This is a genomic window from Streptomyces sp. NPDC001781 (assembly GCF_053596035.1).
The window spans coordinates 193482-285006 of sequence record NZ_JBSFFI010000004.1 but is presented as its reverse complement, the minus strand read 5'-3'; the positions used below and the strand labels follow the sequence as shown (position 1 = coordinate 285006).

The window sequence follows — 91525 nt, the reverse complement described above, 5'->3', positions numbered from 1 at the left end:
GCGGCGTCCGGTGCGGTGCATCGCAAGGCGGAGCATCGCCCGCGTACTGGATGTACTCGGGCGACGCGACAACGCGGCGAGGTGCCGTGCCGGACGCCGCGAGCCGGTGAACCTTCCCGGTCACAGCACTAGCGCGCGGTCCCTCCCTTCGCCGGCGCCGGCAGGAAGCCCGTGCGCTGGAACCAGGTGAGGTAGCGGGTGAGCACCTCGTCGGTCAGGTCGGGCTGGTGGACGCCCAGGGTGTCCACCGCCTTGGCCGTCTGGTGGGAGTCGAAGCGCCGCCGGTCCATCGCCTCATGCCGGGTCTGCGGCTCGTCCCCGAGGAAGAGCTGGGCCGCGTTGTCCGGGTCGGCGGCGACGCGGGCCTGCCACTCCTCGACGGGGACGGTGGCGAGCTCGTGGCCGAGCCGGGCGGCCGCCGCGAACACGCGGCCCAGGTCCGGGGCGTCCGGGTTGGTGAAGTGGTAGACCTCGCCGCCGGGCTGCACCGCCCCGGCGAGCGCCACGACCGCCCGGCTGACGTGGTCCACCGGCACCCAGTCGGTCGAGCCGTACGGCAGGTCGGGCACGGCGCCGGCCTGGAGGCAGCCCTTGATGAGCTGCCAGAGCAGGTCCCGGTCCTGGCAGGCGCCGGTGACGGTGTCGCCGCTGATGCGGCCGGGCCGGTGCACGGTGACCGGCAGTCCGCGTTCGGCGGCGAGTCGGACCAGTCCCTCCGCGACCCACTTGCTGCGGGCGTAGCCGTCGGGCAGCCCGGCCGGCGGGCCGGTCGGGGTGGACTCGGTGACGACGACCGGGTCGGGTCCGGTCGCGGGGGCGAACACGCTGGTGGTCGAGACGTAGTGCAGGCCCGGTGACGCCGAGTCGGCGAGCAGCCGCAGCAGTTCCTCGGTGCCCGCGACGTTGGGGGCACGCAGATCCCCGTACCCGGCGGCGAAGTTGACGCGCGCGCCGTTGTGCAGGACGGGGCCGAGCCGGCGGACCAGCGCGGCGCGGTCCTGCGGGCTCAGGCCGAGGCCGGGGGCGGCGAGGTCGCCCGGCACCGCGTTGATCAGGGTCTCGTAGCGGGGCTGCCAGAGACCGTAGTGCTCCAGGTTGGCCCGCAGCCGCTCGGCGGCCCTCCGCGGGTCCTCGGCGCGGACCAGGCAGTCGACCGGGCCCCCGGTGCTCTCGAGGAGGTCCCGCAGGAGGAACGCGCCCAGGAACCCGGAGGCACCGGTGAGCAGCGGGCGCGCGCCGGGGCGGACGCTCCTGCGCCCGGTGGCCGTGATGTCCGGGGCGAGCCGTACCTCGGCGGCCAGGTCCGGCCCGCTGCCGTACCCCTGCTCCTCGGGTGTGCGCTCCAGCAGGCGGGCGACGCCCTCCACGGTCGGCGCGGCGAAGAGGTCCCGCAGGGAAAGGCGCCGCCCGCAGTGTTCCTCGATGCGCTGGGCGAGGGTGACCGCGAGCAGGGAGTGGCCGCCGAGGGCGAAGAAGTCGTCCCGGACGCCGACCTGAGGCACACCGAGGGTCGTGGCGAACACCGCGCACAGCGCGCGCTCCAGATCGGTGCGCGGGGCGGTGCCCTCCCCGGCGGCGGTGCGCCCGGGTGCGGGAAGGGCCTGCCGGTCGGTCTTGCCGTTGGGGGTGAGGGGCAGGGTGTCGAGCGTGACGTAGGCGGCCGGAACCATGTGGTCGGGCAGCGTCTCGGCGAGTCCGGCGCGCAGTCCGGCGGCGTCGGGGACCCGCTGCCCCTCCTCCGCGACCGTGTAGGCGACCAGGCGCCGGTCGCCGGGGCGGTCCTCGCGGACCATCGCGCAGGCGGAGCCGATACCGGGCAACGCGGTCAGAGCGGCCTCGATCTCCCCGAGCTCGATACGGAAACCGCGCAGTTTGACCTGGTCGTCGACGCGCGAGACGTAGACGAGTTCCCCGTCCCCTGTCCAGCGGGCCAGGTCACCGGTGCGGTACATCCGGCCGCCCGCGGGGTCGAAGGGGTCGGCCACGAACCGGGTCGCGGTCAGGGCTGTCCGCTCGTGGTAGCCACGGGCGAGGCCGGCGCCGGAGACGTACAGCTCACCGACCACGCCGGGAGGGACGGGGGCCAGCCGGCCGTCCAGGACGTGGACGCGGGTGCCGTCGAGGGGAACGCCGATGGGCACGGTGCGGTCGGGGGCGAGGGGGCCGTCGGCGTGCTGGAAGGCGCTCATGGTGGCGCAGACGGTGGTCTCGGTGGGCCCGTAGGCGTTGACCAGGTGCCGGCCGCGCGCCCAGGTGTGCACCAGGTGCGGCGGGCACGCCTCGCCGGCCAGGGCGACGGTGATGCCCTCGGGGAGCGAGTCGGGCGGCATCACCGCGAGCGCGGCGGGCGGCAGGGTGAGGTGGGTGACCCCCCGCTGCCGGACGGTGCCGGCCAGGGCCGGGCCGGGCAGCAGGGCGTCGCGCTCGTCGATCTCCAGGCAGGCCCCGGTGAGCAGGCCCATGCACATCTCCCAGAACGCCGCGTCGAAGCTGACGGACGCCAGGTGCAGCACCCGGTGGCCGGGACCGACCCGCAGCCGCTCGGCGTGCGTCCGGGCCAGCGCGCCGACTCCCTGGTGGGTGACCACGACTCCCTTGGGAAGGCCGGTGGAACCCGAGGTGTAGATGACGTACGCCGGGTGCGCCGGGTCGGGATCACCGGGGACGGGAGCGGGCACCGTGTCCCGCGCGAGGTCGGCTGCGTGGACGTAGGGCACCGGCAGCTCGGGCAGCCGCTCGAGCACCTCGGGGGTGGCCAGCAGCAGGCGCGGCCGGGAGTCCTCGACCATGTGGGTGAGGCGCCGGGCCGGATAGTCGGGATCGAGCGGTACGTACGCCGCGCCGGCCTTGAGGACGCCGAGCAGGGTGACCAGCAGCATGCGGTCGCGGGGCAGCGCGACGGCGACCCGGTCCTCCGCGCCGATGCCGCGCGCGGCGAGGCCGGCGGCCACGGAGTCCGCCAGAGCGTCCAGTTCGCGGTAGGTGAGCGTGGTGGTGGCGTCGCGCACCGCCGGGGCGTCCGGGGTGCCGTGCACCCGGCGCCGGAACAGTGCGGGGACGCTCGCGGGCCGTTCGGCCTCCGGGCCGGTGCCCCAGGCGGTGAGACGGGCGCGGTCGGCGCCGGTCAGCACGTCGTAGGCGCGCAGCGGGCGGTCGGGGTCGGCGGTCACGGCGTCGAGCAGCCCGGAGAGGCGCTCGCCGAGGGCCTCCACGGTGTCCGCGTCGAAGAGTTCCGTCGCGTAGTCCACGGCGGCCCGCATGGCACCCGGTGCGCCCCGGTCGTCGTGGGTCTCGGTGAAGGTGAAGGACAGGTCGAACTTGCTGACGTGCAGCTCGACCGGGACGGGGCTCACGGTGAGGCCGGGCAGCTCGACCGGGGTGGCCGGGCTGTGGTTCTGGAGGACGAGCATGGTCTGGAACAGCGGGTGGTGGCTCTGCGAGCGCGCGGGATTGAGGAGCTCGACCAGCCGCTCGAAGGGCAGGTCCTGGTGGGTGTAGGCGGAAAGGTCGAACTCCTTTACCCGGTCGAGCAGTTCACGGAAGGTGGGGTCGCCCGAGAGGTCGGTGCGCAGGACGAGGGTGTTGACGAAGAAGCCCACCAGATCGGTGGCGGCCTCGTCGGTACGCCCGGCGACGGCGGTGCCGAGCGGGATGTCCTCGCCCGCTCCGTGCCGGGAGAGCAGCAGGGAGAGGGCGGCCTGGAGGACCATGAAGACGCTGCATCCGCTGGTGCGGGCGAGGTCCGCGATCCGCCGGGCGGTGCCGGCGTCCAGCGTGAAGTCGTGCGTGGCGCCGGTGTGGTGGGGCACGGCGGGGCGCGGCCGGTCCCAGGGCAGGTCGATCAGCTCGGGCAGCCCGCCCAACGCCCGCTTCCAGTGGTCCAGTTGGCCGGACAGCACGCTGTCGGGGTCGTCCTCGCCGCCGAGGAGGGCCCGCTGCCAGAGGGCGTGGTCCACGTGGTCGACCGGCGGCGCGGTCCACTGCGGGGCCGCTCCGCCGACGCGGGCGCGGTAGGCGGTGCCCAGGTCGCGGGTGAGGGGTGCGAGGGAGGAGCCGTCGGCGGCGATGTGGTGGACGACGAGGACGAGGACGTGTGAGTTCTCGGTCAGCCGCAGCAGTGTCGCCCGGAGCGGGAGTTCGGTCTCGATGTCGATGGCCTCGGCGGCGGTCTCCGCCACGGCCGCGCCGAGCCGGTCCTCGCCGGCGTCCCGGACGGTGAACGGCACGCTCCGCTCGCCCGGTTCGGTGATCCGCTGGTGCGGGCCCTCCCCGGCGGCCGGGAAGAGGGTGCGCAGCGCGGAGTGCCTGGCCACCACGTCGTCCAGTGCGGCGCGCAGGGCCTCCTGGTCCAGCGGCCCGTCGAGACGCACGGCGAAGGGGATGTTGTAGGTGGCCGAGGGGCCGTCGAACCGGTGCAGGAACCACAGGCGCCGCTGGGCGTACGACAGCGGCAGCACCTCGGGGCGCGGCTGCGGGACCAGGGCGGGGCGCGCCGGGCGGTCGCCGTCCGCGAGGACGGCGGCGAAGGAGGCGACCGTGGGGTGCTCGAAGAGGGTACGGATCTCGGTCTCGGTGCCCAGCGCGGTACGGACACGGCCGACCAGCCGGGTGGCGAGCAGGGAGTGGCCGCCCAGGGCGAAGAAGTCGTCGTCGACGCCGACCCGGGGCACGCCCAGGACGTCCGCGAAGAGTTGGGCGACGATCTCCTCGTGCGCCCCGCGCGGCGCCCGTCCCGGGGCGCCCGGCCCCGGACCCGTGGGCGCGGGCAACGCGGCCCGGTCCACCTTGCCGTTGACGGTCAGCGGGAGGGCGTCGAGCGGCTGGATGGCGGACGGCACCATGTAGGAGGGCAGGTGGCGGCCGACGTGCGCGGCGAGCAGGCCGGGGTCCGCGGTGCGGCCGGGGGCCGGTACGACGTACGCGGTGAGGGTGCGGTCGCCGGGGAGGTCCTCGCGGACCAGGACGCAGGCGGCGCGCACGGCCGGATCGGTGCGCAGGACCGCCTCGATCTCGGCGGGCTCGATGCGGTGGCCGCGCAGCTTGACCTGCTGGTCGGCGCGGCTGACGTAGTGGATCAGGCCCGCGCCGTCCCGCCGCACCACGTCGCCGGTGCGGTACATCCGGGTGCCGTCCCCCTCGAAGGGGTCGGCGACGAACCGGGTGGCGGTGAGGCCGGGCCGCCCGAGGTAGCCGCGCGCCACACCGGGGCCCGCGATGTACAGCTCGCCCTCGGCGCCGGCGGGTACCGGGCGCAGGGCCGCGTCCAGGACGTAGGCCCGCATGCCGTCCAGCGGGCGGCCGATCGCGGGCATGCCGGACGGGGCGCCGGCCGGGACGCGGTGGAGGGTGGCGAAGGTCGTGGTCTCGGTGGGGCCGTAGGCGTTGAGGACCGTGGTGCCGGGGTGGGCCGCGGCCAGCCGCTGAAGCACACCGGGCGTCGCGGCCTCGCCGCCGGCGGCGGCCAGCCGGAGCAGGCCGAGGGCACCGGGATCGGTCTCGGCGACGACGTTGAACAGGGCGGTGGTCAGGAAGGCCGCCGTCACCCCGTACCGGGTGACGAGGTCGCGGAGTGTCTCCGGCTGGAGCGTTCCCGGAGGGGCCACGACGACTCGGCCGCCGCTGAGCAGGGGCGCCCAGATCTCGAAGGTGGCCGCGTCGAAGACGTACGCGGAGTGCATGAGCACGGCGTCGGCGACGCCGTCGGCCCAGGTGCGGTCGGCGGCGAGGGCGGTGATGTCGGCGTGGGTGACACCGACGGCCTTGGGCAGGCCGGTGGAGCCGGAGGTGAACATGACGTAGGCGAGCCGGTCGCCGCCCGGCACGGCGGGCAGGGCGCCGGGGGCGAAGGGGCCGCCGCTGACGACGCGTCCGGCCGAGTCCACGGTGAGGACGGGGATGCCGAGTCCGCGCACCCACGGGTCGTCCCGCGTGGTGCCGTCCACGACGAGGGCCCGCAGCGGGGCGGACTCGGTGACGCGGTCGAGGCGGTCGGCGGGCCAGCGCGGGTCCAGCGGGACGTAGGCGGCGCCCGCGCGCAGTACGGCAAGGGCGGCGGTGACCTGGGCCGAGGAGCGGCCGAGCAGGATGCCGACGCCGTCCTCCGGGCCGGCCCCGGAGCCGGTCAGGGCCTTGGCCAGCCCGGTGGACAGCTCCTGGAGCTGTCCGTAGGTCAGCTCCTCGCCCGCGCCGGTGACGGCGATGGTGCCGGGGTGGTGCACGGCCCGCCGGGCCACCATGTCGGGCACGCTCAGGTTCCGGACGTCGAGGCGGAGCTCCGCGCCCCGTCCGGCCGCCAGCAGTTGCTCCCGCTCCCCGTCCAGCAGAAGCGGCAGATCGTCGGCCCGTACGTCGAGGCCGTCCGCCATCCGGGTGAGCAGGCGGCGCATGCGGGCCACGGTCTGCTCGATCGCGGTGCGGCCGAGCAGGGCGGGGCGGTAGCCGAAGGTGACGCGGAGGCTGTCCTCGCCGGGGGCGATGGTGAGGGTGAGCGGGTAGTGGGCGGCGTCGGTGCCCTCGATCCCGGTGACGGTGAGGCCGGCCATGCCCTGCTGGGCGGTGCGCAGGGCGTCGGCGTCGAGCGGGTAGTTCTCGAAGACGGCGAGGGTGTCGAAGAGCCGGTCCAGACCCGCGGTCTCGCATATCTCGGTGAGCCCGGCGTACTGGTGGCCCAGCAGCCCGGCCTGCTCCTCCTGGAGACGGGTGAGCAGCGCGGCCAGCGACTCGCCGGGCTCGGGGCGCAGCCGTACCGGAACGGTGTTGATGAACAGGCCGATCATCGTCTCGATGCCGGGGATCTCCGGCGGCCGTCCGGAGACGGTGGTGCCGAACACCACGTCGGAGCGTCCGGTGAGGTGGGCGAGCACCAGGCCCCAGGCGCCCTGGACCAGGGTGTTCAGGGTGAGCCGGGAGGCGCGGGCCGTCTCGCGCAACCGGTGAGTGGTGTCCCGGTCCAACTCCAGTACGAGGGTCTCGGGCAGCTCGGCGGAGCCGGGCCCCTCCGGCGCGTCCCGGCCGGCGAGCAGGGTCGGCGTCTCCAGCCCCGCCAGCGCGCCCCGCCAGGTCTCCAGCGTGGCCGCCCGGTCCTGGGCGGCCAGCCAGGCGAGGTAGGTGCGGTACGGGGTGACGCGGGGCAGCGCGAGGTCGTCGCCCTGGTGGGCGTACAGCTCGAACAGTTCGCGGACCAGGAGCGGGACGGACCAGCCGTCGAAGAGGAGGTGGTGGCTGGTCATCACCAGCCGGTGCCGGCCGGGCCCGGTGTGGACGAGGGTGAACCGCATCAGGGGCGGTGTGGTGAGGTCGAAGCGCCTGACGCGGTCCTCGGCGAGGAACGCCTCCAGCGCCTCCGGGCCCGCGGCACCGCCGGCCGGGGTGAGGTCCAGCTCCTCCAGCGGTACGGGGACCCGCGCCGCCACCGCCTGCACGGGCTGGTCCAGGTCCTCGTGGAGGAAGCCGACCCGGAGGTTGGCGTGGCGGCGCAGCAGGGTGCCGATGGCCGAGCGCAGGGCGAAGACGCTGACGGTGCCTTCGAGGTCGAACACGAACTGGGTGGTGTAGACGTCCACGGCCTGGGAGTCGTAGAGCGAGTGGAAGAGCATGCCCGCCTGCAACGGCGTCAAGGGCAGTACGTCCTCCAGCTGGAACCCGGTCACTTGCGTCCACCCCACCTGTTCTGAAGTCGGTCGATCTGAGCCTGGTCGAGGGAGACCAGAGGAAGGTCGGACGGCGTGTAGCCGCCCGCGTCGGGCTGTTCGGCGTGTTCGGCGACGGCGCGCAGGGCGCGGGAGAAGGCGTCGGCCAGGTCCGCCACGTCCTCCTCCTTCAGGAGGTCGCCGGGCCAGGCCCAGCGGGTGACGAGGACGGGACCGTCGGGGCGGTCCTCGGTGTGCGCGTTGATGTCGACGACGTGGTGGACGGGCATGTCCGGGTCCTGGCTGCGCGGCTGGCCCCCGTCGAGGAGGATCTCCCAGTCGCCCGCGCTCCCCGCCGGACTCGCGTACCTGCCGAGGTAGTTGAAGCCGATCTGCGGGGCCTCGGCGGTGAGCCGGTCACGGGTGGCGGGGTTGAGGTGCCGGAGCATGCCGTAGCCCACGCCGTGGTCGGGTATCGCCCGGAGCTGTTCCTTGATCTGCTTCACGGCGCGGTCGATCAGGGTCGCGTCGAAGCGTCCGGGGTCGAGGAGCCGGCCTGGGCCGGGGTCGAGGCGGACCGGGTAGAGGCTGGTGAACCAGCCCACGGTGCGGGAGAGGTCGATGTGGTCGGCGAGCTGCTCCCGGCCGTGGCCCTCCAGGTCGATCAGGACACCGGTGTCGTCCGTGCGGCCGGTGCCCCGGTCCTCGCGCCAGCCGCGGATCGCGAGGGCGAGCGCGGTGAGCAGCACGTCGTCCACCCCGGCGTGGAAGGCTGCGGGCGCGGTGGTGAGCAGCGGGCCGGTCCAGCGGGTGTCCAGCCGGGTGGTGATGGTCCGGGTGTGCTCGGCGGTGTCGCGCCCGGCGTCCAGCGGCCGGTGCCCGAGGCGCGGGTCCGGGGTGCTCAGTACGTCTTCCCACAGCGGGAGTTCACGCTCCCGCTCGGGGGTGCGCGCCTGGGCCGCGAGCAGGCGCGCCCAGCTCCGGTACGGCGTGGCCACGGACGGCAGGGGCGTGGGCGTACCGGTGACCGACCGCCAGGCGGCGGCGAGGTCGGCGCCGAGCACCCGCCAGGAGACCGCGTCGACGGCCAGGTGGTGGACGACGATCAGCAGCCGGCCGGGGGTGTGCGCTCCCGCGTCGGCCCAGACGGCCTCGATGACATGGCCGTCGGCGGGCCGCAGCCGGGCGCGGGCCTGCTCGCCCGCCTCGGCGAGCGCCGCGGTGGCGGCGTCGGGGCCGAGCCCGGTGGCGTCGAGCCGGGTGAGGCGTTTGCGTGCCTGTACGGCGCCGGGCGGCTGCGCGTAGAGGAAGGGCTCCTCCTCGGTGGACCGGGTGACCCGCATCCGGAGCATGTCGTGGTGGTCGATGAGGAGTTGGAGGGTGGCGGCGAGGGTTTCCTCGTCGGCGTCGGCCGGGGTGCGCAGGACGGCGGACTGGTTGTAGCCGTCCGTGGGGCCGGGCCGCTCCAGGAACCAGGCCGCGATGGGCGTGGGCGGCATCTCGCCGGTGCCCGACTCGGCGGGTTCGGCCGAGTCCGCCGTCAGCACGGTGGCGGCGGCCGCGATGGCCTCCGGTGTGCGGTGCACGAAGACGTCGCGCGGGGTGACGGCCAGCCCGGCCTGCCGGACCCGGCTGACGAGCTGGATGGACAGGATGCTGTCGCCGCCGAGCGCGAAGAAGTCGTCGTCGGTGCGGACGGTGGCCGCCCGCAGCACGGAACCGAACACCTCGCACAGCACGCGCTCGCGCTCGGTGCGCGGCTCCCCGCCCGGCCGGGTACCGGTGGTGCGGGCCGGTGCGGGCAGGGCGCGCCGGTCGGTCTTGCCGTTGGGCATCAGGGGCAGCGCGTCCAGGCGCACGAAGAAGGCGGGTGTCATGTACGGCGGCAGCACCTCGGCCAGCCCCCGGCGCAGCGCGTCGTCGGCCACGTCGGCCGCTCCCCGGCCGGGTACGACGTAGGCGACCAGGCGGCGTTCTCCCGGCTGGTCCTCGCGTACGACGGCGCAGGCGGCGGTGACGCCCGGGAGGGCGGCGAGCGCGGTCTCGATCTCGCCGAGTTCGATGCGGAAGCCGTTCAGCTTGACCTGGTCGTCGGCGCGGGAGACATAGGTGAGCAGGCCGTCCGCGTCGCGCCGGACGAGGTCGCCGGTGCGGTACATCCGGCTTCCCGCGGGCCCGTACGGGTCGGCGACGAAGCGGATGGCGGTAAGCCCGGCCCGGCCGAGGTAGCCGCGCGCCAGCCCGTCGCCGGCGATGTACAGCTCGCCGGTGACACCCGGCGGCACGGGCTGGAGGCGGGCGTCGAGCACGTGGGCGCGGGTGTTGTCGACGGGGCGTCCGAGCGGCACGCTCCCCTCGGCGGTGCCGGAGTCGTCGTCGGTGTGGTGGTGGGCGGTGGCGTCGATGGTGGTCTCGGTGGGCCCGTACAGGTTGTGCGGCTCGGCCCGCCAGGCGTCCCGGACCCGGCGGGCCAGGGTGCGCGGCAGGGGTTCGCCGCCGCAGAGCACGGCCCTGAGGGTGGCCGGAGCCTCCTCGCCGGCCGTCTCGGTGAGCACCAGCGAGAGGTGCGAGGGAACGAACTGGGCGATGGTGGCCCCCAGTTCACGCATCCGCCCGAGCAGCCCGGCGGGGTCGTGGTTGAGCGCTCCCGGTACCGGGCAGGTCGAGCCGCCGTGCAGCAGCGGCAGCCAGGTCTCCCACACCGACGCGTCGAAGCTGGGTGAGGTGCGGGCGAGGACCCGGTCGTCGCCGGTGAGAGCGAGGTGGCCGGCCATCCACGCCATGTGGTTGGTGAGCGAGGCGTGGGTGACGACGACGCCCTTGGGGCGGCCGGTGGAGCCCGAGGTGTAGATGACGTAGGCGGCGTCGCGCGGGTCGGGCACCGCGGCGGGCGGCGCGGTGCGACCGGTGGACCAGACGGACGGGTCGTCCAGCGTGAGCGCGGGAACGTCCGGCCGGCGGTCCCGGACCCGGTGGGCGTGGGTGAGCAGCAGGACCGGGCGGGCGTCGGAGAGGGTGTACGCGATGCGTGCCTCGGGGTGGTCCAGGTCGAGGGGCAGGTAGGCGGCCCCGGCCTTGGTCACGGCGAGCATCGCCACCGCCTGGTCGGCGGTGCCCTCCAGGGCGAGGGCGACGAGGTCGCCCCGGCCGATGCCCCGGCCGCGCAGATGGTGCGCGAGGTCGTTGGAGAGGTGGTCGAGTTCGGTGAAGGTGAGGGTGCGGTCGGCACCGCGGACCGCGACGGCGCTCGGGGTGCGTGCGCACTGGGTGCGGAACGCCTCGGGGGCGGTCCGCGCGGGCACCGGCCGGACCGGTCCGAGGGCCGCCCGTTCCAGCCGCTGCCGCTCGGACCCGCCCAGCACCTCGGTCTCGTGCACCCGCCGGCCGGGGTCGGCCGCGAGGGAGGCGAGCAGGTGGGTCAGCCGGCCGGCGAGGGAGTGGGCGGTGGCGGGGTCGAACAGCTCGGTGGAGAACTCCAGCACGCCGTCGAGCCCCGCGGGGTGTCCGGCGCCGTCCTCGGTCTCGGTGAAGGTGAAGGTCAGGTCGAACTTGCTGATGCCGGTACGCACCGGCTGCTCGGAGACGGTGAGACCGGGCAGCTCGACGTCGGCGCCGGCCGTGTTCTGGAGCACCAGCATGGTCTGGAAGAGCGGGTGGTGGTTCTGCGCCCGCTCGGGGCTGAGGGCGTCCACCAGCCGCTCGAAGGGCACGTCCTGGTGGTCGTAGGCGGCGAGGTCGAACTCCCTTACACGGTCCAGTACTTCCTCAAAGGTGGGATCGCCGGTGAGGTCGGTGCGCAGCACCAGGGTGTTGACGAAGAAGCCGACCAGGTCGTCCAGCGCCTCGTCGGTGCGGCCGGCGACGGCCGTGCCGAGCGGGATGTCCTCCCCTGCGCCGTGGCGGGACAGCAGCACCGCGAGGGCGGCCTGGAGCACCATGAAGAGGCTGCACCCGCGGGCGCGGGCGAGCGCGGCGAGGGCCTGGTGGGTGGCGGCGTCCACGGGGAAGGCGAACGCGTCGCCCCGGTGCCCGGTGACCGCCGGGCGCGGCCGGTCGCCGGGCAGCTCCAGCAGCTCGGGGGCTCCGGCCAGCGCCTCTCGCCAGAAGGCGAGTTGCCGGGCGGTCCGGCTGTCCGGGTCCTCCTCGTCGCCCAGCAGAGCGTGCTGCCACAGGGTGTAGTCGGCGTACTGGACGGCGAGTTCGGCCCAGCCCGGCTCCTCGTGGGCGAGCCGCGCCCGGTACGCCTCGCCGAGGTCGCGGGCGAGCGGCGCGAGCGACCAGCCGTCGCCCGCGATGTGGTGCAGGACCAGGACGAGGACGTGCGCCTCGGCGCCGAGCCGTACCAGCCGGGCCCGTAGCGGTGCTTCGGCGCTCACGTCGAAGGCGTGGGCCACCTCGGCGGCGAGCACCTCGTCCAGGCGGGCGGGGTCGGCGTCGCGGGGCGTGAGGTCGATGTCGGCGGTGCGGGCGTCGAGGATGAGCTGGCGCGGCACGCCGTCGGTGTCGGGGAAGACGGTGCGCAGGCTCTCGTGGCGCTCGACCACGTCGGCCAGCGCGCTCTCCAGCGCGTCGGCGTCCAGCGGGCCGTCGAGACGCAGCACGAGCGGCACGTTGTAGGTGTCGCTGGGCCCCTCGAACCGGTTGAGGAACCAGAGCCTGCGCTGCGCGAAGGACAGCGGCAGCGGCTCCGCCCGGCGCTCGGCCCGCCGCAGCGGGAGACGCGCCGCCTCGGCGCCGTCCAGCACCGCGGCCAGCGCGGCCGGCGCCGGGTGCTCGAAGAGGGTCTTGACGGGGACCTCCACGCCGAGGGCGGCCCGGACGCGGGCGGTGAGCCGGGTGGCGAGCAGGGAGTGGCCACCGAGTGCGAAGAAGTCGTCGTCGGGGCCGGCCGCCTCCAGGCCGAGCACGTCGGCGAAGAGTCCGCAGAGGATCTCCTCGCGGGCGGTACGGGCGGGGCGCACGCCCACCGGCGCGTACTCGGGCACGGGCAGCGCGCGCCGGTCCACCTTGCCGTTGGGGGTGAGCGGGAGCGCCTCCAGCAGGACGAGGGCGCCGGGCACCATGTAGGCGGGCAGCGACCGGCCGACGGCACGGGCGAGGTCGGCGGGGTCGGGGTTCGCGCCGTTCGCGGGGACGACGTAGGCGACGAGGCGCCGGTCGCCCGGCGTGTCCTCGCGGACCACGGCGAAGGCGTCCGCGACCCCCTGGCAGGAGGCGAGGGTGTTCTCGATCTCGCCCAGCTCGATCCGGTAGCCGCGCAGCTTCACCTGGCCGTCGGACCGGCCGACGTAGGCGATCTGGCCGTCCGGGGTCCAGCGGACCAGGTCGCCGGTGCGGTACATCCGGCCGCCCGCGGTGTCGAACGGGTCGGCGACGAACCGGGTGGCCGTCAGTCCGGGCCGTCCCGTGTAGCCGCGCGCCACTCCGTGTCCGGCGAGGTACAACTCCCCCACCACGCCCGGCGGTACGGGGCGCAGCGAGTCGTCCAGGACGTGCAGGCGCATCCCGTCCAGCGGGCGGCCGATGGGCGGGGGCCCGGCGGGCAGGTCTGCGGCCACCGGATGGCGGGTGGCGAAGGTGGTGGTCTCGGTAGGGCCGTACACGTGCAGGACACGGGTGTCCGGCGCGAGGGCCGCGACCCGCTGCATGGCGTCCGGGGAGGCCAGTTCACCGCCGGCGCACACCAGCCGCAGACCGGTGAAGGCACCGGGGTCGGTCTCGGCGATCACGTTGAACAGCGCGGTCGTCATGAAGACGGCCGTGGCCCCGTGGGTGTGCACCGCGTCGTCGAGGGCGCGGGCGTCCAGCACGCCCGCGGGCGCGACGACGATCCGGCCGCCGTGCAGGAGCGGGGCCCAGATCTCGAAGGTGGAGGCGTCGAAGACGTACGCCGAGTGCATCAGCACGGCGTCGGCGGCGCCCTCGCGCCAGGCGGAGTCGGCGGCCAGCGCGACCACGTCGGCGTGGCTGACGCCGACGCCCTTGGGCAGGCCGGTCGAGCCGGAGGTGAACATCACGTAGGCCAGCGCGGCCGGACCCGGTACGGGCACCGGGCGACCGGGCCGCGCGGGCGCACCCCGCAGGACCCGGCCGAGCCGGTCCAGCACGACGACCGGTGTGTGTGCGGCGGCCGCGCGCACCCAGGGTGAGTCCTGGGTGTCCTCGTCGGCCAGGAGGACCTTCACACCGGCGGCCCCGGCGACCTGGTCGAGCCTCTCCTCGGGCCAGCGGGCGTCCAGCGGGACGTAGGCCCCCGCGGCGCGGACGGTGGCGAGGGAGGCGGTCACGACGGCCGGGGACCGGCCGAGCAGCACGCCGACGCCGGTCTCGGGGCCGACACCGAGGCCCGCGAGGGCGGCGGCGAGTCCGGCGGAGAGGGCGTCGAGTCCGGCGTAGGTGAGGCGGTCCTCGCCGGCGGTGACGGCCACCGCGTCCGGGGTGCGCGCGGCCCGGGCCGCGAAGAGCGCGGGCAGGACGGCGGGCTCGCCGGTGGCGGGCAGGGCGCGACCGGTGCCCCAGCGGGTGACGCGGGCGCGCTCGTCCGGCGTCATCAGGTCGTGCTCGGCGACCGGGCGTCCGGGTTCGGCCGAGACCCGCTCCAGCAGGCGCAGCAGCCGGTCCGCGAGGTTCTCGACCGTACCGCGGTCGAACAGCGCGGTGGCGTACTCCACCCCGGCGCCGAGACCGCCGTCCCGGTCCTCGGTGAAGGCGAAGGTGAGGTCGAACTTGCTCAGCCCGTTGTGCACGAGCCGGTCCTCGACGGCGAGGCCGGGCAGGTCGGGGCGAACGCCGTCCTGGTTCTGGAGCACCACCATGGTCTGGAACAGCGGGTGGTGGTCACGGGCCCGGACCGGGTTGAGGTGCTCCACCAGCCGCTCGAAGGGCACGTCCTGGTTGGCGTACGCGGCGAGGTCGAACTCCCGGACGCGTACGAGGAGTTCCCGGAACGTCGGGCGGCCGGAGAGGTCGGTGCGCAGCACCAGGGTGTTGACGAAGAACCCGACCAGGTCCTCCAGTGCCTCGTCCGTGCGGCCGGCGACGGGCGAGCCGAGCGGGATGTCGTCGCCCGCGCCGTGCCGGTGCAGCAGGGTGGCCACGGCCGCCTGGAGCACCATGAAGAGGCTGGTGCCCGATTCCCTTGCCAGCCGCTGGAGTCGCCCGTGCAGCTCGGCGGGCACCTCGAAGGCGTGCACGCCGCCCCTGGGGTCGGCGGCGGCCGGGCGGGGCCGGTCGAGCGGGAGGTCGATCAGGCCGGGCATGCCGGCGAGCGCGGTGTTCCAGTGGTCCAGTTGCCCGCGCAGCACACCGTCGTCCGCGGGCTCGCCGCCGCCCTCGCCGAGGAGGGCGCGCTGCCAGAGGGTGTAGTCGGCGTACTGGAGCGGGGTGCCGAGGGTGAGCCCCGGACCGGCGCCCTCGAGGCGGGCGCGGTAGGCGGTGCCGAGATGGCGCGCGAGCGGGGCGAGCGACCAGCCGTCACCGGCGATGTGGTGGACGACGAGGACCAGCACATGGTGTTCGGGCGCCGAGCGCAGCAGCAGCGCGCGCAACGGCAGGTCGGCCGTGACGTCGAACGTCTCCCGCACGGCTGCCAGTACGGCCGCGTCCATGTCGGCCGGCGCCGTGCTCACCACGGGCAGCGCGGGCGTGGCCGCCTCGGCGGGCAGGACCGTCTGGTACGGCACTCCGTCCCGCTCGGGGAACACCGTGCGCAGCGCCTCGTGCCGCTCGACGACGTCGCCGAGCGCGGCCCGCAGGGCGCCCGGGTCGAGGACGCCGTCGAGTTCGAGGACGAGCGGGATGTTGTAGGTGGAGCTGGGTCCCTCCAGCCGGTTGAGGAACCACAGCCGCCGTTGGGCGTAGGACAGCGGCAGCGGCTCGGGGCGGTGAGCCGCGGGCAGCACGGCGGGGCGGGTCCGGCCGGGGGTGTCGAGGGCGCGGGCCAGGCCGGCGACGGTCGGGTGCTCGAAGAGGGTGCGTACCGCGACCTCCGCCCCGAGGACGGCGCGGATGCGGCTGACGACCCGCATGGCGAGCAGGGAGTGGCCGCCGAGGTCGAAGAAGCTGTCGTGCGGGCCGACGGCGGGGCGGTCCAGCACGTCGGCGAAGATCCCGGCGAGGAGCTCCTCCTGCGGGGTGCCCCGGCCGGGCGCCGTCTGCGTCTCGGTCTCCGGCCCGGGTTCGGGCAGCGCGCGCCGGTTCACCTTGCCGTTGGGCAGCAGCGGGAGTTCGTCCAGGACGACGACGGCGCCGGGCACCATGTAGTGCGGCAGCGTCTCGGCGAGGTCGTCGCGCAGGGTGAGGGCGCGCGCGGCCCCGTCACCGGTGACGGCGTACGCCACCAGCCGGCGCCGGCCGGGGGCGTCCTCGCGGATGACGGCGCAGGCCGAGATGACACCGGGACGGGCGAGGAGCGCGGCCTCCACCTCTCCCAGCTCGATGCGGAAGCCCCGCAGTTTGACCTGGTCGTCGGCACGGGAGACGTACTCGATCAGCCCGTGCCGGTTCCACCGGACGAGGTCGCCGGTGCGGTACATCCGGGCGCCGGTGGTGTCGAACGGGTCGGCGACGAAGCGCTCCGCGGTCAGGCCGGGGCGCCCCAGGTACCCGCGCGCGAGGTTGGGCCCGGCGAGGTACAGCTCGCCGGTGACCCCGGTCGGTACGGGGCGCAGCCGGGTGTCGAGGACGTAGGCGCGCATGGTGTCGACGGGCCGGCCGATCGGCACGGTGTCCGCCGCGTGGCCCTCCGCGGCCTCGGCGACGCGGTGGGCGGTGGCGTCGATGGTGGCCTCGGTCGGGCCGTACAGGTTGTGCGCCTCGGCGTGCCAGGTGCGGGCGATGTCGTCCGCCAGGGCTCGGGGCAGGGGTTCGCCGCCGCACAGGACGGCGCGCAGCGCGGGCAGCGGTGCGGCGTCGGCGGCCTCGGCGAGGACCAGCGCGAGGTGCGACGGCACGAACTGGGCGACCGTGACACCGAACCGGTCCATCCGGTCGACCAGCGCCCGCGGGTCCTGGTTGACGCCGTCCGGCAGCACGCACACCTCGGCGCCGTTCATCAGCGGCAGCCACAGCTCCCACACGGAGGCGTCGAAGCTGGTGGAGGTGCGGGCGAGGACCCGGTCGCGCCGGGTGAGCGACAGGTGTCCCGCCATCCAGGCCATGTGGTTGGCGAGCGCGCCGTGCGGCACGGTCACGCCCTTGGGGCGCCCGGTGGAGCCCGAGGTGTAGATGACGTACGCCGGGTCGGCGGGGCGGATCGGCTGCCCCGGCTCGCCTCCGAGCGAGCCGAGCCGGTCCGGGTCGAGCCGGTCCGGGTCGAGCCACGGTACGCCGGTGGGCGGAAGCGTCTCGTGGACGTCGCGCGTGGTGAGCAGCAGGACCGGGCGGGCGTCGGTGAGCATGTGCCGGATGCGGACGGCCGGGTAGCGCGGGTCCACGGGCAGGTAGGCGGCACCGGCGCGCAGGACGGCCAGCATGGCGACGACGGTGGTGGCGGACGGCGGCAGGGCGAGCGCGACCAGCGTCTCGCGTCCCGCTCCGCGCTCGCGCAGCGTGTGGGCCAACGCGTCGGCGCGGGAGTCGAGTTCGGCGTAGGTGAGGCTGGTTTCCGCGTCCCGTACGGCGGTGGCGTCCGGGGTGCGGGCGGCCCAGTCGCGGACCGCTTCCGGGGCGGTGACCGCGGGGAGCGGGCGTCGGGTGCCGTGGCCCTGGGCGAGGAGGCGGTCGCGTTCGCCGGGGCCGAGCGGGTCGAGGTCGCCGAGGCGCCGGTCGGGGTGCCGGACGGCTTCGGTGAGGACGCGGGCGAACCCGTCGCACAGGTCGCGGGCGGTGGCCTCGTCGAAGAGGTCGGTGGCGTACTCGAGGTAGCCGCCGATGCCCCGCGCGGAATCGGACCGGCCGGCCGAGGCGGCGTTCTCGGTGAGCGAGAAGGTCAGGTCGAACTTGCTGATCCCGGTGTGCCCGGAGCGGTCGCGGCTGACGATGCCGGGCAGGTCGATCCCGGCCCGCTCCTGGCTCTGGAGGACCAGCATGGTCTGGAAGAGCGGGTGGTGGTCGCCGGACCGCTCGGGGTTGACCGCCTCCACGAGCCGCTCGAACGGGATGTCCCCGTGGCCGAACGCCGCGAGGTCGAACTCCTTTACCCGTCCAAGGAGTTCCCGGAACGTCGGGTCGCCGGACAGGTCGGTGCGCAGCACCAGCGTGTTGACGAAGAAGCCGACCAGGTCGTCCAGCGCCTCGTCCGCGCGCCCGGCGACGGCGGTGCCGAGCGGGATGTCCTCGCCGGCGCCGTGGGCGCCCAGGGTGACCGCGAGGGCGGCCTGGAGCACCATGAAGGGGGTGCAGCCGGCCGCGCGGGCCAGCCCGACGAGCGCGGTGTGCGCGTCGGCGGGCAGCTGGAAGGGCACCGCGCCACCGCGGTGGCTCGGGACGGCCGGGCGCGGCCGGTCCAGCGGGAGCTCGAGCAGGTCGGGGGCGCCGTGCAGCGCCTGGCGCCAGAAGGCGAGCTGCCGCCCGGCGAGACTGCCCGGATCGCCGTCCTCGCCGAGCAGCTCGCGCTGCCACAGGGCGTAGTCGGCGTACTGCACCCGCAGCGCGGGCCAGTCGGGGGTGTCCTCCCCAGCCAGCCGGGCCCGGTACGCGGCGCCGACGTCGCGGCTGAGCGGGGCGAGGGACCAGCCGTCGGCGACGACGTGGTGCGGGACGAGGACCAGGATGTGCCGGTCGGCACGCAGCCGCAGCAGTCCGGCGCGGAAGGCGACGCCCCCGGCCAGGTCGAAGGGGGCACCGGCCAGCCGGGCGACCGCCTCCTCGGCCCACACCTCGGCGTCCGCCCGGGCCGGGGGCTCCTCCACGGCGAGCGGGACCAGTTCCGCGGCGTGCGCGGCGTCCAGAATGATCTGGCGGGCGACCCCGTCCTCCTCCGCGAACACGGTGCGCAGGCTCTCGTGCCGGGCCACCACGTCGGCGAGGGCGCCGCGCAGGGCGTCGGTGTCCAGCGGGCCTTCGAGGTCGAGGACGAGCGGCACGTTGTAGGTGTCGCCGGAGTCCTCGGCCCGGTTGAGGAACCAGAGCCGCGCTTGCGCGAAGGAGAGCGGCACGGTGCCGGGGCGGTCCTGCGGGACGAGCGCGGGGCGGGCCTCGCCGGAGGTGTCGAGCACGGCGGCCAGCGAGGCGACCGTGGGGTGCGCGAAGAGGGTGCGCAGGTCGAGTTCGGCGCCGAGCGCGGCGCGGACCCGGCCGGTGAGGCGGGTGGCCAGCAGGGAGTGGCCGCCGAGGGCGAAGAAGTCGTCGTCGACGCCGACCGCGTCCAGGCCGAGCACGTCGGCGAACAGGCCCGCCAGCACCTCCTCGTGAGCGGTGCGCGGGGCACGCCCGGCGGCCGTGGCGGCGCGGGGGGCGGGCAGGGCACGGTGGTCGAGCTTGCCGTTGGCGTTGAGGGGCAGCGCGTCGAGCAGGACGAAGGCCGACGGCACCATGTAAGCGGGCAGCGCCCGGCCCACGGTACGGGCGAGCGCGGCGGCGTCCGGGGCGGTGCCGGGTTCCGGTACGACGTAGCCGACGAGGCGCGGGTCGCCGGGCGCGTCCTCACGGACCAGGACGCGCGCGGAGCGTACGGCGGGGTCGGCGAGCAGGGTGTTCTCGATCTCGGCGGGCTCGATGCGGAACCCGCGCAGCTTGACCTGCCCGTCGACGCGTCCGGCGTACTCGATGTCGCCGTCGCCGGTCCAGCGGGCGAGGTCGCCGGTGCGGTACATCCGGGCGCCGTCCGCGCCGTACGGGTCGGCCACGAACCGGGCGGCGGTGAGCCGGGCGCGGCCCAGGTAGCCGCGGGCGACGCCCGGGCCGCCGACGTACAGTTCGCCGACCACGCCGGGCGGCACCGGGCGCAGGCGGTCGTCGAGGACGTAGGCGTTCATGCCGTCGAGGGGGCGTCCGATCGGGGGGACGCCGGCCGTGCCGGCGGTGACCTGGTGGCGGGTGGCGAAGGTGGTGGTCTCGGTGGGGCCGTAGACGTTCAGCACCCGGGTGCCGGGGGCGGCCTCGGCGACCCGCCGGGTCAGGCCGGGGGCCGCCGCCTCACCGCCGGTGGCGACCAGGCGCAGTCCGGCGAAGGCGGCCGGGTCGGTCTCGGCGACGAGGTTGAACAGCGAGGTCGTCAGGAACAGCGAGGTGACCCCGTGCCGCTGCGTCATGTCCGCAAGGACGCGCGGCTCCAGGCCGCCGGGGGGTGCGACGACCACCCGGCCGCCGTTGAGGAGCGGCACCCAGATCTCGAAGGTGGAGGCGTCGAAGACGTACGCGGAGTGCATCAGCACCGCGTCCGGGACGCCGTCCCGCCAGGCCGAGTCGGCGGCCAGCGCGAGCACGTCGCCGTGCGTGACACCGACGCCCTTGGGGAGGCCGGTGGAGCCGGAGGTGAACATCACGTAGGCGAGGCGGTCGCTCCGTTCCACCTCGCTCGGGGTTCCGGGCCGTTCGGGGGCGCCCCGGAGGAGGCCACCGCGCTCGTCGACGACGAGGACGGGAAGGGTGGCGGCCCGCTCCTCGACCCAGTCCGTGCCGGCGTTGGCCGCGTCCACGACCAGGGCGCGGACCCCGGCGGTCGCAGCGACGCGCTCGAGCCGCTCGGCGGGCCACGCGGCGTCCATCGGCACGTACGCGGCACCGGCGCCCACCGCGCCGAGCGTGGCCGTCACCACGGCGGCCGAGCGGTCCACCAGTACGCCCACGCCGTCCTCGGCACCCACGCCCCAGCCGTTCAGCGCGCCGGACAGGGCGGTGGCCGCCTCGGCCAGCTCACGGTAGGTGAGGGTGTGCGCGCCGGCGACGACGGCCGGGGCGTCCGGGGTGCGGCGGACCTGCGCGGCGAACGCCCGCGGGAGCGTGTTCTCCCCGGCGGGGAGTTCGCCCCCGCGTCCCTGCGCGAGCATCTCGGCGGTGGCGGTGTCGTCGAGCAACCGGATGTCGGCGAGCGGGGTTTCGGCGTCCGCCCCGGCCAGGGCCGTGAGGAAGGAGATCACGGCGTGCTGGTGCAGCCGGACGTCGTCCGGGTGGTACAGCTCCGGGTTGGTGTCGAAGCCGATCAACGGCCCCTGCCCCTCGGATCGTTCGGAGACGAAGAGGGAGATGTCGTCCACCGGGCCGATGGACAGCAGCCGGGAGGTGGCGGGGCTGCCACCGAAGTCGAGGCCGTACTCGAAGCCCATGATGTTGACGACGGCGTCGGTGAGGCGGGCCCCGCCGTCGGCCACGTTCAGCTCGCGCGCGAGCTGTTCGCGGGAGAAGCGGCGGTGGCGCATCGCGCCGCGCATCTCGGCGGCGACCGCGCGGACCAGCGCGCCGACCGTCATGTCCGGGGTCACGGCCAGGCGCAGCGGCAGGATGTTGGACGTCATGCCCACGATGTGACGCAGGCCCGCGTGCCGTCCGTGGGAGGCGAGGCCGATCCGGACGTCGTTCGTGCCGGTGACCCGGGCGACGTAGGCGGCGATCGCGCTGACGACGACGGCGGTCCAGGTGGTGCGGCTGTCCCCGGCCAGCCGGCGCAGCTCCTCCAGGACGGTGACCGGAAGGGTGTCGCCGGAGTGCAGCTCCACCGGTGCGTCGGAGGCGTCGCCCGGGGCCGGGGCGTCGGTGCGGCGGCGGACGAGGGGTGCGGCGGCGCGGGTCCCGTCGCCGGAGGTGTCCCCGGCCGGGGTGGTGAAGCGGCCGGTCCAGTAGGCGCGGTCGGCCTCCGTGCGGCCGGAGGCGCGGTGGGCGGCCTCCTCGTCGACCAGGTCGCGCAGGGGTGCTGCGGTGATCTCCTCCGTGGAATCGCCCCGCACGGCACGGCTGTAGAGGTCGGCGACGGTGCGGGCGAAGAGGGCGCCGCTGAGGCCGTCGACGGCGATGTGGTGGTAGCGGATGTACCAGTAGTGCAGTGCGGGGCCGAGCCGGAGCAGCGCGAAGTGGTGCCGGGGGGCGGTGAGGCGGTCGACGGTGGCCATGTCGTCGGCCATGTACCGCTCGGCCGCGGCGGTCGGCTCCGCCTCACCGCTCAGATCCACCCGGTGGAGCCGGCTCGGGGCGTCCGGACCGGGGCGGACCACCCGCTGACGAATCGTTTCACCCTCTGTGACGAACTCCAGGTGAAAGCTGTCGTGGAGGTGGACCGCACGGTCCACAGCGACGGCGAATAACTCCTCGTCGAGGCCGCCACGGATCTCCAGGCATTCCCCGATGTTGTATTTGGGGCTGTCCGGATCGACCAGTTGCCCGTACCACACACCCTGCTGTGCGGTGGTCAGTTCGAACGATTCGTCGGGCGTCGCGGCGAACGCGGCCGAGCGGTATTCAGGCATGCGAGATCAACCTTTGGGGAGAGGTTCCGGGGACGGTGAGGAATGCCGGGGCAAAGGAGCCCGCGCACGGCGGTTCGCCCCCATGACGTTCCTGTGACGGTGAAAAGAAGAAAGTGCGGATCCGAGATGTCGAACACGGCCGCGCCCATCCGCACTTCCGATTACCGGCGCACGAGCGCCCGTCGCATCCACGCGCGTCAACCCTGCGGCCGGGCAGGCCGCCGGGACCCCCGCGAGCGGGAACGGGAACCGGCGCGAGCGTCTCGCCGGCGTTGACGGTCGTACGGCGCACCGGCCCGACGGCCTCCCGGGGCGAGAGCGGCGCCCAGGGGGTCACATCGCGGCGAGATACCGTACGACCAGGCATGACACCCCGGACGGGCCGGGGCCGCGGGCCGACCTATCCTTCGGCCGCCATCGCCCGCACCAGACTGGCGGGCCGCATGTCGGTCCACCGGCCCTCGATCGCGTCCAGGCACTCCTGGCGCGACCCCTCCGGGCCCTCGACCCGCCAGCCGCCCGGCACGGCGAGCGTCGCCGGCCAGAGCGAGTACTGGCCCTCATCGTTCACGAGCACCAGGAACCTGCCCGATTCATCGTCAAAAGGATTGATCACGACGCCCCCCTTGGCAGCACGTACATCGGCTTGTTTCTCCGAGTCGCCACGCATTCCCTTCCCACGGCTCCCGGACTGCTCGTTCGATCCGCCACAGTGCGTCAGATCGAACGGAGGAGCAAGTCGCTCCACCCCCGAGATGACAGTCCCGAGCGGCCGGTAGGAACCAGACTGCCCGGACCCTGTTCATTCACACTCATCACACTAAGGGAAAGTCCACGAGCGAAGGTACTCGATCGATCGATTACCGATGGGTAATAGAGTGCGCAATAACCTCTCGTGCTGCCTTTGGCATATGCCTGAACGTTTTCGGTGTCGAGCAATTGGCCAGCAGACGCCAGGACTGCGGCGGTTCGATCGCATATGACACAGGCTGATCCGGCCGATCTGCGCATGCGCCGACCCGCTCTCACCTGAGCGCATCCGACTCCGGCCCACGCACCCGTGCGCCGACCGTGCGCCCCGTTTTCGCCCGTAACCCGCTGCCGTAACGTCCGGATCCGGACACGGAAGCCGTGGAACAGACCTCGCACCCGGTTTTCAGGACGACCGGTATCCGGCCAAGCCGCGAACCGCGCCCCGCTCGAAGCCTCAGGGGGCTGTTATGGCTGACGGTTGATCAATAACCTTACGGAACACGCCATTCCCGGTCTCGACGGAGCATCATGACGACTGCGGCACAGATACCCGACATCCTCTCGCCCGAGTTCGCGGCGGACCCGTACCCGGCCTACCGGCTGATGCGGGAGTCCGCGCCGCTCATCTGGCACGAGGCGACGCAGAGTTACATCGTCTCGCGCTACGAGGACGTCGAGCGCGTCTTCAAGGACAAGGACTCCGAGTTCACCACCGACAACTACGACTGGCAGATCGAGCCGGTCCACGGCAGGACGATCCTCCAGCTCAGCGGCCGTGAGCATGCCGTGCGCCGGGCCCTGGTCGCCCCCGCCTTCCGCGGCCGGGACCTGCAGGAGAAGTTCCTGCCCGTCATCGAGCGCAACTCTCGCGAACTGATCGACGCCTTCAGGCACTCCGGCTCCGCCGACCTCGTCACCGACTACGCGACCCGGTTCCCGGTGAACGTGATCGCGGACATGCTGGGCCTGGACAAGGCCGACCACGCCCGCTTCCACCGCTGGTACACGGCCGTCATCGCCTTCCTCGGCAACCTGTCCGGCGACCAGGAGGTCGCCGCGGCCGGCGAGCGCACCCGGGTGGAGTTCGCGGAGTACATGCTGCCGATCATCCGCGAGCGCCGCGAGAGCCTCGGCGACGACCTGCTGTCGGTGCTGTGCGCCGCTGAGGTGGACGGGGTGCGGATGAGCGACGAGGACATCAAGGCGTTCTGCAGCCTGCTGCTCGCCGCCGGCGGTGAGACCACGGACAAGGCGATCGCCAGCATCTTCGCCAACCTGCTGAGCCACCCCGACCAGCTCGCCGCCGTCCGGGCCGACCACAGCCTGATCCCGCGGGCGTTCGCGGAGACCCTGCGCTTCACCCCGCCGGTGCACATGATCATGCGGCAGTCCGCGACCGAGGTGAAGCTCAGCGGCGGCACCGTGCCGGCGGGTGTCACCGTCACCTGCCTGATCGGCTCGGCCAACCGCGACGAGAACCGCTACCGCGAGCCCGACCGGTTCGACATCTTCCGCGAGGACCTCACCGCCACCAACGCCTTCTCCGCGGCCGCCGACCACCTGGCGTTCGCACTGGGCCGGCACTTCTGCGTGGGCGCGCTGCTCGCGAAGGCGGAGGTGGAGATCGGCGTCGCCCAACTGCTGGACGCCATGCCGGACCTGCGCTTCGCCGACGGCTTCGACCCGGTGGAGCAGGGCGTGTTCACCCGCGGACCCCAGGCGCTCCCGGTGCGGTTCACCCCCGCCGCCTGACCCGCGCACCGCTGGGCCCCCTCCGCTCGGGGCCCAGCGGGCCACCGGCTATCCGTCGACCGGGGTGAACCGCACCGGAAGGGTGGTCAGCCCCCGCATCCAGATGGACGACCGCCAGGTAAGCGTGTGCGGGTCCACCGCGAGCACCAGGTCGGGAAGCCGCTCGAGCAGCGTCTCCACGGCGGTGCGCGCCATGACGTCCGCGAGCAGCGGCGCCGGGTACGGGCACCGGTGCTCGCCGTTGCTGAACGACAGGTGCGCGGCGTTCTCCGCGCCCACGTGGCCCTCGGGCCACAGACTCGGGTCGGTGTTGGCGGCGGCGAGCCCGAGGACCAGGCAGTCACCCGCCCGGATCTGGCGCCCGCCGAGCTGGGTGTCCCGTACCGCCCAGCGGCCGATGAAGTTCTGGGTGGGCGTGTCCAGCCAGAGCACCTCGTTGAGCGCCTCGCCCACGCTGACCCGGCCGCCGGACACGCTGAGCTCGAACCGCTCGTCGGTGAGCAGCAGACGCAGCGCGTTGCAGATCCAGTTGGCGGTGGGCTGCTGCGCGGCGGCGATGACCGAGATCAGGTCCTGGACGATCTCCTCGTCGCTGAGCCCCGCCGGGTGCAGGACCATGCGCGAGGTGACGTCCTTGCCGGGGTCGGCCCGCTTGTCCCTGACCAGCCGCGCGAGCCGCTCGCCCACCCGCCCGTAGGCCGCCACCGGGTCGTCGCCCTCGGCGGCGTCCAGGGAGATCCGCAGGTCGTCCACGAGCTGCTGGGTGTCGGCGCCGGAGATCGGCATACCGCACATCTGCACCACGGCCCGCATCGGCAGGGCGTGCGCGTAGGACGTCATCAGCTCGGTCTGGCCGCTGCCCGCGAACCGGGCGATGAGCTCGTCGGCGATCAGCTCGCAGTCACGGGCCAGCTCGAACTGGTCCACGCCGGAGAGCGCCTCGGTGATCACCCCGGCGCGGCGCCGATGCTCATCCCCCTCGGTGAACAGCACGGAGGGCTGGTAGCCGACGAAGGGCATCAGCGGCCAGTCCGGCGGGATGTTGTCCCACTGGTTCCAGCGCCGCGAGTCCCGCGCGAACAGCTCGTCGTGGCTGGTCACCCGTGCGACCTCGTGGTAGCCGAGCACCAGCCAGGCGGGGATGCCGCCGTCCAGCAGGACGGGCGCGACCGCGCCGTGCTCGCGGCGCATCGCCCGGTACATCTGCGACGGGGTCTGCTGGTACTCCAGGCCCGTCAGGCGCACCGCGTCGGTGTGCGCGGGGCAGCCGGGCGGCGGTGCCGGGTGCGCGGAGAGGGGGCCGGGTTCGGTCACGGGGTCGCCTCCTGGGCCGTGGCCAGCGTGTACACATGGTTCACGAGAGTGATCAGCACGTCCTTGCCCGACTGCCGCAACCGCGCGTCGCAGTCGAGCATCGGCACGTGGGCCGGGAGCGCGAGGGCCTGCCGGATCTCGTCCAGGGAGTAGTGGCTCGCGTCGTCGTCGAACCGGTTGACGGCCACCACGAAGGGCGTGCCGTGGTGTTCCAGCCGGTCTATCGCGTACCAGGAGTCGTCCATCCGGCGGGTGTCCACGAGGACGACGGCGCCGAGGGTGCCGGAGAAGAGCCGGTCCCACAGGAACCAGAAGCGCTTCTGGCCCGGCGCGCCGAACAGGTACAGCACCATGGTGTCGTTGAGGCTGATCCGGCCGAAGTCGAAGGCGACGGTGGTCGTCGACTTGGCGGCGACGCCGCTGGTCTCGTCGATGCCGACACCGGCCTGCGTCATCACCTCCTCGGTGTTCAGCGGCCGGATCTCGCTCACGGAGCGGACGAGCGTGGTCTTGCCGACGCCGAAGCCGCCCACGACGACGATCTTCAGCCCGGTTTCCGCCGCGTCGGCCAGTGGCGTGCGGTGCGCGGGCAGCTCAGAGATTGCGGAGCCCATGGAGCACTTCCTCGAGAAGGGCGGGGTCGGGGAGCGAGGGGTTCACGGGTGGGTGCCGTGCGGTGATCCGGCCGGTGTCGAGCAGGTCGGCCAGCAGGATGCGGACGACGGTGATCGGCAGTTCCAGCTCGGCGGAGATCTCCACCACCGACGTGGGGTGCCGGCACAGGGCCAGGATGCGGGTGTGCTCCGACTGCATGCCCGTGGCCGGCTGGCACTCCGCGACGATGAGCGTGACCAGGTCCAGGGTGTCGTCGACGCTGCTGCGTCCGTTGGTGACCGTGTACAGCCGGTCGGGGGCACCGGTGTCCACCGGCTTGCGGGTCACGGCCGGGTACTCCCCTGGAACGGCTGCCGGGGCGCGGCCCGCAGATGCTCGCCGATCTTGTCGACCAGCCCGGTCATCTCCTCGCCGAGGCGGCCGGGGTCGGCGTCCTCGGCGGCGACCACCGCGAGGTGCGCGCCCTCGCCGGCGCCGACGATGCACAGCAGGCCGCCGTGGAAGGCGGTCATGGCGTGCAGCACACCACCGGAGCCGTCCCCGAACTCCACGGACGCGCCGTGGGACAGGGCCTGCAGGCCGGAGCAGATCGCGGCGAGCTGGTCGGCCTGATCCGCGGCCAGGTCGGGGGTCCAGCAGAGCTTGAGGCCGTCGCGTGAGAGCACCAGGGCGTGCCGGGCACCGGGGGTCTGCTCCAGCAGGTTCTGCAGCAGCCAGACGAGGCTGTTGTCGGTGGTCTGCATGATGGGTGATGGGACGGTGGTGTCCGGTTGTCCGGTCACCGGCCCGTTCCTCCAATCTCATGGGCACGAGGGGGTCGTGGCTGCCGGGCGCGGGCCCGGCGGGGGCTTGGGGGGTCAGCCGGTGGTCGGCGGCTCGGGTGCGGGGCGGCCGCCCAGGGTGTCGCCCTGGCGCGAGCGGTGGAAGGCGCCGAAGCGGGAGCCGACGTCGTGCACGGGCCGCTTGCGGGGCGTGGTGGGCTCACCCGTGGGGCGCTGGGCTCGCTCGGCCTCGTTCATGGTGCGGCCGGGCTTGCGCACGGGCAGGCCGTTCGGGGTGGCGGAGGCGGGCGCGGCGGCGGGCGGCTCGTGCCGTGGCCGGCCGGGGACTTCCCGAAGGGTCACGGGGGGATCGGGGCGGACGGGCGTCGCGGCGACGGGGGCCGGGGCGGGCGTCGGCGCCTCGGGCGCCGGGACCGCCCGGACGGTGCCCGTCCGGGCCGCCTCCCGCTGGGCGGGCCACGGGTCGCGCTGCTGCGCGATGAGGTGCCGGGGCAGCAGGACGACCACGCCGGTGCCGCCGCGCGAGGAGGGGCGGTAGCTGACGTTGACGCGGTACTTGAGGGCGAGCAGTCCGACCACGGCCAGCCCCAGCCGGGTGCCCTGGAGGGAGGCGAGGTCGGCCATGCTGCCGGCCACCGCGCCCTCGGCGTGCCGCATCGCCGCCTCGGACATGGTCAGTCCGCTGTCCTCGACGGTGACGACGATCCCGGCCCGGTGCTCCTCGACGTAGACGTGCACCTCGTCGGTGGGCGGGGAGAAGTTGGCCGCGTTGTCGATCAGTTCGGCGAGGAGGTGCATCACGCCTTCGGCCGCGAAACCGGAGATCGCGGCCTGGGAGGTGAAGTGCAGCCGGACTCGCTGATAGGCGGCGATGCGGCCGATGGCGCCCCGGAGGATGCTCTCCATCCGGATCGGCTTGTTCCAGGTACGGCTGGTCTTGCCGCCCATGAGCAGTGCCAGCCGGTCGGCGATCAGCACGAGCTGGGAGGTCTTGTGGTCCAGCCGCATCAGGTCGCCGAGCATCTTGCCGTCGTGTTCGTCCTGCATCGCCCGCAGGTCGGCGAGCATGCTGACCGCCTTGGCCTGGACCCGGCTGAGCGCCTTGGTGGAGGCGATCCGGGCACCGCCCGCGCGCCGCTCGCTGCGCGCCAGCTCGCGGACGAACAGCTCGCCCAGCTCGTGCATCAACGGCATCCGGGGCAGCACGAGTTCGCCGAGGACGGTGTCGGCCGAGCGGCCCTCGGCGAGCCGGGCGACGGCTGCGGGAAGCGTCTCCCTGCCGAGCCGCTCCGCCTCGGCCAGCACCTCGTCGAGCGCCTCCTGGATCTGCCGGGACTCCTCGTCGGCTGCGGCCGCCCGGCCGACGGCCTGCTCCAGGGCACCGGCGGAGAGCTGGGCGAGCCGGCGCAGGTTCTGGTCGTTGGGCATCGACACGCCCGCGAGCGCGTCGGCGGCGCCGCTGCCGTTCAGCACCAGATTGTGCAGGGACGGCAGCGTCACGTTGACCAGGTGACCCGTCTGCGCGGCCGTCTGCTGCGCCTGCGCGCGGAGCCGGTCGTTCTCGGCGGCCTGGGCGGCGGCGGCGCGCCTGGCACGGCCGAGGAGGAGGTGCCAGGCGAGCACGGCCACGGCGACGCCCGCCCAGCCCGCGCCGGCCACGATCAGGGTCCACCCGCGGGTGCCGGACGGAGCCGCCCGGACCGCGACGGCGGCCGCGACGGCGGTCAGCGCCACCACGGTCACGGGCACCGCCCACGAACCGCGCTGAACGGCCGTCGAGCGGTGTTGAACGGACGGTGCAGGAACTGACATTCCGCGGTCCCTCGGTCTGCGAGCAGAAGATTCGGCGACCGAACGCCTCGATCGCGGGTCCGGTAGCCGCCACCCCGGAGGAAGGCGATCTTCCAGTCCGGTTACGCCCACATGCTAGTCACACCGGAGTGCGCCGAGTTCCGAATGGCCCCTCCCGAGCCCGCGGACCTGAAGTCGTCGCGAAGCGATCATCGCGGCCACGGGGCGTGATAGAGGGGCTGAGCACCCTTCACCGCCGTTGCCGGGCCCGGAAAGACCTGTTGCGCCCCCGGTGGTGCACCACCGGGGTGGCGTCACCCATGTTCTGATGACTCGTCAATCTCTTGATGGAGCAACACTTTCCAGCCAACCACGGGCCGTCACCGGAAGAGGGCGATGACACCGGCCACCCAGACGGCCAGGAACGCGAGGGCCAGTATCAGACACCCGGCGGCGGCGGCCGAGCCCGCGGCGTCCCGATGTCCGGAGCCTTCCTCGCTCTCCGGGGAAACGGAGGCGAGCGCCGCCAGTTGGTCCCTGGCGAAGTCCGTCGGGGCGAGCGAGTCGGGGCCGGTCCAGCCGAGCGCCGCCCTGCGCCGCGCGGGAGTCCGGTAGCGAGCCTCGAAGGCGGCGGTCTCCCCGGCGTCGCGGTCCTCCTCCAGGTACATCCACCGGCCCGCCTGGGCGGGTTCCCCGTACAGGCGGTACACCTCGGCGAGGCGGCGGCGGAGCGCCGCATCGTGGGGGAACGACGACACCAGTCCACGCAGACGTTGTCGCGCGACGGGGACGCGGCCGGCGGCCAGGTCCTCGTCGACCCGGGCGAGGGTTTCTCTCAGTGGCATGAGCTGATGATCGGCCGTTTGACCAGCGGAGTCGAACGGGTTTCCACCCTGACGGGCGAACGTCGTCGCCAGGGGGGCGCGGGTACCGGGAGTAGGGTCCGCAGCATTGCCCAATTCCGGGACATTCAAGAGGATTTCCTCCAAGGGGCGAAGAATGAGCGCTGCGGACGGCCGTATCGACGTGACGACCGGGATCGCCCGGCTGTGCGAGGTGCCCGGGCTAGCGGGGCCGGGCCGGCTCGGGCTCGTGACCAACCACGCCTGTGTGCTCCCCGACCTGCGCCCGACGGCACCCGCGCTGGTGGAGGCGGGAGTGAATCTGACCGCGCTGTTCGGCCCCGAGCACGGGCTGTACGGCACCGCTCAGGCGGGCTTGGGCGAGCCGGACGAGATCGACCCGGCCACCGGGCTGCCGGTCCACGACACGTACCGCCGCGAGGGCGACCGGCTGGACGAGCTGCTGATCGACAGCGGCGTGGACGCGCTGGTGTACGACCTGCAGGATGTCGGGGCGCGCTTCTACACCTACGTCTGGACGATGTTCGACCTGATGGTCTCGGCCGCGCGCACCGGCGTGCGGTTCGTGGTGGCCGACCGGCCGAATCCGCTGGGCGGGCTCGTCAGTGAGGGTCCGGTGCTGGACCCGGCGTACGCGAGCTTCGTCGGGCGGGCGCCGGTGCCGATCCGGCACGGGCTCACCTGCGGCGAGCTCGCCTGGTCCCTCAACAGATCGGCCGTGGCCGAGGTGGCCGGACGGCAGGTCGACCTGACGGTGATCAGGATGACGGGCTGGCAGCGGAGGATGGACGCGGAGGCCACCGGTCTCCCCTGGACCGCGCCCTCCCCCGACATGCCGACGTACGCCACGGCCGTCGTCTACCCCGGCACCTGCCTGTTCGAGGGCACCAACGTCTCCGAGGGCCGGGGAACGACTCAGCCCTTCGAGACCGTCGGCGCCCCGTACGTCGACACCCGCTTCGCTCCCGCCCTCGCCGAACTCGGTCTGCCCGGCGTGCGCTTCAGGGAGGTGCGCTACGTGCCGACCTTCGACAAGCACGCCGGACGACCCGTGCGCGGGGTCCAGCTCCATGTCACGGACCGCGAGGCCTTCACGCCCGTACGCACCGCCGTCGCCGTGCTCGGCACGCTGCGGCGGCTGTACCCGGAGGACTTCGCCTGGTCCGGGGACGTCATCGACCGCCTCTGGGGCTCCGGCGACCTGCGCCGGACGGTCGACGCGGGTGAGGACCCGCTGCCGTTGTGCGAGCCGCCCGCCCCGCCCGGCCGGTGGGCCGGTGAGGACGTACTGCTCTACCCCTGAGACGGAAGGACGCCGATGACCGATCCCACCACGAGGTCCCGGACCGCGATCCGCGGGTTCCGGGCGGGCGACGGTGCGCCGCTGGTGGAGGCGTGGTGCCGCAGCGCGCCCGCCGACCCCGTCACCGCGGACCGCTTCCGGTCCCTGGTGCTGCTCGACGCCAACTTCGACCCGGCCGGCCTCCGGGTCGCCGTGCAGGACGGGCGCCTCGTCGGGGCGGCCTACGCGGTCCGGCGGCTGACTCCCATGTCCGGCACCGACCTGGAACCGGAACAGGGCTGGCTCCCCTTCTTCTTCGTCGACCCGGCCGCCCGCAGACGCGGGGTGGGCCGCGAGCTGCTGACCGACGCCCTGGACTGGCTGCTCGCCCACGGCCGCACCCGCGTCGACTTCGCCCCGTACACCCCGAACTACTTCCTGCCCGGGCTGGACGCCGGGACGTACCCGGAAGCGGCCGCGCTGCTGGAGTCCCTGGGCTTCCGCGTCGTGGACGAGGCGGTGGCGATGGACCGCCCGCTGACCGGCTACGCCCTTCCGGCGGAGGTCGGCCACCGGATCGCCGAACTGACCTCGCGGGGTTACGCGTTCGGCACCCCCACCGACGACGACCTGCCCGCGCTCCTCGCTCTGGCCGCCGTCCACTTCGTCCCGGACTGGGCACGCGCGATCCGGGCGTGCCTGCTGAACGGCGCCCCGCTGGAGCGGATCGTGGTGGCGCGGGACCCCTCCGGCCGGCTGGTGGGCTGGGCGATGCACGGCACGTACGAGTCGGCCGTGGAGCGGTTCGGCCCCTTCGGGGTGCTGGACGAGATGCGCGGCACCGGGCTCGGCACCGTGCTGCTGCACCTGGTCCTGGAGCGGATGCGGGCGCTGGGCGCGGGGTCGGCGTGGTTCCTGTGGACCGATCACCGGTCCTCGGCGGCCCGTCTGTACCGCCGGACCGGATTCGGTACGACGCGGGTGTTCCGGGTGCTGCGCCGGGAGGCGGGCCGGTGACGGGCGCACCGTCCGGGCCGAGCCGCCGCCGCTTCGCGCTCGCCGCGGCCCTCCTCGCGGCGGGCTGCGCCGGGCCGCACCAGGGCACCGGACGACCCGGCGACCCGATCGTCCTCACCCTGCTCTCCCACTACGCGAGCGGGGAGCTGAAGGCGGCCCTGCAGGGCCCGGTGGACGAGTGGAACGCCACGCACGACCGGGTCAAGGTGCGCACCAAGGCGGTGGAGTTCGACGATCTGCTGACCACGTTCATGGTCCGGCAGGCGGCCGGTCAGGGCGCCGACATCCTCCAGCCCTACTGCCTGTGGACCGGCCAGCTCGTCCGCGCCGGTGTCCTGCGCCCCGCCCCGCCGAAGGACGCGGCGGAGATCACCCGTGGTTACGGCGCGGCGGCGGTCGGCTCCGCGTCGGCCGGCGGGACGGTGTACGGCTATCCCACCGAGGCCCAGACGTACGCCCTCTACTACAACAGGCGTCTGCTCCGCGAGGCCGGCGTCAACCGTCCCCCGCGCACCTGGGGGGAGTTGGAGGACACCGCGTACCGCACCGCCCGGCGCGACCGGTACGGCAACACCCTGGTCCAGGGATTCGGCCTCTCCGCCTACGACGACTCCACCACGGTCGGTCAGACCCTCGCCCTGCTCAACGCGGCCGGGGGCACGTTCGTGTCCGGGGACGGCAGGCGCACCGCCATCGACTCGCCGGCCGGCCGCGCCGTGCTGGACCTGGAACACCGTCTCGTCAGCCGAGGGGCGAGCGAGCCCGGCGTCAACGTCTACAAGGCGTTCCAGTCCGGTCAGGTGGCGATGGTGATCAGCGCCGGATGGTGGACCGGCAGTCTGAAGTCCCAGATGGGCGACTCCTACCGGGATGTGGCCGTGGCCCCGGTACCCGTCCCCGAGCCGGGCGACAGGCCGGCCACCCTGGCCACCGGGTTCATGATGGGCGTCAACGCCTCCAGCCGGCACCCGGGTGAGGCGTGGGAGTTCCTGCGCTGGCTCAACACCGACCGGGTGGGCGTGGGCGAGGGGGCGGGGGCGACCCGGATGAGCGCCCTCCAGGTGTCGGTGGGTTCCCTGACCGGCCGCGCCGACGACATGCGGACGCTGCTCGGCAAGGGCGGCGACCCCAACCTGCGCCCGTTCCTGGACGCGTTGGAGTACGCGGTGCCGGAGCCGAACGTGCCGGGCGCGCAGCGGGCCAAGTCGCTGCTGCGCAAGAACGTCGAGGCGCTGTGGACCGGTCAGCAGTCCGTGGACGAGTCGCTGCGCACCGTCCGGCGCCAGGTCGACCAGGAGGTGTCGCGCTCATGGTGAACGCCCTGGCCCCGGAGACGGCCGCGCGTCCTGAGCGTCCGCGCTCCGCCGCCCCGGCCCGGACGGCCGTGGGCCCCCGCGCCCGCGCCCGGCGCCATCAGGCCGTCGTCGCCTATCTGTTCCTGGCGCCGGTACTGCTGTTCTTCGCCGTCTTCCTCGTCCTGCCGCTCGGCTTCGCGCTGCTGCTGTCGATGTCCCGCTGGGCGGGGTTCGACCTCTCCGGCATCCGGCCGGCCGGCCTGGCCAACTTCACCGCCCTCCTCGCGGACGGTTCGACGTTCCTGGCCCCGGTCCTCACCAACACCCTGCTGTTCGCGCTGGGCACGGTGGCCCTGGCGCTGGCGGGCTCGGTGCTGGTCGCCACCTGCATCGGCAACCTGCGCCTCCAGGGGCTGTGGCGCACCCTGTACCTGCTGCCGATCGTGACGACCGTGGTCGCGGTGGGCAATGTGTGGAAGTACATGTACGAGCCGGGCGGCCTGGTCAATGGCGCCCTGAACGCCGTCGGGCTCGACTCGGTGGCGTTCCTCCAGGATCCGGACACCGCACTGCCCGCGGTGGTGGTCGTCCAGGCGTGGGCGTCGGTCGGCACGGCGATCCTCGTCCTGACCGCCGGGCTGAAGGCGATTCCGGAGTCCTTCTACGAGGCGGCCGCGCTGGACGGCGCCGGTCCGGTGACCGTCTTCCGGCGGATCACGCTGCCGCTGCTCCGGCCGGCGCTACTGTTCGTGTGCGTCACGCAGTTCATCACCGGGCTCCAGTCCTTCGCGCTGATCATCGTGATGACCAAGGGCGGCCCGGGCGACGCGACCGACGTGGCCGCGCTGGAGATGTACCGGCAGGCGTTCTCCTACGGCGACTGGGGCACCGCGAGTGCCGCCGCCTTCGTGCTGTTCGTGGTGGTCCTCGCGGTCACCATGGCCCAGTTGTGGATCTTCCGGCGCAAGGGGGAGGACGCGTGATCCGCCGCCGTTTCCCGTGGCTGTCGTACCTGCTGGTCGTGACGGGCGCCGTGCTCACGGTGCTGCCGTTCCTCGACATGGTGATGACCTCGTTCAAGGGGCCGGGTGAGGCCGGGACGCTGCCGTACCGGTTCCTGCCCGAGGCGTTCGGCCTGTCCAACTACCGGGCGGCGGTCGACCAGCTCGACCTGCCGCTGCTGTTCCGCAACAGCGTGATCGCCACGACCGTGATCAACGCGTCGGTCCTGCTGACGTCGTCCCTCGCGGGCTACGCGCTCGCCAAACTCCGTTTCCGCGGAAGGGACTTCATCTTCCGGCTGGTGCTGTCGACGATGATGTTCCCGCCGTTCCTCTTCTTCGTCCCGCACTTCCTGATCCTGGTGCACTGGCCACTGGCAGGCGGTAACGACCTGCTGGGGCGGGGCGGTGCGGGGCTGACCGTGAGCATCGTGGCGTTGGCGATGCCGTTCCTGGTCAACGGGTTCGGGATCTTCCTGATGCGCCAGTTCATGGTCTCGATCCCGGACGAGGTGCTGGAGGCCGCGCGGATCGACGGGGCCGGGGAGTTCGCGGTGTGGTGGCGGATCGTCGTGCCGCAGACCAAGCCGGTCATGGTGACCCTGGGGCTGCTGACGTTCGTGGACGCGTGGAACGAGTACATCTGGGCGCTGCTGGTGTCGACCGCCAACCCCGGCGTGATGACGCTTCCGGTCGGCATCCAGCTGCTCCAGGACCACGTCGACCCGACCCGCACGATGCCGATCGTGATGGCGGGCCTGGTCCTGAGCATCCTGCCGGTGCTGGTGCTCTTCCTGCTCCTCCAGCGGCACTACGTCCGGGGGATCGCGCTCAGCGGCCTGAAGTGAGCGGCTCTCACAGGTCGATCATCCTGACCAGGAAGAACGCGGCGATCAGCGCACATCCGATGACGATGAGGGACAGCCAGACGCGGGGATGCTCGAAGGGACCGCCGTCCGGCCGCTCGGGATGGGCCTCTGCGGTCGACCCCTCGACGGGCGGGGTCTCGCCGGGCGGGGGCAGTGAGTCGGGCGGGGGCAGTGAGTCGGGCATGATCCACCTCCGGGAAGCGGACGACACGTGCGGTACTTCGGGCCGGGGGCCGCGCTCGGATGCGGCTTCCCCTCCCCGGATCTCAGGATGCCCCGGTTCCGAGCCCGCCGCCGCTCAGCAGCAGCGTCACGTCGAGCACCGCGACCGCGACCGCCGCCGCGAACGCGGCCCGCTCGCGGCGGCGGCCCAGCACCGTCCCGGCCACCGCGGTCAGCCCGGCCCCGGCGAGCGCGGCCACCTGCCGGGCGCCGGGCGGCCCGGCGGGCCCGAGCGCCAGCAGAGCGGACGCGGTGACCAGCGGCACCGGCAGCAGCAGCCGTACCCGGTCGGGGCCGAGCCGCTGCGGCCAGCCGCGCACGCCGGTCGCCAGGTCGTCCCGGATGTCGGGGAGCACATCGCCGAGGTGGGCCCCGACGCCCAGCAGCGCCCCGGCGGCGAGCACCCACCAGGCCGGCCACGGACGCTCCGGCAGACCCAGCGTGACGAACGCCGGAAGCGCGGCGAAGGACACCGCGTACGGCGCCCAGGACCAGCGGGTCGCCTTGAGCCGCAGGTCGTACGCCCAGGCGGCCGCGACGGCGGTCAGATGCGCGGCGCCCGCCGCCCAGCCGCAGGCGAAGGAGAGCGGCACGCACAGGGCCAGCGCGGCGTACGCGGCCGTCCAGACCTGGCGCGCCTCGATCGCGCCGTTCGCGACGGGCTTGCCCCGGCGGCCCGTGGCGAGGTCCCGGCGCGCGTCGAAGGCGTCGTTGCACCAGCCGATGGAGAGCTGGCCGGTCAGCACGGCCCCGGTGGTGAGCAGGCAGCGGCCCGGTTCCTGACCGGCCGAGACGGCCAGCGCCGCCGTCAGCACGGTCACCACCGCCAGCGGGCCGGGGTGGCAGGACCCGGCCAGGGCGGAGACCTTGCGGGCCGGGATCGTCGACTGCTCGGGGGTCGCCACCCGGCGATCGTAGGGGTCCGCCCGGCACGTCACGATCAGGAGCGGCCGGACGGGCGATCTCTGGTGCCGGTCCTGCGGTCCGGGGAAGGGCTGCTGAGTCCATCCGGATCGGTCGAAGTACGGGAGCCTCATGACGCGGATCGCCGCCGTGCACGGTGTCCTCGCGCCGTTCCGCTACGCCCAGGCCGAGATCACCGGCATGGTGGCCCGTGCCTGCCTGCCCGAGGGCGCCGACCGCCGGGTCCTGGACCGGCTGCACCGCAACGCCGGGGTGCGCGCCCGCCACATGACGCTGCCGCTCGAACGGTACGAGACCCTGGACGGCTTCGGCGCCGCCAACGACCTCTTCGTCACCACCGCCACCGATCTGGGCGCCCGCGTGATCAGGGACGCGCTGCGCGCCGCCGGGCTGTCGGCGGCCGATGTGGACCTGCTGGTCTTCACCTCGGTCACCGGCATCGCCGTCCCGTCCGTCGACGCGCGCGTGGCGGGCCGGCTGGGGCTGCGGCCGGACCTGCGGCGAGTGCCGCTGTTCGGACTGGGCTGCGCCGGGGGCGCGGCCGGGCTGGCCCGCGTGCACGACTTCCTGCTGGGGCGGCCCGACCAGGTGGCGGTTCTGCTGTCGGTCGAGCTCTGCTCGCTCACCTTCCAGCGGGGCGACGCCTCGACGGCCAACCTGGTCGCCACCGGCCTCTTCGGCGACGGCGCGACCGCGGTGGTGGCCTGCGGTGCGGACCGTGCGGGCGTGTCCACCGGCCCGGCGATCGTGGACGCCCGCAGCCGTCTGTACCCGGACGCGGGGGACGTACTGGGCTGGGACATCGGGGACTCGGGCTTCAAGGTCGTCCTCGATCCGGACATCCCCCGGGTGCTCCGGCACCATCTCGCCGACGACGTGCGGGAGTTCCTGGCCGACCACGGTCTGAAGCCGCAGGACGTGACAGCCTGGGTGTGCCACCCGGGCGGCCCGCGCATCCTGGACGCCGTCACCGAGGCGCTCGACCTTTCCGCCGAGGAACTCGACCTGAGCCGACGGCACTTGGCCGAGACGGGCAACCTGTCCTCGTCCTCCGTCCTCCACGTCCTGCGCGACACCCTCGCCGAACGCCGCCCACCCTCCGGCACTCCGGGCCTCCTGCTCGCCGTCGGGCCGGGGCTGGCCTGCGAACTGGTGCTGCTGAGCTGGTGAGCACGACAGGAGGACAGATGGTCTGGTACGCGCTGCTGATGGCGGCCGTCGCGGGTGAGCGGGTCGGTGAACTCGTCGTGGCCCGGCGCAACGAGCGGTGGAGCAGGGCCCGGCGGGCGATCGTGGTGGGGGACGGGCACTATCCGGCGATGGTCGCCCTGCACGTGGGGCTGCTGCTCGGCTGCCCGCTCGAAGTGTGGCTCGGGGAAAGGCCGTTCGTGCCCGCGCTGGGCTGGCCGATGCTGGCCGTGGTGGCGGGCGCCCAGGCGCTGCGGTGGTGGTGCATCGGGACCCTCGGGCCGCGCTGGAACACCCGCGTGATCGTCGTACCGGGTCTGCCGCTGGTGGCGCGGGGGCCGTACCGGCTGCTGCGGCACCCGAACTACGTGGCCGTGGTGGCCGAAGGGGTGGCGCTGCCGCTGGTGCACACCGCCTGGGTGACCGCCGTGGCCTTCACGGTGCTGGACGCCGCCGTGCTGACCGTGCGCGTGCGGTGCGAGAACCGCGCGCTGGCCGCCTTTGGCACACCGGTTCCGGCGTGATCGACGTGCTGGTGGCCGGGGGCGGCCCGGCCGGGCTCGCGGCGGCCGTGCACGCGAGGCTGGCCGGGCTGACCGCCGTGGTGGTCGAGCCGCGCACCGCGCCCGTGGACAAGGCGTGCGGCGAGGGCGTCATGCCCGGCGGGGTCGTCGCGCTCGGTGAGCTCGGCGTGGAACCGGAGGGCCGGGAGCTGCGCGGCATCCGCTACGTGGACGGCGTCCGCCGCGCCGAGGCGCCCTTCCGCGACCGGCCGGGGCTGGGCGTGCGCCGTACGACCCTGCACCACGCGCTGCACGAGCGCGCCCTCGCTCTCGGTGTGCCGATCGTGCCCGGCAAGGTCGGCGAGGTGCGCCAGACGCGGGACGGTGTGACCGCCGCCGGGATCACGGCCCGCTGGCTGATCGCCGCCGACGGCCTGCACTCCCCCGTCCGCCGCCGTCTCGGCCTGGAGCTGCCCGGCGGCAGCCGCGGCCGGTACGGACTGCGCCGCCACTACCGCCTCGCCCCGTGGACGGACTTCGTGGAGGTCCACTGGTCCGGTCAGGGCGAGGCCTATGTGACCCCGGTCGCCGACGGCCTGGTGGGGGTCGCGGTGCTGAGCCGGCTCCGGCGCGGCTACGACGAGCACCTGGCCGGTTTCCCGGCGCTCGCCGCCGCGCTGCGAGGGGTTCCCGCCACGCGGGTGCGCGGTGCCGGGCCGCTGCTCCAGCGGGTGCGGCGCCGGGTCGCGGGCCGGGTGCTGCTCGTCGGGGACGCGGCGGGCTACGTGGACGCGCTCACCGGCGAGGGCATCGCGCTCGCCCTGGCGACGGCCGAGGCCGCGGTACGGTGCCTCGCGGCCGGGCGGCCGGAGCGGTACGAGCGGGAGTGGACGCTGGTCACACGCCGTCACCGGCTGTTGACCAGGGCGTTGCTGGCCGCGAGCGGTCGTCCGTGCACCGCCCGGCTCATCGTGCCGGCGGCGTCGCGGATGCCGCCGGTGTTCGCGGCCGCGGTGCACGCGCTCCGGTAGCCGGACGGGCTACTCGTCGTCCTCCGGCATCCGTTCCCCCTCGGCCTGCGAAGGCGTGGTGCGCGGCACGTCGCGGTGGACGGCGCGGCGGGACCGGCCGTCGGTCTCCGGGTCCGGTTCCCGCTCGCCCTCCGCCTGGGACGGGGTGGGGGTCTGCTCGCTCATGTCCGGCCTCCTCCTCGGGGATCGGTGGGGCCCACCGACGTGCGGCTGACACCGGCGGAGCACGGTCTTGGTCTCCGCGGGCGCGCGCCGCGTCCTCCCCCGGGCCGGCGCGCGGCCGGCCGCCACGGAACTGCGAGTCCCCCCGAGGGGAGTACGGAAACGCCCTCGTCCGGGGCCGCCGTGCCCTCGGGCCGTTCAGGGCCGGCCGATGTGGGAACTGCGGGAGATACGCGAGGCGCGCCCCCCTTCGCGGCGAACCGCCTACAGGAAGTGACCCGGCCCATGAACGATTCCAAGCCTCTCGCCCTGGTCACGGGGGCGTCCAGCGGTATAGGTCTCGAACTGGCCAGGCAGCTGGCCGAGCGCGGTTACGACCTGGTCGTCAACGCAGAGAACGACACCCGGCTGCGGCAGGCGGCCCAGGACATCCGGGCGGGGACCGGGGCGTCGGTGGAGCCGGTCCGGGCCGACCTGCGCCACTACGACCAGGCGGAGGGACTGTGGACGGCGGTCAGCGCGACGGGCCGTCCCCTCGACGTGGCGGTGCTCAACGCGGGCGTGGGCCGTACCGGCCCGTTCGCGGAGACCGACCTGGAGGACGAGCTGGAGATCGTCGACCTCAATGTGCGCTCGACCGTGCACCTGGGCAAACGGGTGGTGCGCGAGATGGTGTCCCGCGGCCGGGGGCGCATCCTCGTCACCTCCTCCGCCGCCTCCGTGATGCCCGGCACCTTCCAGGCGGTGTACAACGCGTCGAAATCGTTCGTGCTGTCCTTCACCCAGGCGTTGCAGAGCGAGCTGAAGGACAGCGGCGTCACCTTGACCGCTCTGATGCCGGGCCCCACCGAGACCGAGTTCTTCCGCCGCGCCGGCATGGACGACACGGAGGTCGGCCGGCAGGAGAAGGACGACCCCGCCGAGGTCGCGCGCGAGGGACTGGACGCCCTCTTCGAGGGCAGGGACAAGGTAGTCACGGGGTCCGCCAGGACGAAGGCGGAGGGTACGGCCGCCGCGGTGGGCCCCGGCAAGCTCGAGGCCGAGGCCCGTCGCCGGGTGGCCGAACCCGGCTCGGGCGGCGACTGACACGGTGGACACGAGGCAAGAGGGCCGGTCCCGGGACCGGGCAGGGAGGACGGGCCGGGTGCGCAGCGTGGGAGTGGAGGAGGAACTCCTCCTGGTGGACGCGGACAGCGGCGAGCCGCGGGCCGTCGCGGCGGCGGTGCTGGCGCAGGTCGGCCGGGCCGTCCGGTCGGACGGGGAGCAGGCCTTCGAGCACGAGCTGCAACGCCAGCAGCTGGAGTTCGCCACCGCGCCGCAGACCCGGGCCGAAGAACTCGCGGCCGAGATCCGCCGGTGCCGCGCCGAGGCGGGGCGGCTCGCCGGGCACACGGGGGCGGCGGTCGCCGCCCTCGGCACCTCTCCCCTGCCGGTCAGCCCGGCCCTGACCCCCGACCGGCGCTACCGCTGGATGGCGGACCGCTTCGGACTGACCCTCTCGGACCAGCTCACCTGCGGGTGTCACGTGCACATCTCGGTGGACTCCGACGACGAGGGCGTGGCCGTACTGGACCGCATCCGCCCGTGGCTCCCCGTCCTGCTCGCACTGAGCGCCAACTCGCCCTTCTGGCAGGGCCAGGACAGCTCGTACAGCAGCTACCGCAGCCAGATGTGGGGCCGCTGGCCCTCGGCCGGGCCGACGGACGTCTTCGGCTCCGCCGACCGGTACCACGAGCAGGTACGGGACATGGTCGGCACCGGGGTTCTGCGGGACGCGGGGATGATCTACTTCGACGCCCGGCTCTCCGCCCAGTACCCCACGGTCGAGATCCGGGTCGCCGACGTCTGCCTCGACCCGGACTCCACGGTCCTGCTGGCCCTGCTGTGCCGCGCCCTCGTGGAGACCGCCGCCCGTGCGTGGCAGGCGGGCGAAGCCCCGGCCCGGCTCGGCACCTCCCTGGTCCGGCTCGCCGCCTGGCAGGCCGCCCGGTTCGGTCTGACGGAGCACCTGCTGCACCCCCTGACCATGCGCCCCGCCCCGGCGGAGACGGTGGTGCGCGCGCTGTTCGACCACGTACGCGACGCCCTGGACGACCACGGCGACGCCAGAAGCGTCCAGGACGCCCTCGCGGGCCTGCTGAAGCACGGGAACGGCGCGATGATCCAGCGCGCGATCCTGGCCCGTACGGACAGCCTCCGCGCGGTCGTCACCGAGTGCGTGCGCCGCACCGGCGAGGTATGAGCCCTGAGGGTCCGCGCCTGGCCGATGCCCCGGAGCGAACGGCGCACGGGGGCGAGGGGAAGGTCAGGATCGGTGGGGATCACCGATGGGGAGCCGGGCGAGGCCGCCGGGGAGCCCGCGCGGGGCGGCCTACTCCTCGATGACGGCCACCACGTCGAGCCCGGCGTCGCGGAGGGTGCGCTGAACGGCCCGGCGCGGGCCGCGAATGGTGAGTTCGGCGGGTTCGGGGCGCAGCGTGGCTCCGCGCAGGAGAGCGTAGGCGCAGGCCAGGTCGATGCTGGTCACCTGGCTCATGTCGACGGTCCAGGCGGCGGCCGTGTGCAGCGGCGGGGCCCCGAGCACCTCCTCGAGGTCGCACAGGGCTTCGGCGCCGACGTCCCCGGCCAGGATCAGCTCGGGCAGCCGGACGTCGGCGGCCGAGACCGTCAGGACAGGACCGATGGACGGCTCGAAGGGCGGTTCGGCTGCCATGGTGACCTCCTTCGCAGCCGGAGGCGGAACACTGCTCTGCCTCCATGGTCCCTCAGCCCACCGGCTCCGTGCCCGGCGGACGGCCCGATGCCTCGCTCCGGAACCGCGTACACGGATGAAGGCCAACCTGTTCGACGTGGCCGCCGGCCGGCCCGATCCGCCCGTCGCGGATCGGCTCGACCTGTCGTTCCAGCTGCCGAAGACGCCGGGGGACCTCCGTGTCCAGCGGATCGCGGTGGAGCGGGCCGGCATCCGGGCCCATCTCGGCGGCGGTGCGCTGCCGTTCGGCACGTCGAAGGCGCGGGCGGGGGGCGGCCGCTGATTCAGGCGTCCGGGGTACCGTCCGGCAGATAGCTCGCCAGGCCCCGGAGAATGATCTCCAGGCCGATGTCGAACCGCTCGTCGGACGAGTCGGTGACCATCACGTCGGCCAGCGCGCGCAGGTGGGGGAAGTCCGCCGGGGGGAGGGACGCGAAGTAGTCCTGCATCTCGCCGGCCATCGAGGAGCAGCGCGGCCAGGGAGACCAGGAGCATTCCGGGGCGTGATGATGGCCGCGTCGGTCGTCGTGTTCGCCGCCTTCGCGGTGTACGAGGCGCGGCGCAGCCGGGCGGGCCAGGACCCACTGGTGGTCATCAGCCTGTTCCGCAAGCGTGGCTTCAGCGGCGGCATGGTCCTCGGCCTGGTCTTCTTCTCCGCCATGCAGGGCTTCATGCTGGTCTTCAACCTGTACACCCAGATCGGTCTCGGCTACTCGCCGCTGAAGGCGGGCCTGGTGATGGTGCCCTGGTCGGGCGGCATGATCGTCGGTTTCGGGCTCGCCCAGGCGGTCACCCGGTTCGGCCGCGCCGTACTCCAGGCCGGCTCGCTGGTCATGGCGCTCGGCGTGTCCGCGGTGTGGCTCACCCTCGATCTCGCGGGCAGCGGCGTCGGTCCCTGGCAGCTCCTGCCCTCGCTGCTGGTCACGGGCATCGGGATGGGCCTGCTGATGGCGCCCTTCTTCGACATCGTGCTGGCCAGCGTCGAACAGCACGAGACGGGCTCGGCTTCCGGGACCATGACGGCGGTCCAGCAGCTCGGCGGCGCCTTCGGCGTGGCCGTCCTCGGCACCGTCTTCTTCGGCCTGCTGGGCGGCGGCATCGCCACCGCCGTCGACCACCACGCCGACGGTCTGCGCCGGCAGCTGACCGCCGCGCATGTCGCGCCGGCCGCCCAGGACCGGGTCGTGGCGGATCTGCGGACCTGCGCCGCGGACCGTGCGGTCGCCAAGGAACCGGCCGCGACCCCGGCCTCCTGCACCACGCTGGAGAAGGACACCCGCTCGGTCGTCACCTCTCCGGAGGACGGCTCCCGGATTCCGGCCGCGCTCCGGTCCACCGCCACCTCGGCGTTCCAGGGGGGCTTCGGCTCCGTCATGAAGACCGTGCTGTGGATCGTGGACGGGATGCTGGTGCTGACCTTCCTGCTCGCCTTCCTCCTGCCGCGCCGGGCGCGTCCCGGGGAGTCCGGCGGGCACTGAGCGGACGGACGGGCGGGGCCTCCCCTGGGGCGGGGGTGCCCCGCCCGTGCCGTACCGGGGAGGATGAACCCGTGCTCACTTCGTACGCGGCTCACTTCGACACACCGGCCGGATATCTCGACTTCGCCCGGTTCGGGCCACCGTCGCGGGATGCCGTGGACGCCACGACGCGGGCCCTGGCGGAGTCCGCCCGGGCCGGCCACACCACGGTGGACGGTCTGATGCGCGCGGAGGTGACCGCGCGGGCCACCGCCGCCCGCCTCGCGGGCACCGGCCTCCGGCACACCGTGCTGCTGCCGAACGCGTCCACCGGCCTCTTCCACGCCGCGCTCGGCATCCGGGAGGGCACGGTCCTCGTCCCCCGCACCGACTTCCCCGCCAACCAGTACCCGTGGCGCCGCGCCGCCGGCCTCGGCCGGGTGACGCCCCGCTGGCTGGACCCCGAACCGGGTGGCGGGGTGACCCCGGAACTCGTGCGCGCCGCGCTGACCGGGGACGTCGTGGCGCTGGCGGTGAGCGCGGTGGACTTCCGGACCGGGTTCCGGGCGGATCTGGCGGGGCTGCGCGAGGCGATCGGGCCGGACCGGCTGCTGGTGGTGGACGCCATCCAGGCGTTCGGTGCGGCCGAGCTGCCGTGGGACGCGGCGGACGTCGTGGTGGCCGGCGGCCAGAAGTGGCTGCGGGCGGGATGGGCGACGGGCTTCGCCACCCTCTCCGACCGCGCGCTGGAAACCCTGGAACCGGTGCTCACCGGCTGGACGGGCGTGGCGGAGGCCGGCCTCTTCGACGGGGCGGAGCATCCGCCCGTCCCGGACGCGGGCCGCTGGTCCGTCACCAACCTGAGCCCGGTGACGGCAGCCGCGTTCGCGGCCGCGCTGGACCTCGTGGAGCGGTACACCGTCGGCGCGATCGAGGCGGCCGTCGCGGAGCGGGTCGGCGAGCTGACCGAGGTCGTGCGGGAGTACGGCGGCCGGATCCTCTCCCCCGCCGACCCGGCCCGGCGCGCGGGCATCCTCTCCTTCACCGTGCCGGACCGGGACCCGGCCCTCGTGGCGAAGGCGCTGAACGCCGAGGGCGTCACACCGACCGTGCGCAAGGACTCGCTGAGGTTCTCCCCGCACGCCTCCACCCCGCCCGAGGTGTGCGGTCTGGTCGCAGCCGCCCTGGCGGCCCTCGCGGACTGACCGGGCGGGGGTGCCGTGCCATGATTCCTACTCGGCAGTAGCCATGTGTTCGCGGTAGGAGGCAGCTCAGTGGGCCGTGTGTTGAGTGTGAGCGACAGCATCGTCATCGACGTCCCGCCGGACGCCGCCTACCGGGCGGTGAGCGACCCCGGCGACATGGGCCGCTGGAGCCCGGAGAACCTGGGCACCGCCCCCGGCTCGGCGGCGGGTCCGGCCGGGGTGGGCACCAGCTTCGTCGGACGGAACAGGCGCGGGCACTTCAGCTGGGTGACCCGGTGCACGGTCACGGCGGCCGACCCCGGCCGCCGCTTCGCCTTCCGGGTCCACGCGATCGGCGTCGGCCGCCCCCGCCTGCGCGCCCCCATCGCCACCTGGGAGTACCGCTTCGAGCCGGAGGGCAAGGGCACCCGCGTCACCGAGATCTGGTACGACGACCGCCGCGGTTGGCCCGACTTCGTGGCCGGCGTCTTCGACCGGATCGTCACCTCGGGCAGCACGTTTCCCGATTTCCAGACCCGCAACATCCGCAGGACCCTGGCCAACCTCAAGCGGGAGCTGGAGCGGCAGCCCGCGGAGTGAGCACTCAGTGCCGGTGGTGGGTGTGGTTCTCCGGGGCGTCCTCCGGGGTCTGCCAGCCGACACCCGACTGGTCCTGCGGGCCGCGGCGGGCGTCGGCGCCGGGCGACTGCGTGGACAGGCCGCGCGAGCGCGCCCGCCGGCCGCCCAGCAGGAATGCGCCCAGCAGGATCACGACGACGATCACGCCCACGACCAGGAGCCACAGGGCGCTCCTGCTGGACGCGGCGAGGAATTCAGCAGCGATGTTCATGCAGGGCGGATACCCCCGCGCACGCGGAGAATCCCTCTTCACCGGCCCCGTCAGCCTCCTCCGCTCCCGCGCTGCCCCGAACGGCGTACCGGGTCGCGGCGACCTTCGCCGCAACACCTCCGCATTCCCTTCGGACTGTGGGGAAAACAGGGCCGTTGTGTGCGTGTATTCGCTGGTCAAGGGCAATCGGCGGTCAGGAGGTTATGACAATGGTTCCTTTGCTTCTGGTTCTTCTGCTGGCTCTCATCCTCTTCGGCGCGGGCTTCGCCCTGAAGGCGCTGTGGTGGATAGCGGTGATCGTCCTGGTCGTGTGGCTGGTCGGTTTCTTCGTGCGCCCCACGGGCAGCGGTGGCCGTCGTGGTCGCTGGTACCGCTGGTAGGCGGACCGCGCGCGCACCGCGGACATGACGAGGGGCCCGGCCTTCGAAAGGCCGGGCCCCTCGTCGTGCGCGGAGGGTTCAGGGGCCGGTGAGCTGCTTCTCCGAGTCCTCGTTGCGCAGCCAGATGGTGCGCTGCGGGAACGGGATGTCGATACCGGCCGCGTCCAGCGCGTCCTTCACCCGGCGGCGCAGCTCGCGGGTGACGCTCCACTGCTGGAGCGGGACGGTCTTCACCGCGAGGCGGACGACGACGCCGTCCGCGTCCAGCGACTGCACACCCCACACTCCGGGGTCCTCCAGCAGTACGGCGGAGAAGGCCGGGTCCTGGCGCAGGCCGCGGCCGGCGTCCTCCAGCACCTGGTAGACGGTGTCGAGGTTGGCGTCGTAGGCGACGGCGACGTCCAGGACGGCGCGGGCCCAGTCCTGGCTGTCGTTGCGGACGCGGAGGACCTCGCCGTTGCGGATGTGCCACAGACCTCCGTTGAGGTCGCGGACGTGGGTGAGGCGCAGACCGATGTGCTCGACCTCGCCGACGGCCTCGCCGAGGTCGACGGTGTCACCGACGCCGTACTGGTCCTCCACCATGATGAGCAGTCCGGAGAGGTAGTCGGCGACCAGGCTCTGCGCGCCGAAGCCGATGGCGAGTCCGACCACTCCGGCGCTGGCCAGCAGCGGCCCGAGGGCGATGCCGACCTGATCCAGGATCATGGCAGTGCCCAGCAGGGCCAGGACTATGGTGACTCCGCTGCTGAGCACCGATCCGATGGTGCGGGCGCGCTGTTCGCGGCGCTGGGAGGAGCGGGCGCGGTCGCGCAGCAGCACGGCGGCCCCGCGTCCGGTGCGGCGCGGCGGGCGGGACTCGTGCTCCTCGCCGGAGGGCTGCAGGATGTGCTGGACGACGCGGGTGATGGCCCGCTTGGCCACCCAGCGGATCACCGCCAGGACGACGACGATCAGCGCGATGCGCAGGGGGACCTCGACCAGTGCCGTGGTGTGCGCCTCCAGCCAGTTCGGCCAGGGCGCGGCCAGACGCACGGCTCCGGGTGCGCCGGGCGGTGAGGAAAGGTGCGGTGTCGGCACGACTACTCCGTATTCGACGACTTTCGGACTCGTCGGCCGCGCCTACCCTCGAATACGCAGGACATGATCATCTACGGTGACCGGGTGGACCGGGTCCCCGGACGCGCGTTGCCGGTAGCTCCGCTTAAGGTGTCGTGTGCCCGTTCCTGGCCGGGCGTTCCTCGGGACCGCCGTCTGTCGGCCCGCCGGCGGTCCGGCCACGGCAGGTGACCGTCACTCGTCCCGTCGCTCCCCCCACCCCGGCGACCCACTGGAAAGAGCAGCCTCCGCCATGTTCACCGACACCCCCATCTTCAGCCGTCTCGTCGCGGAACGCGGTGACGTCCCCGCCGAGGTGCGGGGCGAAGCCGACCGCATACACCGCGACCTGGCACGGGTGATGCCACCGGGCACCGGCCTGCCCGGCGCCGGGCCGCACGCGCCCGGCCCGATGGGACCGCCTCCCGGCCGCTGACGGGACATCACCTAGGCCACCCTGCGCAGACGCACCAGCGCGCTCGCGCAGTCGCCGTCCGGCAGGGCGGGGACGGGCAGACCGAAGCCCATGAGGGTCGCGCCCGACCACTTGGCCGCGGTGTCCTCGTCCCGGTAGCGGGCCCCGGGGTCCAGGCCCCGAAGCCGGAGTGGCGGGTGTGCCGGCCCGAAGGAGGCGCTGGGCCGCCACACCAGCAGCACCGTCCGGTCGGCGTCGGGACGCACGTACTGGACGGCGCTCAGGGCGCCGTCGCCCGGCGGGAGCAGCCGGTACTGGTGTCCGTGCTGCACCAGCGGGCGGATGTCCTTGTAGACCCCGATCAGCCGTGCGGCCTCGCGGAGTTCGGCCGGTGTCCACCGGTCCAGGTCGCCGCCGACGCCCAGGACGCCCGCCATCGCCGAGTGGAAGCGGAAGGCCAGCGGTACCCGGCGCCCGGTCAGCGGGTTGGGGCTGTCCGTGACCCAGGCCGACATGACGTGGGCCGGGTAGACCTGGCTGAAGCCGTGCTGGACGGCGAGCCGTTGTACGGCGTCGGTGTTGTCGGAGGTCCACACCTGGTCGGTACGGGCGAGCATGCCGAGGTCGGTCCGGCCGCCGCCGCCCGCGCACGACTCGATCCGGAGCCGGGGGAACGCGGCGCGCAGCCGGTCGAGCACCCGGTGCACCCCGCGCGCGTGCTCGATGTGCACCCGCCGCGCGTCCGGCCCGCCGCCCTGCGCGCCGGCCTCGGTGAAGGACCGGTTGAAGTCCCACTTGAGGAAGTCGACGGTGTTCTCGGCGACGACCCGGCGCAGCCAGTCGTACGCCCACTCGGTCACCTCGCGGCGGGAGAAGTCCAGCACGAGCTGGTGGCGCAGCTCGGTGGCGCCGCGGTCGGGCAGATGCAGCAGACGTCCGGGGTGGCGGCGGTACAGGTCACTGGCGGGGTTGGTCATTTCGGGTTCCACCCACAGCCCGAACGCCATGCCCAGCCGGTGCACCTCGTCGGCGAGAGGGCGCAGCCCGCGCGGGAAGCGCCGGGGGTGCGGGGTCCAGTCGCCGAGCCCGGACCGGTCGTCGTCGCGGGTGCCGAACCAGCCGTCGTCCACCACGAACAGCTCCACCCCGAGGTCGGCCGCCCGCCGGGCCAGGCCCAGTTGGCCCTCCTCCGAGGTCTCGAAGCCGGTCGCCTCCCAGGAGTTGTAGAGGACGGGCCGCAACTCGTCCGGGTGGGGCAGCACATGGCGCCGGACGTAGGTGTGGAAGGCGCGGCTGACGGCACCGAAGCCGTCCGTGGAGTGCACGGCCGCGCTGACCGCCGTGACGTGCCGTCCGCCGGGGGCCAGCGCGACCTCGGCGCCCTCGTGCCCCTCCCCCACGACCACGCCCACCTCTCCGGCCGCCGTGCGCTGCACGGTGAGACGCCAGCTTCCGCTCGCGGCAAGGGCGGTGGCCCACACCTCCCCGTGCTCCTCGTCGGCGGCACCGTCGTCCAGGGCGACCCACGGGTTGGTCTGGTGACCGGTGTGACCGCGCCTGCTGGTCAGCGTGGTCTCGCCCACGGCCACCTCGGTACGGGCGAGCCGGTGCTCGTCGGACCAGCCGCCGTGCACGGCCGACATCCGCCAGCGCTGCCGCCGGGGCAGCGGCCAGTGGGCCGCGGCATGGCGTACGAGGAGCAGCGGGCCGGTGGTGCCGGTGTGCTCGAACTCCGTCCAGCGCTCGATGACGTCGCCGCCGGGCGGCACCCGGTAGTGCGTCTCCCACGCCAGGGGCCGCGCCCGGTCCCGCAGTGAGACCACCACGTGCCCCGCCCCGACGACCCGCACCCCGGTGACCTCGGGCTCGACGGGACTCTGCCCGTCGGCGAACCGGACCTCCAGGGCGGGCACCCCGAACCGCGCGCCGCCCTCGACGGGATACTCCTCCACCCCGTCGAAGGGACCGGCGAAGCTGTTGTCCGGTTCGCTCCGCACGGGCAGCCGGACCGCGTCCTCCAAGGGCAGCGGCGCGCCCCAGTGGACGTGCAGGACGGCTCGGTCCACCCGCAGCACGTAACAGGTGGCTTCGGTCCGCAGCACGACGGTGCCGCTGGGTCCGTCGTACTCCACGGGCGGCGTCATGGGCGGCCCTTTCGTCACTCGTGTTCCCGGATGACGACCGCTCCCCCGGCGGGGACCAGCGCGCCGAGGTCGCCGACCTCGGCGCCCAGCAGCCCTGTGCCGCGCACCGGGACCGTCACGTCGTCGGCGGTGTGGTTGACGAGGAACAGATGGCTGCCCCGCGGCCCGCTGCGACGCACCGCCTCGACCCCTTCGACGGCGACGGGAGAAACGCCCGCCTCGTCGGCCAGCGCCCGCATCAGCTCGCGCAACGTGCGCTCCGAGGGGCGCGTGGCGACGTACCGCGCGCTGCCCCGGCCGTAGGCGTGGCGGGTGACCGCGGGACCTCCGGCGGCCGGACCGCCTCCCGGTCCGTCCGCGAAGTGCAGCAGGGCCGAGCAGCCGCGTGGCTCCACGCGCTCGGCCCAGTCGTGCGCGAGGGTGCCGTCGTCCAGCCGGGCGGTCTCGCCGGGCCTCAGCGGGAGGTACTCGTCGACCCGCAGCCCGAGCACCTCGCGCAGGGCACCGGGGTAACCGCCGGGCCTCACCCGGTCCTCGGTGTCGACCACCCCGCTGAAGCAGCCCACCGCCAGGCGGCCGCCCTGGCGGACGTATGCGTCGAGGTTCGCGGCGTCCTGGCCGGAGAGCAGGTACAGGTTCGGGGCGACGACCGCCCGGTACGGCGCCAGGTCGGCGCCGGGCTGGAGCACGTCGCAGGTGAGGTTGAGCGACCACAGGGCCGCGTACCAGTCGCGGACGGCGTCCAGGTAGCGCAGTCGGCCGGAGGGGCGGGCCGACAGCTCCAGGGCCCACCAGGCGGGCCAGTCGAAGAGGAGCGCGACGTCGCTCCGCACGCGGGACCCGGCCACCTCGGCCAGAGCGGACAGCTCGGCGCCCAGGGCACGGACCTCTCGCCAGATCCGGGTGTCGGTGCCGCCGTGCGGGAGCATCGCGGAGTGCCACTTCTCGGCGCCGGCCGTGGACTGCCGCCACTGGAAGAACATGATGCCGTCGGCGCCCCTGGCCAGGTGGGTCAGGCTGTTGCGCCGCAGTTCGCCGGGCCGCTTCGGCACGTTGACCGGCTGCCAGTTGACGGCGGAGGTGGAGTGCTCCATGAGCATCCAGGGGGTGCCCCGGGCCATGCCGCGGGCGAGGTCGGCGTTGAGGGCGAGGTCGATGTGGCCCTCGGGGTCGGCGGCGGTGAGGTAGTGGTCCACGGAGACCAGGTCGCAGTCGGCGGCGAAGGCGTGTCCGTCGACCTTCTTCTCCAGGGTGCCCATGAGGTTGGTGGTGACGGGGATGCCGGGGGCGAGCCGCTTGAGCAGGGCGGTCTCCGCGCGGTGGCGGCCGAGAAGGGCGTCGGAGGAGAAGCGGCGGTAGTCGAGCTCCTGGCCCGGATTACGGAAGGCGGTGGTGTCGCGGGGCGGGTCGATCTCGTCCCAGTCGCCGTAGCGCTGACTCCAGAAGTCGGTGCCCCAGGCGGAGTTGAGGGATTCCAGGGTGGCGTACCGCTCCCGGAGCCAGGAACGGAAGGCGGCCGCGCTGGTGTCGCAGTAGCAGAGGGCGTTGTGGTTGCCCCACTCGTTGTGGACGTGCCAGAGCGCCACGGCGGGATGGTCCGCGTACCGCGCGGCCAGCGCGGTGACCAGGGCGTCGGCGGCCTCGGCGTAGGCCGGACTGCTGGGGCAGAAGGCCTGCCGGCTGCCGTGGGAGAGCCGGGTGCCGGAGGCGGTGACGGGCAGGGCGTCCGGGTGCAGCTTGGTGAACCACGGCGGGGGCGCGGCGGTCGGGGTGGCGAGGTCGACGGCGATGCCGTGGGCGTGCAGCAGGTCGAGCACCTCGTCCAGCAGTTCCCAGTCGTAGGCGCCGGGACGCGGTTCGACACGGGACCAGGAGAAGACGCCCACGGTCACGAGGTTCACCCCCGCCTCCCGCATGAGGCGGACGTCCTCGCGCCAGACCTCGCGGGGCCACTGCTCGGGGTTGTAGTCGCCGCCGTAGGCGATGCCGCCCAGACGGTGGTTGAGCGCGGTGAGGGGGTGGGTCACGACTTCACCGCCCCGGCGGAGAGCCCGGCACGCCAGTGGCGCTGGAGCAGGAGGAAGGTGAGCACGATGGGCACGACGGAGACCAGGGCTCCCACGATGGTGAGGGTCTGGAGGACGGGCAGGCGGCTGGTCTGCGTCTGCCAGGTGTACAGACCGAGGGTGACGGGATAGAGGTCGTCGTCCTGGAGCATGACCAGGGGCAGCAGGAAGTTGTTCCAGATGACGACGAACTGGAACAGGAACACGGTCACCAGAGCGGGCGACATCATGCGCAGCCCGATCCCGGTGAAGATGCGCAGCTCCCCCGCGCCGTCCATCCGCGCCGCCTCGATCACCTCGTCCGGCACCGACGCGGCGGCGAAGACGCGGGACAGATAGACCCCGAAGGGGCTGACGACGCTCGGCAGGAACACCGACCAGAACGTGTTGGTGGCGTCCACCGCGGCGAACATGAGGAACAGCGGCAGCGCGAGGGCGGTCGCCGGGACGAGAACCCCGCCGAGAATCACCGAGAAGAGCAACTCCCTGCCCGCGAAGCGGTACTTGGCCAGGGCGTATCCGGCGGCCGCCGACAGCGCGGTGGCGACGGCGGCTCCCGCGCCCGCGTACAGCAGGCTGTTGAGCAGCCAGCGCGCGAAGACGCCGTCCTGCTGCCGGAAGAGCGCGGCCAGGTTGGCGCCGAAGTGCCAGTGCGCGGGCCGCAGTCCGGGGCTGTCGACGAGGTCGCTCTGACTCTTGGTCGCGGCGACCAGCAGCCAGTACACCGGGAGCAGCATGTAGCAGGCGGCCAGGGCCATGAAGGCGACGGCGGCGGCGGTGGAGGCGCGGCCGGTGCGGGTGGCGTGGGCACCGTCGGTACGGGTGAGCAGGCTCATCGCTGCCCCCTGGAGGTGAGGCGCAGGAATGCGAAGGACAGCGCGAAGGTGACCGTGGCGAGCAGCACGGAGAGCGCGGCGGCTCCGCCGTAGTCGTCTCCGGCGGTGAGGGAGTAGGCGGCGAGGTTGGGGGTGTAGGTGCTGGTCACGCTGGTGGAGATGGACCGGAACACCTGGGGCTCGGTGAAGAGTTGCAGGGTGCCGATGATGGAGAACACCCCGGTGAGGACGAGCGCCGGGCGGATCAGCGGGACCTTGATGCGCAGCGCGGTGGTCCAGCCGTTCGCCCCGTCGACGCGGGCCGCCTCCTCGATGTCGGTGGGCAGTGCCTGGAGCGCGGAGTACAGGATGAGCATGTTGTAGCCGGTGTAGGTCCAGGTCACCACGTTGCCGATGGACCAGAGCACCAGGCGCGGTCCCAGCAGGTCGGCCCGGATACCCGCCGAGTCCAGCAGGCCGGTGATCGGGGACAGTCTCGGGTCGTACAGGGAGGCCCACATCAGCGCGGCGACGACGCCCGGAATGCCGTACGGGACGAAGTACACCAGCCGGAAGAACCGCTTGAGGCGGGCCACGGCCGAGTCCAGCAGCAGGGCGAGGACCAGGGCGAACAGCAGCATCACCGGGATCTGCACGAGGGCGAAGAGGCCGACCCTGAGGACGCTGTCGGCGAAGTACGGCTCCCGCACGACGTCGGCGTACTGCTCGAAGCCGGAGAACACCGAGTGGGTGCGGCCGAAGGTGCCGCCCGTGCGCGCGGTCCTGTGCAGGCTCTGCCAGAAGGCGTAGCCGACCGGCAGCAGGGTGAACAGGACGAACGGCACGAGGAAGGGGACGAGGAAGGCGTACGGGGCGAGGGTCCGGCGCCGGGCCCGGTCAGCGCGTGACATCGAGGGACTGCTTGCGCAGGGAGTCGGCGCTGTCGTCCGCGGTCCGCTTCAGGACGTCGCCCAGGGTGCCCTTGCCGGCGGTGACGTCCGAGGTGCCGTCGCTGAGGAAGCGGTAGGTGTCGGTCATCGTGGGACCCCAGGTGAAGTCGGTGTCGACCTCGGCGGACGCCTGCTTGAAGACGTCGAAGATCTTCTGGTCGCCGTAGAAGCCGACGGGCTTTCGCAGGGCGGGCAGGGTCAGTCCGGCCTTGGCCGCCGGGTAGAGGCCGCCGGACCGGTTGAGGATCTCCAGGGCCTCGGGGTCGGTGTTGAGCCAGAGCGCGAACTCGGCCGCCTCCGCGGGGTGCTCGCTGCCGGAGAGGACGGCGGTGGTGGAGCCGCCCCAGTTTCCGGCCCGCTGTTCGCCCGCCTTCCACTGCGGCATGGGGGCCACCGCCCACTTGCCCTTGGTGGACGCGGCGTTGTCCCGGATGGTGCTGTAGCCCCACGCGGCGCTGATCCAGGTGACCACCTCTCCGGAGTTCCACGCCTTGTACAGCGCGGGAGAGAAGCCCTGGAGGTCGGTGGCGACGAGCTTGTCGTCGATGAGCTTCTGCCAGTAGTCGGCCACCTGGCGGCTCTCGGGCCGGTCGACGGTGACCTTCCAGGCGTCGCCCTTCCGCTCGAACAGGGTCGCCTCGTTCTGCCACAGCAGGCCGGTGAACCAGTTCGGGTCGGTCTGCGAGAAGTGGGTGATGTACTTGCCCGCCTTCTTGACGACGCGGGCGTCGGACTCGTACTCCGCCCAGGTGGTCGGGGCCTTGAGGTGGAGCTTGTCGAAGACGTCCTTGCGGTAGTAGAGCGCCATCGGGCCGGTGTCCTGGGGTATCGCCCAGACGCCGTCCTTGCCGTGCGCCCCGAAGTCGACCTGGGACCAGGTCCAGTCGACGAACTTGTTCTGCGCCTGGGCGACCCGGGGGCAGGACTGGATGTTCTTCAGGCCGCCCCTGAGGCGGAAGCTGGCCAGGGAGTCGTACTCGATCTGGCCGAGGTCGGGGGCCTTGTGCGCCTTCAGGGCGTTGGACATGTTCTGGTAGGTGCCCGCGTTCCCGGCCGGGGTGGTACGCAGCTTCACCTGAACGTCGGGGTGTCCGGCGTTCCAGGCGCGCACCGCCTGGTCCATGCCGGGGACCCAGGACCAGTACTGGAGGGTGACCTTGCCGGAGGCGGGCTTGCAGGAGGAGCCGGCCGCACCGTCGTCCTCACCGCCCCCGCCGCCGCAGCCGGCCACCGCGGTGAGCGCCAGGACCGCCGCACCGGCCAGGCATCGTCTTGTGGTGGACATGCGAACGGGTATCGCCATGAGGGTGCTCCTTGCGCCGAGGGTCGCGCTCCGGGGACGTGGTGGGCGCAACCTTCACGACAGGAATCACCAGAAGTCAACGCCCTTGCGGCAATCGATCGGCCCCGAGATCGCCCCATGAGCTTCGGTTCAGCTTGAGAATTGCGCTATGACCTGCGATTACCGCGTACAGCAACCCAGTTGAAAATTATGGACGGAATCGATTACGCAACACCGCGCGCAGGTGCTGCCGATGGCGCGATGACTCAGGACTCAGACCGAGGCGCGGGCCACGAACTCCGCCTTCACCCGTACCGTGCGATGGGCCGTGCGGCCGTCCAGCCGCTCGCGCAGCAGGCGGGCGGCGGCGCGGCCCACCTCCTCGGCGGGGTAGCGGATCGTGGTGAGGCGGGGCTGCACCAGGGACGCGAAGGCGGCGTCGTCGTGGCCGACGAGCGCGACCTCGCCGGGGATGTCGATGCCCAGCTCACGGGCCTTGTCCAGGGCGCCGACCGCGATCACGTCGTTGGCGCAGAACACCGCGTCGGGGCGGTAGCGGCGGTCCATCAGCTCGGCGAAGCCCTCGGCGCCGGCCTCGCGGGTGTGCTCGCCGCGCACCACGAGGTCGCCCGGCAGGGCCGTGCCGTACTGGCGGGCCAGCGCGCGGAGCATCTCCAGCCGGGGGTCGCCGCCGGTGGCGTCGCGGGGGCCCGCGATCATCGCGATGCGACGGCGCCGGGCGGCGGTCACCAGCTCCAGCGCCTGCCGGGTCGCGGCCCGCGCGTCGGGGGCCACCTGATCGACGGGGCCGAAAGGCACGTCCGCGCTGACCACGGCAGGTATGCCCGCGTCGGTCAGTACGCCGAGGTCCCTCGGCAGCAGCCGGAACGGCGTGATCACCACCCCCGCGAAGCGCTGCTGCACCGCTTCCGCGAGCAGCGCCCGCTCCTCCTCGCGCCGGGCCCGGGTGTCGCACACGACGACGTGCAGCCCGGGCCCGCGCAGCTCCTCCTGGAGGGTGGCGGCGAGCTGGGCGAAGAACGGGTTGGCGATGTCCGGCACGATCAGCGCGACCAGACTGGAACGCCCCGTGCGCAGACTGCGGGCGGCGGTGTTGACGACGAAGCCCAGCTGGGCGATGGCCGCTTCGACGGCCGTACGGGTCCCGGGCGCGACGGCACGCTTGCCGGACAGGACGTACGACACCGTGGCGGAGGAGACTCCGGCCGCACGGGCGACGTCCGCCATGGTGACCCGCTCGCGCACCACTCCCACCCCTTCCGCGCGGTCACCCTACTTCACCTCGGGGAACGCGCCCGGTCTCAGCGCTCGGCGGCCAGTTCGCGGTTCAGGGCCCCGAGGAACTCGGCGACGGTGTCGAGCTGTTCCGGGGTGAAGCGGCTGCGGGCCGCCTCGGTGCCCCGGGCCAGGGGGCTGAAGTACTGACGGGCGAGGGTGCGCGCGGCGGGGTTGTAGTGCAGGTGGACCACCCGGCGGTCGGCGCTGTCGCGGGCGCGGGTGACGTGGCCGGCTCGTTCGAGGCGGTCCAGACACGCCGACACGGCGCCGGAGGTGAGGTCGAGGCGGTCGCGCAGCCGGGAAGGCGTCATGGGCTCGCCGTCCAGGGCCGAGGCGTCCATGATCGCGGCGAGCGCGTGGACGTCCGTGGCGTGGAGGCCGTGCGCGTGGGCAAAAGCATGGGCGATGCGGTTTATCTCGCTGTTCAGGGTGCGCAGGAGGACGGCGTACCCCTTGAGGTCGCTGGGAGGACGCTCCTCCGGGCGTTCGGGCTGCATGTCTCCAAGGATATGATCTCCGGACCTCTCGATCGTTGAGATACTTTATGATTGAGATAACTTGCCCGGCATCCGCCCACTCCTTCCTGGGGAGCGAATGAACCCCGTACGCCGACCGGTCCGCTGGCTGGTCCCCCTCGTCCTCGTGCTCGTCTGGCTCGGTCTCGGCGGGGCCTTCGGCTCCTACGCGGGCAAGCTGGGCGAGGTGTCGACCAACGACCAGACCGCGTTCCTGCCACGCAGCGCGGAATCCACCAAGGCCGTCGCCCTGCAGAAGACCTTCGACCGGCAGGAGACGCTCCCGGCCGTGGTGGTCTGGACCGGCAAGGACGGCGGGAAGATCACTCCCGCCCAGCGCGAGGCGGCCACACGCGCACTGGCCTCGCTCGCCGGCACCGACGGTGTGGTGGGCCGGCCGTCCCCCGCGCTCCCCTCCAAGGACGGGGCCGCGCTGGAGGGGGTCGTCCCGCTCAGCCCTGAGCTGGGCAAGAAGGTCACCGACGTGGTGGACCGGGTCGAGCGGACGGCGGCGGGTGTCGACGGCACGCGCGCGCAGGTCGCCGGCCCGGCCGCCACGCAGGCCGACCTCACTCAGGCGTTCGGCGGTATCGACGGCATCCTTCTGGGTGTGGCGCTGGCGGCGGTGCTGGTCATCCTGCTGCTGGTGTACCGCAGCGTGCTGCTGCCGTTCGTCGTCATCCTCAGCTCGGTGTTCGCGCTCGGTATCGCCTGCGCGATCGTGTACGTCCTGGCCGACAACGGGGTCGTCAGGGTGGACGGGCAGGTGCAGGGCATCCTCTCGATCCTGGTGATCGGCGCGGCCACCGACTACGCCCTGCTGCTCACCGCCCGCTTCCGCGAGGAGCTGGCGCGGGGCGCCCAGCGGGCGGAGGCGGCCTGGGGCGCGCTGCGCAATTCGTTCGGCGCGATCACCGCCAGCGCGGCCACGGTCGCGCTCGGGCTGCTGGCTCTGCTGCTCAGCGACCTGACGAACAATCGGGCGCTGGGCCCGGTGGGCGCGATCGGCATCGGCTGCGCGGTGCTGTCGACGCTCACCTTCCTGCCCGCCGTGCTCGCCCTGCTCGGCAACGCCGCCTTCTGGCCGGCCAAGCCCCGCCCGGCGGACGCGGAGACCGGCGGCCACGGCCTGTGGCGCCGGGTGGCGCACGTGGTCGACAGCAGCCCCCGGAAGGTGTGGCTGGCCACCTGTGTCCTTCTCGTCGTGGGCGCGGCGTTCTTCCCGGCGCTCAAGTCGAAGGGTGTCCCGCTGGACGAACTCTTCGTCAACGACGCCCCTTCCGTCTCCGCGCAGCAGACGCTGAGCCGGCACTTCCCAGGCGGCTCCGGGCAGCCCGTGGTCGTCATCGCGGACGCGGACAAGGGCGCGGAGGTGACCGCGGCGGCGGGCGAGACCCCCGGTGTCGCCTCGGCCGCCCCGCTGAGCGCCACCGGCAAGCCGGGCGGTGCCCCGCGCGTGGTGGACGGGCGGGTCCGCATCGACGCCACCCTGACCGACGCGCCCGACAGCGACGCGGCCAAGGCGACCGTCCAGCGGCTGCGCGACCGGCTGCACGCCCTCGACCCCGGTTCGCTGGTGGGCGGTTACAGCGCCCAGCAGTACGACACCCAGCGCACCGCCGAGCACGACCGGAACCTGATCGTGCCCGTCGTCCTGCTGATCATCCTGGTGATCCTGATCGCACTGCTGCGGTGCCTGCTGCTGCCGCTGCTGCTGGTGGCGACGGTCGCGCTCAACTACCTGGCCACGCTGGGCATCGCGGGTCTGGTCTTCCGCCACGGTTTCGGCTTCTCCGGCACGGACGCGTCGGTCCCCCTGTACGGGTTCGTGTTCCTGGTCGCCCTCGGCGTGGACTACAACATCTTCCTGATGTCCCGCGTCCGGGAGGAGACCCTCCGCCACGGCACCCGCGAGGGCATCCTGCGCGGCCTGATCGCCACGGGCGGCGTCATCACCTCGGCCGGTGTCGTCCTCGCCGCGACGTTCGCCGCGCTGATCGTCATCCCCCTGGCGTTCCTCGTGCAGATCGCCTTCATCGTCGCCTTCGGCGTCCTCCTCGACACCCTCGTCGTCCGGTCCCTCCTGGTGCCCGCCCTGGTCCGCGACATCGGTCCGGCGGTGTGGTGGCCGAGCAAGCTGTCCCGCGAGCGGCGGACCCCGCATGAACGGGAGTCGGACGAGGGGCGCGTGGAGCTGAGGCAGTAGCCCTCTCCGGCCGCCGCTACGCCGGACTCAGCCGCCTGCGCAGGAGGCAGAACTCGTTGCCCTCCGGGTCGAGCAGGACGTCCCAGGTCTCCTCGCCCGTCTGGCCGATTCCGGCCGGGCGGGCGCCGAGGGCGAGGAGGCGGTCGAGTTCGGCGGGCTGGTCGCGGTCGGTGGGGCTGACGTCGATGTGCAGACGCAGCTTGGCGGGGCGGGGGTCGGTGGTGGGGCTGAGGACGAGGGTCGGCTGGGGTCCGCCGAAACCCGCGCCGGGCGGGCCGATCTCGATGCTGCCGTCGTCCTCACGGCCGAGTTCCACATAGCCCAGTACGTCGCTCCAGAACGCGGCGAGCAGCTCGGGGTCGGCTGCGTCGACGACCAGCTCGCTGATACGGCATGCCATGCGGGTCAGTGTACGGAGAACGGGCGAATCCGGTGGGCCGGAAGCGAGCCGGACGCGCCCTACCGGGGAGCCTTCCGGCATGACCCTCACCGCACACATCGACACCACGCGCCCGGTGGCCACGCTCATCAACGTCTTCACCGTCGCCCCGGACCGCCAGGTCGAGCTGATCGACCTCCTCTCCCGCGCCACGGAGGAGACGATGAAGCACCGGCCCGGCTTCGTCTGCGCCAACTTCCACGCCTCCCTGGACGGCGAGAGCGTCGTCAACTACGCCCAGTGGGAGACCGAGGAGCACTACCGCGCCATGCTGGCCGATCCCGAGGCCAGGGTGCACATGGACAAGGCTGCCACCATCGCCACCCACGTCCAGCCCCGTCTTTACCGCGTGGAGTCGGTCCACGCGAGCTGACCCCGCCGGGAATCCGGCCTCAGAATCTCCTCAAGTCCCCGGCGGCACCGGCACCTGACCGGCAGGATCGGCTCCATGACAGGACTCATCAGGGGGCGGGCCTTCGTGCTGCCGCTCAAGGACTCGGACGCGATCGTGGCGGCGGTACGCCAGGCCCTGGCGGACGCGCCGCCGGAGGAGCGGCCGGGGCTGGAGCGGGCCGCCGCGCTCGTGGAGTCCACCGCCGCCGCCTCCGAGGACGCGCTGTGCGCCCGCTGGGTCCGCGCCCGGCTGGCCGACACCGGCTTCACCGGTGACCTCGCCTCGACGGCCGCCCTGCGGGCCCTGCGCAGGGCCGAGCCGGCCCTCGGCCTGCTGACGGCGGTGGAACTGCAGAAGAAGGCGGTGGCTCACCCGGAGTGAGGGGCGCCTCCCAGCCCGAGTTCCCGCTCGCCCAGCGGGGCGAAGAACCGCTCCACGTCGTCGACCTCCGCCAGGGTCGCGGGCGACCAGCGCGGCGAGCGGTCCTTGTCGATGATCTGGGCGCGCACCCCTTCCACCAGGTCGGGGATGGACAGCGCCGCACAGGAGACGCGGTACTCCTGGTCGAGGACCTCCTCCAGGGACCGGAGCCGGCGGGCGCGGCGGAGGGCGGCCAAGGTGATCTTCAGCGCGGTGGGCGACCTGGTCAGCAGCGTGTCGGCGGCCGCCTTCGCCTCGGGCGAGCCGTGCGCGTGCAGCCGGGCGATGATCTCCTCGACCGTGCCGGCGGTGTAGCAGGCGTCGATCCACTCCCGCTGAACCGCCAGCTCGCCCTCCGGGGCGGGACGCGCGTGCCGGGCGAGCGCGTCCTCGACATCGAGCGCGTCGAGGTCGGCCACGAGGTCCGGGATCGCGGCGAACGGCACGTGATGGTCGGCCAGCCCGCACAGCAGCGCGTCTCCCGCCCCGATCTGCGCTCCGGTGAGCGCGAGGTGGGTGCCCAGTTCGCCGGGAGCCCGTGACAGGAGGTAGGTGCCGCCCACGTCCGGGACGAACCCGATGCCGGTCTCGGGCATGGCGATCCGGGACCGCTCGGTGACGATCCGGACATCGCCGTGGGCCGAGATGCCTACTCCGCCGCCCATCACGATCCCGTCCATCACGGCCACGTACGGCTTGACATAACGGGCGATCCGGGCGTTGAGCCGGTACTCGTCCCGCCAGAACTCCGCCGAGGCGGTGCCGTCGCCGTCGCGGGCGTCGTCATGGACGGCACGGATGTCACCGCCCGCGCACAGCCCCCGCTCTCCCGCCCCGGTGACGACCACCGTCCTCACGGTCGGGTCGCGCTCCCACTCGGTGAGCGCCTCGTCGACGAGCCGGACCATGTCGTGGTTCAGCGCGTTGAGTGCCGTGGGGCGGTTCAGCGTGAGATGGGCGGCGCGGCCGATGGTGCGCACCAGTACGGGAGACTCGGCGCCGGTCATCCGGTCGCCTCCAGCGGGCCGTGGGCCACGATGACGTGCATGATCTCGTTCGTTCCTTCCGGGTCCGGTGGGCAAGCGGGGCACCGACGATCCTGCCTCCGCGGGAGCCTCCGGCGACACCCCCCACTTTGATGGAATATTCAACGAACCTCGGACGCTGCAGCCGCCGAAGGAGGTCTCAGGTGGACACCACGTACTACGACCACGGAACCCCCGCCGAGCGCTGGGAGCGGGCGGGGATGTTCTTCGACGCCAAGGAGTACACGCAGGCCGCGCGCGTGCTCACCGGGCTGGTCGCGGAGGTCCCGGAGCAGACCGCGCCCCGGCTGCTGCTCGCCCGCGCCTACTACCACTCCGCCCAGCTCAACCGCGCCGAGACGGAGCTGCGGATCATCGTGGAGCGGGACCCGGTGGAGCACTACGCCCGGCTGATGCTGGGTCGCACGCTGGAGCGCCAGTCCCGCCACGAGGAGGCGGCGCCGCACCTGCGGATCGCCGCCGCCCTCGCGGGTGACTTCCCGCAGGAGTGAACCCCTGGGGGCGCGCCGTGTGAACGGCCTGATCCACACCGGCCGTTGGTGCGGCGTGCCTCTCTTCCGCGCAGGCGGGCGTGGCATCCTGACGCGATGACACCTGTCAGCGATCACGCTCCCCTGGCCGAGCGGGTGGCCGAACTCCTCGCGGCGGGCGGCCCCTTGCCCATCGTCGCCGCCGGGCACCCGGTACTGCGGCAGCCTGCCGAGCCGTACAAAGGCCAGCTCGCAACCGAGCTGCTCGCCCGTTTCGTGGCGGCCCTGCGGGACACCATGCGCGCGGCCCCCGGTGTGGGGCTCGCCGCGCCGCAGGTCGGGGTGGGGCTGCGGATCGCCGTGATCGAGGATCCGGCACCGGTACCGGAGGAGATCGCGGCGGTCCGGGGCCGGGTGCCCCAGCCCTTCCGGGTGCTGGTCAATCCGTCGTACGAGGCGGAGAACGCCGACCGCGCGTCGTTCTTCGAGGGCTGTCTGAGCGTGCCCGGCTGGCAGGCCGTGGTGACCCGGCCCGCGCGGATCAGGCTGCGCGGGCAGGACGAGCACGGGCGGGCGATCGACGAAACGGTGACCGGCTGGCCCGCCCGTATCGTGCAGCACGAGACCGACCATCTCGACGGCACCCTGTACCTCGACCGCGCCGAACTCCGGTCCCTGTCGACCAACGAGGCGGTGGCGGCCCGCTGGGCGCAACCCTCACCAAAGGCCGCGGCCGAGGCACTGGGCTTCGAACTCCCCTGAGCGGGAGATCAGTTGTCCCGGTAGGCCTCCAGCAGCCGCAGCCAGATCTCGCTGAGCGTCGGGAACGGCGGCACCACGTGCCACAGCCGGTCCAGCGGCACCTGACCGGCGACGGCGACGGTCGCCGACTGGACGAGCTCCCCGACGCCCGGCCCGACGAAGGTGACCCCGCGCAGGATCTGCTCGTCGAGGTCGACCACCATCCGGGCCCGCCCCTTGTAGCCGTCGCCGTACAGGCCCGCTCCCGCGATGGAGCCGAAGTCGACATCGACCGCGCGGACCCGGTGGCCGGCCTGTTCGGCCTCCGCGAGGGAGAGCCCGACGGCGGCGGCCTCGGGGTCGGTGAAGACGACCTGGGGGACGGCGTGGTGGTCGGCGGTGGCCACGTGGGCCCCCCACGGCGCGTCGTCCAGCGCGGTGCCCGCGGCGCGGGCGGCGATGACCGCTCCCGCGACCCTGGCCTGGTACTTGCCCTGATGGGTGAGCAGCGCCCGGTGGTTGACGTCGCCGACCGCGTACAGCCAGTCGGTGCCGGCGACCTGGAGGGTGTCGTCCACCTCCAGCCAGGAGCCGGGTTCGAGGCCGACGGTGTCCAGGCCGATGTCGTCGGTCTGCGGGGCGCGGCCGGTGGCGAACAGGATCTCGTCGGCCTCGATGCGCTCGCCGTCACCGGTGACGGCCACCACGGTGCCGTTCTCCCGGGCGACGGACTCGACGGAGGCGCCGGTGCGTACGTCCACGCCCGCCTCGGTGAGCGCCTGACCGACCAGTTCACCGGCGAACGGCTCCATCCGGCTGAGCAGGCCCTTGCCCCGGACCAGCAGAGTGACCCGCGAGCCGAGCGCCTGCCAGGCGGTGGCCATCTCGGTGGCGACGACACCCCCGCCGACCACGATCAGCCGGGCCGGCACCGTCCGCGCACTGGTCGCCTCCCGGCTGGTCCAGGGCCGGACCTCGTCGAGTCCGGGCAGGGCGGGGAGCCGGGCGCGGGTACCGGTGGCGAGGACGACCGCGTGCCGGGCGGTCAGGATGGTGACCGTGCCGTCCTCGGTGGTGACCGCGACCGTGCGGGGGCCGGCGAGGCGGCCGTGGCCCCGGTACAGCCCGATGCCTGCGCCGTCCAGCCACTGGACCTGGCCGTCGTCCTTCCAGTGGGAGGCGAAGTCGTCCCGCCTGGCGAGAACCGCCCCGGCGTCGAGCGGGCCCTGGTTGGCGGGGGCGAGGCCGGGCAGGCGGCGGGCGTCGGCCTGGGCGATGACCGGCCTGAGCAGCGCCTTGCTGGGCATGCAGGCCCAGTACGAGCACTCCCCGCCCACCAGCTCGCTCTCCACGATCGCGGTGCTGAGCCCGGCCGCGTGGGCGCGGTCGGCCGCGTTCTCCCCCACGGGCCCGGCCCCGAGCACCACGACGTCGTACGCGATGGTTTCCGTTTCCGTCATGCGGCCAGTGTGGTGGGTGGGCGTCCTCGGGGCCACATGATCCCGCGGCGCGGGAGTGCCGAAAGGTTTCCTTGAGGGGAAGCTGTAGGGGACCGATACGGGGAAGACGGGGCGCTACGGACCGGAATAGGCACCCCCGCGGACATGTTTCCGCCGGTGGCACTGCCTCCACACCAGGAAGAGGGATCACACCATGAGCGGCACCGTGGAGCTGACCAAGGAGAACTTCGACCAGACGGTGGCGGACAACGGGTTCGTCCTCATCGACTTCTGGGCCGACTGGTGCGGACCCTGCAAGCAGTTCGCGCCGGTGTACGAGAAGGCGGCCAAGGAGAATCCCGACCTGGTGTTCGCCAAGGTCGACACCGAGGCGCAGCCGGAGCTGGCGCAGGCGTTCGGCATCCAGTCGATCCCCACACTGATGATCGTCCGCGACCAGGTGGCGATCTTCGCGCAGCCGGGCGCGCTGCCCGAGCCCGCGCTCACGGACGTCATCGACCAGGCCCGCAAGCTGGACATGGACGAGGTCCGCAAGGACATCGCGGCCCAGGAGAGCCAGGGCGGGCAGTCCGGCGGCGAGTGAACCGGGGTCTTCCGTTCGGATCAGGCCGGACCCCGCGAGCCCGGCGTGATCCGGGCAGGTTCGAGGCGGACGGTGCCGAGCCGGGGCCGTAGCGGGCGGCCCAGCGTCAGGTCGCCGGCGCCGGCCACGGCGAGGTCCGCCGGGGCGCGCGGTCCCGCGTCCTGCACGGCGCGCATCAGGAGCATCGCGTACTCGTCGTTGTGGGCGAGGACTGCGTCGAGGCCCAACTCAGGCAGACGGGCGGCCAGTTCACTGGCCGCCCGTTCCGTGTACGCGAGGGGCGACCCGGTCACGGCCGCGCCGGTGCCTCAGAGGGCGCGGCGGACTCCGGTGAGGCGGGTACGGCTTCGTCGCCCTGGCCGACGGCGCCGTGGTGGACGACGCGGGCGAGGTCGTACAGGACCGGACGAAAGCGGATCCGGGCGGGTGCTGACGCCGACCTGACCCGGGCCCTCCTCGCCCACCCCGGGGACACCGAGGCGGCGCTCGTCGCCTACGAGGAGCGGATGTTCCCGCGCGCCGAGCAGTCGGCCCGGGACTCGGAGCTCATGGGCGGGACGCTGTTCCGGCCGGACGCGCCGGAGCGGCTGGCGGCGGTGTTCGCGGGTCATCAGCCGTGGGCGCGGCAGCAGTGATCCGGTCGACCAGGTCGCACCACCCCGTCTCGACCCGGGCCATCGGCATGCCGAGCTGGCGGGTCAGGTGGTGGATGAGGGCGGGGTCGAGGTAGGCCAGCAGGACCGGAGCGAGGAGTTCGCAGTCCTCGCCGGGCAGCAGCCGGCGCAGCAGGACCAGCAGGTGGGCCCGCATGGCCTGGTTGGAGGGGTGCAGGTGGCGCCGGGTGGGCTCGGGCAGGGCGGCCAGTTGCAGGTCGAGCTGGTCGGCGCAGAGGTGGAGCACGGCCACACCGAAGGCGTGCAGCCGCTCGCGCGGGGGTGCGCCGGGGCCCAGCGGGGGCGGGCCGGCGAGGAAGTCGGCCTGGAGCCGGGCGGAGGAGTGGTCCAGCAGGGCGGTGAGGAGTCCGGTGCGGTCGCCGAAGCGGCGGAAGACGGTGCCCTTGCCGACCCGGGCGGCGGTGGCGACGGCCTCCATGGTCACCCCGGCCACCCCGTGCTCGGCGATCAGCCGGCCGGCGGCCTCCAGCAGCCGGGCCCGGTTGCGGGCGGCGTCGGCGCGCAGGCACGACTCGGGGCCCGTGCCGACCTCTAGCAGAGGGGGTGTGTCTACGGGCTCCTGAGGCTGCGGGCAGGGCGGCAGGGCGCTGGACATGGAGACAGCGTAAGGCATCGGGAACAAAACTGGACCCCGGTCCGGTTAGGATGGTAGAAAATTAAACGGACCCCGGTCCGGATCGTTTCCAGCGTGTTTCACCACCTCTTGGAGTACCTCATGTCCGTTCGCATCCTCGCGCTCGTCGGCAGCCTCCGCGCCGGTTCCCACAACCGCCAGCTCGCCGAGACGGCCGCCAAGCTCGCCCCCGAGGGCGCCGAGATCGTGATCCACGAGGGTCTGGCCGACGTTCCCTTCTACAACGAGGACATTGACGTCGAGGGCCGGGTCCCGGCCGCCGCCGCCGAGCTGCGCGCCGCCGCCCAGGCCGCCGACGCGTTCCTCCTCTTCTCCCCCGAGTACAACGGCACGATGCCGGCCGTGCTGAAGAACGCCATCGACTGGCTGTCCCGCCCCTACGGCGCCGGCGCCTTCGGCGGCAAGCCCGCCGCCGTCGTCGGCACCGCCTTCGGCCAGTACGGCGGCGTGTGGGCGCAGGACGACACCCGCAAGGCCGTCGGCATCGCGGGCGGCAAGGTGATCGAGGACATCAAGCTCTCCATCCCCGGCTCCCTGACCCGCTTCGCCGAGACCCACCCGTCGGACGACGCCGAGGTCGCCGGCCAGCTCACCGAGGTCGTCACCCGCCTCCACGGCACCGTCGGCGACGTCGTCGCCGCCTGACCAGCCGTACGCCCGAGGGCCGGGGTCCAGTGGACCCCGGCCCTCGGGTCTTTCGTTCGGATCGGGGTGGATCAGGCACCGGCCCCCGCGAGCCCGGCATGATCCGAACGAAAGACCCTGGGCGCCCGTGCGGCACCTACTTCGCGAAGGCGTCCACACCGGTGAGTTCGGCCGACAGCGCCCACAGACGGGCCGCCTGCCCGGGGTCGGTGGCCCAGTCCCTGACGCCGGACCAGGTGCCGTCCTCCGGGGCGGGCTCCGCTACGTCGCAGTCCTCCAGGTACAGCCCGCCCAGGCCGTCGAGCCGGGGCGAGGTCGCGGCCCAGACCTGGGTGGCCGCGCCCTGTTCCGGGGTCTTGAAGCCCGCCGGGTTGAGCGGGTTGCCCTGCTCGTCGATCCAGCCGCGCTCGACCATCTCCTCCTTGGGCAGGTGCCGCTGGAGCGGGGTCATGATGCCGCCGGGATGGAGCGAGAAGGCGCGGACACCGAAGTCCCGGCCGAGGGTGTCGAGCTGAAGGGCGAACAGCGCGTTGGCCGTCTTGGCCTGACCGTACGCCTGCCACTTGTCGTAGCCCTCGGTCCACTGGACGTCGTCCCAGCGGATCGGGGAGAGGTGGTGCCCGCGCGAGGACACCGAGACCACACGGGCGCCGTCCCCGGAGACGAGCGCCGGCCAGAGCCGGTTGGCGAGGGCGTAGTGGCCGAGGTGGTTGGTGGCGAACTGCGCCTCCCAGCCGGGCCCGACCCGCGTCTCGGGGCAAGCCATGATGCCGGCGTTGTCGATGAGGAAGTCGATGGTGCGGCCGGACGACAGGAACCGCTCGGCGAACGCGCGCACGCTGTCCAGGTCGCCGAGGTCCAGCTCGTCCACCTCGACGTGTCCGATCCCGGCCAGCGCCTCGCGGGCCACGTCCGGTCGCCGGGCCGGGACCACCACCCGGGCGCCCGCCCCGGCCAGCGCGCGGGTGGTCTCCAGGCCGAGCCCCGAGTAGCCGCCGGTGACGACCGCCAGCTTCCCCGTGAGGTCGATGCCCCGCAGAACCTCGCCGGCGGTGCTCTCCGCGCCGAATCCCGAACCGATCTTGTGCTGTGCAGAAGTGCTCATGCCCGAAACGCTACGAATTGGAGTGCTCTCGAAGTCAAGCGGCGCACAAGGACGCGCCGGGAACCTGCGCCGCGGCGCCCGCCCACCGATCCTGAGGGGGTGAATCGCCCGCGAGCCAGGGAAGGGGCACGACCATGACCATGGAGCCGCCGCCGTTCGACCCGGAACTCGCCGCCGCCCTGGAACCGCTCGAGGGCTGGATGGAGCCGGGCCTCACCCCGGACGGCATCGAGACGGCTCGGGAGAACGCCGCCATGGAGGTGTTCGCCTCGCTGGACCTCACCATGGACGGCGCCTTCGAGGTCGAGGACCGCGAGGTACCGGGCCCGCCGGGCGCCCCGGACGTCTCCCTCTACCTCTGCCGCCCCGCCGGCTCCGGGCCGGGCGCCGGACTGCCGGTGATCTACTACGTGCACGGCGGCGGCATGATCCTCGGCACCAACCGCGCGGGGGTGGACGCGGCCCTGTCCCTCGCGCTGGACCTGGGCGGCGCGGTGGTCGTGTCCGTGGAGTACCGGCTCGCCCCCGAGCATCCGCACCCGGCGCCGGTGGAGGACGTGTACGCCGGGCTGCTGTGGACGGCGGAGCACGCCCGGGAGCTGGGCGGCGACCCGGAGCGCGTCGTCCTGGCCGGTGCCAGCGCGGGCGGCGGTCTCGCGGCCGCCGCGGCACTGATGCTGCGGGACCGCGGGGGGCCGCGCGTGCTCGGTCAGCTGCTCCGGTACCCGATGCTGGACGACCGCAACGACTCCCCCTCCGGCCACCAGATGGCGGGCATCGATGTCTGGGACCGCACCTCCAACGAGACCGGCTGGAACGCCCTGCTGGGTGAGCGAAGGGGCACCCCGGACGTCTCCCCGTACGCCGCCCCGGCCCGCGCCGTCGATCTCGCCGGGCTGCCGCCGGCCTTCCTCGACGTGGGCTCGGCGGAGACGTTCCGGGACGAGGTGGTGGAGTACGCCTCCCGGATCTGGCGCGGCGGTGGGGTCGCCGAACTCCACGTCTGGCCGGGCGGGTTCCACGGCTTCGACGCCTTCGCACCCGGAGCGGCCGTCTCGAAGGCGGCCCGCGCGGCCCAACTGGACTGGCTGGAGCGGCTGCTCACCGACCGGACGGAACAAACCCCGCAGGCCTGAGGGCCCTTGGCCTGCCGTTAGGGTGCACGGCGTGAGCACCTACAGCGAAGAGAACGTCCCCGGCCGCTTCGGCCCCCGCGCCACCACCGAGGCCGACCCGCGCCAGGTCGGCCGGGTCGCCACGGAGTACACGCCCGAGCGTGACGGCGAACCCGATCCCGGTGAGATCGTCTGGACCTGGGTGCCCTTCGAGGAGAACGACGGCCGGGGCAAGGACCGGCCGGTGCTGGTCGTCGCCCGGGAGGCCGCCGGCACCTTCCTCGCCGTCCAGCTGTCCAGCAAGGAGCACGACGGTGAGCGGGAGTGGGTGGCGATAGGCCAGGGCCCCTGGGACCGTACCGGCCGTGACTCCTGGGTCTCCGTGGAGCGGGTGCTGCGGCTGCACGACGACGGCATGCGCCGGGAGGCGTGCGCGCTGGACCGCATGCGCTTCAACCTGGTCCGGCAGCGGCTCCACGAGCGCTACGGCTGGACCTGACCGGCGAGGCGGAGGGCCCGTCCCGAGCCGGGGCGGGCCCTCCTCGGGCCCGCGGCGGACTCACCCGGTCGGAGCACACCCGGCCGGATCGCTCCCGAGCCCTCCTGAGCTGCCCGAACCGCCTCCGCTCGCCGCTCTGCCCGCCGTGCCCGCACGCGCCGCCGGGGTAATGCTGGTGGGGTGCCGCGAAGGCGCCCGTGAACCGGTCACCCGGTACGGGAGGAAACGCGCGAGGAGACGGAGATGAACGATCCCGGACGTCCCACCGGGCGCTCTTGTGCGATTCGGTGCGAGGGTCTTGGGTGGAACGCGTCTCTGCCCGGCACACCCCCGGCCGGGCTCCGTCGGCACGCTGGAACCCCAGGAGAACCCCGACATGTCTGACGCATCGAGTGGTGACTGTACGGAACACCACTGCACCAAGCACGACTGCACCCGGCACCGCGCGGCGGTCACCGAGGCCGAGGTGGACGCCCTGATCCGGGGCATCTGCTTCAAGACCGGCCCACCCCGCACCCTCGGGGTGGAGGTGGAGTGGCTGGTCCGCGAACCGGAGCGGCCCTGGCTCCCCGTATCGCCCGAGCGGCTCGAAGCGGCCCACGCGGCCGTGCGCATCCTCCCCCTGGACTCGCCGCTCACGGTCGAGCCCGGCGGCCAGTTGGAGCTCAGCTCGCTGCCCGCCGCCTCGCTCACGGAGTGCGTGGACTCCGTCTCCGCCGACCTGGCCGCGGTCCGCCAGGTCCTCGCCGGGCACGGCCTGGCCCTCCTCGGGGTCGGCCACGATCCCTGGCAGGAGCCCCGCCGCTTCCTGCACGAACCCCGCTACGACGCCATGGAGGCGTGCCTGGACCGCACCGGCCGGGCCGGCCGCCACATGATGTGCTCCTCGGCCTCCGTGCAGGTCTGCGTGGACGCCGGGTACGAGGAACCGGGCCCGCTGGGCTACGAACGGCGCTGGTGGCTGGCGCACCAGCTCGGCGCGGTCCTGGTGGCCGCGTTCGCCAACTCTCCGCTCACCTCACGCCGGCCCACCGGCTGGCGCTCCACCCGGCAGCTCCACTGGATGGACATCGGCCCCGGCCGGGCCGGGGCTCCCGCCACCGACGGCGAACCGCGGGCCGACTGGGCCCGGCACGTGCTGGACTCCCCGGTGATGTGCGTCCGCCGCGACGAGGCTCCCTGGGACGTGCCGGAGGGGCTGACCTTCCGCGAGTGGACCCGGTCGCGTACCCCGCGCCCGCCCACCCGCGCGGATCTCGACTACCACCTGACCACGCTGTTCCCGCCGGTCAGGCCGCGCGGCCACCTGGAACTGCGGATGATCGACGCCCAGCCCGGCGACGACGGCTGGATCGTGCCGCTCGCGGTGACGGCGGCCCTCTTCGACGATCCGGAGGCCGCCGAGGCGGCCCATCGCGCCGTGAAGCCGCTGACGGAGCGCGCTTTGGACCGGGCAGCCCCGCACAATCCGCTGTGGTCGGACGCGGCCCGCCTCGGTCTCGCCGATCCCGGGCTGCGGGAGGCCGCCACCGCGTGCTTCACGGCGGCCCTGGCGGCCCTGCCCCGCCTCGGCGCCTCGCCCGAGGTGTCGGACGCGGTGGCGGGGTATCTGGACCGTTACGTCCTGCGGGGCCGCTGCCCTGCCGACGACCTGCCGGCCGGCGCCGGCGCCACGGACCCGCGCGCCCGCGCCAGGAAGGAGATCCGCTCATGACCGCCCAGGAGAGCGGGACCACGGGGGCCGGCACCGAGACGCTGCGCGAACGGCTGCTCGCCTCGCTGGTCACCGCCCGCGACCGCACCACCCTGCTGACGAGCTGCGTGGAGGACCCGGACCTCACCGCCCAGCACTCCCCGCTGATGTCGCCCCTGGTCTGGGACCTCGCGCACATCGGCAACCAGGAGGAGCTGTGGCTGCTGCGCAACGTGGGCGGCCGCGAGGCGATGCGGCCCGACATCGACGCGCTGTACGACGCCTTCGAGCATCCGCGATCCGAACGCCCCTCGCTGCCGCTCCTCCCGCCCGAGGAGGCGCGGAAGTACGCGGCAGAGGTGCGCGGGCGGGCGCTGGACCTGCTTCAGAGCGCCGACTTCGAGGGCGGCACCCGGCTCACCGAGGCGGGATTCGCCTTCGGGATGATCGCCCAGCACGAACAGCAGCACGACGAGACCATGCTGATCACCCATCAGCTCCGCACCGGCCCCGCCGCGCTGACCGCGCCCGCCCACGATCCGGTGCCGCCGTACACCGGGCCGGCCGAGGTGCTGGTCCCCGGCGGCCCGTTCACCATGGGCACCTCCACCGAGCCCTGGGCCCTGGACAACGAACGCCCGGCGCACGTAAGGGAGGTGGCGCCGTACTGGATCGATGCGGTGCCGGTGACGAACGCGGCCTATCAGGCGTTCATGGCCGACGGCGGCTACGGAACCGAGCGCTGGTGGACGCCGGAGGGATGGGCGCACGTACGCCGCAACTCCCTGCAAGCGCCGCTGTACTGGCGCCGTGAGGGCGGTCAGTGGCTGCGGCGCCGGTTCGGGATCACCGAGGTGGTGCCGCCCGAGGAGCCGGTGCTGCACGTGTGCTGGTACGAGGCGGACGCGTACGCCCGCTGGGCCGGGCGCCGGCTGCCCACCGAGGCGGAGTGGGAGAAGGCGGCCCGGCACGACCCGGTGACCGGCCGCTCCGCCCGCTACCCGTGGGGCGACGCCGATCCGGGCCCGGAGCACGCCAACCTGGGCCAGCGGCACCTGTCGCCCGCCCCCGTCGGCAGCTATTCGGCCGGCGTGTCGCCGCTCGGGGTGCGGCAGTTGATCGGAGACGTCTGGGAGTGGACGTCGAGCGACCTCGAACCGTACCCGGGATTCGCCGCGTTCCCCTACCGGGAGTACTCGGAGGTGTTCTTCGGACCGGAGTACAAGGTGATGCGCGGCGGCTCGTTCGCCGTGGACCCGGTGGCCTGCCGGGGTACGTTCCGCAACTGGGACTACCCGATCCGGCGGCAGATCTTCGCCGGGTTCCGCACCGCCCGTTCGGAGTCCGTCTGATGTGCCGTCACCTGGCCTACCTGGGCCCCGAGCAGCCGCTCGGTCACCTGCTGCTGGACCCGCCGCACAGCCTGTACCGGCAGTCCTGGGCACCCCGGCGACAGCGCAACGGCACGGTGAACGCCGACGGGTTCGGGGTCGGCTGGTACGCGGACGGCGATCCGGTGCCGGCCCGCTACCGGCGCTCCGGGCCGATCTGGGCGGACCAGTCGCTGCTGGACCTTTCCCGCGTGGTGCGTTCGGGCGCGGTGCTGGCCGCCGTGCGCGACGCCACGCTGACGGGGGCGGACGCGGAGGCGGCGGCGGCACCGTTCGCCTCGGGGCGCTGGCTGTTCAGCCACAACGGCGCGGTCGCCGGGTGGCCCGACTCGGCCGCCCCGCTGGTATCCCTGCTGCCCCCGGTCGATGTGCTGTCACTGCAGGCGCGCACCGACTCGGCGTTCGTCTGGGCGCTGGTCCTGCACCGGCTCAGGTCGGGCGAGGACCCCGAGCACGCCCTCGCCGCGACGGTCCGCCGACTGGCCGGGGCCGCGCCCGCCTCCCGTCTCAATTTCCTGCTGACCGACGGCCGGACCGTCACCGCGACCGCCTGGGGCGACAGCCTCTGGTACCGCGCGGAGCCTGGACACGCCGTGATCGTCGCCTCCGAGCCGTACGACGACGAACCGATGTGGCGGGAGGTCCCCGACCGCACCGTGATCACCGCCAGCCGTACCGAGGTACGGCTCGACCCCGTCGAGGACCTCGTGTCCGCACCACCGAAGGAGCACTGCACGTGAGCCTGCACGTGACCCGCACCCTCCCCGAGGACGCGACCGACGCCGCACTGCGCGCCGACGTCCTCGACGGCCTGTCCACCGACCCCAAGACGCTGCCGCCCAAGTGGTTCTACGACGCGCGCGGCAGCGAGCTGTTCGAGCGGATCACGGAGCTGCCCGAGTACTACCCGACCCGCGCCGAGCGGGAGATCCTCCAGACCCGCTCCGGTGACATCGCCGCGGCCAGCGGCGCCCGCACCCTGATCGAGCTGGGGTCGGGCTCCTCCGCCAAGACCCGCCATCTCATCGACGCGCTGACCTCGCTGGAGGCGTACGTCCCGGTCGACGTCAGCGAGAGCGCGCTGGTGCAGGCGGGGCAGGCGCTCACCGAGGAGCGGCCCGGTCTCGCGGTGCACGCGCTGATCGCTGACTTCACCCGGCCGATGAAGCTCCCCGAGACGCCCGGTCCCCGGCTGGTCGCCTTCCTGGGCGGCACGCTGGGCAACCTGCTGCCCGCCGAGCGGTCCGGATTCCTGGCCGCCGTGCGCGGCATGCTGGCGCCGGGCGACGGGCTGCTGCTCGGCACCGATCTCGTGAAGGACGAGGCGGTACTGGTCCGGGCGTACGACGACGCGTCCGGGGTGACGGCCGCGTTCAACAAGAACGTGCTCAGCGTGGTCGACCGCGAACTGGGCGCCGACTTCGACCCGGACGCCTTCGACCACGTGGCCCGCTGGGACCCGGAGCGGGAGTGGATCGAGATGCGGCTGCGCTCGCGCACCGCGCAGACGGTGAAGATCCCGGCGCTCGGCATGGTCGTGGACTTCGCGGCCGGTGAGGAGATGCGCACCGAGGTCTCGGCCAAGTTCCGCCGGGAGGGGGTCGGCACCGAACTGGACAGTGCGGGGCTGGAGTTGACCCACTGGTGGACCGACTCCGAGAACCGCTTCGCGCTGTCTCTCAGCGTGGCGCGCTGAGCGACTGCGGGCCTGGGGCGGTCCCTCCCCGCCCGGCGGGCGCTGTCTCGCGCGCCGGGCGGGGATGCGGCACGGTGGACTACGGCGCGACAAACCGGCCGGGTCCGGACGAGCCGGGCGCCGTCATCCTGCCGTACGGCGAAGAGGAGCACCCGCCCATGTCGAACCACACCTACCGGGTCAGCGAGATCGTCGGTACCTCCACCGACGGTGTCGACCAGGCCATCCGCAACGCCATCGGCCGTGCCGACCAGACTCTGCGCAACCTGGACTGGTTCGAGGTCACCCAGGTCCGCGGTCAGATCGAGAACGGGCGGATCGAGAAGTACCAGGTGTGCCTCAAGGTGGGCTTCCGCCTGGAGGACGTCTGAGACGTCAGGCCGGCCCCGCCGGGCTCAGGTCCGGCCCTCGGCTCCTGGGCCTCTTCCGGCACGACCGAGGAGGCGGCCCGTCCGGCTCGTACGACGGCGAGGCCGGCCCGCCCGGCGGTCCGGGCGGGTCTGCGGTCCGGGCGGGTCTGCGGTCCCATTCGGGCCGCATGTGCGGCTCCCCCCCGTGGAGAGTCGGTGGAGGGCGAGCCGGTCGAGGGTGTACGGGCGGCATCGCTCGGGACGCCCGGTGAGGTACACGATGTCGCAGGTGCGGGCGGCGGTACGGGCCGGCGCCATACCCTCCGCCAGTGGGTGGGCGAGGCGCGCGGCGGCGAAGAAGCCGTTCCGGTCGTGCGGGCGCCGCTCACGGAAGTGCTGCCGGTGCGCGGTCCCCGCCAGGGTGCAGTCGGGATCGAGGACCGTCACCGGTCGTCCGCCGCCGTGTGCCACAGCCCCACTTCAGGGCGGCCGTGACGCCCGGCCGGGCCTCGAGATGCGAACCCCGGCCGGGCCGGTGACCCTGGGAAGGGAAGCCTCAAGCGACCAGGAGGGCTGCCATGTCCTTTATGGACAAGATCAAGGGAATGCTCAAGGGCCACGAAGACATGGCCGACAAAGGCGTCGACAAGGGTGGCGACTACCTCGACCAGCGGACCGGCAACAAGCACCAGTCCCAGGTCGACACCGCTCAGGACAAGCTGCGGGACCAGTTCGGCTCCCAGCAGCACCGCGACAACCCGCCGCAGCCCTAGGGAGTGTATTTCGTTGTGATCATCAGATGGTCCGGGTGAGGTCTCTCAGCCAGATCATCGAGGCCCACAGGTGGAGGCCGGCGAGGTAGCTGTTGGGGGTCTTGCCGCACCGCGTGGCGATGCCTCGCCAGGCCTTCAGCTTGTCGATCAGCCGCTCGACGGCATTACGCTCCCAGCGCTACGACACGGGGATGGATGCTCGCCGGCGAACCGGCGCCGACCGGACCCGCCCGCCGGGGCGCGAAACCGCCCCTCTTCCCCGTCACCGCCATCGACGACCCGGTACTGCCCGAGGCGCTGGCCGAACTTGCGGCGGCACGGGCGGACGAGATGGACGCCGACACCGTCAACCGGGAGCGCTCCCAGCCGGATGCTGCGAGTACCGGATCGACCTGATGGCCATCCGCACGAGTGACCGCGGAAGACTTCTCATGTATTGCCACCTGGAGCAGATCCGAGCCGGACGCGGTCGTGCGCGCGGCCGGTCGCGGCACTCGCCGCGTCCGGCCCCCGGCAACAGCAGACGGGGCCGGGGATGAGCACCACTCCCGGCCCCGCCCGTCCGCCCCCTTCGGCGAACGTCTGCTGGGTTCCTACCGTTTGCCCGCCTTGCGGGTCGCGCGCAGCCACTCCTTGTTCATGCCGGTGATGGAGAAGAGGGGGATGCCCTTGGGGCAGGCGGTGGCGCACTCGCCGGCCAGGGTGCAGCCGCCGAAGCCCTCGGCGTCCATCTGGGCCACCATGTCCAGCACCCTGGTCTCCCGCTCGGGGGCGCCCTGCGGAAGGACGTTCAGGTGGTTGACCTTGGCCGAGGTGAAGAGCATCGCGGCACCGTTGGGGCAGGCCGCCACGCAGGCTCCGCAGCCGATGCACTCCGCGTGCTCGAAGGCGAAGTCGGCGTCGGGCTTCGGCACGGGTGTCGCGTGGGCCTCCGGGGCGGCGCCCGTGGGCGCGGTGACATAGCCGCCGGCCTGGATGATCCGGTCGAACGCGGACCGGTCCACCACCAGGTCCTTGATCACCGGGAAGGCGGCGGCCCGCCAGGGCTCGATGTCGATGGTGTCGCCGTCCTCGAAGGACCGCATGTGGAGCTGGCAGGTCGTGGTGCGCTCGGGTCCGTGGGCGTCGCCGTTGATGACCAGGCTGCACGCACCGCAGATGCCCTCGCGGCAGTCGTGGTCGAAGGCGACGGGGTCCTCGCCCTCCAGGATGAGCCGTTCGTTCAGGACGTCCAGCATCTCCAGGAAGGACATGTCGGGCGAGATGCCGTCCACCTCGTAGGTGGACATGGCGCCGTCGGTGTCGGCGTTCCGCTGGCGCCAGACGCGCAGGGTGAGCCTCATGCGTAGCTCCGCTGGGTGGGGTGGACGTACTCGAAGACGAGGTCTTCCTTGTGCAGGACGGGGGCCTCGCCGGTGGCGGTGAACTCCCAGGCGGCCGCGTAGCCGAACTCGTCGTCGCGGCGGGCCGCCTCTCCGTCCGGGGTCTGGGACTCCTCGCGGAAGTGGCCCCCGCAGGACTCGGCGCGGTGCAGGGCGTCCAGGCACATGAGCTCGGCCAGTTCGAGGTAGTCGACGATGCGGTTGGCCTTCTCCAGCGACTGGTTGAACTCCTCGCCGGTGCCGGGAACCTTGATCCGGCGCCAGAACTCCTCGCGGATACGCGGGATTTCGGTGAGCGCCTTGCGCAGGCCCTCGGCGTTGCGGGCCATCCCGCAGAACTCCCACATCAGTTCGCCGAGTTCACGGTGGAAGGAGTCGGGGGTGCGGTCGCCGTCGACGGCGAGGAGCAGGTTGACCCGGTCCTCGGTCTCGGCCAGCACCTCCTGCACCTCGGGGTGCTCGTCGGTCAGCCGCTCCTGGTGCGGGTGGCGGGCCAGGTAGTCGTTGAGGGTGGCCGGCAGCACGAAATAGCCGTCGGCAAGGCCCTGCATCAGCGCGGAGGCGCCGAGCCGGTTGGCCCCGTGGTCGGAGAAGTTGGCCTCACCGATGGCGAAGAGCCCGGGGACCGTGGTCTGGAGGTCGTAGTCCACCCAGAGGCCGCCCATGGTGTAGTGCACGGCGGGGTAGATCCGCATCGGCACCTCGTAGGGGTCCTCGTCGGTGATCCGGTGGTACATGTCGAAGAGGTTGCCGTACCTGGCCTCGACCGCCTTGCGGCCCATGCGCGCGATGGCGTCGGAGAAGTCCAGGTAGACGCCCTGGCCGCCGGGTCCGACCCCGCGTCCCTCGTCGCAGACGTTCTTGGCCGCGCGGGAGGCGATGTCACGGGGGACCAGGTTGCCGAAGGAGGGGTAGATCCGCTCCAGGTAGTAGTCCCGCTCGTCCTCGGGGATCTCCCTGGCCGGGCGGGTGTCGCCCTCGGTCCTGGGCACCCAGATCCGGCCGTCGTTGCGCAGCGACTCGCTCATCAGCGTCAGCTTGGACTGGTGGTCGCCGGTGCGCGGGATGCAGGTGGGGTGGATCTGGGTGAAGCAGGGGTTGGCGAACAGCGCGCCGCGCCGGTGCGCCCGCCAGATGGCGGTGGCGTTGGAGTTCATGGCGTTGGTCGACAGGTAGAAGACGTTGCCGTAGCCGCCGCTCGCCAGGACCACCGCGTCCGCGAAGTGGGTGTCGATCCTGCCGGTGATCAGGTCGCGGGCGACGATGCCGCGCGCCCGGCCGTCGACCACGATCAGGTCGAGCATCTCGGTGCGCGGGTGCATCTCCACGTTCCCGGCCGCGATCTGCCGGGACAGCGCCTGGTAGGCGCCCAGGAGCAACTGCTGTCCGGTCTGGCCGCGGGCGTAGAAGGTGCGGGAGACCTGGACCCCGCCGAAGGAGCGGGTGTCCAGGAGTCCGCCGTACTCGCGGGCGAAGGGCACGCCCTGGGCCACGCACTGGTCGATGATCTCGACGGAGATCTGCGCGAGACGGTGCACGTTGGACTCGCGGGCGCGGAAGTCGCCGCCCTTGACGGTGTCGTAGAACAGCCGGTGCACCGAGTCGCCGTCGTTGCGGTAGTTCTTCGCCGCGTTGATGCCGCCCTGCGCCGCGATGGAGTGGGCCCGGCGCGGCGAGTCCTGGTAGCAGAACTGCACGACGTGGTAGCCCTGTTCGGCGAGCGTGGCGCCCGCGGAGCCGCCCGCGAGGCCGGTGCCGACGACGATGACGGTGTGCTTGCGCCGGTTGGCCGGGTTGACCAGCCTGGCCTCGAAGCGGCGGGTGTCCCAGCGCTCCTGGACCGGGCCGGAGGGAGCCTTGGTGTCGGCGACGGGATCGCCGGTGGCGTAGTCGGTGTAGGTCATGGTCAGCTCACCACTTGGGTCATGACGCCCACGGGTACGGCGATGAAGCCGGCCGTGAGCAGCAGCGCGAGGACATTGGCGGCGGCCTTGAGGACCCGGTCGCGGGTCCGGCCGCCGGCGCCGAGGGTCTGGGCGGCGCTCCAGAAGCCGTGCCGGATGTGCAGGCCGAGGGCGAGCATCGCCGCGATGTAGACGACGTTGCCGTACCAGGTGGAGAAGGTGTCCACCACGTTCTGGTACGGGTGACCCTCCTGGAAGCCGCCGGAGTGCACGGTGCCGGTGGTCAGGTCCAGCAGATGCCAGACGATGAAGAGGCCGAGGATGATCCCGCCCCAGCGCATGGTGCGGGTGGCATAGCTGGTGCGCGCCTTCTTGTGCACGTACTTGCTGGGCCGGGCCTTGATGTCGCGGCGGCTGAGCTGGTAGGCGGCGGTGGCGTGGGCGACCACGGCGGCGACCAGGACCACCCGGATGATCCAGAGCGTCCACTCGTAGTGCATGAACGGCTCGCCGACGGTGCGCAGCCAGTGGGCGTAGCCGTTGAACTCGCCGGCCCCGAAGTAGATCTTCAGGTTCCCGATCATGTGCGCGACCAGGTACAGCAGCATCACGATGCCGCTGACGGCCATCACGGTCTTCTTGCCGACGGAGCTGTCCCAGACCGTGCGCGCCGTCGACGGCCGTCGGTCCGTCCGCGTTGCCAGAGCCATGGACAGGACGTTACGACGGACGGGCCGATCGGTCCAAGACATGGATCGGTTGGTTTCGATAGTCTCTCGCTATCCTGGGAGGGTGCAGTTCCAGCAGCTCCAGTACTTCGTGGCCGTGGCCGAGGCCCGGCACTTCACCCGTGCCGCCGAGCGGGTCCACGTCGCCCAGCCCTCGCTCTCCCAGCAGATCCGGGCTCTGGAGCGGGAGCTGGGCGCGGACCTGTTCGTCCGGGCGCGGGGCAACATCGCGCTGACCGACGCGGGCGAGGCGCTGCTCCCGCTGGCCCGCCGCATCCTCGCGGACGCGGACACCGCCCGGCACGAGGTGCAGGAACTGGTCCAGCTCCGGCGCGGCCGGGTGCGGCTCGGCGCCACCCCGAGCCTCTGTACGGGTCTGCTGCCGGACGTGCTCCGCGCCTTCCACGACCGTTATCCGGGCGTCCAGCTCCTGATCCAGGAGAGCGGCTCCCGCGACCTGGTGCGCGAACTCGCCCGCGGCGCGCTCGATCTCGCCCTGGTCGTCCTCCCCCTCCCCGCGCCGGCGCCCGCGCTGACCACGGTCGAGCTGCTGCGGGAGGACCTGGTGGTGGTGTCCTCCCAGGATGCGCCGGCCCCCGGCAAAGGGCGGCCCGCTGTGGAGATCGCCGACCTCGAGGACGAGCGCCTGGTGATGTTCCGCTACGGCTACGACCTGCGTGAGCTCACCGTCAACGCGTGCCGCTCCGCCGGTTTCGAGCCGGAGTTCGCGGTGGAGGGCGGCGAGATGGACGCGGTCCTCGGCTTCGTCCGCGCGGGCCTGGGCGTCGCCGTCGTACCCAGGATGGTGGCCGTCCGGGCGGGCCGGGGCCTCAGGGTGACTCCGCTCGCCCGGCCCGGGTTGTCACGGACCATCGCACTGGCCCACCGCAGTGATGTGGCTCCGCCTCGAGGGGCTCGGGAACTGCAGCGGATGCTGCTGGAGCGGTGACGCCGGCCCGTGTGCCCTGCGCTGTGGTTCGTCGCGGCCGGTAGCGCGGTCCACCTGGAGGGGTGCGGAGCGCTTCGCCACCGCGCCCCTTCCCCCTTCGGCTCCCGCTCTACCCCGTCGCGTCCGCCAGGGCCAGCGAGTGGAGCTGGTCCGGGGGGCCGGGGCGGGCGTAGTACCAGCCCTGGGCGGTGTCGCAGCCGAGGAGGCGGAGCTGGTCGGCCTGGGCGCCGGTCTCCACGCCCTCCACCGTGACCGCCAGGTCGAGGCTGTGGGCGAGGGAGACGATGCCCTCGACGATCTTGAGGTCCACCGGGTCGGCCGGATACTGCTGCATCCCCTGGGTGAAGGAGCGGTCCAGTTTGAGGACGCTGACCGGGAGGCGGCGCAGGTTGGCGAGGTTGGAGTAGCCGGTACCGAAGTCGTCCAGGGCTATGTCGACGCCCATCTCGGCCAGCCGGCGCAGGGGCTTCAGGAGGCCGTCGTCGGCGCCGATCAGCGCGGACTCGGTGACCTCCAGGCACAGTGCGTCCGGGGTGACGCCCGCCCGCTCCAGGATGTCGACGGTGTCCTGCACCAGACCGGGGTGGGTGAGCTGGCACGGGGAGAGGTTGACGTTGATGCGCAGCGGGCCGGCCGTCTTCTCGCGCCAGGCACGGGCCTGCCGGATCGATTCCTCAAGGACCCACCGGCCCAGCGGGACGATCAGCCCGGTGTGCTCGGCCAGCGGGATGAAGCGGTCCGGGCCGAGCACCCCGTGCTGCGGGTGCAGCCAGCGGACCAGGGCCTCGGCGCCGTTCACGGTGCCGTCGCCGAGACGGACCAGGGGCTGGTACTCGATGAAGAACTCGCCGCGCTCCAGCGCGCTCGGCAGCGCGGTGGTGAGCCCGTGCCGGGTGATCGCGCGGGCGTCCGCCTCCGGGTCGGCCAGCTCGGCCCGGTTGCCGCCCGCCGACTTGGCCCGGTACATCGTGATGTCGGCGCTGCGCAGCACCTCCGCCGCCGTCCGCTCCCCCGCCGGGCCCTCGACTATGCCGAGGCTGCCGCGCACCAGCAGGTCGCGGCCGTCGATGCCGACCGGGGTGAGCAGGGCGTTGCTGATGCGTTCGGCCAGCTCCTCCACCCCGCGCTCGGTGTCGCGGCCGGTGGTGAGGGCCACGAACTCGTCACCGCCGAGCCGGGCCACCATCTCGCCGGGCGCGGCGGTGCAGGACTGGAGCCGGTCCGCGACCTCCACCAGCAGCCGGTCGCCGGCCGCGTGCCCGAGGCTGTCGTTGATGGCCTTGAAGCCGTCGAGGTCGAGGTAGCACAGGCCGAAGCGCTGGCCCTCGCCGGCCGCGAGCGCCTTCTCCAGGCGCTCGAAGAACAGGGTCCGGTTGGGCAGCCCGGTCAGCGCGTCGTGCGTGGCCTCGTAGCGCAGCCGGAGGTGGAGCAGACGGCGCTCGGTGGTGTCCTCCAGCATCGCCAGCTGGTACTGCGGGGTGCCGTCCGCGTCGCGGAGCAGGGAGACCGTGAGGTTGGTCCACAGGGCGGTGCCGTCGGTCCGGTTGAACGCCTTCTCCACGTGGTAGTGGTCGCGTTCGCCGCGCACGAGCTCCTCGTAGAGCCGCCACGTCTGAGGCGCGTCCTCGGGGTGGGTCCAGTCCCGGACCTTCCGGCCGCGCATGGAGTTCTGGGAGATGCCGAACATGCGCTGGAGGGCACCGTTGACCTGGAGGATGTTGCCGTCGAGGTCGGCGATGCCGATGCCGATCGCGGCTCCCTCGAACACCGCGCGGAAGCGGGCCTCGCTGGCGTGCAGCGCCTCGGCGACCACGCCCTGGGCCCGCATGGCGGCCTGGGCGATGGACTCCTGCTCGGCGAGGGTGCGCTCGCGCAGCGCCTGGGCGTACCCGGCGGCCATGGCGTGCTGCAACCGTGAGGAGCGCATGCGGAGTTGGTCCTGCGGGCTGTCGTCACCGCAGTACAGGACGAGGTAGGCGTCCACGCAGTCCAGGGTGCGGGCGAGCACCTCCGGGTCGGTACCGTGCGCCTCGACCAGCGCCGCGCCGACCGCCCGTGCCTCCCCGGCGTCGAAGCTTCTGGCCCTGAGCGCCCGGCTGAGGCGGTGGGCGAGGGGGAGCAGCCGCTCCTCGAACTCGGCGCGGGTGAGCGACGTGGAGGTGACGGGGTAGACGGCCCGGCTCCATATCGTCGTCAGCCGCCGCACTCTGCCCTCCGGGCCGTCCGGCTCCGCGCTCACGCCGTACGCCCCACGCCGGCGAACCCGGAGAACGCGAAGTCGTCCTCGTCCTCCCGCGCCGACTCCGGCCGCCAGTCCGGGAGGTAGACCAGTCCCGGGTCGAGCAGCTCGAAGCCGTCGAAGAAGCGGGCTATCTCGTCGCGTCGGCGCATGACCAGCGGGTTGCGGATGTCCCGGTACACGTCCACCGCGCCCTCGGCGCGCTCCTCGGGCAGCGGGATGCCCTCGTAGGAGGCGTGGGTGAGGATCAGCAGGCTGCCGGGCGCGAGCGCGGCGCGCAGTTCGGCCACCGCGCGATGGGGGTCGTCGGTGTCCTCCAGGAAGTGCAGGACGGCGACCAGCAGCAGGGCGACCGGCCGGTCGAGGTCGATCAGGCGGGCCACCTCGGGGCTGGTGAGGATCTCCCGCGGCTTGCGCAGGTCGGCGGCGACGACTCCGGCGTCCTCGTTGCCCGCGAGCACGGCCTGGCTGTGCGCGACGGCGACGGGGTCGTGGTCGACGTAGACGACACGCGCGCCGGGCCGGGCGGCCTGGGCTATCTCGTGGACGTTGCCGAAGGTGGGGATGCCGGAGCCGACATCGAGGTACTGGTCGATGCCCTGCTCGGCGGCGAAGCGCACGGCCCGTCGCAGGAAGGCCCGGTTGGCCTGCATGATCTTGGGCAGGCCGGGGAGGAACTCCATCGCCTTGCGGGCCGCTTCCCGGTCGACCTCGAAGTTGTGCGAACCGCCCAGGTAGTAGTCGTACATGCGCGAGACGCTCGGCACCGAGACGTCGATGCTCCGGGGGGCCCAGGCGGGGCGCTCCATGTATCACTCCAAGGCGTAGGCGGCAGGGACGGGCGAGCCGGTGTTCGAGCTGAGGCTACTGATCGCCCGCCAAAGGGGCGACCCGAAACGGAAATTGACCATCCGTTCCCGGTCACCGCCTGCGGGAAGTACCCGTCCGACCCCGCTGGGTGACGGCCCGCGCGCACGGCGCAGGGCCCGCCCCTCCGCGTGACACGGACGGTGCGGGCCCTGCGCCGGGTGGTGACCGCTACTGGGCGGGCGCGCCGATCGGCTTGCCCTCGGGCGAGACGGCGTACCAAGTGCCGCCCACGCCTTGGCCGTTGGTGTCACCGGGCGCCTTGTCTCCGGTGAAGGTGTAGACGGGCCAGCAGTTGACCGACATCTGCTTCACACCGTCGGGACGGGTGAAGGGCATCAGGCCCTTCTTCTTCACGCCCTGGGTGTCGTCGGCGCTCACCGGCGCGACCGCGGGCCACTTCTCCAGGCACGCCCCGGTGCAGTTGGAGACGGACTTCGGCCACGCCTTGTCCTTGAGGAAGCGGTAGACCGTGCGGCCGTTCCTGTCGACGACGATGTCACCGAGCTTGGGGTCCTTGCGGACGGACAGGCCGGGCAGCGAGGTCAGCGACGCCTTCTTGCCGTTGGGGGCGAGCGCGAACCACTTGCCGCCCACACCCTGGCCGTTGACGTCGCCCGAGTTGAGGTCCTTGGCGTAGCGGTACGCGGGCCAGCCGCCGATGGTGAGCTGCTTGGTGCCGTCGGCGCGGGTGACCTCGCCCAGCATGGCCTTGTCGATACCGGCACCGGCGTTGGCGTCGTCGGCCGGGACCGGGGGCCAGGTGGTGGCGCAGTCGCCGTCGCAGTTGGTCTTCGGCGGCTCGGCCGTGTCCTTGTCGAAGCGGTACAGGGTGAGGCCGGACCCGTCGGTGAGCACGCTGCCTAGCTGCGGGTTGGTGGCCACCGTCAGCTTGCCCGCGGGAGCGGCGGGGGTCGGGGAGGCGCTGCTCTGGGCTCCGTCGGCGCCGTAGCCGTTGCCCGGGGTGACTCCGGTACCGATACCGGCGGCACTGGCCGACGCTCCCACGTTCTGGGCAGCCGCGGCCGGGGGTGTGACATTTTCCTGACCGCACGCCGTCGTCAGCGCCAGCACCGAAGCGGCCGTGGCCACCAGTGCGGCGGTCCGCCAGGAGGTCTTCATCCTCAACTCCCCATTTTCGCCTGTTCGTTGCGGCGCCACTGAGTCACCGCACGGCCATGGGTACGCGGCGCGGGGGGCGGAGCGTTCAACGGATCGGCGAAAAACTTCCGGCGGTGCGACACCGGGTGCTCCGAAGGGTGGTGGCGCGTACGGGCGTACCCATCGGCCCCGCCCGGGCCGGCAGGCGCGTCAAACCAGGTGAGGCACGCTGTCCCTCCTTCGGACCAATTGCCGTACGAATGGCGGCCGAGGCCTCACGGGGACCTCCATGATCTTGCTCGTGCAAGGTCCCCAAGCAACCCGACGCGCGGTCGCCACCAGGGCGTTGGCGCTGCTCGCGGTGGTGTGGAGCGTGGCCGGCTGCCCGGTCGGCACGGCGTCGGCCGACGCCTGCGCCTACGCCTCCACGGGCCCGGACGGCACGGTGGCCGTGGCGGTGGCAGGAAACCACCACCCCGGCCCCCCGCCGTGTCCTCCGCCACCCCCGCCGCCGTGCCCGCCGACGCCCACACCTGCCCCGACTCCGACGCCCACCCCGACACCCCCGCCCGCACCCACCCCCACACCGGCGCCCACCCCGACCCCCGCTCCTCCCCCGCCCCCGCAGCCCCCCGAGCCGCAGACCCGGCCGACGCCGGCCGCACCCAGGCCCCCCGTCCGGCCGACGCCTCCCCCACCGGCACCGCGCCCGGCCCCGACACCACCGTCCCCGCCCGCTGCGGCACCCGTACCCGCGCCGCCCCGGCCCGCACCGAAGCCCACTCCCCGGCCGGCCGTGACCCGGGTGAACTACCCGGCGTACCACGCCCGTGCCGCCGGGCACATCGCCCGCTCCCGCACCTCGCCGGTCCGCTACGTCCTGCTCGTCACCCTTCCCGCGATCGTCGCCGTCGCGGCTCTGCGCCCGCGGTGACGCGGCCGCGTCCACCCCTGGAGGTATCCGTTGTCGGATTGGCTCGTTCTCGTCCTTGGCATGCTGGGCGCCTGTGCGGTGGTGGTGCTGGTCACCCTCGTCCGGCACCGGCGCGCGCCGGAGGACGAGGACCCCAGCGAGACACCCGACGTCATCGAGTACATGACGATGTGGATCGGGGTGGTGTACGCCATCGTGCTGGGCCTGGCCATCGCGGGTGTCTGGGAGGCGCGCAGCGCGGCCGGGGACACCGTCCAGGCCGAGGCGCAGGCGCTGCACGAGGTTTCCGAGCGTGTCCGGGTGTACCCGTCGGACGTGCGTGAGCAGGTCCGCGCGGACGTCGACGCGTACGTCTCGTACGTGGTGGACACCGAGTGGAAGTCGATGACGGACGACGGGGAGGTCACCGCGCGGGGATCGCGGCTGCTGGACAGGGTGCGGCAGGACGTGACCGACTACCAGCCCCGCAGCGACTTCGAGGCGCAGGCGTACCAGCCGCTGGTGGACCAGGTCGCCGCTGCCGACCAGGCGCGCAACGCCCGTGCCGACTCCACCGGCGCGACCATGCCGCCCGTGGTGTGGTGGGGGCTGCTGGCCGGGGCGGTGATCACGGTGGGCATGGTGTTCGCCCTCCAGATCCGGCGCACCCGGCGGGAACTGGTCCTCGCGGGGCTGTTCTCGGCGACCATCGCCTTCATGCTGTTCCTGATCTGGGACTTCGACGCACCCTTCAGCCGCGGCATCGCGGTGACGGCGGAGCCGTTCCTGGCGCTCTTCCCGCACGCGTAGGCATGCCGGACGGTGTTGGTGCCGTTCCCGTCGCCCATGCCGTCCGCGACGGCGACGGGGGCGGCGATACCAAGGACGGTGATCGCGGCGCACGTGGCCGCCACCCGTTCGCCTCCCGCTCCGTCGCCGCCCGTCCGCGCGGGACTTAGCGTTTTCCCATGCGCGACGCACGTGGTGACAGCCGCGTCGAGAGGGGATGGCGAATGTCCGCGTCCGAGCCGGCGGAGTGGGGCGAACGGGAGGAGCGGCGCAGGAGACGCGCCCCCTGGGGCGTCCTGGCGCTCGTGCTGCTGACCGGTGTGGCGCTGATCCGGAGCGGGTCCGGCGAGTTCGACGTGGGGCCGCCGCAGCCCGCCGCGGCCGCGGCCCCGGCCACCGACGCGCGGTCCCTGCCGAGCGCGAGCGGGACCGCGGCCGTCCCGGGCCCGGCCGGCCTGCCGTTCTCCCCCGCCGACCGGGTCCGCATCCCGGCGATCCAGGTCGACGCCCCCGTCACCCCGGTGGGCCTGGACGCGGACGGCTGGGTCGGTGCTCCCCCGCCCGGGGACCCGAACCTGGCCGGCTGGTTCACCGGCGCGGTGTCCCCCGGCGAGAAGGGCACCTCGGTCATCGTCGGCCATGTCGACAACACCCGGGGCCCGGCCGTCTTCTACGGCCTCGGCGCGCTGAAGAAGGGCGACCGCGTCGAGGTGGCCCGGCAGGACGGCCGGACCGCGGTGTTCGAGGTCTACGGGGTGGAGGTGTTCGAGAAGAGCAGGTTCCCCGGTGCCCGCGTCTACGGCTCCAAGGGCACCCCGGAGCTGCGCGTGATCACCTGCGGCGGCGGTTTCTCCAAGAAGAACGGCTACGACGGCAACGTGGTCGTCTTCGCCCGCCTGGCCGCGGGGGCCTGAACCGCCGCGGCCAGGGGGCGCGCAGCCGTCCTCAGGCCATGCGGCGGGGCGGGACGGTGAGGTGGTAGCCGTGGTCGAGCAGATAGGGCAGGTACTCGCGGATCGCGCGGACGCTCTGCGTCCGGTCGCCCCCGGCGTCATGGGAGAGGATGACGACGCCGGGGGCGGCGCCGTGTTCCACCCGCCTGACGACCGTGCCGGTGCCGGGGGTCATCCAGTCGGTGGTGTCGACGGTCCAGGCCATCGGCTCCATGCCCATCTCGGCGCCGAGCTGGAAGGTGGCCCGGTTCCAGGCGCCGTAGGGGGCGCGGAACCACTGGGGACGGTCTCCGTAGGCGTCCTCGATGACGTCGCTGGTGCGCTCGATCTCGTCGCGGATGTCACGCCGGGCCATCTGCGTGAGCAGTGGGTGGGTCCAGGTGTGGTTGCCGACCACATGCCCCTCCTCGGCCATCCGGACCAGGAGTTCCTTGTTGTCGACGGCCATCTCCCCGCACACGAAGAACATCGCGCGTACGTCGTACTTGGCGAGGGTGTCCAGGATGTGCGGGGTGTAGTCGGGGTGGGGGCCGTCGTCGAAGGTGAGCATCATGTTCCTGCCCCTGCCGGACAGGCGCAGGATGGGCTGGTGACGCACCTTCAGCTTCCCGGGGGCGGCGTGCGGGGTGCCGGAGCCGATGAGGGGCTGGAGGCGGAACGCGGAGGGCTTGAGGGCCTGGCGGGCCTGGGGCCCGGCGAGGCCGGTGGTGGTGCGGGCGGCCTCGTCGCCGCCGCCCGACATGAGGGCTCCCCCGACGCCCGCGGCGCCGAGGACGGCGGCCGAGCCGAGGAGCATCCGGCGCCGTGTGAACAACTGATCCTTCTCCATGAACCATCAGTCGCCCGCCGGGCCCGCGCCGCACCGCACCGACACCGGTGCGGCGGGTCCGATCCACCCGGTCGGCCCAACGACGGCGCGATCCGGAGGGCACTCCTGCCCGTCCACTGGACGGAACGGCGGCTTCCGATAGCCTCACCGCCGTGACGGAACAGCAGGCAGAGCACGAGCGGCACCGGTTCGAGCGGGGCACGGACGGTCCCAAGGTCATCGTCGTCGGCGTGGACGGCTCCGACTCCTCGCTGCGGGCGGCCGCCTACGCGGGTGGACTCGCCCGGCGGCAGGGGGCGCTGCTCGCGGTGGTGTACGTGCAGCCGGTACTGGCGGCCGGGGCGGCGCTCGGTGTTCCGGTGGCGCAGGCCACGGACGAGATCGCCGAGGACCTGATCGCGCAGATCAGGGAGGCGGCGGAGCGGGTGAAGGGGATATTCGAGGTGCGCTGGGAGTTCCACACCTTCCGCGGCGACCCCTTCAACGGCCTGGTGCAGGCCGCCGGCGAGCTGAAGGCGGACGCGGTGGTGGTGGGCGCCTCGGAGCAGGCCGGGCACCGGATCATCGGGTCGGTGGCGGTCCGGCTGGTGAAGGCGGGACGCTGGCCGGTGACGGTCGTCCCGTAGCGCAGGACCGCAGCATCGGCGTGGTCGCCAGGAGCAGCACCCCGGCCGCGGCGATGGCGGTGCGCGGGCCGGTGAGCGAGGCCAGCAGGCCCCACAGCGCGGTCAGTGCGGCCGTCCCGGTCCTGGTGGAGACCGACCAGGCGGAGAGCGTACGGGCGACCCGGTCGTCCGGGGTGCGCTCCAGCCGCTCGGCGGCGAGCAGCGGGTTGAACACGCCCGCGCAGGTGATCAGGCACAGCTCGACCACCATGACGAGGACCAGGCCGGGCACGCCGGGCCGGACCAGGGCGAGTCCCACCGGCCAGCAGGCCCGCAGCACGCCCGAGGCGAGGAGCACGCGGCGCCTGCCGTGGCGGGCGGCGAGCGGACGGGCGAGCCGGGAGCCGAGGAGGCCGCCGAGGCAGGGAACGGCGAAGGCGAGGCCGTAGCTCCAGGGCGTGAAGCCGAGCGGGCCGAGCATCAGGACCGCGAGCGGCGGGGCCTGGGCCATGATCAGGCCGTTCACCAGGACCGTGTTGAGGAACAGCGGGCGCAGTTCGGGGCTGGTGAGCAGGTGCCGCCAGCCGTCGAGGAGGTCGGCGGCGCGCGGGCGTGACGGGTCGCGGGGCGGGCGTCCCGGGGCGGTCTCGGAGCCTTTGACGGCGCGGATGCCGAGGGCGGACAGCAGGAAGCTGAGGGCGTTGGCGGCGACCGTCACCACGGGCCCGGACAGGCCGACGAGGGCACCGCCGAGCGGGGGTCCGAGCACCGTGGCGGTCCAGGTGGTGGACTCGAGCCTGCTGGTGGCGGTGACGAGGCCGGCGCGCGGCACGAGGCTCTTGAGGTGGGCGCCGAAGGCCGCGGTGAAGGTGAGGTCGGCGGCGGCCACGACCACGGAGACGAGCAGTAGTTGGCCGAAACCGAGCACCCCGAGGAAGTGCGCGGCGGGGACGGCGAGCAGGGCGGCGCACCGGACCAGGTCGGCCGTGATCATGACGGGGCGTTTGCGGCGGAACTCCGTCCAGGGTCCGAGCGGCACCGCGAGCACGGCGCCCACGGCCGGTCCGGCGGACGCCAGGAGCGCCACCCGGGCCGGCCCCTGGTGCAGCACCAGCAGCGCGACCAGCGCGAAGGCGTCGAACGCCAGCCAGGTCCCGGCCGCGCTGACGGCGTACGCCGCCCACAGCCATCCGAAGCGCGACCCCAGCCTCATGCACAACCTCCCGTTGACCAGGGCCATGAAATCGGCCCCGGGAGGGCGGGAGCAAACAACCGAAACCCCCGCATGCACAACCAATCGTTGTGCAGGCGTACTGTGTGCTGATGGATCTCAAGGCCGTGCGCACCTTCGTCGCCGTCGCGGACTCGGGCCAGTTCCAGGAGGCGGCCGCCGTGCTCGGCGTCACCCAGCAGGCCGTCTCCAAGCGGATCGCCGCACTGGAGCGGGACCTCGGGGTGCGCCTGTTCCACCGGACCGGGCGGGGCGCCGAACCGACGCTCGACGGAAGGGCGTTCCTGCCGCACGCGCGGGCACTGCTGCTGGCCGGGGAGCGGGCGGCCGCCTCGGTCCGGCGGGGCCGCCGGGCGCTCCGGGTGGACGTGATCGGCCCGCGCGTCGCCCCGGCCGTCCTGCTGCGTGGCTTCCACGAGGCTCATCCGGGGGTGGAGCTGGAGGTGGTCACACTGTTCGACGCCGACACCGCCGTCGCCGCCGTACAGGCGGGCCGGGTCGACGCGACCTTCCGCGCGGTCGGCATGCCGGGCCGGCCGCTGCCCGCGACCCTGGCGAGCGCCCGTGTCCTGGACGAGCCGCTGCGTCTGCTCACCGGTCCCGGGCACGCTCTCGCCGACGCCGAGTCGGTGACACCGGCCGAGCTGGCCGGACACCGGATCTGGATGCCGGGCATCGTGGAGGGCGTCGAGTGGGCCGCGTACTACACCTCGCTGGCGGCGGAGTTCGGACTCACCATCGACTCGGCGGGACCCAACTTCGGCAGCGCTGCGATGCTGGAGCGCATCGCCGGGTCACCGGAGCTGGCGACGTTCATGGGTGAGCATCCCCGGCCCGCCGGGCACGGTGTGCGGCTGATCCCGATCACCGGGCCGACGCCGGTCTATCCGCACTCCCTGATCTGGGACCGGGCCAACGCCCACCCGGCCCTGACCGCCCTGCGCACGCATCTGACCGGCGGGGCGGGGACGCGGCGCGGCGCCGGTACCTGGGTCCCGGACTGGACCGTGGGCTGAGCCGTCGTGCGTGGCGCCTTCCGAACGGACCGCCCCTGAGCCATCATGATCCGCCGTCAGCCGTTTGCCGTCGGGGAAGAGGTGAGGCGCGTGGCCAAGATCCGTTCGGGTGAGGGGATTCTCCGTCGCAAACCCATTGAACACATCGAGGAGGCCGAGACGGGCGAGGGTGGTCTGACCCGTTCGCTCGGCATGTGGCAGCTCACCGCGATCGGGGTGGGCGGCATCATCGGCGCCGGCATCTTCACGCTCGCCGGCACGGTCGCCAACGGCAAGGCCGGGCCCGCGGTGGTGGTGTCGTTCCTGATCGCCGGCCTCGCGAGCGCCTGTGCGGCTCTGTCGTACGCCGAGTTCGCGGGCATGATCCCCAAGGCGGGGTCGGCGTACACCTACGGGTACGCGGTGCTCGGCGAGTTCGTGGGCTGGTTCATCGGCTGGGACCTGCTGCTGGAGTACACCGCGATCGTGGCGGTGGTCGCCATCGGCATCTCCGGCTACTTCAGCTTCCTGGTCGAGGAGGCGGGCGCGAATCTGCCCGCCTGGATGCTGGGCGCGCCCGGTACCGGCTCGGGGCACCGGGTCGACCTGTTCGCGGCGATCCTGTGCCTGCTGATCGCCTGGCTGCTGAACCAGGGCATGAAGAGCGCGGCCCGGTTCGAGACCTTCGTGGTGGCGCTGAAGGTACTGGTGGTGCTGCTGGTGATCGCGGTGGGCTTCTTCCACATCGACACCGCGAACTACCACCCCTTCTTCCCCTTCGGTATCAGCGGCGCGTTCACCGGAGCGGCCACCGTGTTCTTCGCGGTGTTCGGCTACGACGCCATGTCGACCGCGGCCGAGGAGTCCAAGGACGCCCAGCGCCACATGCCGAAGGCGATCATCTACTCGCTGATCATCTCGATGGTGCTGTACGTGGCGGCCTGCCTGGTGCTCACCGGCATGCAGAACTACAAGGACATCGACCCGGAGAGCGGGTTCTCCTCGGCCTTCAAGTCGGTGGGCCTCGGCGGACTGGCCGACGTCATCGCGGTGGGCGCGATCATCGGCATCCTCACCGTGATGTTCACCTTCATGCTGGGCGTCACCCGCGTCTGGTTCTCGATGGCCCGCGACGGCCTGCTGCCGCGCTGGTTCGCCAAGACGCACC

76 protein-coding genes and 3 pseudogenes (1 of these 79 running past the window's edge) are annotated in these 91525 nt (G+C 73.2%); 40 read left to right on the top strand and 39 right to left on the bottom strand.

Features of this window, described 5'->3' with window-relative positions; genetic code table 11:
• Nucleotides 1-128: 128 nt before the first annotated feature.
• The 3 genes from ACWCV3_RS05980 to ACWCV3_RS05970 form a co-directional block, all read right to left on the bottom strand.
• Nucleotides 129-7649 (bottom strand): amino acid adenylation domain-containing protein, encoded by a 7521-nt coding sequence (locus ACWCV3_RS05980; protein ID WP_451218961.1) that lies wholly within the window; start codon nt 7647-7649, stop codon nt 129-131.
• On the bottom strand, nt 7646-21967 hold the full coding sequence (locus ACWCV3_RS05975) for an amino acid adenylation domain-containing protein (protein ID WP_451218958.1): 14322 nt from the start codon (nt 21965-21967) through the stop codon (nt 7646-7648). Before ACWCV3_RS05975 ends, ACWCV3_RS05980 begins: the two co-directional genes overlap by 4 nt.
• A gap of 400 nt (nt 21968-22367) precedes the next feature.
• Nucleotides 22368-22583 (bottom strand): MbtH family protein, encoded by a 216-nt coding sequence (locus ACWCV3_RS05970; protein ID WP_451218955.1) that lies wholly within the window; start codon nt 22581-22583, stop codon nt 22368-22370.
• A 665-nt stretch (nt 22584-23248) separates the two neighbouring features.
• Between ACWCV3_RS05970 and ACWCV3_RS05965 the strand changes: the two genes are divergently transcribed.
• Nucleotides 23249-24472, top strand: a complete 1224-nt coding sequence (locus ACWCV3_RS05965; RefSeq protein WP_451218952.1) for a cytochrome P450 — start codon at nt 23249-23251, stop codon at nt 24470-24472.
• A gap of 48 nt (nt 24473-24520) precedes the next feature.
• Here the strand turns inward: ACWCV3_RS05965 and ACWCV3_RS05960 are convergent, their stop codons facing one another.
• From ACWCV3_RS05960 to ACWCV3_RS05935, 6 genes are all read right to left on the bottom strand, one after another.
• Nucleotides 24521-25786 (bottom strand): cytochrome P450, encoded by a 1266-nt coding sequence (locus ACWCV3_RS05960; protein WP_451218949.1) that lies wholly within the window; start codon nt 25784-25786, stop codon nt 24521-24523.
• Nucleotides 25783-26400, bottom strand: coding sequence for a GTP-binding protein (locus ACWCV3_RS05955; RefSeq protein ID WP_451218946.1), 618 nt, complete (start codon nt 26398-26400; stop codon nt 25783-25785). The genes ACWCV3_RS05960 and ACWCV3_RS05955 overlap by 4 nt, the downstream gene beginning before the upstream one ends.
• Nucleotides 26381-26728 carry a DUF742 domain-containing protein gene (locus ACWCV3_RS05950; RefSeq protein WP_451218943.1) on the bottom strand — a complete coding sequence of 116 codons (348 nt, stop codon included), beginning with the start codon at nt 26726-26728 and terminating at the stop codon, nt 26381-26383. The genes ACWCV3_RS05955 and ACWCV3_RS05950 overlap by 20 nt, the downstream gene beginning before the upstream one ends.
• On the bottom strand, nt 26725-27144 hold the full coding sequence (locus tag ACWCV3_RS05945; RefSeq protein ID WP_051887871.1) for a roadblock/LC7 domain-containing protein: 420 nt from the start codon (nt 27142-27144) through the stop codon (nt 26725-26727). Before ACWCV3_RS05945 ends, ACWCV3_RS05950 begins: the two co-directional genes overlap by 4 nt.
• 114 nt (nt 27145-27258) lie before the next feature.
• Complete coding sequence (locus ACWCV3_RS05940) at nt 27259-28995, bottom strand: sensor histidine kinase (RefSeq protein ID WP_451218940.1); 1737 nt, start codon at nt 28993-28995, stop codon at nt 27259-27261.
• Nucleotides 28996-29354: 359 nt separating this feature from the next.
• Nucleotides 29355-29819, bottom strand: coding sequence for a DUF6584 family protein (locus ACWCV3_RS05935; RefSeq protein ID WP_451218937.1), 465 nt, complete (start codon nt 29817-29819; stop codon nt 29355-29357).
• A gap of 154 nt (nt 29820-29973) precedes the next feature.
• Here ACWCV3_RS05935 and ACWCV3_RS05930 point away from each other — a divergent pair, with 154 nt between their 5' ends.
• Genes ACWCV3_RS05930 through ACWCV3_RS05910 form a run of 5 tightly spaced genes read left to right on the top strand, consistent with a single transcriptional unit; the run spans nt 29974 to nt 35280 of the window.
• Nucleotides 29974-31140 carry an exo-beta-N-acetylmuramidase NamZ family protein gene (locus ACWCV3_RS05930; RefSeq protein WP_451218934.1) on the top strand — a complete coding sequence of 389 codons (1167 nt, stop codon included), beginning with the start codon at nt 29974-29976 and terminating at the stop codon, nt 31138-31140.
• A gap of 15 nt (nt 31141-31155) precedes the next feature.
• The gene (locus ACWCV3_RS05925; protein ID WP_451218930.1) at nt 31156-32136 is read left to right on the top strand and encodes a GNAT family N-acetyltransferase; all 981 of its coding nucleotides are present in this window, start codon (nt 31156-31158) and stop codon (nt 32134-32136) included.
• Nucleotides 32133-33452, top strand: coding sequence for an ABC transporter substrate-binding protein (locus ACWCV3_RS05920; RefSeq protein WP_451218927.1), 1320 nt, complete (start codon nt 32133-32135; stop codon nt 33450-33452). The genes ACWCV3_RS05925 and ACWCV3_RS05920 overlap by 4 nt, the downstream gene beginning before the upstream one ends.
• The gene (locus ACWCV3_RS05915; protein ID WP_451218924.1) at nt 33446-34414 is read left to right on the top strand and encodes a carbohydrate ABC transporter permease; all 969 of its coding nucleotides are present in this window, start codon (nt 33446-33448) and stop codon (nt 34412-34414) included. Before ACWCV3_RS05920 ends, ACWCV3_RS05915 begins: the two co-directional genes overlap by 7 nt.
• Nucleotides 34411-35280, top strand: a complete 870-nt coding sequence (locus ACWCV3_RS05910) for a carbohydrate ABC transporter permease (protein ID WP_451218921.1) — start codon at nt 34411-34413, stop codon at nt 35278-35280. Before ACWCV3_RS05915 ends, ACWCV3_RS05910 begins: the two co-directional genes overlap by 4 nt.
• A gap of 7 nt (nt 35281-35287) precedes the next feature.
• Here ACWCV3_RS05910 and ACWCV3_RS05905 read toward each other — a convergent pair whose 3' ends face one another.
• Both ACWCV3_RS05905 and ACWCV3_RS05900 read right to left on the bottom strand, forming a co-directional pair.
• Nucleotides 35288-35485 (bottom strand): DUF6480 family protein, encoded by a 198-nt coding sequence (locus tag ACWCV3_RS05905; protein WP_451218919.1) that lies wholly within the window; start codon nt 35483-35485, stop codon nt 35288-35290.
• 82 nt (nt 35486-35567) lie between these two features.
• Complete coding sequence (locus ACWCV3_RS05900; protein ID WP_451218917.1) at nt 35568-36428, bottom strand: UbiA family prenyltransferase; 861 nt, start codon at nt 36426-36428, stop codon at nt 35568-35570.
• 130 nt (nt 36429-36558) lie between these two features.
• Between ACWCV3_RS05900 and ACWCV3_RS05895 the strand changes: the two genes are divergently transcribed.
• Genes ACWCV3_RS05895 through ACWCV3_RS05885 form a run of 3 tightly spaced genes read left to right on the top strand, consistent with a single transcriptional unit; the run spans nt 36559 to nt 39169 of the window.
• Nucleotides 36559-37617, top strand: coding sequence for a type III polyketide synthase (locus ACWCV3_RS05895; RefSeq protein ID WP_451218914.1), 1059 nt, complete (start codon nt 36559-36561; stop codon nt 37615-37617).
• 17 nt (nt 37618-37634) lie between these two features.
• Nucleotides 37635-38159, top strand: a complete 525-nt coding sequence (locus tag ACWCV3_RS05890; RefSeq protein ID WP_451218994.1) for an isoprenylcysteine carboxyl methyltransferase family protein — start codon at nt 37635-37637, stop codon at nt 38157-38159.
• Nucleotides 38156-39169 carry an NAD(P)/FAD-dependent oxidoreductase gene (locus ACWCV3_RS05885; RefSeq protein ID WP_451218911.1) on the top strand — a complete coding sequence of 338 codons (1014 nt, stop codon included), beginning with the start codon at nt 38156-38158 and terminating at the stop codon, nt 39167-39169. The genes ACWCV3_RS05890 and ACWCV3_RS05885 overlap by 4 nt, the downstream gene beginning before the upstream one ends.
• A gap of 9 nt (nt 39170-39178) precedes the next feature.
• Here ACWCV3_RS05885 and ACWCV3_RS05880 read toward each other — a convergent pair whose 3' ends face one another.
• Nucleotides 39179-39334 (bottom strand): hypothetical protein, encoded by a 156-nt coding sequence (locus tag ACWCV3_RS05880; protein WP_451218908.1) that lies wholly within the window; start codon nt 39332-39334, stop codon nt 39179-39181.
• A gap of 282 nt (nt 39335-39616) precedes the next feature.
• Here ACWCV3_RS05880 and ACWCV3_RS05875 point away from each other — a divergent pair, with 282 nt between their 5' ends.
• Together ACWCV3_RS05875 and ACWCV3_RS05870 are read left to right on the top strand one after the other, a co-directional pair.
• Nucleotides 39617-40417 carry an SDR family NAD(P)-dependent oxidoreductase gene (locus ACWCV3_RS05875; protein WP_451218905.1) on the top strand — a complete coding sequence of 267 codons (801 nt, stop codon included), beginning with the start codon at nt 39617-39619 and terminating at the stop codon, nt 40415-40417.
• A 58-nt stretch (nt 40418-40475) separates the two neighbouring features.
• On the top strand, nt 40476-41573 hold the full coding sequence (locus ACWCV3_RS05870) for a glutamate--cysteine ligase 2 (RefSeq protein ID WP_451218902.1): 1098 nt from the start codon (nt 40476-40478) through the stop codon (nt 41571-41573).
• A 129-nt stretch (nt 41574-41702) separates the two neighbouring features.
• Here the strand turns inward: ACWCV3_RS05870 and ACWCV3_RS05865 are convergent, their stop codons facing one another.
• Complete coding sequence (locus ACWCV3_RS05865) at nt 41703-42044, bottom strand: STAS domain-containing protein (protein ID WP_451218900.1); 342 nt, start codon at nt 42042-42044, stop codon at nt 41703-41705.
• A gap of 115 nt (nt 42045-42159) precedes the next feature.
• Between ACWCV3_RS05865 and ACWCV3_RS05860 the strand changes: the two genes are divergently transcribed.
• Nucleotides 42160-42366: a hypothetical protein gene (locus ACWCV3_RS05860; RefSeq protein ID WP_451218897.1), complete on the top strand. Its 207-nt coding sequence runs from the start codon at nt 42160-42162 to the stop codon at nt 42364-42366.
• Between the two features lies 1 nt (nt 42367).
• On the opposite strand, the gene ACWCV3_RS05855 is transcribed toward ACWCV3_RS05860, so the two are convergent.
• Entirely contained in the window at nt 42368-42544 is a 177-nt protein-coding gene (locus ACWCV3_RS05855; RefSeq protein ID WP_451218894.1) for a TetR/AcrR family transcriptional regulator C-terminal domain-containing protein, read from the bottom strand.
• Between the two features lie 45 nt (nt 42545-42589).
• Between ACWCV3_RS05855 and ACWCV3_RS05850 the strand changes: the two genes are divergently transcribed.
• The 3 genes from ACWCV3_RS05850 (at nt 42590) to ACWCV3_RS05840 (ending at nt 45324) form a co-directional block, all read left to right on the top strand.
• Nucleotides 42590-43561 carry an MFS transporter gene (locus tag ACWCV3_RS05850; protein WP_451218991.1) on the top strand — a complete coding sequence of 324 codons (972 nt, stop codon included), beginning with the start codon at nt 42590-42592 and terminating at the stop codon, nt 43559-43561.
• A 71-nt stretch (nt 43562-43632) separates the two neighbouring features.
• On the top strand, nt 43633-44745 hold the full coding sequence (locus ACWCV3_RS05845) for an aminotransferase class V-fold PLP-dependent enzyme (protein WP_451218891.1): 1113 nt from the start codon (nt 43633-43635) through the stop codon (nt 44743-44745).
• 69 nt (nt 44746-44814) lie between these two features.
• Nucleotides 44815-45324: an SRPBCC family protein gene (locus ACWCV3_RS05840; RefSeq protein ID WP_451218888.1), complete on the top strand. Its 510-nt coding sequence runs from the start codon at nt 44815-44817 to the stop codon at nt 45322-45324.
• 4 nt (nt 45325-45328) lie between these two features.
• Here ACWCV3_RS05840 and ACWCV3_RS05835 read toward each other — a convergent pair whose 3' ends face one another.
• Nucleotides 45329-45574, bottom strand: a complete 246-nt coding sequence (locus ACWCV3_RS05835) for a DUF6479 family protein (protein ID WP_451218885.1) — start codon at nt 45572-45574, stop codon at nt 45329-45331.
• Between the two features lie 209 nt (nt 45575-45783).
• Here ACWCV3_RS05835 and ACWCV3_RS05830 point away from each other — a divergent pair, with 209 nt between their 5' ends.
• Nucleotides 45784-45954 carry a hydrophobic protein gene (locus ACWCV3_RS05830; protein ID WP_244336086.1) on the top strand — a complete coding sequence of 57 codons (171 nt, stop codon included), beginning with the start codon at nt 45784-45786 and terminating at the stop codon, nt 45952-45954.
• 78 nt (nt 45955-46032) lie between these two features.
• Here ACWCV3_RS05830 and ACWCV3_RS05825 read toward each other — a convergent pair whose 3' ends face one another.
• Nucleotides 46033-47034: a mechanosensitive ion channel family protein gene (locus ACWCV3_RS05825; protein WP_451218882.1), complete on the bottom strand. Its 1002-nt coding sequence runs from the start codon at nt 47032-47034 to the stop codon at nt 46033-46035.
• 271 nt (nt 47035-47305) lie between these two features.
• Between ACWCV3_RS05825 and ACWCV3_RS05820 the strand changes: the two genes are divergently transcribed.
• On the top strand, nt 47306-47488 hold the full coding sequence (locus ACWCV3_RS05820; protein ID WP_037775405.1) for a hypothetical protein: 183 nt from the start codon (nt 47306-47308) through the stop codon (nt 47486-47488).
• Between the two features lie 11 nt (nt 47489-47499).
• Here the strand turns inward: ACWCV3_RS05820 and ACWCV3_RS05815 are convergent, their stop codons facing one another.
• From ACWCV3_RS05815 to ACWCV3_RS05785, 7 genes are all read right to left on the bottom strand, one after another.
• Nucleotides 47500-49611: an alpha-galactosidase gene (locus ACWCV3_RS05815; protein ID WP_451218879.1), complete on the bottom strand. Its 2112-nt coding sequence runs from the start codon at nt 49609-49611 to the stop codon at nt 47500-47502.
• 14 nt (nt 49612-49625) lie between these two features.
• Nucleotides 49626-51638 carry a beta-galactosidase gene (locus ACWCV3_RS05810; protein ID WP_451218876.1) on the bottom strand — a complete coding sequence of 671 codons (2013 nt, stop codon included), beginning with the start codon at nt 51636-51638 and terminating at the stop codon, nt 49626-49628.
• Entirely contained in the window at nt 51635-52513 is an 879-nt protein-coding gene (locus ACWCV3_RS05805) for a carbohydrate ABC transporter permease (protein WP_451218873.1), read from the bottom strand. The genes ACWCV3_RS05810 and ACWCV3_RS05805 overlap by 4 nt, the downstream gene beginning before the upstream one ends.
• Nucleotides 52510-53403 (bottom strand): carbohydrate ABC transporter permease, encoded by an 894-nt coding sequence (locus ACWCV3_RS05800; protein WP_451218870.1) that lies wholly within the window; start codon nt 53401-53403, stop codon nt 52510-52512. The genes ACWCV3_RS05805 and ACWCV3_RS05800 overlap by 4 nt, the downstream gene beginning before the upstream one ends.
• Nucleotides 53390-54745, bottom strand: a complete 1356-nt coding sequence (locus ACWCV3_RS05795; protein ID WP_451218867.1) for an ABC transporter substrate-binding protein — start codon at nt 54743-54745, stop codon at nt 53390-53392. The genes ACWCV3_RS05800 and ACWCV3_RS05795 overlap by 14 nt, the downstream gene beginning before the upstream one ends.
• Before the next feature lie 252 nt (nt 54746-54997).
• Nucleotides 54998-55990 (bottom strand): LacI family DNA-binding transcriptional regulator, encoded by a 993-nt coding sequence (locus tag ACWCV3_RS05790; RefSeq protein WP_451218864.1) that lies wholly within the window; start codon nt 55988-55990, stop codon nt 54998-55000.
• A 56-nt stretch (nt 55991-56046) separates the two neighbouring features.
• Nucleotides 56047-56520, bottom strand: coding sequence for a MarR family winged helix-turn-helix transcriptional regulator (locus ACWCV3_RS05785; RefSeq protein WP_451218861.1), 474 nt, complete (start codon nt 56518-56520; stop codon nt 56047-56049).
• Between the two features lie 97 nt (nt 56521-56617).
• On the opposite strand from ACWCV3_RS05785, the gene ACWCV3_RS05780 reads away from it, so the two are divergent.
• Nucleotides 56618-58744: an MMPL family transporter gene (locus ACWCV3_RS05780; protein ID WP_451218858.1), complete on the top strand. Its 2127-nt coding sequence runs from the start codon at nt 56618-56620 to the stop codon at nt 58742-58744.
• A 16-nt stretch (nt 58745-58760) separates the two neighbouring features.
• On the opposite strand, the gene ACWCV3_RS05775 is transcribed toward ACWCV3_RS05780, so the two are convergent.
• Complete coding sequence (locus ACWCV3_RS05775) at nt 58761-59144, bottom strand: VOC family protein (protein ID WP_451218856.1); 384 nt, start codon at nt 59142-59144, stop codon at nt 58761-58763.
• A 79-nt stretch (nt 59145-59223) separates the two neighbouring features.
• Between ACWCV3_RS05775 and ACWCV3_RS05770 the strand changes: the two genes are divergently transcribed.
• Nucleotides 59224-59556, top strand: a complete 333-nt coding sequence (locus tag ACWCV3_RS05770; RefSeq protein WP_451218853.1) for an antibiotic biosynthesis monooxygenase family protein — start codon at nt 59224-59226, stop codon at nt 59554-59556.
• Between the two features lie 75 nt (nt 59557-59631).
• Entirely contained in the window at nt 59632-59958 is a 327-nt protein-coding gene (locus ACWCV3_RS05765) for a hypothetical protein (protein ID WP_451218850.1), read from the top strand.
• On the opposite strand, the gene ACWCV3_RS05760 is transcribed toward ACWCV3_RS05765, so the two are convergent.
• Complete coding sequence (locus ACWCV3_RS05760; protein ID WP_451218847.1) at nt 59946-61004, bottom strand: enoyl-CoA hydratase/isomerase family protein; 1059 nt, start codon at nt 61002-61004, stop codon at nt 59946-59948. The two genes, ACWCV3_RS05765 and ACWCV3_RS05760, sit on opposite strands and share 13 nt — an antisense overlap.
• Nucleotides 61005-61186: 182 nt before the next feature.
• On the opposite strand from ACWCV3_RS05760, the gene ACWCV3_RS05755 reads away from it, so the two are divergent.
• Together ACWCV3_RS05755 and def are read left to right on the top strand one after the other, a co-directional pair.
• The gene (locus tag ACWCV3_RS05755) at nt 61187-61534 is read left to right on the top strand and encodes a tetratricopeptide repeat protein (protein WP_451218844.1); all 348 of its coding nucleotides are present in this window, start codon (nt 61187-61189) and stop codon (nt 61532-61534) included.
• 96 nt (nt 61535-61630) lie between these two features.
• Nucleotides 61631-62275 (top strand): peptide deformylase, encoded by a 645-nt coding sequence (gene def / locus ACWCV3_RS05750; RefSeq protein WP_451218841.1) that lies wholly within the window; start codon nt 61631-61633, stop codon nt 62273-62275.
• An 8-nt stretch (nt 62276-62283) separates the two neighbouring features.
• Here def and ACWCV3_RS05745 read toward each other — a convergent pair whose 3' ends face one another.
• On the bottom strand, nt 62284-63714 hold the full coding sequence (locus ACWCV3_RS05745; RefSeq protein WP_451218838.1) for a dihydrolipoyl dehydrogenase family protein: 1431 nt from the start codon (nt 63712-63714) through the stop codon (nt 62284-62286).
• Nucleotides 63715-63907: 193 nt separating this feature from the next.
• Here ACWCV3_RS05745 and trxA point away from each other — a divergent pair, with 193 nt between their 5' ends.
• Entirely contained in the window at nt 63908-64297 is a 390-nt protein-coding gene (gene trxA, locus ACWCV3_RS05740) for a thioredoxin (protein ID WP_451218835.1), read from the top strand.
• A gap of 41 nt (nt 64298-64338) precedes the next feature.
• Here the strand turns inward: trxA and ACWCV3_RS05735 are convergent.
• Together ACWCV3_RS05735 and ACWCV3_RS05730 are read right to left on the bottom strand one after the other, a co-directional pair.
• Nucleotides 64339-64644, bottom strand: a pseudogene (locus tag ACWCV3_RS05735) (substrate-binding domain-containing protein); the annotation flags it as partial.
• A 199-nt stretch (nt 64645-64843) separates the two neighbouring features.
• The gene (locus ACWCV3_RS05730) at nt 64844-65584 is read right to left on the bottom strand and encodes a TetR/AcrR family transcriptional regulator (RefSeq protein WP_451218832.1); all 741 of its coding nucleotides are present in this window, start codon (nt 65582-65584) and stop codon (nt 64844-64846) included.
• A 102-nt stretch (nt 65585-65686) separates the two neighbouring features.
• Between ACWCV3_RS05730 and ACWCV3_RS05725 the strand changes: the two genes are divergently transcribed.
• Entirely contained in the window at nt 65687-66250 is a 564-nt protein-coding gene (locus ACWCV3_RS05725) for an NAD(P)H-dependent oxidoreductase (RefSeq protein WP_451218829.1), read from the top strand.
• Between the two features lie 136 nt (nt 66251-66386).
• Here ACWCV3_RS05725 and ACWCV3_RS05720 read toward each other — a convergent pair whose 3' ends face one another.
• On the bottom strand, nt 66387-67355 hold the full coding sequence (locus ACWCV3_RS05720) for an SDR family NAD(P)-dependent oxidoreductase (protein ID WP_451218826.1): 969 nt from the start codon (nt 67353-67355) through the stop codon (nt 66387-66389).
• Nucleotides 67356-67489: 134 nt separating this feature from the next.
• Between ACWCV3_RS05720 and ACWCV3_RS05715 the strand changes: the two genes are divergently transcribed.
• The 7 genes from ACWCV3_RS05715 to ACWCV3_RS05685 all read left to right on the top strand — a co-directional run bounded on the left by ACWCV3_RS05715 (nt 67490) and on the right by ACWCV3_RS05685 (nt 74120).
• Entirely contained in the window at nt 67490-68491 is a 1002-nt protein-coding gene (locus ACWCV3_RS05715) for an alpha/beta hydrolase (RefSeq protein ID WP_451218823.1), read from the top strand.
• Nucleotides 68492-68522: 31 nt separating this feature from the next.
• Nucleotides 68523-68969, top strand: a complete 447-nt coding sequence (locus ACWCV3_RS05710) for a type II toxin-antitoxin system PemK/MazF family toxin (RefSeq protein ID WP_451218820.1) — start codon at nt 68523-68525, stop codon at nt 68967-68969.
• Nucleotides 68970-69345: 376 nt separating this feature from the next.
• The gene (egtA, locus tag ACWCV3_RS05705; protein ID WP_451218817.1) at nt 69346-70683 is read left to right on the top strand and encodes an ergothioneine biosynthesis glutamate--cysteine ligase EgtA; all 1338 of its coding nucleotides are present in this window, start codon (nt 69346-69348) and stop codon (nt 70681-70683) included.
• Nucleotides 70680-72014: an ergothioneine biosynthesis protein EgtB gene (gene egtB / locus ACWCV3_RS05700; RefSeq protein WP_451218814.1), complete on the top strand. Its 1335-nt coding sequence runs from the start codon at nt 70680-70682 to the stop codon at nt 72012-72014. The genes egtA and egtB overlap by 4 nt, the downstream gene beginning before the upstream one ends.
• Nucleotides 72014-72793 carry an ergothioneine biosynthesis protein EgtC gene (gene egtC / locus ACWCV3_RS05695; RefSeq protein WP_451218811.1) on the top strand — a complete coding sequence of 260 codons (780 nt, stop codon included), beginning with the start codon at nt 72014-72016 and terminating at the stop codon, nt 72791-72793. Before egtB ends, egtC begins: the two co-directional genes overlap by 1 nt.
• Nucleotides 72790-73749 carry an L-histidine N(alpha)-methyltransferase gene (gene egtD / locus ACWCV3_RS05690; RefSeq protein WP_451218808.1) on the top strand — a complete coding sequence of 320 codons (960 nt, stop codon included), beginning with the start codon at nt 72790-72792 and terminating at the stop codon, nt 73747-73749. The genes egtC and egtD overlap by 4 nt, the downstream gene beginning before the upstream one ends.
• Before the next feature lie 158 nt (nt 73750-73907).
• Nucleotides 73908-74120: a dodecin gene (locus ACWCV3_RS05685; protein WP_086694297.1), complete on the top strand. Its 213-nt coding sequence runs from the start codon at nt 73908-73910 to the stop codon at nt 74118-74120.
• Nucleotides 74121-74144: 24 nt separating this feature from the next.
• Here ACWCV3_RS05685 and ACWCV3_RS05680 read toward each other — a convergent pair.
• Nucleotides 74145-74570: pseudogene (locus ACWCV3_RS05680) on the bottom strand (hypothetical protein).
• Nucleotides 74571-74677: 107 nt separating this feature from the next.
• On the opposite strand from ACWCV3_RS05680, the gene ACWCV3_RS05675 reads away from it, so the two are divergent.
• Nucleotides 74678-74872 (top strand): antitoxin, encoded by a 195-nt coding sequence (locus tag ACWCV3_RS05675; RefSeq protein WP_451218805.1) that lies wholly within the window; start codon nt 74678-74680, stop codon nt 74870-74872.
• A 22-nt stretch (nt 74873-74894) separates the two neighbouring features.
• On the opposite strand, the pseudogene ACWCV3_RS05670 reads toward ACWCV3_RS05675, so the two are convergent.
• Nucleotides 74895-75044 (bottom strand): annotated as a pseudogene (locus tag ACWCV3_RS05670) (IS5/IS1182 family transposase); the annotation flags it as partial.
• A gap of 23 nt (nt 75045-75067) precedes the next feature.
• Between ACWCV3_RS05670 and ACWCV3_RS05665 the strand changes: the two are divergent.
• Nucleotides 75068-75268 carry a hypothetical protein gene (locus ACWCV3_RS05665; RefSeq protein WP_451218803.1) on the top strand — a complete coding sequence of 67 codons (201 nt, stop codon included), beginning with the start codon at nt 75068-75070 and terminating at the stop codon, nt 75266-75268.
• A gap of 197 nt (nt 75269-75465) precedes the next feature.
• Here ACWCV3_RS05665 and ACWCV3_RS05660 read toward each other — a convergent pair whose 3' ends face one another.
• From ACWCV3_RS05660 to ACWCV3_RS05650, 3 genes are read right to left on the bottom strand one after another with little or no spacing between them, the layout of a single operon-like run.
• On the bottom strand, nt 75466-76215 hold the full coding sequence (locus ACWCV3_RS05660; RefSeq protein ID WP_451218800.1) for a succinate dehydrogenase/fumarate reductase iron-sulfur subunit: 750 nt from the start codon (nt 76213-76215) through the stop codon (nt 75466-75468).
• Nucleotides 76212-78158 (bottom strand): fumarate reductase/succinate dehydrogenase flavoprotein subunit, encoded by a 1947-nt coding sequence (locus tag ACWCV3_RS05655; protein WP_451218797.1) that lies wholly within the window; start codon nt 78156-78158, stop codon nt 76212-76214. Before ACWCV3_RS05655 ends, ACWCV3_RS05660 begins: the two co-directional genes overlap by 4 nt.
• A gap of 2 nt (nt 78159-78160) precedes the next feature.
• Nucleotides 78161-78868 carry a succinate dehydrogenase gene (locus ACWCV3_RS05650; RefSeq protein WP_451218794.1) on the bottom strand — a complete coding sequence of 236 codons (708 nt, stop codon included), beginning with the start codon at nt 78866-78868 and terminating at the stop codon, nt 78161-78163.
• Nucleotides 78869-78950: 82 nt separating this feature from the next.
• Here ACWCV3_RS05650 and ACWCV3_RS05645 point away from each other — a divergent pair, with 82 nt between their 5' ends.
• Complete coding sequence (locus ACWCV3_RS05645; protein ID WP_451218791.1) at nt 78951-79835, top strand: LysR family transcriptional regulator; 885 nt, start codon at nt 78951-78953, stop codon at nt 79833-79835.
• A 109-nt stretch (nt 79836-79944) separates the two neighbouring features.
• On the opposite strand, the gene ACWCV3_RS05640 is transcribed toward ACWCV3_RS05645, so the two are convergent.
• From ACWCV3_RS05640 to ACWCV3_RS05630, 3 genes are all read right to left on the bottom strand, one after another.
• Nucleotides 79945-82074: a putative bifunctional diguanylate cyclase/phosphodiesterase gene (locus ACWCV3_RS05640; RefSeq protein ID WP_451218788.1), complete on the bottom strand. Its 2130-nt coding sequence runs from the start codon at nt 82072-82074 to the stop codon at nt 79945-79947.
• Nucleotides 82071-82883, bottom strand: a complete 813-nt coding sequence (locus tag ACWCV3_RS05635; protein ID WP_451218785.1) for an SAM-dependent methyltransferase — start codon at nt 82881-82883, stop codon at nt 82071-82073. Before ACWCV3_RS05635 ends, ACWCV3_RS05640 begins: the two co-directional genes overlap by 4 nt.
• A gap of 229 nt (nt 82884-83112) precedes the next feature.
• On the bottom strand, nt 83113-84063 hold the full coding sequence (locus tag ACWCV3_RS05630) for an SCO0930 family lipoprotein (protein WP_451218782.1): 951 nt from the start codon (nt 84061-84063) through the stop codon (nt 83113-83115).
• A gap of 775 nt (nt 84064-84838) precedes the next feature.
• On the opposite strand from ACWCV3_RS05630, the gene ACWCV3_RS05625 reads away from it, so the two are divergent.
• The 3 genes from ACWCV3_RS05625 to ACWCV3_RS05615 all read left to right on the top strand — a co-directional run bounded on the left by ACWCV3_RS05625 (nt 84839) and on the right by ACWCV3_RS05615 (nt 86658).
• Complete coding sequence (locus tag ACWCV3_RS05625) at nt 84839-84976, top strand: hypothetical protein (RefSeq protein ID WP_451218779.1); 138 nt, start codon at nt 84839-84841, stop codon at nt 84974-84976.
• A 30-nt stretch (nt 84977-85006) separates the two neighbouring features.
• Nucleotides 85007-85765, top strand: coding sequence for a bestrophin-like domain (locus ACWCV3_RS05620; protein WP_451218776.1), 759 nt, complete (start codon nt 85007-85009; stop codon nt 85763-85765).
• A gap of 203 nt (nt 85766-85968) precedes the next feature.
• Nucleotides 85969-86658 (top strand): class F sortase, encoded by a 690-nt coding sequence (locus ACWCV3_RS05615; protein ID WP_451218773.1) that lies wholly within the window; start codon nt 85969-85971, stop codon nt 86656-86658.
• Between the two features lie 31 nt (nt 86659-86689).
• Here the strand turns inward: ACWCV3_RS05615 and ACWCV3_RS05610 are convergent, their stop codons facing one another.
• Nucleotides 86690-87526: a polysaccharide deacetylase family protein gene (locus ACWCV3_RS05610; RefSeq protein WP_451218770.1), complete on the bottom strand. Its 837-nt coding sequence runs from the start codon at nt 87524-87526 to the stop codon at nt 86690-86692.
• A gap of 152 nt (nt 87527-87678) precedes the next feature.
• Here ACWCV3_RS05610 and ACWCV3_RS05605 point away from each other — a divergent pair, with 152 nt between their 5' ends.
• Nucleotides 87679-88152, top strand: a complete 474-nt coding sequence (locus tag ACWCV3_RS05605) for a universal stress protein (RefSeq protein WP_350747674.1) — start codon at nt 87679-87681, stop codon at nt 88150-88152.
• On the opposite strand, the gene ACWCV3_RS05600 is transcribed toward ACWCV3_RS05605, so the two are convergent.
• Nucleotides 88088-89344 (bottom strand): MFS transporter, encoded by a 1257-nt coding sequence (locus ACWCV3_RS05600; protein ID WP_451218767.1) that lies wholly within the window; start codon nt 89342-89344, stop codon nt 88088-88090. The two genes, ACWCV3_RS05605 and ACWCV3_RS05600, sit on opposite strands and share 65 nt — an antisense overlap.
• A gap of 110 nt (nt 89345-89454) precedes the next feature.
• On the opposite strand from ACWCV3_RS05600, the gene ACWCV3_RS05595 reads away from it, so the two are divergent.
• Nucleotides 89455-90378 carry a LysR family transcriptional regulator gene (locus ACWCV3_RS05595; protein ID WP_451218764.1) on the top strand — a complete coding sequence of 308 codons (924 nt, stop codon included), beginning with the start codon at nt 89455-89457 and terminating at the stop codon, nt 90376-90378.
• A 90-nt stretch (nt 90379-90468) separates the two neighbouring features.
• Nucleotides 90469-91525 carry the 5' portion of an amino acid permease gene (locus ACWCV3_RS05590; protein WP_451218761.1) on the top strand. Its footprint extends 365 nt past the window's final position, so 1057 of the gene's 1422 nt are visible here — the first part of the coding sequence; its start codon is at nt 90469-90471; its stop codon lies off the right edge, out of view.

What these genes read in the sequence shown, in the direction of transcription:
- ACWCV3_RS05975 (WP_451218958.1), bottom strand. Translation starts at nt 21,967, where the DNA reads ATGCCTGAATACCGCTCGGCCGCGTTCGCCGCGACGCCCGACGAATCG.
- ACWCV3_RS05965 (WP_451218952.1), top strand. Translation starts at nt 23,249, where the DNA reads ATGACGACTGCGGCACAGATACCCGACATCCTCTCGCCCGAGTTCGCG.
- ACWCV3_RS05955 (WP_451218946.1), bottom strand. Translation starts at nt 26,400, where the DNA reads ATGGGCTCCGCAATCTCTGAGCTGCCCGCGCACCGCACGCCACTGGCC.
- ACWCV3_RS05945 (WP_051887871.1), bottom strand. Translation starts at nt 27,144, where the DNA reads ATGCAGACCACCGACAACAGCCTCGTCTGGCTGCTGCAGAACCTGCTG.
- ACWCV3_RS05940 (WP_451218940.1), bottom strand. Translation starts at nt 28,995, where the DNA reads ATGTCAGTTCCTGCACCGTCCGTTCAACACCGCTCGACGGCCGTTCAG.
- ACWCV3_RS05935 (WP_451218937.1), bottom strand. Translation starts at nt 29,819, where the DNA reads ATGCCACTGAGAGAAACCCTCGCCCGGGTCGACGAGGACCTGGCCGCC.
- ACWCV3_RS05930 (WP_451218934.1), top strand. Translation starts at nt 29,974, where the DNA reads ATGAGCGCTGCGGACGGCCGTATCGACGTGACGACCGGGATCGCCCGG.
- ACWCV3_RS05925 (WP_451218930.1), top strand. Translation starts at nt 31,156, where the DNA reads ATGACCGATCCCACCACGAGGTCCCGGACCGCGATCCGCGGGTTCCGG.
- ACWCV3_RS05915 (WP_451218924.1), top strand. Translation starts at nt 33,446, where the DNA reads ATGGTGAACGCCCTGGCCCCGGAGACGGCCGCGCGTCCTGAGCGTCCG.
- ACWCV3_RS05905 (WP_451218919.1), bottom strand. Translation starts at nt 35,485, where the DNA reads ATGCCCGACTCACTGCCCCCGCCCGACTCACTGCCCCCGCCCGGCGAG.
- ACWCV3_RS05895 (WP_451218914.1), top strand. Translation starts at nt 36,559, where the DNA reads ATGACGCGGATCGCCGCCGTGCACGGTGTCCTCGCGCCGTTCCGCTAC.
- ACWCV3_RS05890 (WP_451218994.1), top strand. Translation starts at nt 37,635, where the DNA reads ATGGTCTGGTACGCGCTGCTGATGGCGGCCGTCGCGGGTGAGCGGGTC.
- ACWCV3_RS05880 (WP_451218908.1), bottom strand. Translation starts at nt 39,334, where the DNA reads ATGAGCGAGCAGACCCCCACCCCGTCCCAGGCGGAGGGCGAGCGGGAA.
- ACWCV3_RS05875 (WP_451218905.1), top strand. Translation starts at nt 39,617, where the DNA reads ATGAACGATTCCAAGCCTCTCGCCCTGGTCACGGGGGCGTCCAGCGGT.
- ACWCV3_RS05865 (WP_451218900.1), bottom strand. Translation starts at nt 42,044, where the DNA reads ATGGCAGCCGAACCGCCCTTCGAGCCGTCCATCGGTCCTGTCCTGACG.
- ACWCV3_RS05860 (WP_451218897.1), top strand. Translation starts at nt 42,160, where the DNA reads ATGAAGGCCAACCTGTTCGACGTGGCCGCCGGCCGGCCCGATCCGCCC.
- ACWCV3_RS05855 (WP_451218894.1), bottom strand. Translation starts at nt 42,544, where the DNA reads ATGGCCGGCGAGATGCAGGACTACTTCGCGTCCCTCCCCCCGGCGGAC.
- ACWCV3_RS05850 (WP_451218991.1), top strand. Translation starts at nt 42,590, where the DNA reads ATGATGGCCGCGTCGGTCGTCGTGTTCGCCGCCTTCGCGGTGTACGAG.
- ACWCV3_RS05835 (WP_451218885.1), bottom strand. Translation starts at nt 45,574, where the DNA reads ATGAACATCGCTGCTGAATTCCTCGCCGCGTCCAGCAGGAGCGCCCTG.
- ACWCV3_RS05830 (WP_244336086.1), top strand. Translation starts at nt 45,784, where the DNA reads ATGGTTCCTTTGCTTCTGGTTCTTCTGCTGGCTCTCATCCTCTTCGGC.
- ACWCV3_RS05820 (WP_037775405.1), top strand. Translation starts at nt 47,306, where the DNA reads ATGTTCACCGACACCCCCATCTTCAGCCGTCTCGTCGCGGAACGCGGT.
- ACWCV3_RS05815 (WP_451218879.1), bottom strand. Translation starts at nt 49,611, where the DNA reads ATGACGCCGCCCGTGGAGTACGACGGACCCAGCGGCACCGTCGTGCTG.
- ACWCV3_RS05805 (WP_451218873.1), bottom strand. Translation starts at nt 52,513, where the DNA reads ATGAGCCTGCTCACCCGTACCGACGGTGCCCACGCCACCCGCACCGGC.
- ACWCV3_RS05800 (WP_451218870.1), bottom strand. Translation starts at nt 53,403, where the DNA reads ATGTCACGCGCTGACCGGGCCCGGCGCCGGACCCTCGCCCCGTACGCC.
- ACWCV3_RS05795 (WP_451218867.1), bottom strand. Translation starts at nt 54,745, where the DNA reads ATGGCGATACCCGTTCGCATGTCCACCACAAGACGATGCCTGGCCGGT.
- ACWCV3_RS05785 (WP_451218861.1), bottom strand. Translation starts at nt 56,520, where the DNA reads ATGCAGCCCGAACGCCCGGAGGAGCGTCCTCCCAGCGACCTCAAGGGG.
- ACWCV3_RS05780 (WP_451218858.1), top strand. Translation starts at nt 56,618, where the DNA reads ATGAACCCCGTACGCCGACCGGTCCGCTGGCTGGTCCCCCTCGTCCTC.
- ACWCV3_RS05775 (WP_451218856.1), bottom strand. Translation starts at nt 59,144, where the DNA reads ATGGCATGCCGTATCAGCGAGCTGGTCGTCGACGCAGCCGACCCCGAG.
- ACWCV3_RS05770 (WP_451218853.1), top strand. Translation starts at nt 59,224, where the DNA reads ATGACCCTCACCGCACACATCGACACCACGCGCCCGGTGGCCACGCTC.
- ACWCV3_RS05765 (WP_451218850.1), top strand. Translation starts at nt 59,632, where the DNA reads ATGACAGGACTCATCAGGGGGCGGGCCTTCGTGCTGCCGCTCAAGGAC.
- ACWCV3_RS05760 (WP_451218847.1), bottom strand. Translation starts at nt 61,004, where the DNA reads ATGACCGGCGCCGAGTCTCCCGTACTGGTGCGCACCATCGGCCGCGCC.
- def (WP_451218841.1), top strand. Translation starts at nt 61,631, where the DNA reads ATGACACCTGTCAGCGATCACGCTCCCCTGGCCGAGCGGGTGGCCGAA.
- ACWCV3_RS05745 (WP_451218838.1), bottom strand. Translation starts at nt 63,714, where the DNA reads ATGACGGAAACGGAAACCATCGCGTACGACGTCGTGGTGCTCGGGGCC.
- trxA (WP_451218835.1), top strand. Translation starts at nt 63,908, where the DNA reads ATGAGCGGCACCGTGGAGCTGACCAAGGAGAACTTCGACCAGACGGTG.
- ACWCV3_RS05730 (WP_451218832.1), bottom strand. Translation starts at nt 65,584, where the DNA reads ATGCCTTACGCTGTCTCCATGTCCAGCGCCCTGCCGCCCTGCCCGCAG.
- ACWCV3_RS05725 (WP_451218829.1), top strand. Translation starts at nt 65,687, where the DNA reads ATGTCCGTTCGCATCCTCGCGCTCGTCGGCAGCCTCCGCGCCGGTTCC.
- ACWCV3_RS05720 (WP_451218826.1), bottom strand. Translation starts at nt 67,355, where the DNA reads ATGAGCACTTCTGCACAGCACAAGATCGGTTCGGGATTCGGCGCGGAG.
- ACWCV3_RS05715 (WP_451218823.1), top strand. Translation starts at nt 67,490, where the DNA reads ATGACCATGGAGCCGCCGCCGTTCGACCCGGAACTCGCCGCCGCCCTG.
- egtA (WP_451218817.1), top strand. Translation starts at nt 69,346, where the DNA reads ATGTCTGACGCATCGAGTGGTGACTGTACGGAACACCACTGCACCAAG.
- egtB (WP_451218814.1), top strand. Translation starts at nt 70,680, where the DNA reads ATGACCGCCCAGGAGAGCGGGACCACGGGGGCCGGCACCGAGACGCTG.
- egtC (WP_451218811.1), top strand. Translation starts at nt 72,014, where the DNA reads ATGTGCCGTCACCTGGCCTACCTGGGCCCCGAGCAGCCGCTCGGTCAC.
- ACWCV3_RS05685 (WP_086694297.1), top strand. Translation starts at nt 73,908, where the DNA reads ATGTCGAACCACACCTACCGGGTCAGCGAGATCGTCGGTACCTCCACC.
- ACWCV3_RS05675 (WP_451218805.1), top strand. Translation starts at nt 74,678, where the DNA reads ATGTCCTTTATGGACAAGATCAAGGGAATGCTCAAGGGCCACGAAGAC.
- ACWCV3_RS05665 (WP_451218803.1), top strand. Translation starts at nt 75,068, where the DNA reads ATGCTCGCCGGCGAACCGGCGCCGACCGGACCCGCCCGCCGGGGCGCG.
- ACWCV3_RS05660 (WP_451218800.1), bottom strand. Translation starts at nt 76,215, where the DNA reads ATGAGGCTCACCCTGCGCGTCTGGCGCCAGCGGAACGCCGACACCGAC.
- ACWCV3_RS05655 (WP_451218797.1), bottom strand. Translation starts at nt 78,158, where the DNA reads ATGACCTACACCGACTACGCCACCGGCGATCCCGTCGCCGACACCAAG.
- ACWCV3_RS05650 (WP_451218794.1), bottom strand. Translation starts at nt 78,868, where the DNA reads ATGGCTCTGGCAACGCGGACGGACCGACGGCCGTCGACGGCGCGCACG.
- ACWCV3_RS05635 (WP_451218785.1), bottom strand. Translation starts at nt 82,883, where the DNA reads ATGGAGCGCCCCGCCTGGGCCCCCCGGAGCATCGACGTCTCGGTGCCG.
- ACWCV3_RS05630 (WP_451218782.1), bottom strand. Translation starts at nt 84,063, where the DNA reads ATGAAGACCTCCTGGCGGACCGCCGCACTGGTGGCCACGGCCGCTTCG.
- ACWCV3_RS05615 (WP_451218773.1), top strand. Translation starts at nt 85,969, where the DNA reads ATGTCCGCGTCCGAGCCGGCGGAGTGGGGCGAACGGGAGGAGCGGCGC.
- ACWCV3_RS05610 (WP_451218770.1), bottom strand. Translation starts at nt 87,526, where the DNA reads ATGGAGAAGGATCAGTTGTTCACACGGCGCCGGATGCTCCTCGGCTCG.
- ACWCV3_RS05600 (WP_451218767.1), bottom strand. Translation starts at nt 89,344, where the DNA reads ATGAGGCTGGGGTCGCGCTTCGGATGGCTGTGGGCGGCGTACGCCGTC.
- ACWCV3_RS05595 (WP_451218764.1), top strand. Translation starts at nt 89,455, where the DNA reads ATGGATCTCAAGGCCGTGCGCACCTTCGTCGCCGTCGCGGACTCGGGC.